Annotated in this window: 108 protein-coding genes, 1 pseudogene and 1 riboswitch (2 of these 110 only partly in view); of the genes and pseudogenes, 79 read left to right on the forward strand and 30 right to left on the reverse strand. The window is 35.4% G+C overall.

The window, feature by feature from the left end; translation table 11 throughout:
- From MHH96_RS08895 to MHH96_RS09005, 23 genes are all read left to right on the forward strand, one after another.
- Nucleotides 1–468 carry the end of an amidohydrolase gene (locus tag MHH96_RS08895; RefSeq protein ID WP_047941764.1) on the forward strand. 738 nt of this gene lie to the left of the window's left edge, so 468 of the gene's 1,206 nt are visible here — the last part of the coding sequence; the start codon falls outside the window, past its left edge; it ends in the stop codon at nt 466–468.
- Nucleotides 469–514: 46 nt separating this feature from the next.
- Nucleotides 515–1,729, forward strand: a complete 1,215-nt coding sequence (locus MHH96_RS08900) for a M20 family metallopeptidase (RefSeq protein ID WP_336045068.1) — start codon at nt 515–517, stop codon at nt 1,727–1,729.
- Between the two features lie 418 nt (nt 1,730–2,147).
- Complete coding sequence (locus MHH96_RS08905) at nt 2,148–3,170, forward strand: ABC transporter ATP-binding protein (RefSeq protein ID WP_047941762.1); 1,023 nt, start codon at nt 2,148–2,150, stop codon at nt 3,168–3,170.
- Entirely contained in the window at nt 3,167–4,180 is a 1,014-nt protein-coding gene (locus tag MHH96_RS08910) for an ABC transporter ATP-binding protein (protein WP_047941761.1), read from the forward strand. Before MHH96_RS08905 ends, MHH96_RS08910 begins: the two co-directional genes overlap by 4 nt.
- A gap of 15 nt (nt 4,181–4,195) precedes the next feature.
- The gene (locus MHH96_RS08915; RefSeq protein ID WP_082138299.1) at nt 4,196–5,146 is read left to right on the forward strand and encodes an ABC transporter permease; all 951 of its coding nucleotides are present in this window, start codon (nt 4,196–4,198) and stop codon (nt 5,144–5,146) included.
- A gap of 12 nt (nt 5,147–5,158) precedes the next feature.
- Nucleotides 5,159–6,082 (forward strand): oligopeptide ABC transporter permease, encoded by a 924-nt coding sequence (opp4C, locus tag MHH96_RS08920; RefSeq protein WP_047941760.1) that lies wholly within the window; start codon nt 5,159–5,161, stop codon nt 6,080–6,082.
- Nucleotides 6,083–6,133: 51 nt separating this feature from the next.
- Nucleotides 6,134–7,753 carry an ABC transporter substrate-binding protein gene (locus MHH96_RS08925; protein ID WP_053215647.1) on the forward strand — a complete coding sequence of 540 codons (1,620 nt, stop codon included), beginning with the start codon at nt 6,134–6,136 and terminating at the stop codon, nt 7,751–7,753.
- 292 nt (nt 7,754–8,045) lie between these two features.
- Nucleotides 8,046–9,803: an ABC transporter ATP-binding protein gene (locus MHH96_RS08930; RefSeq protein ID WP_047941758.1), complete on the forward strand. Its 1,758-nt coding sequence runs from the start codon at nt 8,046–8,048 to the stop codon at nt 9,801–9,803.
- Complete coding sequence (locus MHH96_RS08935; RefSeq protein WP_047941757.1) at nt 9,766–11,595, forward strand: ABC transporter ATP-binding protein; 1,830 nt, start codon at nt 9,766–9,768, stop codon at nt 11,593–11,595. Before MHH96_RS08930 ends, MHH96_RS08935 begins: the two co-directional genes overlap by 38 nt.
- A gap of 371 nt (nt 11,596–11,966) precedes the next feature.
- Nucleotides 11,967–12,635 carry a GTP pyrophosphokinase gene (locus MHH96_RS08940; RefSeq protein WP_445669007.1) on the forward strand — a complete coding sequence of 223 codons (669 nt, stop codon included), beginning with the start codon at nt 11,967–11,969 and terminating at the stop codon, nt 12,633–12,635.
- A 217-nt stretch (nt 12,636–12,852) separates the two neighbouring features.
- Complete coding sequence (locus MHH96_RS08945; RefSeq protein ID WP_047941756.1) at nt 12,853–14,010, forward strand: DEAD/DEAH box helicase; 1,158 nt, start codon at nt 12,853–12,855, stop codon at nt 14,008–14,010.
- 151 nt (nt 14,011–14,161) lie between these two features.
- A complete protein-coding gene (locus MHH96_RS08950; protein ID WP_047941755.1) occupies nt 14,162–14,401 on the forward strand; it encodes a hypothetical protein in 240 nt (79 codons plus the stop codon).
- Between the two features lie 123 nt (nt 14,402–14,524).
- A complete protein-coding gene (locus tag MHH96_RS08955) occupies nt 14,525–15,658 on the forward strand; it encodes a GerAB/ArcD/ProY family transporter (RefSeq protein WP_047941754.1) in 1,134 nt (377 codons plus the stop codon).
- Between the two features lie 62 nt (nt 15,659–15,720).
- Nucleotides 15,721–16,839 (forward strand): GerAB/ArcD/ProY family transporter, encoded by a 1,119-nt coding sequence (locus MHH96_RS08960; protein WP_047941753.1) that lies wholly within the window; start codon nt 15,721–15,723, stop codon nt 16,837–16,839.
- Nucleotides 16,836–18,428, forward strand: coding sequence for a spore germination protein (locus MHH96_RS08965; RefSeq protein ID WP_047941752.1), 1,593 nt, complete (start codon nt 16,836–16,838; stop codon nt 18,426–18,428). The genes MHH96_RS08960 and MHH96_RS08965 overlap by 4 nt, the downstream gene beginning before the upstream one ends.
- Nucleotides 18,425–19,621: a Ger(x)C family spore germination protein gene (locus tag MHH96_RS08970; RefSeq protein WP_047941751.1), complete on the forward strand. Its 1,197-nt coding sequence runs from the start codon at nt 18,425–18,427 to the stop codon at nt 19,619–19,621. Before MHH96_RS08965 ends, MHH96_RS08970 begins: the two co-directional genes overlap by 4 nt.
- A 163-nt stretch (nt 19,622–19,784) precedes the next feature.
- The gene (locus MHH96_RS08975; protein ID WP_095259147.1) at nt 19,785–20,132 is read left to right on the forward strand and encodes a lmo0954 family membrane protein; all 348 of its coding nucleotides are present in this window, start codon (nt 19,785–19,787) and stop codon (nt 20,130–20,132) included.
- Nucleotides 20,133–20,144: 12 nt separating this feature from the next.
- Complete coding sequence (locus tag MHH96_RS08980) at nt 20,145–20,795, forward strand: PspA/IM30 family protein (protein WP_047941749.1); 651 nt, start codon at nt 20,145–20,147, stop codon at nt 20,793–20,795.
- 96 nt (nt 20,796–20,891) lie between these two features.
- On the forward strand, nt 20,892–21,626 hold the full coding sequence (gene liaF, locus MHH96_RS08985) for a cell wall-active antibiotics response protein LiaF (protein ID WP_047941748.1): 735 nt from the start codon (nt 20,892–20,894) through the stop codon (nt 21,624–21,626).
- Entirely contained in the window at nt 21,623–22,669 is a 1,047-nt protein-coding gene (locus MHH96_RS08990; RefSeq protein WP_047941747.1) for a sensor histidine kinase, read from the forward strand. Before liaF ends, MHH96_RS08990 begins: the two co-directional genes overlap by 4 nt.
- Complete coding sequence (locus MHH96_RS08995) at nt 22,662–23,294, forward strand: response regulator (protein WP_047941746.1); 633 nt, start codon at nt 22,662–22,664, stop codon at nt 23,292–23,294. Before MHH96_RS08990 ends, MHH96_RS08995 begins: the two co-directional genes overlap by 8 nt.
- A 201-nt stretch (nt 23,295–23,495) precedes the next feature.
- Nucleotides 23,496–24,821, forward strand: a complete 1,326-nt coding sequence (locus tag MHH96_RS09000) for an oligosaccharide flippase family protein (protein WP_047941745.1) — start codon at nt 23,496–23,498, stop codon at nt 24,819–24,821.
- Between the two features lie 87 nt (nt 24,822–24,908).
- Nucleotides 24,909–25,466, forward strand: coding sequence for an RNA polymerase sigma factor (locus tag MHH96_RS09005; RefSeq protein ID WP_341117115.1), 558 nt, complete (start codon nt 24,909–24,911; stop codon nt 25,464–25,466).
- A gap of 159 nt (nt 25,467–25,625) precedes the next feature.
- Here the strand turns inward: MHH96_RS09005 and MHH96_RS09010 are convergent, their stop codons facing one another.
- Nucleotides 25,626–25,874, reverse strand: coding sequence for a hypothetical protein (locus MHH96_RS09010; RefSeq protein ID WP_047941743.1), 249 nt, complete (start codon nt 25,872–25,874; stop codon nt 25,626–25,628).
- 120 nt (nt 25,875–25,994) lie between these two features.
- On the opposite strand from MHH96_RS09010, the gene MHH96_RS09015 reads away from it, so the two are divergent.
- From MHH96_RS09015 to MHH96_RS09025, 3 genes are all read left to right on the forward strand, one after another.
- Complete coding sequence (locus tag MHH96_RS09015; RefSeq protein ID WP_053215646.1) at nt 25,995–26,927, forward strand: magnesium transporter CorA family protein; 933 nt, start codon at nt 25,995–25,997, stop codon at nt 26,925–26,927.
- 105 nt (nt 26,928–27,032) lie between these two features.
- Complete coding sequence (locus MHH96_RS09020; protein ID WP_144545828.1) at nt 27,033–27,536, forward strand: acyl-CoA thioesterase; 504 nt, start codon at nt 27,033–27,035, stop codon at nt 27,534–27,536.
- Between the two features lie 287 nt (nt 27,537–27,823).
- Nucleotides 27,824–28,108, forward strand: a complete 285-nt coding sequence (locus MHH96_RS09025) for a hypothetical protein (protein WP_047941741.1) — start codon at nt 27,824–27,826, stop codon at nt 28,106–28,108.
- Nucleotides 28,109–28,166: 58 nt separating this feature from the next.
- Here MHH96_RS09025 and MHH96_RS09030 read toward each other — a convergent pair whose 3' ends face one another.
- The 3 genes from MHH96_RS09030 to MHH96_RS09040 form a co-directional block, all read right to left on the reverse strand.
- On the reverse strand, nt 28,167–28,805 hold the full coding sequence (locus tag MHH96_RS09030; protein ID WP_047941740.1) for a Bax inhibitor-1/YccA family protein: 639 nt from the start codon (nt 28,803–28,805) through the stop codon (nt 28,167–28,169).
- A gap of 62 nt (nt 28,806–28,867) precedes the next feature.
- Nucleotides 28,868–29,254, reverse strand: a complete 387-nt coding sequence (gene mscL, locus MHH96_RS09035) for a large conductance mechanosensitive channel protein MscL (protein ID WP_047941739.1) — start codon at nt 29,252–29,254, stop codon at nt 28,868–28,870.
- Between the two features lie 144 nt (nt 29,255–29,398).
- Nucleotides 29,399–29,671, reverse strand: coding sequence for an acylphosphatase (locus tag MHH96_RS09040; protein WP_061799910.1), 273 nt, complete (start codon nt 29,669–29,671; stop codon nt 29,399–29,401).
- Nucleotides 29,672–30,176: 505 nt separating this feature from the next.
- Here MHH96_RS09040 and MHH96_RS09045 point away from each other — a divergent pair.
- On the forward strand, nt 30,177–31,295 hold the full coding sequence (locus MHH96_RS09045; RefSeq protein ID WP_047941737.1) for a DUF4309 domain-containing protein: 1,119 nt from the start codon (nt 30,177–30,179) through the stop codon (nt 31,293–31,295).
- A gap of 97 nt (nt 31,296–31,392) precedes the next feature.
- Here MHH96_RS09045 and MHH96_RS09050 read toward each other — a convergent pair whose 3' ends face one another.
- Nucleotides 31,393–32,625, reverse strand: coding sequence for an aminopeptidase (locus tag MHH96_RS09050; RefSeq protein WP_341117119.1), 1,233 nt, complete (start codon nt 32,623–32,625; stop codon nt 31,393–31,395).
- A 213-nt stretch (nt 32,626–32,838) separates the two neighbouring features.
- Between MHH96_RS09050 and pgmB the strand changes: the two genes are divergently transcribed.
- A complete protein-coding gene (pgmB, locus tag MHH96_RS09055; protein ID WP_341117120.1) occupies nt 32,839–33,504 on the forward strand; it encodes a beta-phosphoglucomutase in 666 nt (221 codons plus the stop codon).
- A gap of 150 nt (nt 33,505–33,654) precedes the next feature.
- Here pgmB and MHH96_RS09060 read toward each other — a convergent pair whose 3' ends face one another.
- Together MHH96_RS09060 and MHH96_RS09065 are read right to left on the reverse strand one after the other, a co-directional pair.
- Complete coding sequence (locus MHH96_RS09060; RefSeq protein ID WP_144580229.1) at nt 33,655–35,736, reverse strand: DNA topoisomerase III; 2,082 nt, start codon at nt 35,734–35,736, stop codon at nt 33,655–33,657.
- 306 nt (nt 35,737–36,042) lie between these two features.
- Nucleotides 36,043–36,201 (reverse strand): hypothetical protein, encoded by a 159-nt coding sequence (locus MHH96_RS09065; protein WP_162837578.1) that lies wholly within the window; start codon nt 36,199–36,201, stop codon nt 36,043–36,045.
- Between the two features lie 113 nt (nt 36,202–36,314).
- On the opposite strand from MHH96_RS09065, the gene MHH96_RS09070 reads away from it, so the two are divergent.
- The 5 genes from MHH96_RS09070 to MHH96_RS09090 all read left to right on the forward strand — a co-directional run bounded on the left by MHH96_RS09070 (nt 36,315) and on the right by MHH96_RS09090 (nt 40,751).
- Nucleotides 36,315–36,695 (forward strand): DnaJ family domain-containing protein, encoded by a 381-nt coding sequence (locus MHH96_RS09070; protein WP_047941733.1) that lies wholly within the window; start codon nt 36,315–36,317, stop codon nt 36,693–36,695.
- A gap of 222 nt (nt 36,696–36,917) precedes the next feature.
- Nucleotides 36,918–37,718 (forward strand): flagellar motor stator protein MotA, encoded by an 801-nt coding sequence (gene motA, locus MHH96_RS09075; protein ID WP_047941732.1) that lies wholly within the window; start codon nt 36,918–36,920, stop codon nt 37,716–37,718.
- Complete coding sequence (gene motB / locus MHH96_RS09080) at nt 37,711–38,517, forward strand: flagellar motor protein MotB (RefSeq protein WP_061799894.1); 807 nt, start codon at nt 37,711–37,713, stop codon at nt 38,515–38,517. The genes motA and motB overlap by 8 nt, the downstream gene beginning before the upstream one ends.
- A 205-nt stretch (nt 38,518–38,722) precedes the next feature.
- Entirely contained in the window at nt 38,723–39,838 is a 1,116-nt protein-coding gene (locus MHH96_RS09085; protein ID WP_047941730.1) for a carbohydrate kinase, read from the forward strand.
- Between the two features lies 1 nt (nt 39,839).
- Nucleotides 39,840–40,751 carry a pseudouridine-5'-phosphate glycosidase gene (locus MHH96_RS09090; protein ID WP_047941729.1) on the forward strand — a complete coding sequence of 304 codons (912 nt, stop codon included), beginning with the start codon at nt 39,840–39,842 and terminating at the stop codon, nt 40,749–40,751.
- A gap of 176 nt (nt 40,752–40,927) precedes the next feature.
- Here the strand turns inward: MHH96_RS09090 and MHH96_RS09095 are convergent, their stop codons facing one another.
- On the reverse strand, nt 40,928–41,257 hold the full coding sequence (locus tag MHH96_RS09095) for a helix-turn-helix domain-containing protein (protein ID WP_082138298.1): 330 nt from the start codon (nt 41,255–41,257) through the stop codon (nt 40,928–40,930).
- Nucleotides 41,258–41,573: 316 nt separating this feature from the next.
- Here MHH96_RS09095 and MHH96_RS09100 point away from each other — a divergent pair, with 316 nt between their 5' ends.
- Nucleotides 41,574–41,783, forward strand: a complete 210-nt coding sequence (locus tag MHH96_RS09100) for a hypothetical protein (protein ID WP_047941728.1) — start codon at nt 41,574–41,576, stop codon at nt 41,781–41,783.
- 195 nt (nt 41,784–41,978) lie between these two features.
- Nucleotides 41,979–42,064, forward strand: a riboswitch (cyclic di-GMP riboswitch).
- A gap of 32 nt (nt 42,065–42,096) precedes the next feature.
- Entirely contained in the window at nt 42,097–42,246 is a 150-nt protein-coding gene (locus MHH96_RS09105; RefSeq protein WP_082138297.1) for an anti-repressor SinI family protein, read from the forward strand.
- A 157-nt stretch (nt 42,247–42,403) separates the two neighbouring features.
- On the opposite strand, the gene MHH96_RS09110 is transcribed toward MHH96_RS09105, so the two are convergent.
- On the reverse strand, nt 42,404–42,727 hold the full coding sequence (locus MHH96_RS09110; protein WP_341118113.1) for a helix-turn-helix domain-containing protein: 324 nt from the start codon (nt 42,725–42,727) through the stop codon (nt 42,404–42,406).
- A 286-nt stretch (nt 42,728–43,013) separates the two neighbouring features.
- Between MHH96_RS09110 and treR the strand changes: the two genes are divergently transcribed.
- From treR to map, 3 genes are all read left to right on the forward strand, one after another.
- Nucleotides 43,014–43,730 (forward strand): trehalose operon repressor, encoded by a 717-nt coding sequence (gene treR, locus MHH96_RS09115; protein WP_341117125.1) that lies wholly within the window; start codon nt 43,014–43,016, stop codon nt 43,728–43,730.
- 78 nt (nt 43,731–43,808) lie between these two features.
- Nucleotides 43,809–44,327 (forward strand): type 1 glutamine amidotransferase domain-containing protein, encoded by a 519-nt coding sequence (locus MHH96_RS09120; protein WP_341117126.1) that lies wholly within the window; start codon nt 43,809–43,811, stop codon nt 44,325–44,327.
- Between the two features lie 261 nt (nt 44,328–44,588).
- Nucleotides 44,589–45,341, forward strand: coding sequence for a type I methionyl aminopeptidase (map, locus tag MHH96_RS09125; RefSeq protein ID WP_061799891.1), 753 nt, complete (start codon nt 44,589–44,591; stop codon nt 45,339–45,341).
- Between the two features lie 73 nt (nt 45,342–45,414).
- Here map and MHH96_RS09130 read toward each other — a convergent pair whose 3' ends face one another.
- Nucleotides 45,415–45,639, reverse strand: a complete 225-nt coding sequence (locus MHH96_RS09130) for a DUF1128 domain-containing protein (protein ID WP_061799888.1) — start codon at nt 45,637–45,639, stop codon at nt 45,415–45,417.
- Nucleotides 45,640–45,792: 153 nt separating this feature from the next.
- Between MHH96_RS09130 and MHH96_RS09135 the strand changes: the two genes are divergently transcribed.
- The 3 genes from MHH96_RS09135 to MHH96_RS09145 all read left to right on the forward strand — a co-directional run bounded on the left by MHH96_RS09135 (nt 45,793) and on the right by MHH96_RS09145 (nt 47,756).
- A complete protein-coding gene (locus MHH96_RS09135) occupies nt 45,793–46,266 on the forward strand; it encodes a low molecular weight protein-tyrosine-phosphatase (protein ID WP_061799886.1) in 474 nt (157 codons plus the stop codon).
- 77 nt (nt 46,267–46,343) lie between these two features.
- Entirely contained in the window at nt 46,344–46,709 is a 366-nt protein-coding gene (locus MHH96_RS09140) for a YtxH domain-containing protein (protein WP_141231691.1), read from the forward strand.
- 225 nt (nt 46,710–46,934) lie between these two features.
- A complete protein-coding gene (locus tag MHH96_RS09145; RefSeq protein ID WP_047941720.1) occupies nt 46,935–47,756 on the forward strand; it encodes a YihY/virulence factor BrkB family protein in 822 nt (273 codons plus the stop codon).
- Nucleotides 47,757–48,433: 677 nt separating this feature from the next.
- Here the strand turns inward: MHH96_RS09145 and MHH96_RS09150 are convergent.
- Both MHH96_RS09150 and MHH96_RS09155 read right to left on the reverse strand, forming a co-directional pair.
- Complete coding sequence (locus tag MHH96_RS09150; RefSeq protein WP_095322564.1) at nt 48,434–50,365, reverse strand: heavy metal translocating P-type ATPase; 1,932 nt, start codon at nt 50,363–50,365, stop codon at nt 48,434–48,436.
- Nucleotides 50,366–50,540: 175 nt separating this feature from the next.
- Nucleotides 50,541–51,716: an MFS transporter gene (locus MHH96_RS09155; RefSeq protein WP_047941718.1), complete on the reverse strand. Its 1,176-nt coding sequence runs from the start codon at nt 51,714–51,716 to the stop codon at nt 50,541–50,543.
- Nucleotides 51,717–51,958: 242 nt separating this feature from the next.
- On the opposite strand from MHH96_RS09155, the gene cax reads away from it, so the two are divergent.
- The 3 genes from cax to MHH96_RS09170 all read left to right on the forward strand — a co-directional run bounded on the left by cax (nt 51,959) and on the right by MHH96_RS09170 (nt 54,973).
- Nucleotides 51,959–53,023 (forward strand): calcium/proton exchanger, encoded by a 1,065-nt coding sequence (gene cax, locus MHH96_RS09160; protein ID WP_047941717.1) that lies wholly within the window; start codon nt 51,959–51,961, stop codon nt 53,021–53,023.
- A gap of 411 nt (nt 53,024–53,434) precedes the next feature.
- Nucleotides 53,435–54,049, forward strand: coding sequence for a YczE/YyaS/YitT family protein (locus tag MHH96_RS09165; RefSeq protein WP_047941716.1), 615 nt, complete (start codon nt 53,435–53,437; stop codon nt 54,047–54,049).
- A gap of 99 nt (nt 54,050–54,148) precedes the next feature.
- The gene (locus MHH96_RS09170; RefSeq protein ID WP_047941715.1) at nt 54,149–54,973 is read left to right on the forward strand and encodes a YfkD famly protein; all 825 of its coding nucleotides are present in this window, start codon (nt 54,149–54,151) and stop codon (nt 54,971–54,973) included.
- A 445-nt stretch (nt 54,974–55,418) separates the two neighbouring features.
- Here MHH96_RS09170 and yfkAB read toward each other — a convergent pair whose 3' ends face one another.
- Nucleotides 55,419–56,540, reverse strand: coding sequence for a radical SAM/CxCxxxxC motif protein YfkAB (gene yfkAB, locus MHH96_RS09175; protein ID WP_047941714.1), 1,122 nt, complete (start codon nt 56,538–56,540; stop codon nt 55,419–55,421).
- Between the two features lie 194 nt (nt 56,541–56,734).
- Here yfkAB and MHH96_RS09180 point away from each other — a divergent pair, with 194 nt between their 5' ends.
- Nucleotides 56,735–57,223, forward strand: a complete 489-nt coding sequence (locus MHH96_RS09180; protein WP_341117127.1) for a YtxH domain-containing protein — start codon at nt 56,735–56,737, stop codon at nt 57,221–57,223.
- Nucleotides 57,224–57,376: 153 nt separating this feature from the next.
- Here MHH96_RS09180 and MHH96_RS09185 read toward each other — a convergent pair whose 3' ends face one another.
- Nucleotides 57,377–58,162: a tyrosine-protein phosphatase gene (locus MHH96_RS09185; protein ID WP_047941823.1), complete on the reverse strand. Its 786-nt coding sequence runs from the start codon at nt 58,160–58,162 to the stop codon at nt 57,377–57,379.
- A 233-nt stretch (nt 58,163–58,395) separates the two neighbouring features.
- Between MHH96_RS09185 and MHH96_RS09190 the strand changes: the two genes are divergently transcribed.
- The 10 genes from MHH96_RS09190 to MHH96_RS09235 all read left to right on the forward strand — a co-directional run bounded on the left by MHH96_RS09190 (nt 58,396) and on the right by MHH96_RS09235 (nt 67,168).
- Nucleotides 58,396–59,001, forward strand: coding sequence for a TetR family transcriptional regulator (locus tag MHH96_RS09190; RefSeq protein WP_144545444.1), 606 nt, complete (start codon nt 58,396–58,398; stop codon nt 58,999–59,001).
- Between the two features lie 151 nt (nt 59,002–59,152).
- The gene (locus MHH96_RS09195; RefSeq protein WP_047941711.1) at nt 59,153–59,338 is read left to right on the forward strand and encodes an SE1561 family protein; all 186 of its coding nucleotides are present in this window, start codon (nt 59,153–59,155) and stop codon (nt 59,336–59,338) included.
- Nucleotides 59,339–59,536: 198 nt separating this feature from the next.
- Nucleotides 59,537–60,316: an ABC transporter permease subunit gene (locus tag MHH96_RS09200; protein ID WP_047941710.1), complete on the forward strand. Its 780-nt coding sequence runs from the start codon at nt 59,537–59,539 to the stop codon at nt 60,314–60,316.
- A 19-nt stretch (nt 60,317–60,335) separates the two neighbouring features.
- On the forward strand, nt 60,336–61,031 hold the full coding sequence (locus tag MHH96_RS09205) for an ABC transporter ATP-binding protein (RefSeq protein ID WP_047941709.1): 696 nt from the start codon (nt 60,336–60,338) through the stop codon (nt 61,029–61,031).
- A gap of 2 nt (nt 61,032–61,033) precedes the next feature.
- Nucleotides 61,034–62,029, forward strand: a complete 996-nt coding sequence (locus MHH96_RS09210; protein ID WP_144580241.1) for an aliphatic sulfonate ABC transporter substrate-binding protein — start codon at nt 61,034–61,036, stop codon at nt 62,027–62,029.
- Nucleotides 62,030–62,041: 12 nt separating this feature from the next.
- Complete coding sequence (locus tag MHH96_RS09215; RefSeq protein ID WP_047941707.1) at nt 62,042–62,554, forward strand: thioredoxin domain-containing protein; 513 nt, start codon at nt 62,042–62,044, stop codon at nt 62,552–62,554.
- A gap of 244 nt (nt 62,555–62,798) precedes the next feature.
- Nucleotides 62,799–64,337, forward strand: a complete 1,539-nt coding sequence (locus MHH96_RS09220; RefSeq protein ID WP_061799865.1) for a fumarate hydratase — start codon at nt 62,799–62,801, stop codon at nt 64,335–64,337.
- Between the two features lie 94 nt (nt 64,338–64,431).
- Nucleotides 64,432–65,253 (forward strand): delta-lactam-biosynthetic de-N-acetylase, encoded by an 822-nt coding sequence (gene pdaA / locus MHH96_RS09225; RefSeq protein ID WP_047941822.1) that lies wholly within the window; start codon nt 64,432–64,434, stop codon nt 65,251–65,253.
- An 85-nt stretch (nt 65,254–65,338) separates the two neighbouring features.
- A complete protein-coding gene (locus MHH96_RS09230; protein WP_061799863.1) occupies nt 65,339–66,205 on the forward strand; it encodes a DNA-3-methyladenine glycosylase family protein in 867 nt (288 codons plus the stop codon).
- 90 nt (nt 66,206–66,295) lie between these two features.
- Nucleotides 66,296–67,168 carry a YitT family protein gene (locus MHH96_RS09235; RefSeq protein ID WP_047941704.1) on the forward strand — a complete coding sequence of 291 codons (873 nt, stop codon included), beginning with the start codon at nt 66,296–66,298 and terminating at the stop codon, nt 67,166–67,168.
- 44 nt (nt 67,169–67,212) lie between these two features.
- Here MHH96_RS09235 and hmpA read toward each other — a convergent pair whose 3' ends face one another.
- Complete coding sequence (gene hmpA / locus MHH96_RS09240; RefSeq protein ID WP_341117131.1) at nt 67,213–68,421, reverse strand: NO-inducible flavohemoprotein; 1,209 nt, start codon at nt 68,419–68,421, stop codon at nt 67,213–67,215.
- Between the two features lie 170 nt (nt 68,422–68,591).
- On the opposite strand from hmpA, the gene MHH96_RS09245 reads away from it, so the two are divergent.
- On the forward strand, nt 68,592–69,050 hold the full coding sequence (locus MHH96_RS09245; protein ID WP_047941702.1) for an RrF2 family transcriptional regulator: 459 nt from the start codon (nt 68,592–68,594) through the stop codon (nt 69,048–69,050).
- Between the two features lie 349 nt (nt 69,051–69,399).
- Here MHH96_RS09245 and MHH96_RS09250 read toward each other — a convergent pair whose 3' ends face one another.
- Together MHH96_RS09250 and MHH96_RS09255 are read right to left on the reverse strand one after the other, a co-directional pair.
- Nucleotides 69,400–70,587, reverse strand: a complete 1,188-nt coding sequence (locus MHH96_RS09250) for a YhgE/Pip domain-containing protein (protein ID WP_341117133.1) — start codon at nt 70,585–70,587, stop codon at nt 69,400–69,402.
- A 56-nt stretch (nt 70,588–70,643) separates the two neighbouring features.
- Nucleotides 70,644–71,228 (reverse strand): TetR/AcrR family transcriptional regulator, encoded by a 585-nt coding sequence (locus MHH96_RS09255; protein ID WP_047941700.1) that lies wholly within the window; start codon nt 71,226–71,228, stop codon nt 70,644–70,646.
- A gap of 353 nt (nt 71,229–71,581) precedes the next feature.
- Between MHH96_RS09255 and rlmD the strand changes: the two genes are divergently transcribed.
- On the forward strand, nt 71,582–72,973 hold the full coding sequence (rlmD, locus tag MHH96_RS09260) for a 23S rRNA (uracil(1939)-C(5))-methyltransferase RlmD (RefSeq protein ID WP_341117134.1): 1,392 nt from the start codon (nt 71,582–71,584) through the stop codon (nt 72,971–72,973).
- 164 nt (nt 72,974–73,137) lie between these two features.
- Here the strand turns inward: rlmD and MHH96_RS09265 are convergent, their stop codons facing one another.
- Together MHH96_RS09265 and MHH96_RS09270 are read right to left on the reverse strand one after the other, a co-directional pair.
- Nucleotides 73,138–73,338 carry a tyrosine-type recombinase/integrase gene (locus MHH96_RS09265; RefSeq protein ID WP_341117135.1) on the reverse strand — a complete coding sequence of 67 codons (201 nt, stop codon included), beginning with the start codon at nt 73,336–73,338 and terminating at the stop codon, nt 73,138–73,140.
- Between the two features lie 45 nt (nt 73,339–73,383).
- Entirely contained in the window at nt 73,384–74,292 is a 909-nt protein-coding gene (locus tag MHH96_RS09270) for a LysR family transcriptional regulator (RefSeq protein WP_082810077.1), read from the reverse strand.
- A 125-nt stretch (nt 74,293–74,417) separates the two neighbouring features.
- Between MHH96_RS09270 and MHH96_RS09275 the strand changes: the two genes are divergently transcribed.
- A complete protein-coding gene (locus MHH96_RS09275; protein ID WP_341117137.1) occupies nt 74,418–75,461 on the forward strand; it encodes an aspartate-semialdehyde dehydrogenase in 1,044 nt (347 codons plus the stop codon).
- Nucleotides 75,462–76,146: 685 nt separating this feature from the next.
- Here the strand turns inward: MHH96_RS09275 and MHH96_RS09280 are convergent.
- The gene (locus MHH96_RS09280) at nt 76,147–77,241 is read right to left on the reverse strand and encodes a GerAB/ArcD/ProY family transporter (protein ID WP_235844520.1); all 1,095 of its coding nucleotides are present in this window, start codon (nt 77,239–77,241) and stop codon (nt 76,147–76,149) included.
- Between the two features lie 398 nt (nt 77,242–77,639).
- Nucleotides 77,640–78,380: a MerR family transcriptional regulator gene (locus MHH96_RS09285; RefSeq protein WP_047941696.1), complete on the reverse strand. Its 741-nt coding sequence runs from the start codon at nt 78,378–78,380 to the stop codon at nt 77,640–77,642.
- Between the two features lie 84 nt (nt 78,381–78,464).
- On the opposite strand from MHH96_RS09285, the gene MHH96_RS09290 reads away from it, so the two are divergent.
- Nucleotides 78,465–79,169, forward strand: coding sequence for a CPBP family intramembrane glutamic endopeptidase (locus MHH96_RS09290; protein WP_047941695.1), 705 nt, complete (start codon nt 78,465–78,467; stop codon nt 79,167–79,169).
- Between the two features lie 93 nt (nt 79,170–79,262).
- Here MHH96_RS09290 and MHH96_RS09295 read toward each other — a convergent pair.
- Nucleotides 79,263–79,658, reverse strand: a pseudogene (locus tag MHH96_RS09295) (ATP-binding cassette domain-containing protein); the annotation flags it as partial.
- A 371-nt stretch (nt 79,659–80,029) separates the two neighbouring features.
- On the opposite strand from MHH96_RS09295, the gene MHH96_RS09300 reads away from it, so the two are divergent.
- From MHH96_RS09300 to essA, 12 genes are all read left to right on the forward strand, one after another.
- The gene (locus tag MHH96_RS09300; RefSeq protein WP_047941693.1) at nt 80,030–80,398 is read left to right on the forward strand and encodes a YwqH-like family protein; all 369 of its coding nucleotides are present in this window, start codon (nt 80,030–80,032) and stop codon (nt 80,396–80,398) included.
- A gap of 89 nt (nt 80,399–80,487) precedes the next feature.
- A complete protein-coding gene (locus MHH96_RS09305; protein WP_047941692.1) occupies nt 80,488–80,772 on the forward strand; it encodes a DUF5344 family protein in 285 nt (94 codons plus the stop codon).
- The gene (locus MHH96_RS09310) at nt 80,769–82,196 is read left to right on the forward strand and encodes an LXG domain-containing protein (RefSeq protein WP_047941691.1); all 1,428 of its coding nucleotides are present in this window, start codon (nt 80,769–80,771) and stop codon (nt 82,194–82,196) included. Before MHH96_RS09305 ends, MHH96_RS09310 begins: the two co-directional genes overlap by 4 nt.
- A gap of 30 nt (nt 82,197–82,226) precedes the next feature.
- Nucleotides 82,227–82,535 carry a DUF4176 domain-containing protein gene (locus MHH96_RS09315; protein WP_047941690.1) on the forward strand — a complete coding sequence of 103 codons (309 nt, stop codon included), beginning with the start codon at nt 82,227–82,229 and terminating at the stop codon, nt 82,533–82,535.
- On the forward strand, nt 82,535–82,876 hold the full coding sequence (locus tag MHH96_RS09320) for a hypothetical protein (protein ID WP_047941689.1): 342 nt from the start codon (nt 82,535–82,537) through the stop codon (nt 82,874–82,876). The genes MHH96_RS09315 and MHH96_RS09320 overlap by 1 nt, the downstream gene beginning before the upstream one ends.
- 19 nt (nt 82,877–82,895) lie before the next feature.
- Nucleotides 82,896–83,441: a hypothetical protein gene (locus tag MHH96_RS09325; protein WP_053215644.1), complete on the forward strand. Its 546-nt coding sequence runs from the start codon at nt 82,896–82,898 to the stop codon at nt 83,439–83,441.
- A 131-nt stretch (nt 83,442–83,572) separates the two neighbouring features.
- Nucleotides 83,573–83,866: a WXG100 family type VII secretion target gene (locus tag MHH96_RS09330; RefSeq protein ID WP_047941688.1), complete on the forward strand. Its 294-nt coding sequence runs from the start codon at nt 83,573–83,575 to the stop codon at nt 83,864–83,866.
- A 79-nt stretch (nt 83,867–83,945) separates the two neighbouring features.
- Entirely contained in the window at nt 83,946–84,185 is a 240-nt protein-coding gene (locus tag MHH96_RS09335) for an EsaB/YukD family protein (protein ID WP_047941687.1), read from the forward strand.
- Nucleotides 84,186–84,199: 14 nt separating this feature from the next.
- On the forward strand, nt 84,200–85,426 hold the full coding sequence (gene essB / locus MHH96_RS09340; protein ID WP_047941686.1) for a type VII secretion protein EssB: 1,227 nt from the start codon (nt 84,200–84,202) through the stop codon (nt 85,424–85,426).
- 47 nt (nt 85,427–85,473) lie between these two features.
- Nucleotides 85,474–89,961 carry a type VII secretion protein EssC gene (gene essC, locus MHH96_RS09345; protein ID WP_047941685.1) on the forward strand — a complete coding sequence of 1,496 codons (4,488 nt, stop codon included), beginning with the start codon at nt 85,474–85,476 and terminating at the stop codon, nt 89,959–89,961.
- A complete protein-coding gene (gene esaA / locus MHH96_RS09350; RefSeq protein WP_047941684.1) occupies nt 89,961–92,960 on the forward strand; it encodes a type VII secretion protein EsaA in 3,000 nt (999 codons plus the stop codon). Before essC ends, esaA begins: the two co-directional genes overlap by 1 nt.
- Nucleotides 92,947–93,462: a type VII secretion protein EssA gene (essA, locus tag MHH96_RS09355; RefSeq protein ID WP_061799832.1), complete on the forward strand. Its 516-nt coding sequence runs from the start codon at nt 92,947–92,949 to the stop codon at nt 93,460–93,462. The genes esaA and essA overlap by 14 nt, the downstream gene beginning before the upstream one ends.
- A 61-nt stretch (nt 93,463–93,523) precedes the next feature.
- On the opposite strand, the gene MHH96_RS09360 is transcribed toward essA, so the two are convergent.
- The gene (locus tag MHH96_RS09360; protein WP_047941682.1) at nt 93,524–95,077 is read right to left on the reverse strand and encodes an ABC-F family ATP-binding cassette domain-containing protein; all 1,554 of its coding nucleotides are present in this window, start codon (nt 95,075–95,077) and stop codon (nt 93,524–93,526) included.
- Nucleotides 95,078–95,734: 657 nt separating this feature from the next.
- On the opposite strand from MHH96_RS09360, the gene MHH96_RS09365 reads away from it, so the two are divergent.
- Nucleotides 95,735–96,685, forward strand: coding sequence for a glycoside hydrolase family 43 protein (locus tag MHH96_RS09365; RefSeq protein ID WP_061799831.1), 951 nt, complete (start codon nt 95,735–95,737; stop codon nt 96,683–96,685).
- A gap of 212 nt (nt 96,686–96,897) precedes the next feature.
- Here the strand turns inward: MHH96_RS09365 and MHH96_RS09370 are convergent, their stop codons facing one another.
- The gene (locus MHH96_RS09370) at nt 96,898–97,488 is read right to left on the reverse strand and encodes a LysE family transporter (protein WP_047941680.1); all 591 of its coding nucleotides are present in this window, start codon (nt 97,486–97,488) and stop codon (nt 96,898–96,900) included.
- 1,044 nt (nt 97,489–98,532) lie between these two features.
- Between MHH96_RS09370 and MHH96_RS09375 the strand changes: the two genes are divergently transcribed.
- Nucleotides 98,533–104,154 carry a 5'-nucleotidase C-terminal domain-containing protein gene (locus MHH96_RS09375; RefSeq protein ID WP_341117140.1) on the forward strand — a complete coding sequence of 1,874 codons (5,622 nt, stop codon included), beginning with the start codon at nt 98,533–98,535 and terminating at the stop codon, nt 104,152–104,154.
- A 349-nt stretch (nt 104,155–104,503) separates the two neighbouring features.
- Here MHH96_RS09375 and MHH96_RS09380 read toward each other — a convergent pair whose 3' ends face one another.
- Both MHH96_RS09380 and MHH96_RS09385 read right to left on the reverse strand, forming a co-directional pair.
- The gene (locus tag MHH96_RS09380) at nt 104,504–107,923 is read right to left on the reverse strand and encodes a carbohydrate binding domain-containing protein (RefSeq protein ID WP_341117142.1); all 3,420 of its coding nucleotides are present in this window, start codon (nt 107,921–107,923) and stop codon (nt 104,504–104,506) included.
- 298 nt (nt 107,924–108,221) lie between these two features.
- The gene (locus tag MHH96_RS09385; protein ID WP_156485502.1) at nt 108,222–108,371 is read right to left on the reverse strand and encodes a hypothetical protein; all 150 of its coding nucleotides are present in this window, start codon (nt 108,369–108,371) and stop codon (nt 108,222–108,224) included.
- A gap of 322 nt (nt 108,372–108,693) precedes the next feature.
- On the opposite strand from MHH96_RS09385, the gene MHH96_RS09390 reads away from it, so the two are divergent.
- From MHH96_RS09390 to MHH96_RS09400, 3 genes are all read left to right on the forward strand, one after another.
- Entirely contained in the window at nt 108,694–108,951 is a 258-nt protein-coding gene (locus tag MHH96_RS09390; protein ID WP_053215642.1) for a hypothetical protein, read from the forward strand.
- A gap of 643 nt (nt 108,952–109,594) precedes the next feature.
- The gene (locus tag MHH96_RS09395) at nt 109,595–110,089 is read left to right on the forward strand and encodes a YehS family protein (RefSeq protein WP_047941817.1); all 495 of its coding nucleotides are present in this window, start codon (nt 109,595–109,597) and stop codon (nt 110,087–110,089) included.
- Nucleotides 110,090–110,107: 18 nt separating this feature from the next.
- The gene (locus MHH96_RS09400; protein WP_047941679.1) at nt 110,108–110,815 is read left to right on the forward strand and encodes a M48 family metallopeptidase; all 708 of its coding nucleotides are present in this window, start codon (nt 110,108–110,110) and stop codon (nt 110,813–110,815) included.
- A gap of 34 nt (nt 110,816–110,849) precedes the next feature.
- Here the strand turns inward: MHH96_RS09400 and MHH96_RS09405 are convergent, their stop codons facing one another.
- Both MHH96_RS09405 and MHH96_RS09410 read right to left on the reverse strand, forming a co-directional pair.
- Nucleotides 110,850–111,098: a hypothetical protein gene (locus tag MHH96_RS09405; RefSeq protein WP_341117147.1), complete on the reverse strand. Its 249-nt coding sequence runs from the start codon at nt 111,096–111,098 to the stop codon at nt 110,850–110,852.
- 46 nt (nt 111,099–111,144) lie between these two features.
- Nucleotides 111,145–112,035, reverse strand: a complete 891-nt coding sequence (locus tag MHH96_RS09410; protein WP_047941678.1) for a LysR family transcriptional regulator — start codon at nt 112,033–112,035, stop codon at nt 111,145–111,147.
- 137 nt (nt 112,036–112,172) lie between these two features.
- Between MHH96_RS09410 and MHH96_RS09415 the strand changes: the two genes are divergently transcribed.
- Entirely contained in the window at nt 112,173–113,261 is a 1,089-nt protein-coding gene (locus MHH96_RS09415; protein ID WP_047941677.1) for an NAD(P)-dependent alcohol dehydrogenase, read from the forward strand.
- Between the two features lie 219 nt (nt 113,262–113,480).
- Nucleotides 113,481–114,020, forward strand: a complete 540-nt coding sequence (locus MHH96_RS09420) for a hypothetical protein (protein WP_341117149.1) — start codon at nt 113,481–113,483, stop codon at nt 114,018–114,020.
- 27 nt (nt 114,021–114,047) lie between these two features.
- Here the strand turns inward: MHH96_RS09420 and MHH96_RS09425 are convergent, their stop codons facing one another.
- Together MHH96_RS09425 and MHH96_RS09430 are read right to left on the reverse strand one after the other, a co-directional pair.
- A complete protein-coding gene (locus MHH96_RS09425; RefSeq protein WP_047941675.1) occupies nt 114,048–114,629 on the reverse strand; it encodes a DUF6944 family repetitive protein in 582 nt (193 codons plus the stop codon).
- A 138-nt stretch (nt 114,630–114,767) separates the two neighbouring features.
- On the reverse strand, nt 114,768–115,007 hold the full coding sequence (locus tag MHH96_RS09430) for a hypothetical protein (protein ID WP_047941674.1): 240 nt from the start codon (nt 115,005–115,007) through the stop codon (nt 114,768–114,770).
- A gap of 262 nt (nt 115,008–115,269) precedes the next feature.
- On the opposite strand from MHH96_RS09430, the gene MHH96_RS09435 reads away from it, so the two are divergent.
- Nucleotides 115,270–115,343, forward strand: partial view of an ABC transporter ATP-binding protein gene (locus MHH96_RS09435; protein WP_047941673.1) — the start only. It continues 886 nt past the right edge of the window; the window shows 74 of its 960 coding nt (coding positions 1–74); the start codon lies at nt 115,270–115,272; its stop codon lies off the right edge, out of view.

Below are 115,343 nucleotides of genomic sequence, written 5' to 3' on the forward strand. Positions count from 1 at the left end.
AATGTCATTGCTGATACTGCTGTGATGACAGGAACCGTCCGAACACTAGATAAAGATCTGCGTTTATTTATGGAAGAAGAGATCAAATTAATGGTGAATGAGATTTGTGAGAGCATGCAGGCTACTGCTGAGATTAATTATATAAAGGGATACCCAGCTGTATATAATCATGAGGAAGAAGTAGAAGTTTTTGAAAAGGTTATAGAAAATTCATTAGATAAGAATATGTTAGTTCGTTCCGTACCAATCATGGGGGCAGAGGATTTTTCTTATTATTTGCTTGAAAAGCCGGGTATGTTTTTTCATACAGGAGCAAAAGTCTCAGAGGGAAAAGCTTATCCTCATCATCATCCAATGTTTGATTTTGACGAAAGAGCAATGATTTATGCTGGAAAAGCATTTTTGAGTATTGTCGATAATTATGTATCGATCCAAGTAAAAGAAAACCTTGCTGAACCAGTTCTATAAGAAAGATCTTTTCGAAAATTAATGTAATGGGATGGGAGCGATTGAGATGCTAGAGAAATGGTATGAAGAAATTGAAGCTATGTATGAGCAAATGGTAGAGTGGAGACGATATTTACACGAAAATCCAGAGCTATCTTTTCAAGAAATTAATACAAGTAAGATGATTGGTGATCTGTTGGAAAGCTTCGGAATTGAAGTAAGACGAAATGTTGGTGGAAATGGGATTGTAGGTAAGATTTACGGTGCTAAGCCTGGAAAAACGATTGCCTTACGAGCAGACTTTGATGCCTTACCGATTCAGGATGAAAAGAATGTAGCTTTTAAATCGAAAGTTCCAGGTGTGATGCATGCATGTGGACATGATGGGCATACAGCTACATTGCTGGCAGTAGCAAAGGTTCTTCAGGATAATGCGGAAGAATTGGCTGGGAATGTAGTGCTATTACACCAGCATGCGGAGGAATCACCGCCAGGGGGAGCCATTGCCATGATTGAAGATGGCTGTTTAGATGGTGTAGATGTTGTCTATGGTGCTCATTTAGCCTCTGGCAGTGAACTAGGGAGTGTCCTTTATAGAATTGGACCAGTATCCGCTGCAAGTGACGCATTTGAATTAAAAATTCAAGGGAAAGGTGGACATGGGGCATCTCCCCATCAAACAATTGATGCTGTTGCAGTTGGCGTCCAAATTGCCAATCAACTTAAACATATTGTTAGCAGAAGAGTAAACCCACAGAAGCCCGCAGTTATTTCCATTGGATCATTTCATGCAGGAAATGCGGGAAATGTCATTTCAGATACAGCTGATTTAACTGGAACCGTTCGTACATTTGATGAAGATGTACGATCATTGATTATAGAAGAAATGGAGCAGCTAATTAAAGGGGTATGTAAAGCATTCCATGCAACTTTTGAATTTAATTATACAAAAGGCTATCCCTCTACTGTAAATACAGTGGATGAAACAAATATACTCGAAAAATGTTTGATAAATGCCTTGCCAGAAAGCAAGCCTGTCATAATAGAAAAACCAGGAATGGGTGGAGAAGATTTCTCTTATTATCTACAAAATCGACCTGGATGTTTCTTTTCAGTAGGGGCTAGAAACGAAGATATAGAGGCAATTTATCCTCATCATCATCCAAAGTTTACTTTTGATGAAAGGGCCATGCTCCATACAGCTAAGATATTTTTAAGTCTAGTAGATTACTACACGAATACAGAAAGGAAAGAGGCTTTGGTGAACAGCTCTACAATCTAAAGTCTAGTATTCTAACAAGCGATAAGCGCCTATCAGCTAGCAAACTTCTGATCACCTCTTTTCGTAGTCAACATCAGTTTACTACGATTACTGTGTTTCCTTTATCTTAGTCGATGATCTTCGACGTACAGGGATGTACTAGTGTCGACGTTGCAACAGGACGTTGCGTAGTTAGTCGACCAGTTTTTACGCTGATAAACAGGCGCTTACGCTTTACGAAATAACAGGGAAAAACGTTCTAAGTCAGAGAACGATCTAGCTCCAGCGCCTATCAGCTAGCAAACTTCCAATCATCTCCCTACGATAAGTCAACATCAGTTCACTAGCGTTCACTGTGTTTCCTTTATCTTAGTCGATGATTCTCCAGTTTGTACGCTGATGAGCAAGGCGCTTACGCTTTACGTGAAGGAGGGGAAGTATGGTGCGGAATATTTTAGAGGTGGAGAAATTGCAAACAGCTTTTCGAACGGATAAGGGGGAGGTTATTTCGGTAGAGGAGGTTACTTTTCAGCTTAAGCCAGGAGAGACTATTGGTATTGTAGGAGAGTCAGGCTGTGGTAAGAGTGTTACTTCCCTATCGATTATGAGACTGTTAGGAAAACATGGTTATATCAAAAAGGGAACGATAAATCTGAAGGGGAAAGAATTAACGACACTAACGGAAGCGGAGATGCGAAAAGTTAGAGGAAATGAAATTTCGATGATCTTTCAAGAACCAATGACTTCTTTAAATCCGGTTTTTACAATTGGAAATCAAATGGTGGAACTAATTCGTCTACATATGGGCTTAAATGCCAAAAAAGCAAAGAGCTATGCGGTAGAAATGCTAAAGAAAGTAGGAATTCCAAGAGCAGAGGTAATTATTGATGAATATCCACACGCTCTTTCTGGAGGTATGCGGCAAAGGGTAATGATAGCGATGGCTCTATCTTGTAAACCGAAGCTTCTAATCGCAGATGAACCAACAACAGCATTAGATGTAACCATTCAAGCACAGATTCTTGAATTAATGAAAAGTTTAAAAAACGAATCAGAGACAGCGATTATGATGATTACCCATGATTTAGGAGTTATTGCGGAAATGGCTGATAAGGTTATTGTCATGTATGCCGGGCAGGTGGTAGAAGAGGCAGATGTCTTTACTCTTTTTGATGAGCCAAAGCATCCTTACACCAAAGGCTTAATCGAATCTATTCCACATTTAGAGTATGATTCCCAAGAAAAATTATATTCTATTCCAGGCTCTGTTCCGACATTACAGCAAATGCCAAAAGGCTGTAGATTTCATACTCGCTGCCCTTACGTCACTGAAAAGTGCATTGCCGAAAAGCCTCCCCATATTAGCATAGACAATCAAGCGGATCACAAGGTTCGTTGTTGGTTGTATGAGACTCAGCAACAAGGCAACATGCTGGAAGAGGAAAGGGAGGTTAAGATATGAGTGTAGAAATCTTGTCTGAAAAAGACGGAATATTCAAAGAACAAATGCAGCCATTAGTAGAAATCCAAAATTTAAAGAAATATTATCCAATTAAGAAAGGGATATTATCGAAAACAGTTGGCCATGTAAAAGCTGTAGATGGTCTTGATTTTTCCATTTATTCTGGGGAAACAATTTCCCTTGTTGGTGAATCTGGATGTGGGAAATCCACTACTGGCAGAGCTATTGTGAAGCTAGATCCTCCGACAGATGGGAAAGTCTTATTTGAAGGAAGAGATATGGCCGCCATTCAAAATAAGGAATTAAGAAAAATTCGCACAGATATGCAAATCATCTTTCAAGATCCCTATTCTTCTCTCAATCCGCGAAAGCGAATCGGTGATTTATTGGCAGAGCCTTTAATTGCCCACAGACTTGCGACAAAAGAAGAAGCAAGTAAAAAGGTAGATCGAATGCTTGAAATAGTAGGATTAACTAAATTTCATAAAAGCAGATATCCTCATGAATTTTCTGGCGGTCAAAGACAAAGGGTAGGGATTGCTAGAGCCCTTATGCTAAACCCAAAATTGATTGTTTGCGATGAACCGGTATCAGCATTGGATGTTTCTATTCAAGCGCAAGTACTAAATTTATTAAAGGATTTACAAAAGGAATTTAATTTAACCTATTTATTTATTGCACATGGTCTAGGAGCAGTTAAGTATATTAGTGATCGAATTGCCGTTATGTATTTAGGCAAAATTGTGGAAATTGGAAAGACTGAAGAGATTTTTAAGAATCCAAAGCATCCTTATACACAAGTGTTGCTAAGTGCCTATCCGATTCCTAATCCTCATCTTCGAAATAGAGAGCGGATTGTGGTAGAAGGAGATGTTCCAAGTCCGGCAAATCCACCAAATGGGTGCAGGTTCCATACTAGATGTCCTATGGCACAAGCTATGTGTAAGGAGAAGGAGCCGCTATTAGATGGAGCAAATCATTCAGTTGCCTGTCATTTTCCACTACGTTAAAGGAGGGAGATTCATTTGTTCCAATATATTATCAGGAGATTATTGATTGCTATTCCAGTGTTGCTGGGGGTAACGGTATTTAACTTTATTATTATTAACTTGGCTCCTGGTAACCCGGTAGATATGTATATTAATCCAGATACTACTCAGGCGGATATTGATGCAAAGAAAGAAGCATTAGGTCTTAATGATCCTATTTATATTCAATACTTTAGATGGCTTGGAAATCTTTTGCAAGGAGATTTTGGATTTTCCTATACAACATATGAACCTGTATTAGATTTAGTGCTAAATCGTGTTGGCCCCACGTTGCTCCTTATGAGCACTGCCTTAGTTATTGCTTATATTATTGCCATTCCAATAGGAATTTTGAGTGCAACAAAGCAGTATTCTTGGATTGATTATTTAACTACTACTTTTTCATTTTTAGGTGTATCCATTCCTAACTTTTTCTTAGGATTAGGAAGTATTTACGTATTTGCACTTGTTTTAAATATCTTACCGACAGGTGGCATGTTTACATTGGGAAGCAGTGGAGGATTTATGGATACATTGTTTCACCTCATTATGCCAGCCGCTATATTAGGAACCGGGATTGCAGGCAGTACGGTTCGCTATGTCAGAAGCAGCATGTTGGAAGTAATGGGGCAAGATTATTTGCGGACAGCAAGAGCGAAAGGATTAAAAGAGTTTATCGTTACCAATAAGCATGGATTAAAGAATGCGTTAATTCCTATTATTACAATTATCGGAATGGAAATACCAATTTTAATAGGCGGCGCAGTAGTAACGGAGCAAATTTTTCAATGGCCAGGCTTAGGACAACTAACAATCCAGTCGATTTCCTCTCGTGACTATCCTACGTTAATGGCGATAAATTTTATTGCAGCACTTGCTGTCCTATTTTCGAATTTACTTGCTGACATTTTATATGCCGTAGTAGATCCGCGAATTAAGTATAACTAAGGAGGAGTGCATATGAGTATTCCTAATGTGAAAGTGGATACGGAATTACAAGTTAATGTGGTGATTCCTGTTCAAAATCAATTGGGGAATGAAGAAAGCTATCTAAAACTAATAACAAAACGTTTTTTTAAACATAAGTTGGCCGTTGTTGGTCTCATTATTTTTTCATTAATGGTTCTGATTGCAATCTTTGCTCCAGTAATTGCACCGCATAATCCATATTCTGTTGATGGCGAATTTGCGTCTGCTCCTTCTGCTAATAATATTCTTGGTACAGATGAAGTGGGAAGGGACTTGTTTAGCCGACTATTATATGCTGCTAGAGTCTCTTTATCAGTAGGAGTCGGAGCAGTGGCGATTTATGTTGCTATTGGTACTATACTAGGAGCGATTGCGGGGTATTTTGGAAAATGGGTGGACATGGTTATCATGCGTATTACAGATGTGTTCATGTCATTTCCGTATTTAATGGTAATTTTGGTTCTAGTAAGTATAATGGGGCCAAGTCTATTTAACGTTATTTTAGTATTAGGTTTGCTCGGATGGCCATCGATTGCAAGATTAGTAAGAGGGTGTGTATTAACAATTAAAGAAATGGATTATGTTAAAGCAGGTGTCGCTTTAGGGTATTCCACGCCAAAAATTGTTTTTCAACATATTCTTCCGAATTGCATTGCGCCGATTCTTGTTAATGCTACATTTGGCATTGCGTCTGCCATTATTATGGAAGCATCCTTGAGCTTTTTAGGGATGGGGGTTCAGCCTCCTACAGCAAGCTGGGGGAATATGCTTAATGAAGCTCAATCCATTACTGTATTGGCAACACAGCCTTGGTTATGGATTCCGCCTGGAGTCATGATATTACTTGCTGTATTATCCATAAATTTTATGGGGGACGGTTTGCGAGATGCAATGGATCCCAAGAGCCATAAATGATGAGGAGATGCATTTATTACTATTCTAGAACAATAGATGGGGGAACATTCAATGAAGAAATTTAAAACGATATTTAGTCTATTTTCCATTGTCATTTTAGTATTACTTTCAGCGTGCTCGGGTGTAAATAATCCAGCTTCAACTGGTGGTGGTGCAAAAGAAAATACGATGTATTTGGGGCTTGTAAATGCTCCAGTTAGTTTTAATCCCATTAATTCTTCTGATATTGCAGCATCATGGTTAGAAAAATTTATGTTTGATACTTTTTTAGAGATGACTGGTCCTTTGGAGTTTACACCAAAGCTAGCTGAGTCCTTTGAAACAGAGGATAATCAGACATTTACAATCAAAATTAATAAGGATGCAAATTGGACAGATGGAACACCTGTTACGTCTGCGGATGTTGCTTTTACGTTAAATTTAGTTGCTAATCCAAAGACGGAAACAGCTGTTGGAGCCTATTTAACTGTATTAGATGGATTAACAGACGATGGCAAGCTTCCAGAAGGAGAAACAGAAATACCATCTATAACCATTGTTGATGAGAAAACAATTCAATTTAAGACAAAGGCCCCAGTCGATCCAAATATGGTGAAAGAACAATTAGGTTCTAAATTTATGATACTTCCAGAACATAAGTTAAAGAATATTGCTCCGGAAAATCTCCAAAAGGATCCTTTTATGATGAAGCCGACCGTAACGAATGGTCCTTTTAAGTTTGTTAAATATGCAAAAGATCAATATGTAGAATATGCTAGGAATGATGACTATTATTTAGGGGATGTAGAACTGGATAAACTATTTGTGAAAATCATGCCAGCAGCAAACCTTGTAGCTCAATTGCAGACAGGCGAAATTCAAATGAATGCTGCAGGAGGGATTGGAAAAATTGCAGTGCAAGACTTTGAGACAGTAAAAGGATTTGACAATGTAACAACCACAACAGATAAAACATATGGATATCAGAATATGAGTTTTAATATGGAAACCATCACAGATAAGAAAGTAAGACAAGCAATCGCTTATGCTATTGATCGTCAAAAAATTGTCGATCAATTACTAAAGGGAGAAGGAGAAATTGTAGACGGTCCGTATACATCCATCAGCCCTTATCTTGATAAAGAATTAGAAACATACACGTATGATCCAGAGAAATCGAAGCAGTTATTAGAAGAAGCAGGCTGGGATTTCAATAAGACAATAGAATTTGTTGTTCCGATTGGAAACAAAGTGCGGGAACAATCAGCCAATATTATTGCCGAAAATTTAAAAGCGGTTGGATTAAAACTAAATACAACTACGTATGATTTCCCAACGATTATGTCAAAAGCGAGAGCAGGCGACTACGATTTAATGCTAATTGGCTTCACTAATACTATTGATCCAGATTTAACAACAATCTATGGTTCTGCGGGATCAAGTAACTATACAAATTATAACAATCCAAAGGTAGATGAACTATTAGCAAAGGGGAAACAAGAACCAGATACAGAAAAGCGTAAAGAGATTTATAATGAGCTTCAAGCAATTTGGAGTGATGAACTGCCGATCTTTACATTGTATTCTGACTATGACTTTGGAGCAGTTTCTAAAGATGTAGCTGTGGGATCACCAAAGGTATTTGGTTTCCATAATGAATTATATAAATGGTCGTTAGCTGGTGTAAACTAAAAGCGATAAAAGCGGCTCGAACATAAGTATTTCCAACAAATTTAAACCTGAACAATTATACAGAGATTCTAATCTAGAATTTTTGTATAATTGTTCGGTTTTTTTATTTTAAGAAAGAAGGTGGCATTTGTACATGTAATAAAATATACTGAATTAATTTTATTCTGAATGATGTTTTCTAACTTACTAAAAAGAGGTATGATAAAAATAATGTTTAGCAAATCTAAATAAATTTCATCGATGATTGGATATTAAGTAGTAAATTCAATTAGAGTAAAGGCTGGAGGGAATAATGTCAAAAATATTTGGTCGACTTCGAGTATATAAACTAAGTATTACAATAGCACTTATACTAATGTTAACCGAACTTGCGGTAGAACTGGTTCAGCCATTGATTATGGCAAAGATAATTGATGATGGCTTGGCTCATCAAGATACAAAAGTAGTGTTAATTTGGGGAGGATTGTTGATATTATTTTCGCTTGTAGCCTTTGCTGCTGGAATAATTAATACATTCTATTCTTCCCATGTTTGTCAGAATTTTGGCTATAGTCTTCGGAATGAGTTATATCAAATCATTCAGTATTTTACGTTTTCAAGCAGTAATGTTTTTGCAAGTTCGTCTTTGATCACTAGATTAACGAATGATATTACACAATTACAAAACACGATATTTATGGGATTGCGATTTCTATTAAGGGCACCGCTTTTAATCGTTGGTGGAATCATTATGTCCTTCTTAGTTAATGTGAAACTAGCGTTTATATTGGCGATTACGATTCCGCTTATTGTGGTTATGTTTATTTGGGTTATTAAAATAGGAAGAAGTCTGTTTCAATCTGTTCAAAAGAAACTCGATCAGGTAAACAGTGTGATGCTGGAGAATTTAACAGCAGTGAGGCTTATCCGAGCATATATCCGTAAGCAGTTTGAAAGAAATCGTTTTATGCATACAAGCGAGGATTTAAAAAATCTTACCCAAAAGGCGCTCCGAATTATGGAAACTACTGTGCCGCTCTTATTATTCGCTATGAATCTATGTATTATTGCCATACTTTGGATTGGATCCGGACAAATAAACACAGGTGAGGCACAGATTGGTGAAGTAGTTGCCGTTATCAATTATACATTAAGAATCACTACATCGATTTCTGTAGTAAGTATGTTAGTAATGGTTATTTCTCGTTCAAAAGCTTCAGCTGATCGAATCCAAGAGATTATTGATAAGAAAGAACAGGATAAGGATAATCCAGATGAAAGTATGGACTCAAAACTGAAAGGAAAAATTAAGTTCCAGCATGTATCCTTTCGTTATCCATCTAATAGAAGGAATACGATAGAGAATCTGCACTTTACCATCCACCCTAAAGAAACAATTGCTATATTAGGAGCAACAGGTTCAGGAAAAACAACACTCTTCCAATTAATTCCACGTCTTTATGAACCAACAGAAGGAAGCGTTTTGATCGACGATAAACGAGTGGATTCATATTCATTAAATACGCTAAGAAAGCAAATTGGATATGTACCACAGGAATCGATGCTCTTTACGGGTACCATTCAAGAAAATATTAGATGGGGAAATCCTGATGCGACCTTTGATGAAGTAGTGCAAGCTGCAAAAGATGCCCAAATTCACGATACCATTATGTTAATGCCTCATACATATGATACGAGAATTGGACAAAAGGGAGTTAATTTATCCGGAGGACAAAAGCAACGCCTTTCCATTGCAAGAGCACTCGTCAGAAAGCCAAGTATTCTCCTGCTAGATGATAGTACAAGTGCATTAGATTTAAAAACAGAAAAAAAGCTGCTGGATGCAGTTGCAGATTATCAATGTACCCTTCTGCTCATTACGCAGAAAGTATCTACTGCGATGAAGGCAGATAGAATAATGTTGATTGAAGATGGAAAGATTGTAAGTTTTGCTTCCCATGATGAGTTATGGAAGACAAACAACCTTTATCAAAAAATAGTAGAATCACAACTAGGGGAAGGAGAGTGGGAGAATGCAAAGGGAACTAACCGATCCATTTCGCTATCCTAAACCTAAATTAAAGCCAGATCCCACAGTTGTTAAAAAAGGGAAAAAACCAAAAAATATGGGGAAGACCTTATACCGATTATGGAGCTATCTTGCACAAAAAAAGGGATTATTATTTCTTGTTTTAGTGATGGTGGCAATGAGCTGTGCATTAGGATTATTGGGACCATATGTTTTAGGAATTTCTATTGATCGTTTTATTGTCAATAGAAATTTAGATGGTTTTACAGGAATGCTAATAGCCCTTGGTGGTATTTACTTTTTTCATTCTGTTGCATTATTTTTGCAAAGTTATTGGATGGTTGGAATTTCACAAACAACTGTTTTTCGCTTAAGAGCGGATTTATTCCACCAATTTCATGAGCTGCCGATAAGTTATTTTGACAAAAAGCAGCATGGAGAATTGATGAGTCGTGTTACAAATGATATTGAAAATGTCAGTTCTACTTTAAATAGCTCTGTTATCCAAATCTTCTCTAGTATTATCACATTAGTTGGGACAGTAGTCGTTATGTTATTGCTCAGCCCGTTATTAACCGTCCTGACTTTAACTATTGTGCCAGTTATGTTTATCGGAATGAAGTGGATTACGAGTAGAACAAGTATATTGTTTAAGGAACAGCAAAAGAATTTAGGGGAGTTAAATGGATTTATTGAGGAATCTATTTCAGGACAAAAAATTGTAAAAACTTTTTCTTTAGAAGAAAAAGTGATTCATGATATGAAAGAAAAAAGTGATAAGCTTAAGAATTCTGCGTATTGGGCACAAGTCTATTCAGGCTTTATTCCAAAGTTGATGAATATGTTAAACAATGCTAGCTATGCAGTAATTGTAGGGGTTGGCGGGCTATTAGCCCTCAAATCAGGTACTGTATCTATTGGGGTTATTGTCATCTTTGTTGAATATTCCCGACAGTTCACTAGACCCTTAAATGATTTATCGAATCAATTTAATACACTGTTATCTGCCATTGCGGGTGCAGAGAGAGTATTTGACGTATTAGATGAAGAAAGAGAAGAAGTAGATGAGAAGAAAGCAGCCGTGATGGAAGAAATGAAAGGAGAAGTTCAGTTTAAGCATGTTTCTTTTTCTTATGAGGTAAATAAAGAAATTTTAAAAGATATTGATTTTAAGGCAAACCCAGGTGAAACAATTGCTTTGGTTGGACCCACTGGAGCTGGAAAAACGACTATTATCCAGCTTATCACGAGATTTTATGATGCAACCGCAGGAAATATATTAGTGGATGGACAGGAGATTACAAAAATAAAAAGAGAGAGTCTTCGTTCGCATATGGGATTTGTTCTTCAGGATAGCTATCTATTCGAAGGGACCATCCGGGAAAACATTCGGTATGGCAGGTTAAATGCTACGGATGAGGAAGTGGAGTATGCAGCAAAGCAGGCCAATGCTCATGGCTTTATTGAACATCTTCCGGAAGGATATGATACGATTCTTTCTGCTAATGGAAACGGAATTAGTCAAGGACAAAAGCAGCTATTATCCATTTCTCGAGCAATTTTAGCAGATCCATCTATTCTTATTCTGGATGAAGCAACAAGTAGCATTGATACAATCACAGAGGTGAAAATTCAAGATGCTTTAAAACGGTTGATGAAAGGGAAAACGAGCTTTGTTGTTGCTCACCGATTAAACACCATTAAACATGCGGATCTGATTCTAGTATTGGATAAAGGGATGATAGCCGAAAAGGGGTCTCACGAAGAATTATTGAAGAAAAAAGGCTTTTATTATGAACTACATCAAAACCAATTCTCAGAGACAGTTGATTAGATTATAAAAATAAAATGGGGCTGCACCGGTTGGTCAGTGTAGATAGTAGATATATAAAGAACAGCACTTCTCTCCTTAGAGCTGATATTGAAGGAATAAGGGAAGTGCTGTTTCTTATTTTATAAATAAAAAATATTTGTATGAAATGATATTTGACTGACCGGTCATTATTGTTTACAATAAAGATAGATTCGGTGCATGTCAACCATCCGAAAATAGCTCGTTATATACAAAGGTGGATGTTGAAAGTGAAAACAATTGACCAAATTATTGAATTTTTGAAGAGTATCGGAGTAGACGCAGAAAAGGTTTATAGGAATCCAAAGGAGACATACTAGTTTATGGAAAGCGTAAAACAACTCAAGACATACATGGAAGATAATAACTTCAATTTACATGAATTATCAAATGAGCTTAATGAATGGAAAAATAGCTTAATTATTTATAACTTTGCTTTAGATGAAATAAATACGAAACTAAAAATATTAAATGAGGAATTTCAATTTATCCATAATCATAATCCAATCGAGCACATTAAATCACGAATTAAAGATCCAAAGGGTATTATGCAAAAGCTGCATCGAAAAGGGCATGCTATAACAATGGAAAATGCCAAAAAATATATACATGATATTGCAGGAGTTCGAATTACTTGTTCCTTTATTTCGGATATTTACGAAATTTATAATATTATTGAAAAACAAGCTGATATTAAAGTACTGCAGGTAAAAGATTATATTAAAAATCCAAAACCAAATGGCTATAAAAGCTTACATTTAATTATCAGTATTCCTGTTTTCTTAAGTACAGGAATGCAAGAAGTATTTGTTGAAATTCAAATAAGAACGATTGCGATGGACTTTTGGGCAAGCTTAGAACATAAAATCTATTATAAATTCGACAAAGATGTTCCTGCACATTTACTTAATGAATTAAAGGAAGCAGCAGATGCAGCCCATGAACTAGATGTAAAAATGAAGCGAATCAAAGATGGCGTCGATATCGTTCATAAAGTAGGGAAGAATCAGCTATTCATATAGTTTGAAAAGGAGCTTCGCAAGAAACGAAGCTCCTTTCTTTGTAGAAACAAAGAAATCCTCGAAATCCAGCATTTATAATTTATATTCAGCGAAAAATATAATCTCCCCCCTATTGAATAAGGTTTCATATCTATTTTTTCGTAAATAATTTATAATAAGAAGATATATTTTAAGGTTAGATGCTATTTGTCTGATTTTGATGAAAAAGGAGAACGAAATGAAAGAACAGCTATTTTGGAGTACATTTAAACCGTTTATACAGGAAAATTGGGAAAAGGCACAGTTTAAACAAGCAACTTCTATTCAAGCACAATCTATCCCGCTAATATTAGAGGGAAAAGATGTAATTGCTGAATCCCCAACAGGAACAGGAAAAACATTGGCATATCTACTACCAGTCTTAAATAACTTGGATACAGAATCGAAGAATATTCAGGCAATCTGTCTTGCTTCCTCTCAAGAACTTGTTATGCAAATTTTAGGAGAAGTACAAAAATGGGGAGAGGGCAGCGGTGTTCGGGCGGCCTCTTTTATTGGAGGAGCAAATGTTAAAAGACAATTAGAAAAACTGAAAAAGCATCCTCATCTTGTCATTTGTACACCTGGAAGAGCATTAGAATTGATTAAACAAAAAAAATTAAAAATGCATGCAGTAAAAACAGTAATTTTAGATGAAGCAGATCAATTGTTAGTACCAGAGCATCTAGAATCTGTTCGTCAAATTATCAAAGCCACTTTAAAAGAAAGACAAGTCGTTTTATTTTCTGCAACATTACCAAAGCAAACAGAAAATATTGCAGCTGAACTTGTTCAAGATGCAGAAATTATTCGCATCAAAAAAGATAAGGTGATCGAAGCAGCTGAAGTAGAGCATATTTATTTCCAAGCGGAATATCGAGATAAAGTAAAGCTATTAGAACCGATCTCTCGTTTAAAGAATGCGAAGATTCTTGTGTTTGTAAAGGATATTGGAAATTTAAGTGTTATCTATGAGAAGTTAGCATTTAAAAAAATTCAGACAAGTATTTTGCATTCTGATCTAAATAAAATGGAGCGTCAAAAGTCATTAACTGATTTTCGAGATGGCAAGAGAAACATGCTTCTAGCAACAGATGTAGCCGCAAGAGGGCTTGATATTCAAAATATTACACATGTTGTTCATTATGACTTAGCTACAGATCAGACTCAGTATATCCATCGGTCTGGAAGGACGGGCAGATTTGGTGCAGCGGGAGTAGTTATTAGTTTAGTGACAGAAAGAGAAGAAAGAGAACTGAAGCAAACAGCTAAGAGGCTAAATCTTCAGTTATCGAGAAAAACCTTTTACCATGGAGAAATGGTGGATTACAAAGTGAGACAAAAAAACAATAAATAATCTTTTTAAAAGCTGGCATCAACCGTAATAGCAGGTTGATGCCGGCTTTTTTATTTGAATTAACATTCATAAATGAAAATATAAGCATAAAAATGGAGAAATTTCACAAGATAATACCATAAATAAACAAAGCACTAAAAGGAAGGGTTAAATGGTAACTTTTGCTTATCTACTAATATTTACATCTATGAGTGTTTTAACAATTGTTCTGGATATTTTTGTATTTCATGATGGATTTATGAAATGTATAAAAAGAATATACGACGCCGAAGTTGGTGCAGGAGCTATTACCATTGTATTTACTGCGATATTAGGCTTTGTCTGGTCGGTCGTAGTGGATATTCGACTATGGAAAAATAAAAAACAAAGAAGGCAGAAAACTCAAGGATAATTACTCCATTTAGATACCAGTTGCACAACAGAGTATAGAAGTTTCTGCCAGGGCTGGCCCGGAATACTAATAAAGCAAAAGATGAGGCGCTTGCGCTTTTCTAAAAGGAAGTGTGTTACAGGCATGTTAAAAGAAAGCATTTCATTAACTCAATTGGCGGCAGTTGTTTTTAATTTCCAAATTGGAAGTACGATTGTAATAGGCCTTGGATTAAAAGCAAAAGAGGATGCATGGATTGTGCTTCTAATTGCTTTAGGATTAGGAATTATTATCACCCTATTTTATATCTATATGTTTTCTTTAACTCCTGGGAAAAATTTATTTGAGATGTTCGAATATTGCTTTAATCGGCCGATTGCAAAGGGGCTTAGTCTCGTTTATGCAGCTTATTTTTTTTATTATAGCTGTCGAATTATCCGCGACTTTGGAGAGTTGATAGCAAGTACAGTACTTCCCTTAACACCGATTGAGATTTCCACCATTATGCTAGTGTTCGTAATGGGATATATATTGTATATGGGTGTGGAGGTTCTTGCGAGAACCGCAGAGATATTCACTCCTTATGCATTTATCTTCATCATGCTTTTATTTATTTTCTTATATGTTGGTAAAAACCTTGATTTCTCTAATATAAAACCAGTATTAGCTGACGGCTTTAAGCCCTTATGGACTGCTGTGTTTCCCTATGAAATTGTACGGCCGTATGGACAATTACTCGTTTTAACCTTTATATTGAGCAATGTTTCAAATGCTAAATATAGCAAAAAGATTATTATTTATAGTGTTCTGATTTCAAGTTTATTATTGCTGGTTACATCATTGATGATTATTTTGTCTTTAGGATACGAGCTCGGATTACGTTCCAATTTCCCCTTATTAAGTGCAGCTCGACTTGTTTCTATTGGGAATTTTCTACAACGGATCGATGCTATTGTAGTTTTCTGTATGATGCTCGGAACACTTGTAAAAAGCTGTATTTATATATATGGAGGATTAAAGGCAATCGAGTACATTTTTGGTCAATCATTTCGGTATTTTTCGATTCCGATGATTTGTATTGTAGGAGTATTCACAACATTAATTGCGCGAAATTATACCGATCATATGGAGGAGGGATTGCAGTCTAATCCTTTTCTGTTACATCTTCCATTACAATTTGGCCTGCCGGCATTAATGGTATTTATCATGTTAATAAAACATTGGAATAAATCTAACTCCAAGAAAAAAGCAAAAAGTGGAGGACAGAATGTGTTTTAGGAAATAGCGATGAGCGAAATTTTGATTACATTAAATTAAAACCGATAAGGTGCTGAGTGATTATGTTGACAGAAAAACTATCTTTAACCCAAATATTTACGATGATTATCAATTTCCTTCTTGGAAGTTCTATCGTAATTGGCATAGGAATGGAAGCCAAAAGAGATGCATGGATAGTTGTTTTAATTGGAATGATTGTCGGCGTAATTATAATAAGTTTTTATCTTTATTTAATGTCATTGCTTCCAGGGAAAAACTTATATGAGATGATGGAATATTGTTTTTCTAGAAAAGTTGCTATCACTTTAGCTCTCGTGTACTTAAGTTATTTTATCTATGTTTCTGCAAGAGTAATTAGAGACTTTGGGGAATTGATCACTTCTGCCATTCTGCCTGTGACACCTATAGAATTTACGATATTAGCGCTTATGTTAGTAATTGGCTATATCTTATATTTAGGGATTGAAGTATTAGGAAGAACAGCTGAAATATTTAGTCCCTATATGTTTTTATTTATCATCCTGCTGTTTATTTTTTTATACGCTGGAGACAAAATAAACCTCACCAATGTACAGCCAGTTTTAAGTAATGGGATAAAGCCAATAATGAAAGCGGCTATTCCATCTATCATTGCCTTCCCCTTTGGAGAGTTAATAGCATTTACGGTTATTTTCGCTCATATTGGAGAGTTTAAGGCAACGAAGAAGGTTGCCTTAATTAGTGTTATTGTTGCAAGTATCATCTTACTATCTTCCGTTTTTATCATTATAGCCACCTTAGGGGAAAATACAGCAATGCGAGCAAATTTCCCACTATTAATAGCGGCAAGACTTGTTAGTATAGGGGAGTTTTTGGAAAGGATTGACGTGCTCGTTGTGTTTATTATGATGCTGGGAATATTAATCAAAAGTTCTGTGTTTCTATATGGCGGCTTAAAAGGAATGGAGTATGTTTTTCGGATACCTTACCGATATTTTGCTATGCCTGTTGCCTGTATCACAACGATGTTTAGCATCTTCATTTCTACGGATTTTTCGGATCATATTGTGGAAGGGTTAAATGTAGACTTATTTCTTGTTCATGTTCCACTGGAACTTATGGTACCTATTTTGATTACATTTGTGTTGTTAATAAAAAAATGGAAAGAACAAAGGGATGAAAAAAGGGGGTTAAAAATATGAATTATTTTAAAAAATTGATGTCTATAAATAGCAAAAAAGAAATACCCTCTAAAGTCGTTCCGACCGAAGCGAAAGAAATAGGGATAGAAGAACTTACCTTTGAAGCATTGAGAGAAGTGATAGGTTTAACCTTTGGAAATACAGCTGATTTGCAGTCAGATGTGATTCGAGTAGGAAAAAGTGAGGGATGTATTTATTATTTAGAAACTGTAGTAAATACAGAAATGTTAAAAGAGATGTTAGGGAATACGTTAGAGAATTCAGCAGATAAAGATATTGTTGTTGATACAATTGAAGACCTACAGAGCTTAAGTAAAAAGAGCTTTGGTGTTTCAGGATATAAATTATTAAAAAAGGTTAATGAAATTGTTTCTTCTCTCCTGGAAGGACGTATTGTTATTGTTTTTAGAGGTGTTGGGCAGGCGCTTAGTTTAAATTATTTAAATAGTGAAGGCAGGTCAGTAGCCGAGCCTACTACACAGACAGTCGTACGGGGACCAAAGGACTCTTTTGTAGAAGATGCCTCTACAAATATCAATTTAATAAGAAAAAGAATAAGAAACCATCAATTGCGTTTTGAAAAATTTATGATAGGAAACGAAACACGTACAAATGTATACATGGGGTATATGTATTCCATTGCAAATGAAAAAATAGTAGCAGAAGTAAGGTCTCGATTAAATAAAATTAATATTTCTGCTGTCTTCGAGTCAGCGAATGTTGAAGAATTAATTGTAGATAAAAGTTTGACTGTTTTTCCGTTAGCGATGAATACAGAGCGTCCAGATGCAGTAGCTACCTATTTAATGGATGCAAAAATTGTCATCATCATTGATGGATCGCCATTTGTATTAATCGTTCCGGCTGTACTGACTGATTTTTTCACTTCTCCGGAAGATAACTATCAAAACTATTTTATGGGTAGTTTTGTTCGTTTAATTCGCTACCTATCTTTTATGATTGGTTTAATTATGCCTTCCGCTTATGTAGGAGTTTTGACCTTTCACCCAGAACTGCTGCCAACTACTTTATTACTGAGTGTTATTGCACAGCGGGAGGATGTACCTTTTCCAGCTGTAGTGGAAGTGTTTATCATGGAAATTACTTTTGAAATTTTAAGAGAGGCAGGGGTAAGAATGCCGCGGGCCGTTGGTCAGACGGTTTCGATTGTAGGAGCATTAGTTATTGGACAGGCAGCCGCTGAAGCGGGAATCATTTCCAATATTATGGTTATTATTGTCGCGATTACTGCGATTGCTAATTTCGTTTTTCCTAATTATAGCTTCGCGAACGCATCTAGACTTATTCGATTCGTTCTTATCATTGTTGCCTCTATTTTAGGGTTATATGGGGTTCTTTTAATACTTGTATTTATGGTTGCACACTTAAGTTCTCTTCGTTCCTTTGGGGTTCCTTATTTAGCACCTGTTGCTCCATTTATTGTCGAAGATCAAAAAGATGTATTTGTTCGTTTTCCACTATGGTCCATTAATAAGCGTTCTTCCTATTTAAGTCCAAATGTAAAGAATAAGCAAAAGCCACAAGGGTCCCCGTCTCCGCCTAAACCGGAAAGTGGGAAGAAAAAGTGAAGAAAATTTGTGTCTTTCTATGTATATTAAACTGTTTGTTTCTATTAACTGGTTGTTGGGATCGAAAAGAATTATCAGAAATTAAATTAGTGGCAGGAATGGCCATTGATAAAGGCGAAAATGCAAAATATAAATTGACAGTAGAGGCCTTAAATGCAGTAGAATTAAATACCCAAACTGCTTCTGGAAATGCTCCGACAATAGTAGAAGGCATTGAGGGAAACACTATTTCTGAAATTACGCATCTCTTAAATGAGTACTATGCACAGTTCCTGGTTTTCTCTCATATGAAGATACTGGTAATCAGCGAGGAAATAGCTAGGTCGGGAATGCTTGATTTTATTGACTTCTTGGAAAGGAATAGGGAAATACGGGATGACTTTAATATTATTATTGCAAAAGATGGAAAGGCAGAAGATATTTTAAAAATAGTTGCCCATTATAGAAAGGCTTCCTCTTTAAAGTTATCCCCGCAATTGGATCATTTATTAGAGGATTGGGGAGGAGACCCAGGAATGAGTATTATTGAGTTTATCTCCGAATTGAACCTAGAAGGGAAAGAACCAGTGTTAGCTACTGTCCGCGTAAAAGGAGATGTAGAAAAAGGAAAGAGTATGGAAAATATCATGAAGGTGACTCCTGATGCAATAGTAGTCGTTGATTCTCTGGCGATATTTAAAAAGGGCAAATTGGTCGGTTTTCTGAGCATGGAAGATTCGAGAAATTATTTGTGGATTAGAAATAAATTAAAAACTACTTCTTTGTCCATTAAATGCAAACAGGGAGACTATAGTTCTGTGCGTGTAACAGAATCACAAACAGAAATAACTTCTAAATGGAAGAATAATAAGCCTGCTATTCATGTTGGGATAAAAGCAGAAGGATATCTGGAGGGAACACAATGCTATAAAAGTGTAGATAAGCTAGGTACCATTGAAAAATATGAAAAACTAGTGAATAAAGTTTTATCCCAAGAAATATCCAATAGCATTTCACATGTTCAAAGCCAATATGAATCAGATATTTACGGATTTGGAGAAGCAATGAGACGACAAGACTATGATTCATTTATGAAAATAAAAGACAAGTGGGATCAAGAATTTTCAAAAGCAGATATTAAAGTAGATGTAGATTTTGTTCTGAGAAGATCAGGAATTCGCTCCAAGAGCTTTTTGACAGGTACAGAAAAATAATTACTAAAGGAGAAAAACTGTTCCATTATGAACAGTTTTTTCTTTGCTTATTAGGATTAGTATTTTCTAAGACTAAAGTTGTAGAGCAAAATCAAGCTAAGGCATGTTATGAAAAAAACAGGAAGAAGGTAACATAGTAGATAAGAAAGGAGCGAAACGCAAAATGAAAAAATTTGGTTTATTTCTTATTGGGGCAGCTGCCTCTATCATCCTTTTATCACAGATAGGTCCAATACTCGGTTTAGTTATTAGTGCAGTAATTCTTTATTTTGCCTTTAAGCAATACACGAAAGCAACAAGCACATCAGGTAAGCTGGGGTGGGGGATAGCAGGAGTGATTATGCTTATTATAACAGCAAGTAACCTGCCAGCGATCATCGGATTAGCAGCCGCGTATGTATTGTATCTTGTTTACAAAAAGTGGAACAACAAGCAGACCATTATTACAAATAAAACAGCGGATGACCCTTTTGCAAATTTTGAAAAACAGTGGTCAGAATTAAATAAATAAGGAGAGGTTAATATGACAAATCTATTAGAAAGAATAAAAAATACGGTAATGGCAGACATTAATCATTTATTAGATAAGAAGGAAGAAAAAAATCCAATCGCGCTTTTAAATCAATATGTAAGAGAATGTGAGAAAGAGACAGATAAAGTAAAAAAAATGGTCGAAAGACAATATAAATTAAAAGAAGAGTTCATGAAGGAATTACAACAGGCTGAACAAATGGCGGAGAAAAGACAAAGACAGGCTGAGGTGGCTGGCAAAGCAGGAGAAGAAGAGCTTTTTGCTTATGCTAAGCAGGAGCAGACTCATTATGAAGAAAGAGTATTACGCTTAACCGAATCGTTAAAAAATACAGAGCAGCAATTGCATGAAATAGAAACGAAATATATGGATATGAAACATAAATTGAAGGATATGAAAATACGCCAGATGGAACTGATGGCAAAAGAAAATATAACAAAAGCACACCATACAATGAATAAAGTATTAGAAGAAAAACAGGCGAGTCCAACAAATCCAACACGCTTTAGCGAAATGGAACAATATATAGAAACGTTAGAAGAAAAAATAAATACAGAATATTATAAACAAACAATGGACGAAAAGTTAGCAGCATTAGAGAAAGATATGCTAAAAAAAGAAGATGACTCCATTTCCTTATAAAAAAATGGTATTCTAAAAGAGGCTGGTGTGGTAAAGCCAGCCTTCAATTATTTAAGATCTTCATCCAAATAAAATAAAGAAGGGAGAGAATAGCCAATGTTTAAACAATTAAAAGATAACTATGCAAATTGGTTTTATGTAGTTGGAGGTTTTTTGTTATTAGAAATCTTCGTCTTTAATCCCGGACTAATCTTTTCCCTTCTTGTTTCAATTGGCATGATTTATATATCAAAGAAATCACGGCAAGGCGGAGCTGGAAAGATTCTTTTTTGGATAGGGAGCCTGCTTTTAATCATTAGCATACTAAATATGGTTACAGTGAAAATTATCTTGTTTACACTCCTTGCCTATTACCTTTTTCAATTATTTCAAAAAAAGAATAATGAGGATATTATAAAACCAATCATAAAGGATAAGGAAACGGCCATACAGACAGACGAAATAAAAATAAAGAAAAAGCCCTTATTTACGAATTCTCTCTTTAGCCGTAATACCACACCAGATCACGTATATGAATGGGATGATATCAATATTCAGGGTGGCATAACGAATACTACTGTGGATCTTAGTTACACGGTGTTACCAGAAGGAGAAACAGTTATTATGATTCGAAATATTGTAGGAGATGTGAAGGTATATATCCCTTATGATATGGATGTTAGTATTCACCATTCCAGTTTATTTGGTTCCTATCAAATATTTGGTGAAGCTGAAGAAAATATATGGAATCAAAATATAAGCATTCGGACAGCTGGATATGATCAGGCTGAGACTAGAGTGAAAATTTTCACCTCATTAATTACTGGTAGCTTAGAGGTGAAAAGAATATGAGTATTATAACGAGACAAATTTTGTGGGGAGTATGTGCATCCCTTCTTTTACTTGTATTCTTTTCCATAAGCTATCTAATCGTCTTTCCGCCGGCAACCTGGAGTGCTTTGTGGGAAAAAGAGGTAATGGATGTTCCATTTATTTTATTTTTAATCAGTGTAGATATTACATTAGGTGTTTTAATTGGTTATTTATCAGGATTTTCCTGGAAAAAACAAATCCGTTCCATAGAAGAAACCTTACATACAATGGATAAAATGGAGTATTATCCAGTTCAGCCAATTGGTTCCACAGAGGAGCTCCAATCTTTAAGCTATAGAATCATTCAGCTGCAGAATCAATTAGTGGAACAAATGAAGCTATCTCAAAAACTCGTAAATGAGAAAGCGGAAGATCAAGAGGTGAAGGTTCAAACTGTCATTATTGCAGAGCGAAATCGTTTGGCCAGAGAATTGCACGATTCTGTGAGCCAACAATTATTTGCAGCATCGATGCTGTTATCAGCAATTAATGAAACAAGACCGAAAACGAATGATCATGAATCACGGCAATTACAGCTAGTAGAGGAAACGATTCAGCAGTCTCAATTAGAGATGAGAGCTTTATTGCTTCATTTACGACCAATCGCTTTAAAAGGAAAAACGTTAAAAGCGGGAATTATAGAATTATTACATGAACTACAGCAAAAGGTATCTTTGGAAATGGAAATGAAACTAGAAGATATCGATTTGGATAAAGGAATTGAAGATCATCTTTTTCGAATTCTTCAAGAATCGGTATCCAATACATTAAGACATGCAAAGGCAAGTTCCTTAGAAGTACAGCTTATTCAGAGGGAGGCATTTGTTATATTGCGAATAATCGATGATGGTGTCGGCTTTAATGTGGATAAGAGGAAAGCAGGATCTTATGGACTTCAAAATATGCACGAAAGAGCAGCTGAAATTGGCGGAGTATTAAAATTAATAAGTTTGGAAAATAAAGGAACAAGATTAGAAGTGAAAGTGCCAATTTTGGGAAGAAAGGAGGATTTAAATGATTAGAGTATTGCTAGTGGATGATCATGAAATGGTGCGGATTGGAGTCTCTTCTTATTTATCTGCACAGACAGATATTGAAGTTGTTGCAGAGGCGGAAAATGGCAGTAAAGCTGTTGAGCTTGCTCTTCAATTAAAGCCAGATGTGATTTTGATGGATTTAGTAATGGATGAAATGGATGGAATTGAGGCAACGAGGCAAATAATAGAAGCATGGCAGGAGGCAAAGATAATTATTGTCACCAGTTTTCTTGATGATGAGAAGGTATATCCTGCTTTGCAGGCGGGTGCAACAAGCTATATGCTCAAAACATCCAAGGCGAGTGAAATTGCAAGAGCTGTGCGCGAAACATATCAAGGCCAAATTGTCCTAGAGCCTGAAGTTACTGATAAAATGATGACAAAAATGCGAGAAAAGAAAACTACGCCTCTGCACGAAGAGCTAACTACCCGAGAAATGGAGATTCTCTTGTTGATGGCGGAGGGGAAAAGTAATCAGGAAATTGCAGACGAATTATTTATTGCATTAAAAACAGTGAAAACACATGTAAGTAATATATTAAGTAAACTGCAAGTACAGGATCGCACTCAGGCTGTCATTTACGCTTTTAAGCACTCACTTGTAGAATAAACAAAAAATAAAAAACCTTATATGCAAGTGAATAGGTCCCTTAATCAAACGTTTAATTAAGACATTTCTCTCTCTTCAATTAAGAAAAAGACAATCTAGGAAAATATTTTTTGAACTTGTCTCATATGATGATAAAGAAGAGAAAATAAACACACATCTTTTACTTACATGCTTGTGGAAGATAGATTGAGGGAGAGATTCATGAGTTCATTTTATAAAGGGACCTTTTTATTAATTGTTACCGCGTTTTTTGGCGAATGTATCGAATTCATTATTAATATGGTAATGGCAAGGGAACTTGGAGAGCATGGACTAGGTTTATTTATGACCATATTACCTACTATCTTTCTTATTGTACTGCTTGCTACCTTTGAATTGCCAACATCCATTTCGAAATTTATTGCTGAAAAAGATTCCAAATATCATTTATCGATGCTGCAGCAAGTATTAAAGTGGACCATTATTTTTACTATTTTTCTAACCATCATCGCATCTATCATCATACCTTTTATCCCTATTTTTTATTCCTACCATCCACTCTTGAAGTGGCTAGTTATTCTTCTATTGCCGATTATTTCCTTTACTTCTATTGCGAGAGGTTATTTTATGGGAAAACAGCAAATGGGGAAAATTGCGGCTTCTAATTTTTTGAAAAAAATTATTCAATTAGGTTTATTAGTCTTTTTGTTTCAATGGTTTTCCTTTGATTTAAATACTTCTGTATTGATTGCCTTTTTTACCATTGTAGGGAGTGATACAGTTGTATTATTGTACTTATTGCATATGTTTTTCGTGCAATATCAGCGGATTAAAAAGGGGAAAAATGAAAGCATGAATGGGAAAGTCATTTGGAAGGATTTATTATCTGTGTCTATTCCGACAACAGGTCTTCGAATATTTCATGCTCTAACACATGCCATTCAGCCTTTTCTCATCAAAGGGGCACTTGTTGCATCAGGAATAACAGCAGCAAATGCGACAGAACAGTATGGAATGCTTGCAGGGATAGCAATGACGATAGGTTTTTTTCCAGCTTTTATATCCCATAGCTTTATGACAATGCTGATACCAACTGTTTCGAAAGCGTATGTACAAAAAGACTATCCAAAACTACAAAGATTATTGCAGCAAGTGATGATCATAACAGCAATTTATGGAACCATATCTGTTGGGATTTTTTATTTTTACGCGGAAACACTTACGATGACCTTTTTTCACTCTACTCAGGCAGCTATAATTGTGCAGCTTTTATGGCCCTATTTTTTACTTCATTACTTCACCATTCCCATGCAAGCATATTTAATTGGTTTGGGCTTGTTGAAAGATGCGGTTTTTCATAGTGTGTGGGCAACATCATTCTCTTATGCAGCGATTTATTATTTAGGATCTTTAAGCCAGCTTCAAATGAGCGGAATTGCAATTGGAATGAATTTAGGAGCTGTTATATTAGCTTCCATGCATTATTTAACAATATGCAAAAAAATAGGAGTTTCAATGTGGCTGACACCAGTGAATAAATTCCAATAAAAAATTTAAAAAAAAGTGTAGGGATTCGCAGAGGAGCTAGCGTTTATTAAGTAGAATCGTAAAACTGGGAAGGGGAAAAGAAAGAACATGGAATCCCTAATAAATAAAACATATACTGTGGGAAATCAAGAAGAATTATTTGAACATGTCGTGAAGGAATACGGAAAATCAATTTATATCTATATATTATCGCTTGTTAAGCATAAAGAACTAGCGGAAGATTTGTATCAAGAAGTATTAATTTCCGCTTATACCTCATTTGGCAGCTTTGAAGTTCACCATAAAGTGAAAAGCTGGCTCTATAAAATTGCTCTAAATAAGTGTAGAGACTACTGGAGAAAAGAGAAAACATCAAAGAAGTTTTGGGAAGAGTCTGTTTATACATATGCAAGAGATACTTCTGTGGCATTGGAACCTGAGGAAACATTAATGAGCAAATGTGAAAAAGAAGAGATGATTGATACATTGGAAGAATTACCAAATATGTATAAAGAACCTTTACTGCTTTTTTATTACCATAATCAAACATTGGTAGAGATAAGCAACCATACAAAAACGCCATTATCAACGGTCAAAACAAGAATGAAACGTGCGAAGGATCAATTGAAGCCAAAAGTTATGAATAAAAAGATTGTTTATTTATGAGAGAAAACTTGAATCAGTTGCTTCTTCCTACTGATTCAAGTTTTCCTATTCTGTACATAAATGTCTGATTGCTTTTAACTAATTATCACTAAATGATAGGAACAGTCCAAGTAATGGAAATTCCTTATTCATTCGCAAAATTACATCGAAACTACGAAACTAATTACTATTTCTTTGTTTATTATAGTAATTTACGGAATACATCGCGCCTTCATTTACCATATTGTTGTCACCAATATCATCTGGAGCGGGATTTCCTGCTTTAGAAAGTAAGTCCTCTTGTTGCGTAGAATTGAATTTGCTTTTAAAGCGATGAAACATGTCTTTCCCTTTTGATGTGAACAGGAAAAAGCTTCCTAATCCAGCCCCGACAATTGCAAAAGTACGCATTGAATTTTTTCCAAACATGAGAGAATCCCTCCTAATTTATTCCTTCTCGTTCCATTCTATTTTTTATTTACCCTATTATAAGTTTTACAAACGTCATTCAGGGAATAATAATTGAAAAGCGATTAAGGGGGGATTCAAGTGAAAAGATATCGTTTAGAGAACTGGGAGTGGTTTCAGCTATTGGAAGAAGCGGATATACAGGAAGTGTCCTTAGAAAAGGGTCCATTAATAAATTCATGGTTTCGCGATATAAAAGGAAATCGAAGTAACTATCTTCATATTGATACGTCAGAAGAAGACCAAGAAATATTAAGTGGTTCGCTTATATACCATAGAGAAATAGATAAAAAAGAAGACTATGAAATTTTCCATTTTTTCTTATCAAGGGATACATTAATTACTTATGATTATAAGGATAATAGTTTACATATTGATAGAAACAATCTAATAAAAGAGATAAAGCATGCACAAACACCGATTGAAGGATTTATGGTTATTCTAGGAAAAGTAATGACAGATATTTTGTATCATATAGATGCTTATGAACAACAGTTAGAACAATTGATTTGGGATGTTAAACAAAGAAATAGTATAAAAACATTAGATAAAGTGTATCAGTCTAGACATGAACTTCTTGTTTGGAAGAATGTTATGATCCCTTTTCTTGAAATCAGATACTCATTAGAGGAAGCTTTTGGCGAGGAAATTACCAAAGGAAAAGTATATGCTCGTGTTACTAAGAGAATCGAAAGAGGATTAATTTTGGTGGAAGAATACCAAAAAGAATTAAATAATCTCGTTAATTTTGAAGAGGTAGTATCCCAGCATAGAGGAAACGAAATTATGAAAACCCTGACGGTATTCACTACAATATGTACACCAATTATGGCTTGGGGAGCATTATGGGGAATGAACTTTGAGATTATGCCAGAACTAAAATGGAAATTCGGCTACGTTTTTTCTTTAGCAGTGATTATTGGCTCAACGGTTGTTGTATATTTCTATCTTAAATCACGAGGGTGGATGGGGGATCTGTTAAAAGCCCGGAAGAAAAATTCTTTTTTTCGATAACCCTAATCCAAGCAATATTAGACTCTTCCTCCTAAATTAGCATATAATAAGATGGTAGATATGATAAAAAGGAAGAAAACTCCCATGAATATGCAAGGAGGAGCTATGGAAGAGTCAAAATTTTGTAGTGAGTCACTAGTAGTGAAAACAAGTATTGTTTTTCCAACAGATACCAATACTTATGGAACTTTATTTGGTGGCAAATTAATGGCCTATATTGATGATACAGCTGCTATCTCAGCGATGCGTCATGCAAGACGAGGGATTGTTACTGCTTCGACTGATTCAGTTGATTTTTTGTATCCTATTCATGAGGGAAATGCTGTGTGTCTAGAAGCTTTTGTTACCTATACTGGAACTTCCTCCATGGAGGTATTTGTAAAAGTAACGGCAGAGGATCTAATTTCTGGAGAGCGCCATTTATGCGCACTTAGCTTTCTAACGATGGTTGCCATCGATGAAAATGGAAAGCCGACAAAAGTTCCCAAAGTTATCCCAGAAACAGAAGAGGAAAAGAGCCTTTACGAATCAGCGAAGGAACGAGCGGAAGCACGAAAAAAACGGAAGAAAGAAACAGAAGAACTTGCAAAGAAATATAGAAGTTTTTGATGATGGGCAAGGGAATGCCATGTCATTCTCTTGCTTATCCTAGTAATGCATAAAATCATACTAAAGCTAATAAGTTTGTCGAAAGAAAGTCTGGGAAAAAGAGAATATTTTCATTATTGATAAAAATCGATTTTACATGCTGTCGAAATACCAAATTATTTTCCAGGAAATGATGACATTCTCCAAAATATTGTCTAATAACACTGTCTGATTTTGCAGGGGGGATAGTGTTTAATTTCGTTATCCATAATTATTCTATACTATGGGACAGGTGCTAGGAGGTAAAAGTGAAAATATTTTCTCTTTCCTATTTTGTTGTTACAAGAAAGATTGACTTGAATATGGAAATAATCGAAGAAGAAAAAAGTCTAGTTTTATGGAGTGATAGAGTTACTAGCGACGAGCAGACATTTCATTTACACACCATCCATGACATTTCCTTTAAGCCCTCGAGTAATCAATATAAAATGCTATATTTACATACAAATCGTGGAGTGTACTCTTTTGTAATAAAAGATAATCCAGAAGAAATGATTCGATTAATTAGAAGACAAATAGCGGATTATTTATAGGCATACATCTAAAAAAGGTTTGAGCAAGGAGGTTTTTGACCTCTTTACTCAAACCTTTTTAATCTCTTTCGGACAGAATTCCGAAAATACGTAAGATACTTATAAATAAATTTAGGAAATCGAGATATAAATTTAAAGCCATTAAAGGAACTTGATCTGCTGTTATACCATAATGTTTCATTCGATTAAAATCATACAACACATAGCCGCTAAATATTAGGACACCAATGAAGGAATATGCGAGCATGCCACCTGTTGCTAATGGCCAAAAGATATTGAAAATACCGATAGCAATTAAAGCGATTAGGGAAGCGAGTAACATTCCTCTTAAGAAAGAGAAGTCGCGCTTCGTTTTTGTTGCATATATAGCAACCCCAGCAAACACAATTGTCGTAGTACCCAATGCATTAATGACAACATTTCCGCCAACTGTGGATACATAATAAGAGACGATTGGAAAGGTGGTAATCCCCGAAATAAACGTAAAGGTAAATAAGAAACCATAAGATAATGATTTTCCTCTTCTTGCGAAGATGGCGATTAATAAAAGAACAACTTCTAAAATTGACAACGGTAAAAATAAATAGGATGGAACAAAATTACCAATCATTGTTCCAATGAATGCTATTCCTAGAGAAAGAGCAAAAGTTCTTAAAACAGAGGGCATATATTCGTTACTTGGGCTATATGCATACATTTTTCTTCACTCCTGTATTGTGTTTAATTTATATAGTAATACGAACAACGCGCAAAAAAGTTTCAATTTAAGCCATTTTTATCGCGAACAACATCTGCTTTCAGTAAATCACGGATTTCTTTTAATAGCTCTTCTTTAGTATCAACGGTTACTGCTTCTTCTTGTACCTCTTCCTTTTTCTTAAAGCGGTTTAAGAAGCGGATTACTAAAAAGATAGAGAAAGAAATAATGAAAAAGTCAACAATTCTTTGTATAAAGTTTCCATAATTTATACTTGAATAAGACCATGTTGAGAAATCTACGCCGACAACAAAGTGGGCGAACAGCGGCATGATCAAATCATCTACTAGTGAACTGACAATTTTGCTGAATGCCGTACCAATAATCACCCCTACTGCTAAATCTATTACGTTACCTTTTATTGCGAATGCTTTAAAGTCTTTCCACATGCGATCCTCCTAATATATGTACATCTTATTTTGTTTTTTAAAATATTATTATTCTGACATGAAAAATTATTATTATCAAGTTAATGAAAACACAATTTAGTAAAAATAGGACATGGCAGAAATCGAATATGTCCTATGAATTATTTAATAAATCACCTTAAAGCTCGAAAATAGTTCTTCTGGCTCACTTTCCTTTATTTCTATATGGTCCACTCTGGCAAAGCGATTTCCCTTTTTTACTTTTTCCATAAAAGCTCGCAGCGTTTCAGAAGAAGCTACAGCCATACATTCCACTGTTCCATCTGCTTTATTGCGAACCCAGCCGGTTACCTGATTTTCCATAGCAATCATTTGGACAAAGTATCGAAAACCTACGCCCTGAACCCTTCCTTTGATTATAAGATGTAGTTGTTTCATTTCGTCCCTCCTAATTTTAAAAATCTTTTATCTCCTTTTTAACGGGCGGTGAACTCAACAAGGAAAAAAGCATCCGAAAAGACCGAGTAAGGTGCTTATATCAGCAAGGGTGAAGAAAATCCGCACAGATTGGAGCTTTCTTTATTTTAATATATAGCAAGCTTTCTTATTAATCATCTCATATTTATTTATATTGACGCAAGTTAGGTCCTTGGATATGGGTAATGGGAGAGCGGATAGTCTATATGATGTGTGTGAAAGGTCTCGGAGAAGGGGGGAGTAGGAGCTGGAAAAAGCTAGATTTGTAGATTGGGGAGCAATTTGGTACTATTAATAAGTATATATGAAGCTCTATAAAAAAATTAGTATCTTTAGTGAGCTTTCAATAATATAACTTATGGTAGTTATGCTTGATTTTAAACAACTAGAACATGACTATCCATAAAGTGAATATCTAACTCCTCCTAAAGGAGTATAGATATGTTTGGAAAATAGGAGAAAGATAATGAAAAGAAATAAATATATCTGGCTGTTATTGGTCGTAGTCATTATAATTGCAGGGATTTTAATCACTTCTATGGTTAATTCCTATCTAACAGAGAAACATAAAAATGAGCTGGATCAAAAACATATGGTGATTAAGAAAGATTTACAATGGACGAAAGATAATGCTTATTTTGAAATAGATATGAACGTGAAAGAGAAAGAGTATGAATTATATATTATAGGAGAAGGAGAAAGGAAATATCAGCAAGTAGAAGCTACGGATCTAGGGGAAAAAGATGATACGATTGTGACTGGAGATTTTGCCTTTTACTTATGGACGAAAGAATACGGAAAGGAAGCAGTGAAACAAGATCTAGAATTACCCAATCCTATGACCTTCAATTTGTCGCAAAAAAATATAGCGACATTTCTTGTTAACCAGCAAAATATTGCGGCTGTTTACCAAGGAGAAGAAGCAAATGAGGTAATGGCCTATTTCTATACCATTCATGATGGAAAATTAGTTACCCTGACTGATTATGGAATGCGTATCTTTAGTAAAAATATCAAAAACATTCAACAAAATTATATACAGACCTTAAGGAAAAAAGATACCGACCAAATGGAATTTGATACATGGATGCTTGAACAGAAAAGCGGGAAATTAGTTAAAGTAGATGGAACTTCTATTGAAAATAAGGATATTATAAATAAATGGCTGGATGATACGGAATTTTACTATCCATATAAAAACTTATCTGTTACTTCTAGTTTAAAAAATTTAGCGGAACAAGGAATGTTGATAGGCGCCCAATATCCAATCGGAACAAATATAAAAGAGATAAAGAAAATTAATTCGAATTATACAATCAAGGATTATAATCAGAAATATAGTCAATTGGATTTTCCTGAGGTTACTTATTACTATGATAAGAAAACCGATCTTGTTACTTCTATTTCTATTCCAGGTATTCGTTTAAAAGAATCAGTACAATCGATTCAAGATACAATCGGGAAGCCAGATGATTTTGTTACGAAAGAGGATGGGTCTATAGCTACTTATACAGCAGGAAACTATAAACTAATCATCCAATTGGACTTATCTCAACGAATTAAATCGATTAGATTGGTAAAATAGGAAGATTAACAAAACAGTAAAATAAAGGATGTTCCGTGAAATGTTTCATAACATAAACATTCCATGGAACATCCTTATTGAACTTGGTTACTAAAAATTAAAATGCCCAGTCTCCATTGCGGAATACTGCTTCTACTTTTCCGTCTGTGGTAATACCGTCAATATTCATTTTGTCTGAACCTATCATAAAGTCGACATGTGTAATACTATCGTTTAGACCTTTTTCAGCTAGTTCTTCACTTGACATCTTTTTTCCCCCTTCAATACAGAATGCATATGCACTTCCGATTGCTAAGTGATTTGAAGCATTTTCATCAAATAAAGTATTGTAGTAAAGAATATTTGATTGAGAAATAGGTGAACGATGTGGTACTAAAGCTACTTCTCCAAGATAATGAGAACCTTCATCTGTTTCAACTAATTGACGAAGAATTTCTTCCCCTTCTTCTGCCTTCACATCGATAATTCGACCATCTTTAAAGGTTACGGAGAAATTATTAATAATGTTTCCGCCATAGCTTAAAGGCTTTGTGCTTGATACAGTTCCATTTACTCCTTTTTTATGTGGAACAGTGAAGACTTCTTCAGTCGGCATATTTGCCATGAATTCAAAACCTTTTTCATTGATGGATCCTGCACCGCACCATAGATGTCCTTCTGGAAGTTCAATCGTTAAATCTGTACCTGGAGCTGTATAATGAAGCTGTTTGTATGCTTTTTCATTTAAGTAATCCACTTTTGTATGAAGTTTTTTATCATGTTCTTTCCATGCTTGGATTGGATCTGCTTGATCTACTCGAATAGCCTTAAATATAGCATCCCATAGTAACTCAACTCTGCTGTTTTCAGGGGCATCTGGGAAAACAAGATTTGCCCAAGCTTTGGATGGAACAGCAATTACGGTCCAGCTTACTTTGTCGGACTGTACATATTTTCGGAATTGGCTTAAAGCTGTACCAGAAGCTTTTTGGAAGTTACTAATTCGTTCAGAATCAATCCCTTTTAAAAGGTCTGGACTAGAAGATACTACTGACATGAAGGCTGCCCCTTCTTCTGCAAGTGCAATCGTCTCTTTTGCTCTAAATTCAGGATATTCTTTAAATGCTTCATCTGGTGCCAATTCGTATTTAGTACGAGTAACGAAATCATCACTCCAATTGACTACAACATTACTTGCGCCAATTTGGTAAGCTTCTTTTACGACAAGACGAACAAACTCTGCTGATTCAATGGATGTATTAATAACAAGCGTTTGTCCATTTTGGATATTTACACCGACTTTTACTGCGAGTTCTGCATATTTTTGTAGATTTTCTTGAAATGTACTCATTTTTATTCTCCTTTTCTATAAGCGGTTAGCTCTATGTATAACATGAATCCCAATATGGAATGGATGCTGCTTCTATTGTAGCTTTTTTAGAAAGAGAAATAAACTGATTGATCATAACATTAGGATAATAATTGATCTTAGCGCGAGGGAAACAAATAATATGCATTTTTGATAGAATAGATATAATTGTTTTTTTATTTATAGGAGGTTTTTATGACTAATCGGTTACAAGCAGTTATCTTTGATTTTGATGGTGTTATAGCAGATACTGTTCCTTTATATTACGAAGCAACAAAAAAAATGGCGTTGGAGATTGGGGTCTCCTTTACTAGAGAAGATAACTTAAGATATCAAGGTGTTCCTCGAAAGGTGCTAATTGACGACTTAGTTGCACAAACAGATAAAGTATTTACGGATAAGGAAAAGGAAATATTAGGAAATCGCAAGAGTGATTATTATAAAGCTTTAATTGCAGAATTCACAGTAGAAAATATGCTGCCAGGAATGTATGAATTTTTGAAAGAACTTAGGGAAATGGGGATTAAATTTGGGATTGCATCCTCTAGCTCCAATGCACCTTTTTTATTGGAGCGTTTTGGAATAAGAGACTGGTTCGACTGCATAGTAGACCCACATTCTCTGAAAAGGGGAAAACCAGATCCAGAAATATTTTTAACAGCAGCAGATTGCTTAGGGATCGATTATCATGAGTGTGCTGCTATAGAGGATGGACAAGCAGGCTTGAGTGGTATTTTACAAACGCCTATGTTTTCTGTCGGGATAGGACAAGGAGATGTTTTTGCAAAAGCGGATTGGCAGGTTGCTTCCACTAGAGAGCTAAGTGCGAAAACTTTATTAGAAAAGTTTAATAATCGATGAAGAAAAAGAGGGAAACTTATTCATGGAAGCAAAGAGTAGTGTGAACGGCTTGTAATAGTAGCAAATTACATAAAAAATATCATCCGAAATTATCCGGATGATATTGGAGTAATTAATAGCTGGAATGCGAATATAACAGCCTTATAGCTTTTAATCGTCTTTTTTCATCGCGGCTTTTAATAAATCTCCTAGACTATTTCCAAAGCTTTCGTCTTTACTGTATTTCTGAACAAGTTTCCGTTCTTCTCTTTTGTTAATGGTCTTTTTACGGTCTGTAGCTTTTTCCACAACATTGCAGTTTCTGCATTGGAAATAGGTACCGGCCACTCCATTATGGATTTCCATTTTTTTATGGCATTGTGGACAACGCTTGTTCGAAAGTTTAGGATCTTTTCTTTTACTAAAAGAACAATCCATACTGGAGCATACAAGAATTTTTCCGTTTTTTGTATTTTTTTCCTTTAGGAAAGATCCACATTCAGGACATTTGGAGCCAGTGAGATTGTGCATCTTATACGATTTCTCACTTTGTTTTATTTCCCGGACAAATCGTTTTGTCTGCTCTTTAATTTGTTCCATAAATTGATGAGGATTTGCCTTTCCTTTAGCGATATCCTCTAACTCTTGCTCCCATTTTGCCGTTAAATCGGGAGTAGTCAAATCATCATTAACGAGATTGATGAGCTGTTTTCCTTTGGAGGTAGAATGTAATTTCCCATTTTGCCTTTCTAATACCTCAGATGAAAGCAATCTTTCAATAATTTCAGCACGTGTAGCTGGAGTACCCAGTCCGAATTTTTCCATTTTCCCCAGAATATCAGCTTCTGTAAAACGAGATGGGGCTTCCGTAAATTTTTGCTCCAAATTTACAGATTGGACTTTTAATTGTTGCCCCTTTTGAAGCTGTAGACTTTTAGAAGAATCTGTTTTGCGAGAGTCTAATGCTTTAAAACCTAACTCTAATATATTTGTTTCTTGAGCGACAAATGAAGCTCCATTAATGTTTAATGTTGTAGAAATAATTTCGTACTTATATTTTGGGTAAAATAGTGTCAAAAATCTTTTTACGATTAAATCATAAATTTTTACTTCTTCATTATCTAATCGGTTTAAAAATACAGGCTGCTCAGTGGGGATAATGGCATGGTGGTCAGATACCTTATTATTATTAAACACATTATTGGCTTCGACCTTCCCCTTGTTACGTAAAACAGGTTGAACTTCTTCTTTAAATGCTCCAGAAATACTTTCGATGCGATCAATCATCGTATTCTTCATATCTGTCGTTAAATATCGTGAATCCGTTCTTGGATAGGTGACAAGTTTATGTTGCTCGTATAGCTTCTGCAGGACATTTAACGTCTTTTTGGCAGAGAAGCCGAATCGACGGTTTGCGTCTCGCTGGAGCTCTGTTAAATCATAAGGCAATGGCTGTTGTTCTGTTTTTTCTTTTACGGTTAGTGTTTCAACAACTGCTGGTTTTCCTTTAGTATTGGCGACAATTTTTTCTGCCGTTTCTTTTGAAAAGATTCTTCTCTCTTGATTCTTTTCATATTTTGCTTGTAGAGAATCTATTTGTGCAGTGATGGTCCAATATTCTTTTGGAACAAAGGATTGAATTTCTTTTTCTCTCTCTAGAACCATTGATAAAGTGGGAGTTTGAACACGCCCTGCTGACAATGGATCATTGAATTTTGTTGTTAAGGCTCTTGAAACATTTAATCCGATTAGCCAATCTGCTTGTGCTCTACACACAGCGGATTGATATAAGCGATCATAGTCTTTTCCAGGCTTTAGTTGTTTAAAGCCATCCTTTATTGCTCGGTCTGTTTGTGAAGATATCCATAAACGTTTAGTTGGTTTGTTAAATCGAATCTTTTCTAAAATCCAACGAGCAACTAATTCTCCTTCACGCCCTGCATCTGTGGCGATAATGCAATCTTTAATATCTTTTCTTTTTGCTAGTTGTTCAATGGCTTTATATTGATGACTGGTTTGCTTCATCACTTTTAATTCCATTTTTTGTGGAATAATTGGTAAATCATCTAAATTCCAATTTTTAAATTTAGGATCATAATGCTCAGGCATTTTTAATTCAATTAAATGGCCTAAAGCCCAAGTCACTATATATTTATCTGATTCTAAATAATTTTTAGTGGATTTATTGCAACCAAGCACTCTTGCAATTTCTCTAGCAACACTTGGCTTTTCACATAACACAAGAGATTTCATTTAAACACCTTCCAATAGAAATTTTAGCTGTCTTGAATAAAAGAAGTAGATTCTGTTATTCATTTTCAAGTAAGAAAGCCAACCGTATTCTTTTTGATAATCATCGTTTTATTAGTCATACGATACCTTCTAGTATAACATGAGAGAAGAAGGGGAGTGGGAAATAGTGAGCTTTTGCTGAATATAAAGGCGAAGCATATGATGACCTATTTCGAACGTATAAGAAAATAAAGGGGACCACTTTTTGGGGGAAAAGGAGGACGGCGCCCTTTTCGAATGGTCGAGAACGCCGTCTATTGCTTGGATTTATTCTTCTTCTTCGATTCGGTTTTTAAAAGCTTCCTGTGTTACGATAAATTCTTCATCGCCAGGAGCATCCTCTGTATGTGTATGTTTTCTTGTATCCTTTGGAAGCGGACCTGGATGGTGTTTCTTCTTATGATTGAAATGTTCTCCACGTGCCAATAATAACACCCCTTTCTTTTCTATTTTTTATAAAAATCGCTCATCCTATACCGACGAGAAGTGGAAATTGTATAATGGAAATAGATTTATTGAAAACAGGAGGGGATGGATGAATGGATTTTTCGTTTCTTGTTTCAGAAGATAAAATAAAAAAAGCATATAAAGACGGGGAGTTTAACCATCTTCCCGGGTTCGGAAAACCGCTCCCAAAGGATAGCTTAGCATCTGTACCAGAAGAATTGCGAATGGCTTATCGTGTTCTCAAGAATGCTGGATATTCATTAGAAGAAGATAAGATTAGACAAGAATTACTGTCCATGGAAGATTTAATTCGTTCCTGTGAGACAGAAGAAGAAAAATTAGTTTTACAAAGAAAATATAATGAAAAATTATTGCGCTTCCGTAAAATGATGAAAGAACGTACAGCAGGAAGTCATTCTCAACCTTTTTCTGGATATCAGAAAAAGGTTGAGAATAAATTTTTTCCAAAATGATGATAGTAGTTACGGTTTTAATTCAAATATAGGTTTCTTCACTTATATTTCAAAAAAAAGGTGATGAAAATATCACCTTTTTTTTATTAAAAAGCAGGACTATCGTCATGATTCATGAAGTTTACGAAATTTACATGAAATAAAACTAAAAATTTGAAGAGAAATGTCGAAAAAAAAGGTAAGACAGAGAATCGAAATTTTGGAATAAGATAGGTGAAAATGATGGATAAAACTTCCTTGATAGGAATTATACTTGCTATTATTGCTGTTGGAGTTGGAATGGTATTTAAAGGTGTCAGCCCTGCAGTATTATTGAATCCAGCGGCTATTCTAATTATTTTAGTAGGTACAGTGGCAGCAGTAGTTATTGCCTTTCCTGCTTCAGAAATTAAACGAGTTCCAAAGTTATTCGGCATCTTGTTTAAGGAGCAGAAAGTGCAGGATACGAAAGAGTTAATCCGCTTGTTTTCAGAGTGGGCACAATTAGCTAGAAAAGAAGGACTTCTTGCATTAGAAGCAAAAACAGATGAAATTGAAGATCCATTTTTAAGAAATGGCTTATCTTTGTCTGTAGATGGACAAAGTGCAGAGTATATTAGAGATGTATTAACAGAAGAAATAGAAGCAATGGAAGAGAGACATCGTTCAGGAGCACTAATTTTTACGCAAGCAGGTACTTATGCTCCTACATTGGGAGTACTAGGAGCAGTAATTGGGCTGATTGCTGCATTAGGAAATATGTCTGATGCTGAAGCACTTGGACATGCTATTAGTGCTGCGTTTGTTGCTACTTTAATGGGGATATTTACGGGATACGTTTTATGGCATCCATTTGCAAATAAACTGAAGAGAAAATCACACGTGGAAGCAAGTCAAAAATATTTGATGATAGAAGGGGTTCTTTCTATTCTAGAAGGAGAAGCGCCTAGGGTAATTGAACAAAAGCTTGCATCGTATTTACCTGTTTCAGAAAGAAGACAATTTCTGGAAGAAAGCGAAAGTAGTGTGAATACGAATGAGTAAAAAGAAAAAAAAGAAAGTACATCATGAGGAGCATGTAGACGAATCTTGGCTTGTTCCTTATGCCGATATCCTTACTTTATTGTTGGCTTTATTTATCGTTTTATATGGCATGAGTTCTGTTGACGCAAAAAAATTCTCTGAAATAGCAGAAGCTTTTAATAGAGAATTACAAGGAGGGACAGGTATTTTCGAATATCCTAGTCCTGCACCGTCAATGAATAGTGAAACTACAGATGTTGATTTGGCTGACCAAGAGAAAAAGGAAGACAAAAAGGATAAAAAAAATCTTAGTGAAAAAGAGCTAAAAGAATTACAAGAACAGCAAGATAAACAAGAATTATTAGAGATTCAACAGAAGGTAAATGCCTATATTGCTAAGAATAAATTAGGGAATAAGCTGGATACGGAACTGACGGATGAAGGTTTGCATGTTTCAATTAGAGATAATGTACTCTTTGCTTCTGGAAGTGCTGAAGTTCGAAATAAGGACAGAAAAGTTGTTTCTGAAATTGCCAATTTACTTGTGATGGATCCACCGCGAAGCATTATTATAAGTGGACATACAGACAATGTTCCAATCAGTAATTCAAGTTATGAGTCCAACTGGGAACTAAGTGTGACAAGAGCACTGAATTTCATGAAATTACTTCTTGATAACAAGAAATTAGATCCTAAATCATTTAGTGCGAAAGGTTACGGCGAGTTTCAGCCTATTGCTAGTAATGATAGTTCTGCAGGAAGAGCAAAAAATAGAAGAGTAGATATTTTAATTGAACCAAGAGTTGCAAAAGAAGACTAACAATGGATAGTCTTCTTTTTTTGATATAGAAATCTTATTAAAAAAGAAGACTAAATCAACAAATAAATAAAGTTTTCGTAAAAATGAATAAAGTCTTGTTGTTCATCAAACAAAAGTTTATAATAAAGACAAATGTTTTGTTAGAAATAGAGATAACTCATTTCTACTTCTAACCAATGGCAGTTTCACTTTATTTGAGGGGGAGATGGAAGTGAATGATAAAGAGATTTTTATTCTTCAGCTGATTAAAGAAAATCCCTTTGTTACTCAAAATGAAATAGCTGAGAAAATGGGCTTATCCCGTTCTGCGGTAGCAGGCTATATTTCTTCTTTAACAAAAGAAGGGAAACTACTAGGTAGAGCTTATGTATTACCAAAAAAGAAAGAAGTTATTTGTATTGGAGGAGCCAATGTTGATCGTAAAGTTCAAGCAGAGGAGACCATTCAGTACGGAACCTCTAATCCAGCATCTACAAGTCAGTCACCTGGCGGGGTCGCAAGAAATATTGCAGAGAATTTAGGACGATTGGGACTCGAAACTTCTTTATTTACTATTGTGGGAGATGATCATGAAGGGGAATGGCTATTAGAGAATACCAAAAACTATGCAGATATCACTCCATCTCTTTTGTCTAATCTTTATCGCACAGGGACTTATACAGCCTTATTGAAATCTGATGGTGAACTTGCCGTTGCTTTAGCAGATATGTCTATATATGACAGCATTGATAAAGATATAATCGATAAAAAGTGGGGGTATATTGCAACATCAGAATTAGTTATTCTTGACACTAATTTTTCAGCAGAAGTATTGGAGCATATTATCATCAGATGCAGGCAAGAACAAATGGCATTGTGTATTACGCCTGTATCGGCACCAAAAGTACGAAAGCTGCCAGAAGATCTGCATGGAGTTACTTGGTTGATTGCAAACAGAGATGAGGCAGAGGTACTAGCAGGAATAAAAATAAAAGAAGAAGGAGACTTCTTTAAAGCAGCTGAAATAATTCTCGAAAAAGGTGTTGAAAAAGTAGTTATTACACGGGGAGATAAAGGCCTTATCTATTTTACTAAATTGGGGGAAGCTGGTGTGATCCTACCTCCAGAAGCAGAAGTAGTCGATGTAACAGGTGCTGGTGATTCCCTTGTTTCAGGTATAATGTATTCTCATATTAAAGGCCTAAACACGGAAGATGCTTGTAAAATCGGTATTACTTGCTCAAACATAACCCTTCAATCGAATCAAACAGTAAATCCGTTATTAAATAATAAAAAATTACAAGAACTATTTGGAAAATACTTTGCAAAAAGGAGCATATAACATGAAAACAGAATGGCTAGAATTCTCAAAAGAAGTATTAGAAGCAAAGAAAAATAATCTACCGATTGTAGCCTTAGAATCGACTATTATTTCCCATGGAATGCCTTATCCTCAAAATGTGGAAACTGCTAAAGAGGTAGAAGATATTATTCGTAAAAATGGCGCAGTTCCTGCAACCATTGCAATAATAGAAGGGAAAATAAAAATTGGTTTATCAGAAGATGAAATTGAATTTTTAGCTAAAAGCGATAATATTGAGAAAGCAAGCAGACGTGATTTACCATATTTGATCGCTGGTAAAAAGAATGGGGCAACAACTGTAGCTGCTACCATGATTTGCGCAGAACTTGCAGGAATTAAAGTGTTTGTAACTGGCGGAATTGGCGGCGTTCATAGAGAAGCAGAGCATACAATGGATATTTCTGCGGATTTACAAGAACTTGCTAAAACAAGCGTAGCGGTTGTTTGCGCGGGAGCCAAATCAATATTAGATATTGGATTAACGCTAGAATATCTTGAAACATATGGTGTTCCAGTTGTAGGATATGGAACAAAGTCTCTTCCTGCTTTTTATACAAGAACGAGTCCATTTGAAGTGAATTTCTCAGTAGAAGATCCAAAAGAAGCAGCAGATATGATCCAAACAAAATGGGCATTAGGACTAGATGGCGGGGTAGTGATCGCTAATCCAATTCCAGAAAAAGATGCTCTCGATGAAAAATACATTACAGAAATTATTGAAAAGGCACTCCAAGAAGCAAAAGAAAATCATATTACAGGTAAAAAAGTAACTCCATTCTTATTAAGTCGTGTCAAAGAGTTAACAGAAGGAACAAGCCTAGTTGCTAATATTGCATTAGTCAAAAACAATGCAGAGGTGGGCTCAAAAATAGCAGTAGAGTTAAATAAATAAGAAATAAGACTATTCGAAGTAAGAATATCGCTTCCAAATCGGTAGTAGCATTCTCTTTGAATAGTCTTTTTGATGAAAGAATGTTTATTAGAAAAACGAAACAAGAAGAGTACACATAAACTCCAATGGGGGGAGGCCATTCGCTATTGCCATTAATAGAGAAGGCTTCCTTTTTTCTAGTTCTCTTGTCTTTTTTTAAATTTAACATATTCAAGAATGCCAGCAAAATCTTCTTTTGTAATTCCTTCTTCTATTGCCTCCTCTACTAAACTCATCCAGTCCTCATCGATTCCATCTATCACTGTATAATTATTGTCTAGTAGTTCCTCTACATTTGTCTCAAGAGTGTGGGCAAGTTTCGTTAATACTTGAAGAGAGGGGTTCTTTTGAATTCCTCTTTCAATATAGCTTAAATAAGATTTGGAAACACCGGATTTGTCGGAAAGTTCATTAATAGAAAAGCCCTTTTTTATTCTTAATGTCTTTATTTTTTCTCCAACCAACATAACAATATTCTCCTTATCACATAAGAAATGTAATTTCATTATAACGAACGATATAGTGAATATAAAATATGAAAAAGCTAGATAAAAGGAGTTATTGTGAGGAAAAGAATGATAATCGTTCGTTAAAAAGAAAAAACGGTTGATTTTGGAATTTTCAAAAATGATAGTTTTGCACTATACTTATGGAAAAGTTCTTTACTAAGAACATTATTGTGTTTTATAACATTATAATTTAACTAAAGAGATATAAATGAACTAAATCAGTAACAATTATTTCAGCATAAGAAACCAAAAAGAAAAAGGAAGAGGGTGGAAAATGTATAGAAAAAACTGTGATATATGCAATAGACCATCGTATAGTAGTAGTGAACGAGGCAGGTGGATTTGTCCTATATGCCAAAATGACTTAACGGAATATCCTTTTTTTGATGCGATTACATTTGAACAAATTCATATTAATTATTCTTTTAAAAAAGTGCTAAAAAGCTATCAAACACAATATTATGATAGAAGACAAGATAAGTAGTGCTCCTGACTTAAGAGAAATCTGTAAATAATGCATAAGTATGATTAATTCGATAAGATTCGCTGTAATCAACATTTTTTGTAGAAACAAGGAGAAATATTTTAGTAATTTATCCTAATTTTATGACAAATTACTGCATCATTTCATGAGGAAAAGCGATATAATGAGAAAACAGTAAAAAATACGAGAAAAGGTAAATGTAAAAGGCAAACCAATACGAAAGTTTGGGACGCAAAGTCACGGATCTAATGTCTTAAAACAATGATGGCCGGACTGCCAAAATACAAATGTATTTTTGGGAGGGAAGAATTAAGTGATTAATAGTCAACTTTTTACCGAAGAATTGGATTCAGAATGGATTCAATTAATTAATGAAGCCAAAAATATTGGAATGAATTTGCAAGAAGTAAGAGAATTTTTGCGAAGTGAGAAGGATTACTTAATTCAGGAAAATCCGAAATAAACATTTGTATATAGAAAATGATTGTCTAAAAAATGGACAAAATAGATATCTCTACATTGAATACTTGACAATAATGGAAAAGTATTCAATGTAGATAACCTCTTTTGAAATGGAAAAAATCTAATAACTTATTTTAGCCATATAAGTGGAAAACGTACTATTTTTTTTGTTCCAGTCTCCATCTGTTAAATTCCAAAAATTCACGGAATTCTTTTTTTGATACCCCGGAATCCATTGCCTCTTTTACAATTTTTAACCATTCAGAATCTATTTCATCCTTATTCTGTTGATCATTGATTAAATGATCGACTGGTATATTGAAAACAGCTGCTATTTTTTCTAAAAACTGAATCGATGGATTGGATTGTAAATTTCTTTCCAAGGAACTTAAATAAGATTTTGCAACTCCGGCTTGTTCAGCTAATTCTGATAAGGACATTCTCTTCTCTAAACGTAGCTGTTTTACACGATCCCCAATCATACGCTCACTCACTTTCACTCTTTACGGTATGTATATTTATGATAGCATTTATAGATAAAAAGTTCCATATAAAGAACGAATTGTTCTATCCATTATGCTTATAAACCATTGATGTGTAAAAGATTTTTCTAAAAGTATGTTCACAATATTGAAATATATCTTATAGTGTTTACCCTTTTCTACATACACTGAAACATTTTTTTATTCATTTTTCAATCCTTTTTAGACAATTTGTCTGAAAAAGAGTAGAATGGTAACGAATAATTTGAAAATGTTGGTGAATTTCATGTTGAATAAATATTATATGATATTCGAGGAATTAGAAGCTGCGATAAGAAATGGAAAGTATCCACCCGATACTATTTTGCCATCTGAAAATGAATTAGCTGAGCAGTATAACACATCTAGAGAAACAATTCGTAAGGCTTTAAATATTTTATCGCAAAAAGGATATATTCAAAAGCTCAGAGGTAAAGGTTCTTTAGTGCTTGATTTAGAAAAACTGCAATTTCCAATCTCCGGGCTAGTTAGCTTTAAGGAATTAGCGGATAAAATGGGACATTCCTCTGTCACAATTATTGAAAGCTTTACGAATAAACAACCATCTTCTTTTTTGCAAAAGGAAATGCAGTTAAACAAGGACGATTCTATCTGGGAAGTTTTTCGTGTAAGAGAAATTAATCAAGAACGTATCATTTTAGATAAGGATTATATTGTCGTAAAATATGTTCCGGGATTAACAGAGGAAATATGTAAAAACTCTATTTTTGATTATATTGAGAAACAGTTAAATTTAAAAATTAGCTTTGCGAAAAAAGAATTTACAGTAGAAGAGCCTACAGAAGAAGACTATAACCTATTAGATTTAGAAGGATTTCATTCGATCGTAGTAGTTAAAAACTACATATATTTTGAAAATGCTACTTTATTTCAATTTACAGAGTCGCGACATCGACCAGATAAATTCCGATTTGTTGATTTTGCAAGAAGAAACGAGGCGTGAAAAAATGGTCCTAGCATGTTTTATTTTCATTCTATGGGGAACGTTACTTATAGAAAATAGAAAAAGGAGATGCTATATATGAGTAAAAAAATTGCTACTTTAATTACTGATATGTTTGAGGACTCTGAGTACACAGAACCGGCTAAGGCTTATAAAGAAGCTGGGCATGAAGTTGTAACAATTGAACTAGAAGATGGTAAAACAGTGGAAGGAAAACAAAAAGAAGCCTCTGTGACAATTGATAAAGGAATAGATGAGGTTTCCCCTGATGAATTCGATGCATTATTCATTCCAGGTGGATTTTCTCCTGACCAGCTCCGTGTCGATGATCGAGTTGTGGCCTTTACAAAAGCGTTTATGGATGCAAAAAAACCTGTTTTTGCAATTTGTCATGGACCGCAGCTGCTCATTACTGCTAAAGCGCTAGAAGGTAGAAATGCCACTGGCTATAAATCAATCAAAGTGGACATGGAATACGCAGGTGTTACTTTTAAGGATGAAGAGGTTGTGGTATGTGGGGACCAATTGGTAACAAGCAGAACGCCAGAAGATATCCCTGCCTTTAATCGTGAATCATTAAAGCTTTTAAATAAATAAAGAAATATAAATAATGGAAAGAGTCTGTACCTACACAGATTTATGGTAAGGGGAATATAATCTTTTTATCATGAGTTGGAGTAGGTATAGGCTCTTTTTTTGTGTTAATCTTAAGAAGAGATAAATTGTTTTTTTGGCTGCAATCAACTCATAATGTTAAGATAACATACTTAATGAACCGCTAATATAAAAAGAGGAGTAGAAAAAATTCTATTTGTGTTCATTCTTAGCGGTAATTTTAGATAGGAAGAAGGCTTGGACATGATTGTATTAAAATCAAAACGAGAAATAGAACAAATGAAGAAGGCTGGTGAGATTCTAGTTGGTTGCCATAAAATGATTGCCAAGATGATAAAACCAGGGATTACAACATTGGAAATTGATCAAAAGGTGGAAGCTTATTTAGCAGAAATGGGAGCCACTCCTGAACAAAAAGGATATCGTGATTATCCATATGCAACTTGTGCCAGTATAAATGATGAAATTTGTCACGGTTTTCCAAGAAATGAGCCTCTAAAAAAAGGAGATATCGTAACCATTGACATGGTTGTTAATTATAATGGTGCTTTGGCTGACTCTGCCTGGACATATGCAGTTGGAGAAGTATCAGCTGAATTGCAAAAACTGATGGATGTTACAAAAAAAGCCCTCTATATAGGTATTGAACAGGCGAAGGTTGGCAATCGAATCGGGGATATTGGATTCGCTATTCAACAATATGTAGAAGAACAAGGTTTTTCTGTTGTGAGAGATTTTATCGGTCATGGTATTGGCAAAGTAATACATGAAAAACCAGAAGTACCTCATTTTGGTTTAGCAGGCAAAGGGCCTCGTATCAAAGAAGGAATGGTATTTACAATTGAGCCGATGGTTAATGTTGGTGATTATAAAATGAAAATGGATAATAATGGATGGACGGCAAGAACGATAGATGGAAGGCACTCAGCACAATATGAGCATACCATTGCTATCACAAAAGAGGGTCCTGTTATACTTACCGATCAAGATGTTTAATGGTATTCGTTGTCCTATGGCATTAAAAGAAATCAGTGGGCACTCACCCACTGATTATTTTTTCTAAATCAAGTTATTGTTTTCGCAAGTTTCCAAGCTCTTCAGCGAGTGCCTGCATTTCATTTGGACTAAAGGAGTCTCGTTTCATCACATGCTCATAAATTTCTTTAATGTCATCATATAGATCTTCATCAAAATGGGTGGATTTAATGGCACCTATGTTCAATACTTTTAATTTTTCTTTTATTTTTTCAATCATGAAATTCACATTTTCTGTTGTTTTATTATCTAAATTCATACCTTTCCCCTTTCCTGGACAATAAAGTTGTTCTATTCATCTTTTCATGCAAACATAGAAATGTCAATATAGAGATGTATCATTAAATAAAGTGCTTTTTGCGAACTGGTAAGTAAAAAAAGTATGTAAATAGAAAAATGGAGGAAAATAAAAATGAAAATACGTGTTTTATTTATTTGCTTAGGAAATATTTGCCGTTCTCCTATGGCGGAGGCAGTATTCCGTGACTTAGTCGAAAAGGAAGGATTGCAAGAAAGTATTATTTGTGATTCGGCTGGAACCGGCGGATGGCATACTGGTAATCCGCCTCACCAGGGAACAAGAGATATTCTTAAAGTGAATAAAATCAAGGATGCAGGTATTTTTGCCCGTCAATTGGCGGATAAGGATTTAGAAGAATTTGATTATCTAATTGCAATGGATAACAGTAATATAGCAAATATTAAAAAGCTTAATGAAATGTTAGACGGCACAAAAGTCCGTTTGTTAATGGATTATACAGACCACGCTGCGGGAAAAGAAGTACCAGACCCATATTATACCGGCAATTTTGAAGAGGTGTTTGCCTTAGTGAAGGATGGCTGTGAAGGTCTGTTACGAGAGATTAAGCAAAAATATTCCTTATAAGCAATAATAGCCATCCTTCAAGCTTGTTTTACAAAATTGGGGCTGTAATAGCCAAATAATTTGGAGAGGTGGCAGGGATGATGAAAATAAGTATGACAAAAGGTCTTTTTATCGGCAGTCTTATTGGAACAGCTATTAGCTTATTGGACAGACATACAAGACAACATGCGGTAACAACTTTACAGCATGCGAAAGATACTGTAACAGATTTGGATCAAATGACATCTAGCTTGAATCTAACTTCCGAAAAAATAAAGAATTCAGCCCTGAAAATTTCGGACGATGCTGCATTTGTTAAAAAACAGTTAGAAGAACTGAAAGGAATAACACCAGTCGTTGCTGGTATTATCCGAGATACAAAGGAAGCTTTCTCAAGCGGGAATACGAGAAATCAGGAAAAAACGCTTGTTTCCAGCATACAATATTTACCTAAGCCAGAATAGCCAGTAAGAATGGTTTTGACAGGGATAGCAGCCTATGTACCCATCTCTTTATTTGGAATTTTTTACATTAGAAGAGGGGAGATGCTTTAGGCTGCCTCCCATTACATACTATGAGAACATATGCTAGAAAGGGCTAATGTCTTTTCTAATTAGTGAACAGGTTTTTATTTACACGATAAAGGGCAATAGACATACATAAAAGAACTGTTAGGACGGTGATTTTGTATGGGAGGCGTAATTCCATTTATAAAGGTTCTTATCAAGAAAATTCAACAAGATAATGTATTTGATCTGGCAGCCCAATTATCCTATTATTTCCTTTTGTCAATTTTCCCATTACTTATTTTTGTGATGACTCTTCTTCCGTATCTTCCTATTACGAAGGAAGACTTATTAGGATTAGTGGAAGGATTTGCTCCTGGCGACATTATGAATACGATTGAATCTAATATTGATCAGGTACTCAGCAGAAATGTTAGTTTATTATCATTTGGTATCATTGCGACAATATGGTCTGCTTCAAACGGTTTAAATGCTATCGTAAAGGCGCTAAATAAAGCGTATGATGTGGAAGAAACAAGATCTTTTATAGTAGCAAGAGGTATGTCTATTTTACTGACACTTGGAATGATTGCTGTAGTAGTAGTTGCTTTGCTATTGCCGGTTTTTGGAGAACAAATAGGGATGTTTTTATTTTCACAATTTAATTTAACGGATGAATTTTTATCCTTATGGAATACTTTAAGATTTCTTGCATCCCCCATCATTCTATTTATTGTGTTTCTTGCTCTTTATTGGATTGCACCGAATAAAAAACTAAAATGTATTTCCGCTATTCCAGGAGCCATTTTCGCTGCAATTGGCTGGGTAGTCGCTTCTTTAGCCTTCTCTTATTATGTAGGGAACTTTAGTAATTATTCGGCAACATATGGAAGTATCGGAACGATTATAGTTCTAATGATATGGTTCTATATAACAGGTATTATTATTATTATTGGCGGCGAGATTAATGCTTATTTCACGGAAAGAAAGAAAGAACCTTGTTAAGTGTATCCGTTATTTACCTCTATAAAAGAATGTAAAAAGAACAAACTATTAGAGGGGAAACATTTTAATAAGGGAGAATTTAAAATGACAAAACATACAAAAAAAGATGGCGGGACAAAACAAAAAGGGAAAAGCAAGCCTAAGCATAAAACATCTGGTTCTGCCAACGGATCAAACGGCTACCATTAACCAAAAGGCCTTCAAGGATTACACCTTGAAGGCCTTTTGCTTGGCGTAATAAAGGATAGTAATATTAATTGGGAAAATTAGCTAATTTGTGTTTGGTCCATTAATTCCTTTTGGTAACAATGTTAGCAGTGACGAAAACAGTGTGGGGGAATTAATGATGACTCATATACAGCTTAGCCAATTAAATGGTTCTCTTATAAAAAAAATCACTAATTGGGCTAGGAAATAGTGGATAATTGAATATATCTGGCCAATCGAGCAAGAGAATTAGCTGAAAAGTAAAAATATCAGCCAACCGGAAAGAGAAATCAGCCAAAATTAGAAAATATCAGCCAACCGGAAGGAGAAATCAGCCAAAACCAGAAAATATCAGCCAACCGGAGGAAGGAATCAGCCAAAACCAGAAAATATCAGCCAACCGGAGGAAGGAATCAGCCAAAACTAGAAAATATCAGCCAACATGTATCCACATTCCTCCGCCGAGTTGCTTATCCTTTTAATAACCGCAAGCTATTTAAAATAACCAAGATGGTGCTGCCTTCATGTCCAATAACACCAAAAGGAAGGGCAACGATTTGCAGGAAGTTGGAAATAATTAAGAGCATAATGACCGAAATAGAAAAGATAATATTTTGTTTAATAATGCGATTCATCCGTTTAGATAGTTGAATGGCATCAGCAATTTTAGGTAAATCATTTTTCATTAAAACAACATCCGCTGTTTCTAAAGCAACATCTGTACCTTCGCCCATGGCAATGCCGACATTTGCTGTGGCGAGAGCTGGTGCATCATTAATTCCATCTCCAACCATAGCCACGATTTCATATCGCTCTTTTAACTCTTTAATAGAGGTTACTTTCTTTTCTGGTAAGCATTCAGCAATATAGTCCTCTACATAGCTTTCTTGGGCGATGGCTTTTGCTGTTTTTTCATTATCTCCTGTTACCATAACCGTATAAATACCATTTTCCTTTAAACGGTTAATAGCTTCTTTCGATTCTTCTCTTACAATATCCTTTAATGCAATTAACGCAATCACATCGGCATCTTTTTTTATAAATACAGTTGTTTTTCCTTCTTTTGATAACTGATCATATTTTCCTTGTTGGAAAGCCTTTGCTTCCTTTTCGCCTACAAAAGCAGCTTTTCCAATCCGCCATTCGGCATTATTCAAAAGGGCTGTAACACCCCAGCCTGAATTATCTTGAATGCTTTCTGGCTGTGGGAATGTTTCTTGATATTTCAGCTTAGCGTATTGGACAATTGCTTTTGCAAGTGGGTGATTTGAATGGCTTTCAATGCTAGCTGTTATTTGAATAATTTCTTTCTCTGAAAAATGTTGATCAACCAGGACATCTGTTACAACCGGTTTTCCTTTTGTTAATGTTCCTGTTTTGTCAAAAGCAATTGCTTTTACATGCGCAAGATTTTCTAGGTGAACGCCACCTTTAAAAAGGATGCCAGCTCTTGCTCCATTAGAAATCGCTGATAATGTGGCTGGCATAATGCTTGCAACTAAGGCGCAAGGAGAGGCCACGACTAAAAAAATCATTGCTCGATAAAAAGTTTCATTCCATGACCACCCTAAAAGGAAATGGGGAAGGAACATTAATAGGACAACAATAGTTAATACAATTTTGACATAGGCACCTTCGAACTTTTCGATAAAGGCTTGCGAAGGGGATTTCTCACTTTGTGCTGATTGAATCAATGTAATAATTTTTTGGAAAAGAGTTTCGTCTGCATGTTTGGTCAGGGTGACGGTAATCGACCCGCTTATATTTACGGTTCCAGCAAATACTTCATCATTAATTCCCTTAGATAATGGAATAGACTCACCGGTGATAGCTGCTTCATCAATTGCTGTAGTTCCCTTAATAATCTTTCCATCCACAGGTACTCTTTCACCTGGTTTAATTAAAATGATATCGGAGACAGAAAGAGATGATACTGGAACCACTTGCTCTTGGCCATCAGGCAGGATTCGGACAGCTTCTTCTGGCTGCAATTTCATAAGAGCAGATATTTCTTTATTGCTCTTATTCATAGTATAAGTCTCTAATGCTCCACTTACAGCAAAGATAAATATTAATATCGCTCCTTCTGCCCAATATCCAATAATAGCAGAACCAATTGCTGCAAAAATCATGAGCATTTCGACATTTAATTCTTTATTTTCAATCGTTTCGCTAATTCCCTCTTTCGCCTTTGCATAGCCGCCAATCACAAAAGCAAGTAAGTAGGCTAGGATAGACATAGAAGAATAATGAAAGTGGTGTAAAATCCAGCCGCTTACAATGAAAATTCCGCTTATCCCTGCAGCAATTAGTTCGAGATGAGGAGATAGCTTGGCAAATAGAGTAGGCTCTGCTTCTAGCTTTGTTTCGATATAGGTTTTTAATTCTGTTTCTGTAGACATTCGTTTTTCCTCCTTTGTTAACCATTCTTATTGAGAGCGAGAATCAAGTTCAATACCCTTAAAAAACACGAAAGCTGCCACCTAGAAAGGTGACAGCATAAATACCCGAATAAAAATAATTTTTTGATATTTAGTTTTATAAGGTAATCTTACCACATATTGTATGAACCAGGTATCATTTTGCTTCTGCTAAATATTGATTTTTCATTTCTTTTTTCCCGAAAAGGAAAATAATCAAACCAACAATAAATAAGATAGCAGCAATCACTACAAAGTAGCTTATATGCTGGAAATATTGAATAAACAATCCTCCCAAATATGGACCAATGAGACTTCCAACGCTAAAGGCCATTCCACAAAGAAGATTTCCAGTCGGCAGAAGATTAGATGGAACTAAATCGGTCATATAGCTAATGCCTAAAGAGAAGGTAGAGCCAACTGCCATTCCTGCGAGGAAGAGACAGATGATAAGGCCGATTAAATAAGCTTCTAATAGGCTTGCGAAAGAAAAGCAGGCAGTACCGATAATTAAAATCGTTATAAGTGTCTGTCTTCTGCCAAATTTATCACTAATCATTCCTAAAGGAAGCTGAAAGACAATGGCTCCGATCGAAAAGGCGGTAAGCAAGAGAGAAATCTGGACGACACTTAATTCAATTCTTAATCCATACACAGGAAAACTAGAGTTTAAGCTTGATTCTAAGAATCCATAGGCAAGCGGTGGAAGAAAAGCAATCCATGCATACTTCATAGCACTAGAAAAGCGTTTCATTGTATCGAGAAATGAATTGGTTTCTACTGTTTGCTCTGGAAAATCATTTTTAATCCAGAGAATAAAGATCCATGCGATAAAGCACATAATAGATGAAAGAATAAATGGCAGTGACTCATTTATTTTTACTAATGGTGTTAACAATGGTCCCACTGCAAATCCAATCCCAAAGAATACACCGTATAGTGAAATATTGCGTCCGCGTTTCTCCTTTGGTGAAGCTGTAGTAATCCATGTTTGGGTTGCAAAATGGAGAGAGTGATCTCCAATACCAATAAATAAACGAAGAAGGAACCAGAACCAAAAGGATTTCCACACTGGAAAAAGCGCTAGTGCAACAATAACAACCAACCCGCCAAAAACGATAACGGGTTTATACCCATATTTACGCAATGGATGTTCCATAAAAGGAGAGATTAGCAGAATCCCTATATACAGTCCCACTGCATTTAAGCCATTTAAACTGGAAGAAAGACCATCACTTTCAAAAATAACTGCTATTAATGGAAGCAGCATTCCCTGACTAAATCCAGAAATACTGACAATGCTAATTAATACGGCAAATTTTTTACTGTTCATAATATACTCCTTATTTTTTCCTTACATTGGGTTTATATTTAGTCTCCCTAAATGATGTTATAGGGGATTGAACAGTATTGCAATAGATTTTTTTAGAGAAGTAAGAATATTATTTTTCTTTTCCTAAAGCAGTAAAATTTCTTGAAAATTGGTTATATTTAGGGAAAGTAGCTGTATAATAAGTTTAGCCTCCAGCCGGATGGGAAAAATAAATGAAGGTGATAGTGAAAGGAAGCGAAAAAATGGTTAATAAAATATTTATGATTGCAGCATTTATTGGGGTTCCATTATCGATAATAGGTTCCTTGTTACATTGGTCAAGCATTCTTATGTTTGTTATTTACTGTCTTACCATCATTGCGTTATCGAGTTTTATGGGGAGAGCAACAGAAAGCTTAGCTATTGTCGCTGGCCCTCGAATTGGTGGATTATTAAATGCTACTTTTGGGAATGCTGTAGAATTAATAATTGCTATATTTGCTTTACGTGAGGGGTTAACAGAAGTAGTATTAGCATCCTTAACTGGATCTGTGCTGGGGAATCTATTGCTTGTAGCTGGGTTGTCCTTTTTTATCGGCGGGTTAAAGTATAAGAGACAGCAATTTAATGTTTTTGATGCTCGTCATAACTCAGGACTGCTGATTTTCGCCGTTATCGTTGCGTTTGTTATTCCTGAAGTTTTCACGATGAATATGGGTGAAGGAAAAACATTTTCATTAAGTATTGGGATCGCTATTATTTTAATTGTATTGTATTTAGCAGCACTTTTATTTAAATTAGTAACTCATCGCGGGGTTTATCAAGTGGAAAAGAGTGGAGACCACGGTCATGCTCATGAGGAAAATCCAGAATGGTCTGTGAAAAAAAGTATTGCTATTTTGGCGATTGCAACACTAGCAGTTGCTTATGTGTCAGAAAACCTAGTACATACTTTCGAGGTAGTTGCAGAATCCTTTGGCTGGTCTGAGTTATTTATCGGGATCATTATTGTGGCGATTGTAGGAAATGCTGCAGAACATGCTTCTGCTGTCGTAATGGCATACAAGAACAAAATGGACATAGCGGTTGAAATTGCGATTGGTTCAACGTTGCAAATTGCGATGTTTGTTGCACCGTTATTAGTATTAATTTCCTTGTTTTTCCCAAGTGGATTATCATTAGTCTTTACGCTGCCAGAACTTATTAGTATGGTAACAGCTGTATTGCTAATGGTAAGTATTTCAAATGATGGAGAGACAAACTGGTTTGAGGGAGCAACCTTACTGGCAGCTTATGCGATTATGGGAATTGGGTTTTATTTGCTTTAAGACTATATAATTTAGAAAAACAAGGCCTAGCCGTTTTCTTTACAACGGCTAGGCCTCTTTTTCTTATTCACCTCTTTATTTTTCGATAATAAATTTTAAGTATTTGTTGATTTAAATATGTTGTTTAGGGAATCTATCATGTCGCTTCCATCGGATCACCAACCTCTTTTCCTTTTGTAATGTGGATTACATTCTGATTGATGAATATTCAAAGGTTTATATTTTCCTCCTTTACTAAAATCCAAGCGATCTAAATAGCTGCCCTCCTTTTATTTGATGATCTTATTATACAATAATATTTAATAAATGTAAATATTCTGATTATTTATTTTTAAGGATAAAGGACAAGTTTTAAGTTTCGTATGCATATGAATGAAAGTAAGAGGATGGGTGGAGAAAGGGGTTTAATCTATGTCGTCATTGTTTTATCGATGGCTTTTGTACGTTGGCGGGCTTTTTATATTAGCGTTTGGGGCAACGTTGACTATTAAGGCTAATTTAGGAGCTGGTCCTTGGGATGCTCTTAATGTAGGCCTGTCTCATTTGGTAGGATTAACAATCGGAAGCTGGATTGTTATTGTAGGTATCCTCCTTATATTTGTTAATGCTTTTCTTTTACGAAAAAGACCAAATTTATTATCTCTTGCAACCGTGTTTATTCTTGGCTTTTTTGTTGATTTTTGGATGGCGCATCTTGTTAATCGTCTTCATTATTTTATGTTTATGAGTCAATTACTTTTACTTATTGCTGGGTTAATTATTGTTGGTCTAGGGATTGCTCTCTACTTACAGTCAGAATTTCCTTTAAATCCCATTGATGATTTTATGGTTACCATTCAGGAGAGATATGGAGTCAATCTTATGATGGCTAAGCTAATTGGAGAAATACTTGCTTTATTGTTCGCTTTTTTAGTAAAAGGACCTATTGGGCTTGGTACCTTAATCATTGCTTTTGGACTTGGTCCAGCTATTCAATTTTTCCATCCATACTGTTCTAAGCTGACGGGAAAATTTGTAATTAAATAGAAGGAAAGAAAAAAATTATTTTATAATGGATAATCTTGATGAACTCCGAAAAAAATAATCATAGTGATGGATGATTATTTGAAGGGAGTTCAAATTGCTATGTACAAGAAAATAATAATTGTGCTTTTATCTTTTTTCTTAATGCTTCCAATGTTCACATATGCGGAAAAAGCAAAAGAGAAAGAAAAAGAAGAAAGTCCACCGAAATCCAAAATTATTACCATACCTAATGCAGTTATGAATATAACGAAGGAAAATACGTATCCAAACCCAACACAGGATGTGCCTAAGCTACAACCTAGTGAGTTAACACAGCAGCTTATTAATTCTTCTAAAGTGAAAATCGATAATCCAGATTTGATTCGTATGTTGAATGAGTCTACGGTTAATAGTACGCCATTTGCTCTTGGCTATAAAGCAATTGTCTATTTAGGACAATGGCCGCTTAACTATGAGTCAACAGAAACGGCGCCAAATTGGGAGTATCAGAAAATAAATACCAATTTCTATGATAATCGTGGTGGGAAATCATCCTACCAGATCCATTATGTGCAAGAATCACAGAAAAAAATTAGGGGCGGCTTAACTGCAAAAATTCCCAATGCAGAACAAGTGAAGAAAATGATGCTTGTAAAAGCAGCTCAAAATTCAGGATTATCTCTTGCTTTTGAAACAGTGGTTGGAACAGGAACGAAAAAGGACCAAGTATACAATATCCCAGCTAAAAGACTTGGATATTTATACGGTTATGCACCTGCAGTTAATGAAAAAGGAAAAGTGACATATGGTGAAGTATACATGATGCTTAAAGGTAGCAAAAAATCCATTATAGTTAAAAATGTAACTTCTCAAGGAATTGGTGCATGGATTCCCGTCCAAGATCATATTTCCTTTGAATTTAGCGCAAGCGAAAAACCGAAATAAATGGATGGATAAAAGGCTGACTATGGATGTCAGTCTTTTTTTTTGTTAGGAGAAGGTGTTGGGGAGCGAACAGGAATAGAGAGTGGATCGGAGAAAGTGGCTTTTTTATGGAGGATGAAAAGTTAAATAAGGAGGGAATAATTGGAAAAAAATGGTGTTCATAAGAGAAATGAAATCCAAAAGAAGGGAAGCTAAGTGGAAAAATGGTGTTCATAAGAGAAACGAAAACCAAAAGAAGGGGAGCTAAGCGGAAAAGTGGTGTTCATAACAGATATGAAAGCCAAAAAGCGGAGGGAAGAGAGAAAAATGGTGTTCATAAGCCAAAAAGAAAAACAGCATTTCTCCTTACCGTAAACATATACCAATAGTACAAAATCATCTTGCAAAAACGCCCACAACGCACAATAAAAAGTGTCCATCAACTATCAATGGACACTACTTTTTATTATCGACTAATTACTGCTTTTCTTGTTGTAAAATCCACATCTTGATAGTAACTGTTTTTTACAAGGACATTTGGTCCAAGGCATTTAACAGCAGGACAATGACAATTTAGCGAACGAGCTAAATCAGTGGATAGCCATTTTTGGAAGATATCTTCTAAATGATCTGTTTGAATATTGCCAAGTGCTGGAGTGTCACCGAAATCAGTAACAATTACATCTCCAGTAAAAATATTAACGTTTAAACGAGAACGACCATCAGGATCGTTTCGAACTGTAACATTTTTGCTAGAATAAAGGCGATTTAATAACTGTAGATCTTCTTCTTTCGTATTACACGGATAAAATGGAAGGGTACCAAATAGCATCCACACATTTTCATCGCGAATATCGAGAAGGTGATTGATGCTGTCACGAATTTCATCTAGTGATAATGTTTCTAAAGCAGAAGCGAAATCTGAAGGGTACATAGGGTGAATCTCGTGTCTTTGACATTTCATCTCTTCAACAATTTGCCGGTGGATATGCTCTAAATATGGGAGTGTACGCTTATTTAGCATGGTTTCGGCAGAGACAACTACCCCAGCTTCTACTAAAGCTCTACTATTTGTAATAATGTTGTTAAATAGCTTCCCTCTTTGTTCGTAAGTTGGTTTTCTTGTCATCATTGCAAAACCTCGTTCTGCAAATTCCTCTTCTGTTCCCCAGTTATGAGAAATATGCAGCACATCTAAATAAGGAATTACGGGTTCGTAACGGTCCAGACCTAGTGTTAAATTTGAATTTAACTGTGTTTTTACTCCGCGGCTATGTGCATATTTAAAAAGAGGGACCACATAATTTTCTACAGATTTTCGGCTCATCATTGGCTCTCCGCCAGTAATACTTAGTGAGCGTAGATGCGGAATTTCATCCAGTTTTTTTAGTAATAAATCAATCGGTAAAGCATTCGGGTCTTTTGGTTGAAGAGTATAACCAACAGCACAATGCTCGCAGCGCATATTACATAAGGTTGTTGTAGTAAATTCAATGTTAGATAAGGTTAATTTTCCATGCTGCTCCATATCCATATAAGCTTCCCAAGGATCAATGCTTGGAGAAATTATGTTTTTTTCAGTAATCATTATAAGCTCCTTTATAAAATAAATAGTTAAACTATATCTATGTGTAAAAAAGGTATAGAATGCTTTTTTCCATTGTTAGGGATAAAAGGCCCCTTGTCATTATTAAAGGAAAAATCCTATATGTCAAACGTTTTTGTTTAAATATTACGTAGGCGGGAAAAGAATCTTTAACGAGAAGAAGGGAGATGAATGATATGTCTAATGCAGCAAATCAAGGAAATAAAATTGTAACAGGCTTAGTAATTGGAAGTGTCATTGGTGTCACAGTTTCTCTAATTGATCCAGCTACAAGAAAAAGAACGATGCAGAAATTCGAGAATTTAAAAGATGGAAGCACTCGCATTGTTCAGAGTTATAAAGATAACCCAGATGAATTTAAAAAGGATTGGAAGGAAAGATTCCATCGTTCTTCTGATGCCATGAAAGCTATTACGAATGATACTCAGAGATTGTACAAGCAAATTCAATCCACTGTGCGTGAGCGTTCCAAGGACTTAAAAGAAATTACGGAGGATTTCAGACAACTCTACTTTCAAACAAAGAGACAATATAACCAAATTACGAATAAGATAGCTACTACGAAAGACCAAATTATTGAATCGTCAGAAATGAAAGAAGGAACCCAGCTTCCTGCTGTTAGAGAAGAGATGGAAGTAAAGGAAAAGGGGGCAGCCCTACAATAATGTAGAGAAAAGGAGCATCTTAAGTCTTAGAAGATGCTCTTTTTATGTAGCGGTTGTCTTTTTTTTAATAAACTTGCTGGGTAGAAAGTAATTTTCTCTAAATCCATCTTCACATGTAAAACTTCTATATTTAAGATCATAACTCATAACTTTCTATTCAATTAATAATTGTTTGAGCTTGTCTAAATTGCTTTGAGGAATATTACAAGCCACCAGAAGATAAGTTTCTATGTTTCCGTACTCTTCGATGATTTTTCTATATACGTCTTCTAAATAATCACGCTGAACTTCTAACATGGGTTTTAATCGTTCTGGCGATACTTGAAACAAACTCATCCATCTAATAAAAGTTTCGACTTTCTTCATACGAGCAGCTATTAACTGATTTGATACTAGATATTCGTTTATAACCGCTTCATATGGGACACCCACAAGTAATTGAATAATTGCTGAGACAAAGCCAGTTCGGTCTTTTCCTCCTGTGCAATGAATCAGGGCAGGAATATTTTGCTGGTTTGAAAGAAAGATAAGAATTTCGCGAATTTCCTTATGACAGCCAAATGCCATATGTTCATACATTTCTTTCATGATCTTTTCAAAATCAATGGTATTTGACTTGCTAACTAGAAATTTAAAGAATTCAAGACGGGTGAATTCTCGGCTTTTATCATGGATGGATACATTTAATAATTGAATTCTTTTTCCAGTCGGGATACGACTTACCTTTGATTTTTGCTCATTAGGTGTTCTTAAATCACAAATGGCTTTTATATTCAATTTATCGAAGGTTTCCAAATCTTTGTTGGATAACTTAGATAACTCTTCTGAACGAAATAATACACCAGCTTTCATTTTGCGCCCGTCACTGGTTGTCATGCCGCCAATATCACGAAAATTATATAATTTTTCAAATTCAAATGCTTTTTCTAAGGTCTTCATTTTCATCTCTCCATCTTTATATTCAATAGTGAAAGGAGAGGAAATAGATCTAACAATGAATTTCCCCTCCATCGTCATCTCTTTATGCGAACAAAAAAGGTCTTATAGTCATATAAATTCAAAAATATACTATTACTTATTTACTTTTATTTACAAAGAGATTAAGATAAGTATAAACATTATGTGACTAAATGTCTATAAAAAGTCATAAAAATATTAAAAGGAGATTTATCATGCCTAAATTTACAAAACAGGAAAAAGAGCATATCCATCATGCCCTTATGGAAAAAGGAAGAGAAATTTTTATACAGTATGGACTGGCTAAAACAACTATTGATGATATTGTACAGGCATGCGGGATTGCTAAGGGCTCATTCTATAAATTCTTTCAATCTAAAGAGGAGCTTTATTTCGAAATTCTAAAAAATGAAGAAGAAGTACGTGAGACAGTTCTTGCTGAGTTATTTCGTGAAGATCTTTCTCCGAAGGACTTGCTTACTTCATTTTTTCATACATCCTTCACATTTGTGGAGGAAAATCCCTTTCTTCAACGTGTGTTTCAGAGTGATGAACATGAAAGACTTACAAGAAAACTTCCGGAACAGATGGAAGAATTCTCGCGGATACATACTCAAAGAGGAATCAATGCTATCAAAATTCTCATGGATCGTGGAGTTTTACCTAAAGAGAATCCAGAATTAACGGTAGGAGTTATCCAAGCGATTATGATGATAAGATTGCATAAAGATGAAATAGGAACAGAGCTTTTTCCTCAAGTGATGGATAGAATTATCGATTATATAGCTACAGGGTTAGGAAAGGAAAGTGTCAATAAATAAAAAGAAAGGAGCATCTTGACTAGATGTTTCTTTCTTTTTCCTCTATGAATGTGTAAAAAAATAATACCTGTGCCAAGCTAAAAAGAGGAAGGTTGCCGAAAGAAGAAAAATTCGTTACGATTAAGAAGTAGTTTTGAAAGGAGAGAATACATTGGGTAGTTCAATTACAGATAAAAATGAGCAAGTTACTTTTCTAAAGACAAGATTAAATATGTTTATGGATGTGCTAGATGCCATTGATCCAGAAGAAGCTGAACTAGAGGATATTGATCGCTTAATTGAAATGATAGATGAAATTGAATCAAAATGTAATGAGTTTAAACATAGAGATTTATAAACCACTTCTTAAACTTTTTCGAGGGGATAAAGCTTCCCATCAATAAAAAATAGATTGTTTAAAAACACTCAGCAGATGGGTGTTTTTTTATAGGCTGATTTTACTGATAATTAAAAATTTTAATGTTTACAAATCCGATTGGAATTACTATAATAAAGAACGTTACGATTAATTTTACATTGTATGGAAGGTGAAAAAATGAAAAAAAGCAAAAGGTGGTATGACAATCCATATGTACCATGGATCCTTCCTATTTTCCTTATTGTACTGTGGCAAATTTTAGGACAGTTTCAGATCATTACTTCTTCTATTTTGCCAACACCAGTAGAGGTCATAAAAGCAGGAATTAGCTTATGGGGGACAGGTGATTTACAAGAACATGTGTGGATAAGCACACAGCGGGCATTTATCGGTTTCGTCATTGGGGGAATATTAGGATTTATTTTAGGTTTATTTAATGGAACCATTTTATTTTTTGAAAGAGTCATTGATACATCTATTCAAATGATACGAACAATTCCACACTTAGCCTTAATTCCTCTTGTTATACTTTGGTTTGGGATTGGAGAGAGTGCCAAGATTTTCTTAGTGGGAATAGGGGTTATGTTCCCAATCTATATCAACACATTTAATGGAATTAAGAATGTTGATCGGAAATTAGTAGAAATGGGATCTGTTTATGGTTTAAATAAATGGATGCTTTTTAGAAATATTATCTTACCAGGTGCCTTGCCATCTATTTTAGTCGGAGTGCGATATGCTCTTGGAGTCATGTGGACTTCCTTAATTGTTGCGGAAACGATTGGTGCAGATGCTGGAATCGGTTTTTTGGCAACAAATGGTCGAGAATTTATGCAAATGGATATTGTTGTATTAACAATTGTTTTGTATGCCATCTTAGGTAAATTATCCGATTTTCTCGCAAAACTGCTCGAACAAAGATTTTTAAAATGGAATCCCGCTTATCGACGAGATTAAGATGGAATGAGGTGATGATATGTTCAAAATAGAATTAAAAGAGGTAGCAAAAAGTTTCGGTACAAATGAAGTACTAAGCAACATTAATCTATCACTTGAACAGGAAAGCTTTACGGCAATTGTTGGGCGTAGTGGATGTGGCAAAAGTACATTGCTTCGCGTTATTGCAAAGTTAGAACAGCCTTCAAAAGGGAGTTTGCTTTTTTCTGGTGAAGGGGAGCGAGAACCTAAGATTCGCATTATGTTTCAAGATGATCGCCTGCTTCCTTGGAAAAATATTATACAAAATATTGAACTAGGTGCAGATAAAGAAAATGACGCGATAAACTCACTGGAACGGGTGGGATTAATGGAAAAGAAAAAGGATTGGCCAGATCAATTATCAGGTGGTCAAAAGCAGAGAATTGCCCTTGCCCGTGCTTTAGCGAGTAATCCTGATATTCTTCTATTTGATGAACCACTTGGAGCACTTGATGCTCTCACACGATTGGAAATGCAAAATTTAATAGAGGAAATATGGCAGCAGCGAAGATTTACTTCTCTTCTAGTAACCCATGATGTAACAGAAGCAGTCAGGTTAGCAGATCGGGTTATTGTTATCGATAAAGGGATCATTCAATTAGATGAAATTATTGAGTTGCCAAGACCTCGTGAACGCAATGATAAATTTACTTATTATGAAACAAAAATACTTAATCAGATTTTAGGGGGATAAAGATGAAGAAATTTTCACTATTTATTGTTGCAGCATTCACAGCTATTGTTTTAGCTGCATGTGGAGATAAGGCTTCAACGGATTCTAATTCATCGGTGGATAAGGATAAAGAAGTCATTACTATTGGCTATCAAAAAGGGAATACCTTAAATATTCTAAAGGAGCATGGGAATTTAGATAAAGCCTTAAGTGATGCTGGCTACCAAGTAGAGTGGAAGGTGTTTCCAACAGGAACTGTGTTATTAGAGGCTTTAAATACAGATAATATTGATTTCGGACATGCCTCTGATGGGAATGCCGTATTTATGCAAGCTGGTGGGCATCCGTTACATTATGTAGCCTCAGAATCTCCTTATCCAGAAGGTGTAGCTCTTATAGTCAAAGAGGACTCATCTATCCAAACAGTCGAAGATTTAAAAGGAAAAACCATTGGGGTTACCCAAGGTGGGAATCAGCACTATTTATTGCTAGTTGCATTGGAAAAAGCAGGCATTGCATTAGATGATGTAACAATAAAATTCTATAAAGACGCTGCGGAAGGATTAGCTGCATTTACTAAAGGTGAGTTTGATGTATATGGCACTTGGGATCCTTATTTAGCAATTGTCGAAAATAAGGTTAATACTCGAACAGTAATCAATGGGAAAGACCTGACAGAAAATCGGACATTCTATTTTGCAACAGAAAAATTATTAAAGGAAAAACCTGAAGTTACAAAAATAATTTTAGAAGAGTTACAAAAGGCAGATCAATGGGCAAATGAAAATAAAGACGAAGTCGCTAAAATCTTAGCTTCTGAGCTTGGATTAGAGGAGGCACCATTACAAAAGGCAAATGAAAGAAGAACCTTTGGTGTTGAAAAAATAAATGAAGATATTATTAACAGTCAACAAAAGCTTGCAGATACTTTTTATGCAGCTGAGCTACTAAAAAAGGACATTAGTATTAAAGACGCGGTAACAATGGATGATTCTATTATTCCCACTAACATAAAATAAGGAGGAAAGATCATGTCCACAATTAAAAATGCATTTTTAAGTTACGGAAGCAAAGATGCTCCAGTAAAAGTAGAGGTGTTTTTAAATTTAGCATGCCCCTACTGTGCTACTTTCTTTGCTGCAGCTGATCAAAGTTTAAAACCATATATAGAGAATGGGAAAGTACAATATGTGATTAAGCATTATGATAAACCACGTGAAATGCTATTATATGGCACATTGGCAAACTTATTTTTTGATTATAATGAGCCAGAGCGCATCTATGAAATCATGAAGGATTTATTTGCGAAGCAAAGCCAATGGAGTGAGAAGGATAGTGATTTTATTAAGCAGATGTTAACAGAAACATATGGCTTACAAGAAGAGCCGGCAACAATTGATATTAGTTTGAAAATTACAGCAGAGGCCATCGAGCGCCAAGTGAAGATGGTACCAACTGTCTTTATTAATGATAAAGAATTTCAATTCCCAGTCGAAATCGATGCACAGCAATTAATAGATGAAGTAGAAAATGCATTATCTTAATACAAGGCGTCTTTAAAGTGGCTGAGGTTTAGAAATGATGATTGTTAAGAAGAGATCTCCTCCAGATGAAGGATATCTCTTCTTTTCTATAAAGAAAACCAAAATTTATAGTAATTTTCTGTAAACGATTGCAAATCACTTCTCTATCGCCGAAGAGAAGAGTATAATTTTTTATAGGGAGTATTTGTATGTAACAAAAAATGTGCAAGGTATGCCTTGCGCTTTTCAAATGAGGGGGAGAAGCATGTATTTTGAAAATCTGAAGAAGAGTATTTACGATTTAATTGTAGAAACATCGACCAATCTTCCAAAAGATGTGCGCCGTGCAATTGCAAAAGCTACTGCATCAGAAAATGCTGGGACTCGTTCGGCGATGAGTTTAGCGACCATTACGCAAAATATTGGGATGGCAGATAAGGAAGTCTCACCTATTTGCCAAGATACAGGGCTGCCAACATTTAAAATTAAAACACCTATTGCTGTCAATCAGCTGGATATAAAAGCAGCTATTTATGAAGCGATGGAGCTTGCAACGAAAAATGGGAAGCTCAGACCAAACTCCGTTGATTCACTTACAGGGGAAAATAGCGGGAATAATTTAGGGGCAGGGACACCTGTCATAAAGTTTGAACAGTGGGAAAAGGATTATATCGATATTCGTTTAATTTTAAAAGGCGGAGGCTGCGAAAATAAAAATATCCAATACAGCCTTCCATGTGAATTAGAAGGTCTTGGCCGTGCTGGTCGTGATTTAGACGGAATTCGTAAATGTATTCTTCATTCTGTATATCAAGCACAAGGGCAAGGCTGTAGTGCTGGTTTCATTGGAGTCGGTATCGGTGGAGACCGTTCTGCAGGATATGATTTAGCGAAAGAGCAGCTATTCCGCTCTGTCGATGATACAAATGATATTCCAGAATTAGCGGCGCTAGAAGCGTACATCATGGAGAATGCGAATAAACTAGGAATTGGTACAATGGGATTCGGCGGGGAAACAACACTGTTAGGCTGTAAAATTGGCGTAATGAACCGTATTCCCGCAAGCTTCTTTGTATCCGTTGCTTACAATTGCTGGGCATTCCGCCGTTTGGCTATCTCCGTAAATCCTGATACAGGGGAAATTAAGGAGTGGCAATATCAAGAAGGAGATAAAATCGATTTCAAAGCAGATACGGAAGAAAATGAAGTAGCGGCAGCAGAGGAAGTCATTATCCTTCAAGCACCAATTAGTGAAGAGGAAATCCGTCAATTAAAAGTCGGAGATGTTGTCCAAATTAATGGAATGATGTACACAGGGCGAGATGCGATCCATAAATATTTAAGTACAAATGATGCTCCTATTGATTTAAATGGACAAATTATTTATCATTGTGGACCAGTTATGCTCAAAGATGAAGATGGAAATTGGCATGTGAAGGCTGCTGGACCAACAACAAGTATTCGGGAAGAGCCTTACCAAGGGGATATCATGAAAAAATTTGGTATCCGTGCAGTGATTGGAAAAGGTGGTATGGGTGCTAAAACATTAAAAGCATTGGAAGAGCATGGCGGTGTCTACTTAAATGCCATTGGCGGAGCGGCCCAATATTACGCTGATTGCATTAAATCGGTAGAAGGTGTAGACCTTATGCAGTTTGGAATTCCTGAAGCGATGTGGCATTTAAAGGTAGAGGGATTTAAAGCCGTGGTGACAATGGATGCTCATGGTAATTCTCTTCATCAAGATATTGAAATGTCTTCTTTAGAAAAATTAGCGCAATTTAAAGATCGTGTATACAAATAAATGTGGTGAGAACGGCTAAAAGCTTAGCCGTTTTTTTCTTTGCTTGTTATTACCAAGAATGAATTCCTCCAGTGTACAGAAAATAACAAAAGGAATGAACGGCAAAGGAGGAATTACATTGAAATTAGCAATCAAAACGTTTATTTGCTTTTCTGCTTTTTGTTTATTTGCCCTTCCTGTAGGAGCGAGTGTATCCAATAAACCGCTAAGCTGGGGATTTAAAAAGGGAGCAAATGAACAACCGGCAGAAGCAGGGCAAGAGTTAGATACTTTACTGGAAAAGTATGGTGCTTATTATAAAGATACCAGTGAAGATAAGGTACTTTATCTAACCTTTGATAATGGCTATGAAAATGGATATACAGGAAAAATTCTTGATGTTCTCAAAAAAGAAAAGGTACCTGCAACGTTTTTCATTACTGGTCATTATTTAAAAAGTGCTCCAGATCTTGTTAAAAGAATGGCTGCGGAAGGTCATATTATTGGAAACCATTCCTACCATCATCCAGATTTTACACAAGTTAGTGATGAAAAATTAAAGCAGGAGCTTGATTCCGTTCTGAAAGAAACAGAAGCACTAACAGGGAAAAAGGGAATGAGTTACTTACGTCCCCCGCGTGGTGTTTTTAGTGAGAGAACATTAAAGCTTGCTCAAGAGTTAGGATATACACAAGTGTTCTGGTCATTAGCCTTTGTAGATTGGAAGACAGACCAGCAAAAGGGTTGGAAGTATAGCTATGACAATATAATGAAACAAGTTCATCCGGGCTGTATTTTATTACTTCATACTGTTTCAAAAGATAACGCAGAAGCATTAGAACAAGCAATTAAAGATTTGAAACAAAGAGGCTATACCTTTAAAAGCTTAGACGATTTAACATTGAAGAAAGAAATGGATGAAGGAATCATGCAATAAGAATTGTAGTATGCCCAATGAGAGAATTCCTTCTCTTTATTGGGCTTTTTCATGCTATAATACAAGAAAAAAACAGGTGATCACTTTGCATACCGTTAAAATTGAAGGACCTTATAATTTTGATCTCGTCTTAAGCAGATTAGCCTTAGATCCACTACATGTACTAGATAAAGAAGCAAGATGGGTAAAAGTACCACTTCGTATCGATAACAAACCAATCGTGGTGAAGATACAAGCAACTGGAATAACGGAAAAACCAACATTTCGCTTAGAGTGGGAGGAAATAGATTCCTCATTGCATGACCTCATTTATAAAGAAATCCGCAGAATTTTCCGGTGGGATGAATCATTGCTCGCCATTCATGAACATTTTCAATCAACCAAATTAAAGCCGCTCTTTGAGGAGCATTATGGAACACCGATTGTATTAGATTTTCATCCTTACAACAGTTTAGTAAAGTGTATAATCCATCAACAGCTAAACCTAAAGTTTGCCTTCACCTTAACCCAGCGTTTTGTGACTACATATGGTTTTCAAAAAGATGGTGTCTGGTTTTACCCAGCACCAGAAACAGTAGCAAAGCTTACTGTCCAAGAATTGCGTGAACTGCAATTTAGTACAAGAAAAGCTGAGTATATTATCGATCTTTCCAATGAAATAATAAAAGGTAATTTAGATATCGCAAGTTTAGAAAAAAAGTCTGATGACGAAATTATGAAAGAATTAATCCGCTATCGAGGAATAGGCCAATGGACTATTCAGAATCTATTATTATTTGGATTAGGAAGGAATAATCTTTTTCCTATTGCAGATATAGGGATTCAAAATGCGCTGAAAAAGCTTTTACAATTGGATCAAAAGCCGACAAAAGAAGAAATGGAGGCGTTGCTCCCGGAATGGCATCCGTATTTAAGCTATGCATCCCTATACCTATGGAGAAGTATTGAGTAGCTCTTTAGCCTTATCTTTAGTTGTTAACAATTAACTATGGTAAAATATAAATAAGTTGATTATTTAAATAGTTTGAAACGAGGAAAGTAAATGGAGAAAAAGACACAGAAAAAACCAAAGAAGCTTATTATGGCTTCAAGAGCATTATTAGTTATTATTGGAGGAATTATCACTGGATATGGGCTGGAAGCAGTGCTTATTCCTAATGCAGTATCTGATGGAGGGGTTACTGGTTTAAGTATCGTTGGTTCTCAGTTAATGGGATTCCCCCTTGGAATTTTGATTGGAATACTAAATATTCCCTTTATATTTTTAGGATATAAACAGATAGGAAAAAGTTTTGCTATATATTCGGTTATCGGTATACTTTCTTTAGCTATTAGTACAAGCTTAATGCACCATGTCCCGACCATCATTGAAGGAGATACGCTTCTAATAACAGTTGTTGGCGGGATTATTATCGGTTTTGGAATGGGTTTAGCCTTGCGTAATGGTGGAGCATTAGATGGAATTGATATGTTAGCTGTATTGCTTTCAAGAAAATTACCATTTGGAACAAGTGATTTAATCTTATTTTTAAACTTGTTTGTATTTATTTTCGTATCTACGGTATTTGGTCTTCAAGGAGCTATTTTATCTGCGATTGCATACTTCATTGCCTCTAAAGTAATCCACATTGTAGAAGAAGGTTTAAGTGGATCCAAAACGTTTAAAATTATTACAGATGAACCAGAAGTAATGGTTGAAACCATTCGTGACCGCCTAGGTCGGAGTGCAACATATACACTTGCAGAAGGCGGATACTCAAATGAGCCATTTAAAGAAATTACATGTGTAGTCAGCCGGATGGAAGAAAGAAAAATGAAAGAGATTATCCATGAATTAGATCCGACAGCATTTGTCGCTATTTATGATGTATCAGAAGTAAAAGGCGGTAACTTTAAGAAACGGGATATCCATTAATAGAAAAAAGCCAGTTGTCAGCGGACAAATGGCTTTTTTCTTTCTTATAACTTCATAGAAGGACCAAAGAATTCATAATGAATATGACTATCATCAATCCCATTTTTCTTCAATCCTGTTACCATTGCTTGTAAAAATGGAACTGGGCCGCAGACATAGTAATGTCCATCTGTCGTAATGGCATTCTCTTTTAGCCAGTCTGCATCAATATAGCCAGCCTTTTGGAAGAATGGGTTTAGCTTATCTTCTTCGGTAGGATTTTCGTATATATAAGAAAGAGTGAGATTCGTAATTTTTTCTTTCAGTTGGATTAATTCCTCTTTGAATGCTTGGATGGAACCACTTCTTGCAGAATGAATAAAGTGTACCTCGCGATTGGGCTGCTCTTTTGCAATAGTTCCTACCATGCTCATAAATGGGGTGATACCAACACCTCCACTGATAAAAACAATTGGTTTTTCTTCTTTTAAAAGGGTAAAGTTACCTGCTGGAACGGTAACTTCTACTAGATCATCAATATTAATATCGCTATGAAGATAATTAGAAACTTTGCCGTCCGGATTTTCTACTGACGCTTCCTTTTTAACGGAAATACGGAAATATTCTTTATTGCTGGCACATGATAGGCTGTACTGACGGTTAAATAAGAATTTTTCCCCAGGAATGGATAAGCGGACGGTAATATATTGACCTGCTTCATAGGCTGGTAACGAACTTCCGTCAGCTGGAGCTAAATAAAAGGACGTAATAACATCACTTTCATTTACTTTCTTTATCACTTTAAATTCTTTATAGTCAGACCAACCGCCATTTTGAGAAGCACTTTCTTCATACATTTCTTTTTCGATATCAATAAATACTTGTGCAATTACACCATAAGCATCAGCCCATGCTTGGATAATTTCATCTGTTGCAGCATCTCCTAGGACTTCTTTAATCGCTTTTAAAAGAAATTCCCCGACGATTGGATAGTGCTCGGCTTTCACCATTAAACTGCGGTGTTTGTGGGCGATTTGTTTTACAACTGGTATAATAGTCTCAAGCTGATCAATATTTTGTGCTGCTGCTAATACGGTATTAGCAAGAGCGGTTTGCTGGCGTCCTCGTGCTTGATTAGCATGATTGAAAATATTCAGCAGTTCAGGGTGGGCAGCAAACATATTTTTGTAGAAAACAGTAGTTATTTGTGTACCATGGACTTGTAATACTGGTACAGTAGATTTAATGATGTCAATTGTTTTTTGTGATAGCATTTTTATAACCTTCTTTTAAAGTAATATTTTAAATACATCTTTAATGATAGGATTCTGTCTCGATAAAAGCAATATTTTAAATACATCTTTTTCACTGTTTTTAACATGTTTAACAAAATGTTCACAATTTCACTATCAGAACCGTAAAAATAACAAAAGGAGATAGAGTTATGCGGTTAACCAATTATTCTGACTACTCTCTAAGAGTATTAATCTATTTGGCAACACAAGAACAGCCAAAACTAACAAATATCAAAGAAATATCGGAAGTTTATAATATATCGAAAAACCATTTAATGAAGATTATTTTCAATCTCGGGAAATTAGGCTATATAGAAACAATCAGAGGAAGAAGCGGTGGTTTTCGCTTAGCAATGGATCCAGCAGATATTAATATTGGAGCAGTTATCCGCCAAACAGAGGAAAACTTCTATTTGGTAGAATGTTTTGATGATAATAATGCCTGTGTCATCACGCCAGTATGTTCATTAAAGCATGTTCTAAATAATGCATTGGAACAGTTTTTTAAAGTATTAGACCAGTATACACTAGCAGATATAGCAGAAAATCAGGTGATGTTAAAAGATTATTTTGCTCTGAAAAACAAAGCAAGTTCAGAAGAGGAATAATCTGCTTTTTTAGAAAATGTATATAAGAAAAAAGGCTGAACATGTTAATCAGCCTTTTTGTTGTTTCTATATTCACTTTTTTATTCTTCTTTTTCGTTCTCTGCTGGTGTTTCTGTTTCGGTATCTTCCGTTTGGTCAGAGCAGCCAACTAACATTCCTGCAAAAAGCAAAGCAGTCTCATTCCCAATGTTAACTTCTTGAAATTCAAAAGAATCACACGTAGCCAAAGTATTTTTTGTATTAACTTAGTGTAGATAGTAAAAAACAAGTTTTGGTGTGAAAATGGGTATATTTTATGGTCCTTTTTTAATGAGAAGGTTATTTTAAATACTTCGTTTGTGGAACAGTCTTATTGACTCATTGCACTATTTGTAGAAATGCTTTTTTTAAGTAAAGCAATTCTAACCAATGCTACAAAAAGGGTTACAGTTGATACGATTAGCAGAGCCATCATTTCAGTTGTTAAACTCTTTCCTCCAAAAATCAATGAATAATAACCATTTGAAGCATATGTTGCCGGTAAATAGGAACCAATCGTTTGATAGAAGCTAGATAACATCGTTTTTGGAATAATTACTCCTGAAGTAACAAGCTGCAATGAAAGGGCAAGGATGTTAAATAACATGCCACCTGGTCCAAATAAAATAACAAACATCTGTGTCAAGCTTAAGAAAGAGAAATAGACAAAAATTTGAAATATTCCTGACTCTATTATGGATGTGTGTAATTCAATATTAAATATAGCAAACAATAATAATGTGATGCTAGATAAAAGAATAGATGCACCTATATTAATGATTTGTCTTACTAAGAATATCGACCATTTATTATAATTGCTTTTTATTTTTGATGAAACAATATTCATATTAAGGCTCATAATCATAGAGCCTACATATGAAGCAAGTACCATCATCAGCGGCACCATAGTAGGAGCAAATCCATCAACATTATTCGTCTTTTCAACAGTTGTTTGAACAGATTGGATGTTTAAAGATTCCAAGGCTTGAGAAATACCCTTTGAAAATTCTTGAGCGAGCTCATTCGAGGGTACGTTTTTTCCTAATTGTTCCTGTAAGTTTGACAGAATAAGTTGTTGTTTATAATTATAAATATTTTCATTAATGGATTGAGTAATATTCTTTGCTGCTCCATCCATTATTTGTTTTGCCAAAGTAGCGTTTGCTTGGTTAATGAAATAGTTAATTTCCGGTATCTCATTTTCTTGCAGTCGACTAGAAAAGATTGCAGGGATTTGCATCACCATATCTAGTTTTGATTGATTCATATCTTTTTTTGCGGAATCAATCGATTGGTACATTTTTACTTCAAATGGTACATTTTTCACCACTTCTTTTTCAATCATGGAACCTATTTGTTGGTCCTCATTAACTAAGCCAATTTTCAGCTTGTCGATTCGATTATTAACGCCATCATATGCTGTCATCCATACACAGAAGAAAATTAATAGGAATGCAACTGCAGTGGAAATACCAATAATAGTTTCAGGATGTTTAAAAAATTGTTTTAATGTTTTCATTTAAATTCCCCTTTTTTTAAAGCAAGTACATGCTTGCATTTATAGTAAAAAAATTGCTAGGGTGTTAATCCCCTAGCAAAAAGATAAACACTGTGTTTTATAAAATCCTTTTTGGAACTTGAAATGACACTGTCACCAAAGCGAGATTTTGAAAGAAAGTAGCCGAAATTCAGCCAGATAAAATTCATCGCTTGAAAATCAATATCTGTATCTACTAGCTTCCCTCTTTTATTCATCTCATTAAAGTATAATACCATCATATCTTTTAATTGCTTTGGAATGTTAACAATCGTTTCATTAAGTTCTGGAAACAATTGTGCCTCGCTCAAACCAATCATAACTAAATCTTTGATTTTTTCCATATACGTATGGTAGCCCTCTGCGATCACCCACAAATCTTGTTCAAGATCCCAAACCATTTGTTCATTAATAACTTTTTCTAACATAGGGTGATAGGATACTGATTGAATAGCTGCTTCCATAATCCCCTTTTTATTTCCAAAATGGCGGAAAATTGTTACTTCATTCACACCTGCTTTTTCAGCAATGGCGCGGGTCGTTGTTCCTTTATACCCGTAATCACGAAATAGCTCAATAAACGCTTGAATGATTCGTTCTGATGTACTATTTATTTTTTTCATATCCCATCCAACTTTCAAGAATGAATGCAAGTGATTACTTGCATTGTTTAGAATATCTTAGAATTTACTACATGTCAATACCTTAAGGGATGTTTGACAGTAATAATTTTATAGCTGCCCCAGGAGATTTCATTAAAAAAGTAACTAGTACAATAATTTTAGCAATTGCTGCTTCACTTGTCATTAAGCCATTTACCTGAGGAAATATAGTTTTTATCAGCTGGAAATCTTTTTCAGCTTCTGGGAATAAGAGAAACTGGATATTTTTCCAAAGAAGCTTTAGTATAGGAAGAAGACAGAATGAGGAAAGATAGTAGTACCTTTTTAATAGAAGATAATAGGAGTAATTATAGATGAAAGATAAACAGCAAAATACGATAGCGAAGCTGAAGGTAGGACAAACCTTCCCATTGACAATAAAACGTTTAGGGATAAATGGAGAAGGAGTCGGTTATTTTAAAAGGCAGGTTGTCTTTGTGCCAGGTGCTCTTCCCGGAGAAGAAGTGGTAGTGGAAGCAACAAAGGTTCAGCCCAAGTTTTCAGAAGGAAAGGTAAAAAAGATAAGAAAGTCTTCGCCTTTTCGCGTACAGGCACCATGTCCTTTTTATGAACAATGTGGAGGATGTCAGCTTCAGCATTTAGCCTATGATCAGCAATTGCAGGAAAAAAGAGATATTGTTATTCAATCATTAGAAAGACATACAAAGCTAAAAATCGATAAATTGGATATTCGCCCAACAATCGGCATGGAAGATCCATGGAACTATCGTAATAAAAGTCAATTTCAAGTGGGACAGCAAAAAAATGGTGCGGTGATTGCAGGGCTATATGGACTTGATTCCCATCGCTTAATCCCCATTCAGAATTGTATGGTACAGCATCCATTAACGAATAAAGTATCAGAAGAAGTTCGCAAAATCTTAGAAGAATTCCAAGTGCCAATCTATGATGAACGGAAACAAAAAGGGATCGTCCGCACAATTGTAACACGTGCTGGCTTTGAATCTGGAGAAGTGCAAGTGGTACTGATCACGACACAAAAAGAAATGCCAAGAAAAAAATTAGTAATGGCTGAAATTCAAAAAAGATTACCAGAAGTAAAATCTTTAGTGCAAAACATCAATGGTAACAAAACGTCTCTTATTTTTGGCGAAAAAACCATCCATATAAGTGGGGAAGAAGTCATTCAAGAAACACTAGGTGATTTAAACTTCGAATTGTCAGCCCGTGCCTTTTTCCAATTGAACCCTGTTCAAACAGTAAAGCTGTACGATGAAGTAAAAAAAGCAGCAGCGTTAACAGGACAAGAAAAAATAGCGGATGCTTATTGTGGTGTCGGAACTATTGGCTTATGGCTAGCAGATGGCGCAAGTGAAGTCCGCGGCATGGATACAATCGAAGCTGCGATTACAGATGCACAAAAAAATGCAGATAGACACGGTATCGAAAACGCAACCTATGTAACAGGCACAGCAGAACACTGGCTGCCAAAATGGGTAGAAGAAGGCTGGCGCCCAGATGTAGTTGTCGTTGACCCGCCGAGAACAGGCTGTGATCGTAAGCTATTAGACGCAATCAAAAAAGTAAAGCCGAAAAAGTTTGTCTACGTGTCATGTAATCCCTCTACCTTAGCAAAAGATATTGATTATATGTCTAAAGATTATAAGGTGGAGTATTTACAGCCGGTGGATATGTTTCCGCATACGGCACACGTCGAATGTGTAGCTCAATTATCGTTGATATAACAAGCTTTTCATGCAAGGTATGTATACATTGACCACATACCTTGCAAATAAAATTATTTAGAGATAAATTTTTCAAAGAGATCGACTGATTTTTCTTTCACTGATTCGGTGACATGAGCATTAACATCGCCAGTTGTTTTTATACTGCTATGGCCAAGACGAACTTATACTTCTTTTAAAGGCATACCTGCTTCTAGGCACATGGTAGCATGAATATGCTTCAAATCATGAAAATGGATTTTTTGGACATTGGCAGTTTTAATTGCTTTATTAAACTCTGCTGTTAATGCTCGAGGGAAAATTGGTTTTCCGGTTTGTGTTGAGAAAATTAAATTATGGTCCTCGTAACTTTTGCGAAAGGCCATTTTCATTACTTTTTATGATTTTTCTATGTCATCCAGTTCTAGGATTTAATCATACAGTATATTGCTCTTCTTTTTTAATATACTAAGAAAAGATTGTAGCACTGGAGATATCCACCTGGATTTATGATAAATCACATTACTTTTAATAAGTTGTGATGATTCAATTGGCTTAAAGATTAATTCGTTATTGTTACAATTTTCTTTCACAACAATATAAGGAAGAATAGCAAGGCCCAACCCGCACAAAACTGATTGTTTAATAACTTCAATACTTGAACTTTCAAATGTTTTGTCAGGCATCTGTCCACTCATACGTATGTAGTTATCCACCATGGTTCTGTACCCACAATTTCTCTCTGTATAGATAAATTGATAATCTTTTAATATCTTTAATGGATTATCACATAAAGCTAAGTCAGCCGGTAAAACCCAACCTAAGGTCTCATCAAACAAAGTAGTCGTAATGAACTCATCGTATTCCATTGATTGTCCAATCAAAAAAATTATATCTGTTTCTCCATCTCTCAGCTTCTTAATTGCTTGTTCATTTGTTCCCGTGTCAAGTATAATATTCACTTTAGGATTTATTTGTTTATATTTTTTTAGGATATTTGGTAAACGGTAGACAGCTAGAGATTCATTCGCAGTAATAGTAAGCGTACCTTCAGGATGATTGCTGTCTTGTGGGATTTCTTGTGCTTTTTCATAAATCGCAAGTAACTCTAACGCATAAGGATGAAAATAATGCCCAGCTTTTGTTAAAAGTATTTTTTTTCCTAACCGATCGAAAAGGGGAGATTGTAAGTCGTTCTCCAAAGCCTTAATATGCGTTGTTACAGTGGATTGTGCATAGTCTAATTCGCGCGCTGCTTTTGAGAATCCACCATATTTAACGACAGCACAGAAAGTCTTAACATGTCTCATTTCCATAGTTAAACCTCTTTTTAGTATCATAATTTATGAATGATTATATCATATATTTCAATTTATCAAATAATAACTCTTCCATTATAGTAAGAGTAGGAATAAAGAAAAAAATCTATTCCACTTCTAAAATTGATTATCGGAGGAGAAATAATATGAGGAAAAAGAGCTACCATATCGCTGTTGTAGGTGCTACTGGTGCAGTTGGCCAGAAAATTATTAACTTGCTGGAGAATATAACTCAATTTGATATAAATGAAGTCACACTTCTTTCATCGAAGCGATCTGCTGGTAAGAAAATTTCTTTTAAAGGTCGAGAAATCATAATTAAGGAAGCGAAGGAAACAAGCTTTAAGGATGTTGATATTGCATTTTTTAGTGCAGGCGGAGAAGTTTCAAGACAATTGGTAAGATCCGCGGTCGATAGTGGCGCAGTTGTGATTGATAATACTAGCGAATATCGTATGTCAACTGAAGTTCCACTTGTTGTTCCAGAAGTGAATGCACATACTCTTATTAAACACAAGGGTATTATTGCAGTACCAAATTGTTCTGCTTTACAAATGGTAACAGCACTTCAGCCGATTAGAAGATTATTTGGTTTAGAGAGAATTATTGTCTCAACATATCAAGCTGTATCAGGAACTGGAATACATGCAATCAATGAGTTAAAAGATCAATCAATGAAATTACTTGCGGGCGAAGAGGCTACCGCTTCTATAATGCCTGCAAAAAAAGATAAAAAACATTATCCAATTGCTTTTAATGTAATACCGCAAGTAGATGTATTTACTGAAAATGATTACACCTTTGAAGAGATAAAGATAATTCAAGAAACCAAGAAGATATTTGAAGATTCTAACCTAAAAATGGCTGCCACTTGTGTCAGAGTGCCAGTTGAAAGTGGGCACTCTGAATCTGTTTATATTGAATTGGAACGAGTAGCAACTGTTGATGAAATAAGAAATGTATTATCTTCGGCACCAGGCGTTATTTTGCAGGATTCTCCAAGTAATCAACTATATCCAATGCCTATTTATGCAGCCGGAAAAACAGAAACGTTTGTTGGAAGGGTTCGAAAAGATCCTGACAATCCATATGGTTTCCACCTATGGATTGTATCAGATAATTTATTAAAAGGGGCTGCTTGGAATTCAGTCCAGATTGTATTGACAATGGTCGAAAAAGATATCATTTGATCTCAGCCTACTTTAAATGGAACAATATAAACAATAGCAGCATCAGAATCTCTTTAATTGTATAGTTTAAATAAAAGATTGAATTGGGAAAAATCCTCATAAAGACTCGATTAGATCAAAATTAACTAGGAATTAAGTAAAAAATCTACTAAGAGAAGTATTTCACTTGGTATAGAAATATCCCCTGAATCTAATTGTGATTTAGGGGGTGTTTTTGCTTTTCTCTATTCAACTAACCTTTTAATGAAAGAAAAATTTAAAAACAACTATATTACTCTTTATTGTAAATTAAACAACTATATTATTTCTGATATTTGTAATCTGAAACTTTCAGTTAAGAAACAATATGATAATTCATTCCTAACTAAAAGGCATGTAAGAATGTATGGTTGAAGTTGCGAAGAGTTGAAACATCCATTATAACCATGAAAGAATTCTGCCCACTTGACCACATTTTAACTTTTTAAATTTGAAATAGAACGAAACATATTTTCTAAAGTTTGAGTCAAATACTGAGAATGAACATTAGAACGTACGTTTGCTTTGGGCTATGAAACTCAAACCCAAAACGGCGCACGTCGAATGTGTGGCACAATTATCGTTGATATAACAGCCTTTTTATGCAAGGTATGTACACATTGACCACATCCCCTGCCAATATAACTTTTCAAAAAAGGATACTTGTCTAAGCATCCTTTTTCTTTTTTATTAAGGCTAATACCATAAATAAGCTCGGAAGAAGAAAAAATAAAGGTAAGCTTAAAAAATAAGGAACTACGGTTTTTGATTCAGTAATATGGTCAGAAAAGTTTATGCTAATAAAAGATGAACAGATGGTTAAAATACACATCATTGGAATGACTAATACGCGATAAGGGAGCTTAAAGATATATTCCAGCCCCTTTAAGGCAGCAAAGGAAAAAATACAAATTTTAATTACTACACCTAATGCAATAATAAATATGGCGAATGCATCTACCCTTTGTAAGAAATCACCTATGCTAATTAATCTGGTTGCACTTACAAGAGGAAAAGTACTGCGAGATGCAATAGATGGTCCTAAGGAAGTTGTGACAATGAATGTACCTACTGTTAACCAGAATCCTGATGAAAGGACAGAATAAATTAGTGTGTGTCTTGCATATTGTTGTTTAGGTAAATGAGAAAATAAAAATGTTAAGGCAAATAATTGAGCATATGGTCTGATGAGCTCATATGGGAAAATGGTATTTAACAAGGGCTTAACCCCTGTAGCTAAAATAGGTGTAACTCGCTCTAATTTTATGTCATGATTACCAAATAATAGAATGGTCACAAGGATAATAAAAAGAATAGCGTATGGTGTAAATACTTCTGTTACTCTTCCAAGGACTTCCACCCCTAAATATATGATGTATGTAAGGATAATCACAAAGCTTAAGCTGCAGACTTCTATCGGAGTGTTAGGGAGAATAAAGGTTGTAACCAATTCTCCAAAATCACGAATAACCCTAGCTGCTAAATAAAAAAAATAGAGTGTATAGATATATGTAATAAAAATAGAAATGGGACGATTTAATATGTATTCAAGCATTTCGGAAAAATGTTTATTGGGCAATATTTCTTGGAAATGGTAATAAAATAATGCGATGAAAATGCCAATAATGGAAGAGCATAAAACAGCAATCCAGGCATCCTGTTTTGCATTTATCCCAATCCCGATAATAAGAGAACTCCCCAAATTAAATCCAATAACAATGTGGAATAATTGGTTTAAAGAAATTTTTTCTTTTAACACCATTTTCGAAACTCCCTTTAGGACTAGATGTTTTCTGATAAGTTCTATCATTTGTTAAATCCTTAAAAATATTCGATTATATTGAAATGTTCGGTGCGTTTTTTTTTTACGTCTTTTTCCATGGAAACATAGCTAATGGAGATGCCGGTATTAGGAAGTGAAAGATATTCCAAATAAATTAGAATATAGGTATTTTATTTTATAGTTGCTAATGTTACGGCAAATACAGACGGATTCATGTCCTATTCGTGTTTTAAGTTTAATCATATGTTTATTGAAGAACTTTAAATAACAACATCGTGTAGTTTTACAACTTAAAATAAAAAACGCTGCTCATAAAAGCAGAGTCGATTACTAATCGTATTATTATTTTATTAGTTTGGTTACTTTGTTTGCTCAATTTAATTTCCCAGTTGTTTAGATGTTGTATAATCAATACATCGTTCCACGAACTCCAATACATCTTTGGAAATCGGAAATAGTCCAGTTTCCTCACTAGGTAGTTTTCTTATTTCCCAAAATTTATCGATTAAATCATCGTTCCCATGAAACGTCACTTCTGATAGCTCTATTAACTTACTAGCAATTTGAATTCCCTGTACTGATTCTGCTTGTATACCTTGGTTTATATAATATTCAATTTGTTTTAATAACAGAATATATTGATGAGTTATTTCATCATTATGACTAAGGCTCGGAATCGTTTGTTCTAAAAATACTTTTTCGTCATCTTGAAAATATTCAATCCACTTTTTAGGTTTGCTTTGTGAAAGTTGAACAAGTTCGGTGATGTGTTCCCAAGATAGCTCTTTTTTTAAATCTATCATATTGATTAATGAAGTAGTGTTAGCTATGCTTGTTTGAAGTTTTGAAAGCTGTTCTTGTAAGTAATTGAAGTGTGAGGTGAGTATTTGTTTATAAGAGAGCTTATCTAATAAATGGTGAATATCCTCTAATGACAGTGAAAGGGACTTTAGAATAATAATTTTCTCTAATTTAAATAAATCCTCTTCTGAGTAGAATCGTCTTCCGTGCTCATCTTTAAAACTAGGTGTAAGAAGATTGATTTGATCGTAATAGCGAAGTGTTCGTTTGGATAAATTTCGCTGTCTACTTACTTCTCCAATAGACCATCGTTTCATGGTATCCCTCCTTAAAAAACTTGCAGGTTACGTAACGTAATCTAATATAGTTGCATTATATCATATATAGGAAGAGGGATGAGGATGAAGAACAATCAGACTAATTGGAAAGAACAGGATCTATGGGGGAGTAAAGAATTTATTTTATTAATGATACTTGAGTTTATTTTTGTCCTTGGCTGTTTAAAGTTTATTGTTTCATCGATGTATGCACAATTTTTTAATAATGATTTATATGCAGGTACACTTATGGGGTTAACAATAGCAATCGTTTTACTAATAGGTGTTTATTTTATTGCTCTCCGTCCAAAAGCACTTTCTTGGAATGAAGTAGGAATAAAGAGGTTTTCAAAGAAAGATTGGAAGATAATTGCTGTATTTTCTGTTATTTTACTTATTGGAGCTGTAATCATTGTTGTACTTACTAGTTTTATAGGAATTTTGTGGGAGAATGGAAAGACCGAATCACTAAAGCAAAACGTAGATTTCTTTACAGTTTTTATTGCCTTTGTGTCAGCGGCAGTGATTTCACCAATATATGAGGAAATTTTTTACCGAGGATTTATATATCGCTGGTTACGCACTCGCATGGGAATATTCGGAGCGATTCTAATTAGTTCAGCTATTTTTACTATTGTCCATATCCCTACATATAACGCAATGCCAGTTAACTTTTTCAGCGGTATCATTTTTGCACTAGCATATGAGCGAACGAATTCGATATGGCCATCTGTACTGATTCATGGTATTACGAATGGAATGATGGTTTTATTGACAAGTTTGGGATAAATATAGTTTTTTAGTAACCGAAACACGCCACAAAAGATATACCTTATTAAATAAGGGGGACAAAAGATCAGTTTTGTACCCCTCAATCATTATTTAAAATACTTGCGTTGTCCATCCTCACAATTCCAAATATCAGTCGCGATTTTATGATAGAAATCAGGTTTGTGGGATACCATTAAGATGCTTCCGTGATATTCCTTTAAAGCACGCATCAATTCTTCTTTTTGTGCATCTACATATAATTGACTGGCAGCTTCGTTTAGTATTAATAAATTCGTTTCTAGGTTTAAAATTTTGCACAAGCTGACCTTGGCTTTTTTCTCCACTAGAAAGGACTTCGATTTGTTCAATATGCTTTGTTGTTAATCCACGTTTTGCTAGAGCAGCACGGATTTCCGCTTGATTCATACTTGGAAATTCGCTCTAGATCTCTTCGGAAAAAGTGTTATAGTTGGACTCTTTCACTTCTTGCTCAAAGTAACCGACATGGATTGGTTCCTGCTTTTTTGATTAATAGGAAGGATAACTATACCAATTGACCTATTTTTTACTTTTTGGTTTAAAATGTGTTTAAAACTAAAAAGACAGGGTATTGGAGAAAAAAACGGAATTTATTTACAGATTGAGCTATCAGCAAGCAATTAGGCTATTAGATACTTACCTATACAGAGATTCCAAGTCAATTTGATGCTATTTACCTAAGGTGAATATGGAATAATTAGATAATTTTTATCATTATTCCATATTTTAGGTATGCTACAATGAAAAAGATTGAAAAAAGAAGGGGGTTTAAGAGGCGTCATCACGTAAAAAAAATACATAGTTATTAAGACGAATAGCACCAGAAAGGGTGATCTTACTTGTCTATATTCTATTATTATGGGTTGTTGCAAGAGAAGGAAGACCAGCTTCGCAGACTAAAGAATGGGAAATCTGATCTGCAGGCTATTAAACATGAAATGACAAGTTATAGTGATAATGTTGTCAAGCCAGATTTATCAGCTTCAACTTGGCATGGGACATTAGCTGTAGAATTTGAAAATATAAGAACAAAGGGAGCTTTTCAACAATATCAAGATATTGAAATAAAACAGTTACCTAATAGGCTTTCGGAAATCAGCGAAAAGATTAACAGTCTGCAAAGTGAAATGAGCAGCATAAGACATACTATCCATGAACTCGAAGAAGAAAGAGAAAAGGAAATGAGAAGAAGACAGGAAAAGAATTAGATGAAATTATTCTTCTTAAATAAGAGCATTTCCTGCAGATAATTTTATTTATTTTTTCTAAATTCTAGTAGTAAAGTTGTGGTGAAAATATGGGAGAAATAAAGTTTGATTATAGTGGGATAGAAAGTGTTTTAAAAAAAATGGATACTAACATAACTGCATTTCAAGCAAATCTGCCAGAAAATAATGCTAAGAATAATAAGTTAGATTTATTAACGGAACTAGAAGAAGTGAATGCATCATTTGTAAAAATAATAAATGAATATAAAACCCTTTTGCTGAAAAATGCCAGCACAGTAAGAAGTTCTGTAACATTGATGAGGGAAACAGATGAAGCACTGAGAGACGCTATTTCTTCAGAGGTACTAAGATGAAAGTATTAGAGGTTGCAAGTCTAGAAGAGTATTTAAGCCAAACAATAAAATCCTTTAATGAAAAGGTAGAGCAGATTCATTCTTTAGAGCAATCTGTGATGGAACTAGTAGGTTTGGATGGTTCCTTTCAAGGAAAAGGTGCTGAATCGATTAAATTCTTTTATGAATCTAGTCATAAGCCTTTTCTAGTGAAACTAAAACAAGTTATTCAAGATTATCAAGAAAAAATATCTCAATGCAGAGAGGCAATACATTCTTTTGAGCCAAATGAAGATGGAGTTATTCGGCAGGAGTTTTTACAGGGAGAGCTTTCAGAGCGCTTAACGTCCGTGCAAAACTATACAAATGATGTCATCGCAGATGGAAATAGCGTAATGGAAAAGATCGCCGATATTATTTCTTTAGCTAGTCTAGATGAGTCCATGTTTAATAGCGAGATTAGAACTGCTAAAGACAAAATAGAGGAAACCATTGATCAGCTTGAAACCATAGATCGGCAAAATGCTGATTCCTTTAATGAAATAAAAAGTGAATTAGCAATCATGCAAAGTTATTTATCAGAGCTAAACACAAAAGTTAACTTTAATCCTGAACTGATTCGTCATTTCAGTCCATATAACCTTTTAACAAGCACTAGCCATTTTTTATTGGTTTCTAGTATAAAGCCATCTAACAGCGGATTTGAAAGTAAACCTCCTTATTGTACCGATTCCTCCCAATCCATCTTTCTATTAGATGCATATGGACAATATCCATATAGCTGGCTGGGATTAAATTATACTCCATCAGAGAAGCAGGAAGTAGAGAAGGTAATTAATGAGGACGGATTTCTAGTCGGAGACAAAGTAACAAAAGGGGATCTTTCTGCAGAAGGCGGACTTGGAAAGATAGAAAATGACTGGTCTGGTTTCGATGACTTGAAAAATGGAAGTGGCCAGCTTGGCGGCGCTAGTTCTTTCAGTGGCATTCATGTTGGCATAGAACACGATACAACTATTCTGGATAGTAGCTTCAGCCAAGATATTCTATTTGCAGAAGGCCAGGCAAGTATTGGGGGGAGCAGTATTCTGCCGATTGCTAAAGCAGGCGGAGCAGTTTATACAGCACAAGTAAAATCTCAGATAGATAAAGAGGTTGACTTTGTAGGAAGCACTGGATTAGAAGCAAAAGGGGAAATTTTAAAAGCCAATGCCTTTGCCGGGGTTGATGGCAGTTCCGTTGGTCTTGGAGCAAAAGCTGCCGTTGCGGAAGGAGAAGTCTCTGGCATAGTGCCAATCCCTTTTACAGACTATACGATTAAAGGAACTGTAGGAGCTTCTGCTTTTGGAGTAGGTGGAGAGGCAAAAGTAGGTAAAGAAATTGTTCTCGACCTTCGCTTGCTATTAGGAGTAAAGCTGGGCATAAGTTTTGAAAAAGAGGAATAAAGAAATTTATTAGTAAAAGGAGAAAGTACTATGTCACAAGAGGTCAACTCATTAATCATTGATAAAGGAACTGAATTATTACCAATTGGAACAATTGTATTGCTTGACATATTTTCACAGCCTTTGATGATTTATGGGAGAATGCAGCAGCAAGCAGAAAAAAACAAAATTTGGCAATATGTGGCATGTCCTTATCCACAAGGACATATTTCTGATGAAACCAATGTTTTTTTCAATCATGAGCAAATCAAACAAGTCATCTTTAAAGGGTTTGAATCAGAGGGAGAAAAATTAATGAGAGAAAAGTTAAATTCCTTGCATCTAAGGGATGAAAAGTGATGAAAAAGATAGTTAGCTTTTTTTGGGAACCATATCACATTATATGGTCTGAATTTCATTATTTAGCTAATTTGAAGAAAGATTCAGGAACAAATGCAAAGGAAAAAGGCAGAATAGCTCAGCTACAGGCCTTTAATGCTCTGCTCCTAGTAATCTACTCGCTATTTTTAGTCAGTTTCTTTGTCTATATCATTTTGCTTTTTGTCGTAAAGCTTTATGCATTATCAGGAATTATTGTCGGTCTGTTGATGATGACCATTATTAAATTGGTGCAAAAGAAGAAGTATCTAAAACGCCGTAATGCTTTCATAAAAGATGATCCTAGATTGATAGAATCATAGAATAGAGAGGTATCGCATCTTGACTAAATTATTTTACAGCATAATTACTGTAGTATTGATGCTTGTTGGCTGTAGCAATGATTCATCTACTTCAGAAAGGCAAGAGACAAAGGGAAATGTTAATAAAGAAGAACTTTCTTATAAAGACACACAAGGGGAAATTGTGGACTTTATTAATAATGACATCCAAAAAATAGTAACATATGAAACAGAAGCGAATCAGCAATTAGCGACCGTTTCTGGTGATAATTACAATTCCGATGAGGAATTATATGAGGTGCTGACAAGTAAGGTAATTCCTACTTATGAAAAAGCTGTTAACGAAGCGAAGGAACTTCAAGTGTCTGCTGAAGAGCTAGAGCCGATGAAATCAAAAATCAAAGAAGCGACTAGCACGTACTATGAAGCTTTAATACTAGAGAAAGAGGCACTAGAAAAGAAGGATAAAGGACTTATTGAAGAATCAAATAAAAAAGGACAAGAATACATTGAACTAATCAATAGCTATCATGAAGATATGAAGAATTTGGCAAGTAAATATGAAATTGACTACCAGCCAAATTAATTTTCATGCCATTAATAGATTATAAATAGTTAGTTTATAAATTTAATTAAGTTTAAAAGATTATTTAATTGTGGTAACTGCATAATGTCATTCATTGTGTGTTATATATATAAAATAAAAGGAGAGATAATATGTCAGGAATCATTCGCGTTACACCAGAAGAATTAGTAGGTATGGCCAATCGCTATTCTAGTGAAGGAAGTCAAGTGGGAGATCAAATTTCTCGCTTAGACAACATGATTCAAGAATTAGAAAGCATGTGGGAAGGTCAGTCAAGCAGAGCGTTTAGCGAACAATATCAATCGTTAAGACCATCATTTGTAGACATGCAGCAGTTGCTTGAAGAAATTTCTTCTCAATTAAACAGTACAGCAAAAGCATTGGAAGATGCAGACGCTCAAATTGCAAATCAGATTCGAGGATAAGATTGGAAGATAGAATATGGTTTATTTAAGAGCGCTTTTCTACAAATGGAGGCGCTCTTTTCTTTTAAGAGGTGATGACATGTACATTGAGGTAACGGTAGATCTTTCCAAATATAATGGAGAATATTTAGAACTTCGACTCTCTAATTATCATACAGTGAAGAAGTTAGTGGATATTGCCTGGAAGACAACTAACAGGCTAGATACACCAAGAAACGGATATTGGATAAAGGTAATGAATAAAAAGAGAGTTTTTTCTGGAGAAAAGCGGTTAGCAGATATCGGAGTAATGACAGGCGACAAGATTCAAATATTATAAAGGAGACAGCAAGTATGTCAAATGAACATGTATCATATATGGAAAAAAAGCTGGATGCTGTTATCCAGAAGGAAGACCAGCGAATTATATTTAATTTTCAAATTGAGAAAATTAAGCTGAATCATTTGCTAGAAGCAGCGTTTTTAGAAGAAATAGATAGCCAAGTTAAAAGAAAGCTTAATAAACAGGAGGATTTATTACAGATAGAGGTTCAATTGCCTAAGTCTTTTATTTATAATCAAGGAATCTTCTCTTTGAAAAAAAAGGAACAATACATAATTGCTCATCAATTGCTTGAAAATGTCCGCAATCACTCCTTATCCCGTCTTCATTTATTTATATGTCCAGAAAATATTGCTGTCGATCAAGGTTTGGCGCCTTATTTCCTCCATTATGGAGTGAAAGAAAGTATTCCTCCATATGAAGACAATAGGGAGGAAGAATGGCTGCAGCTGAAAGCAATGACAGCAGCATTGATTGATAATCAATATTCTTTTGAACAATATATTGCCTATTATGAAACATTGAAATTAAGTGAAGCAGCAGCTGAGATTATGAAAGCAAATAATTATGATGATCTGCAAGCTGTTCTTGATCAAGCTTTTTTACAGGAAAAAGAGGAATATGAACAGTTGGTCGAACTTCCGAAAAATAAGTGGAAACGGATGAGATATGCCATTTGGGCAACTAGCATTTTATTAGTACCAGCAATTATTTACTCTATCTATACCCTGTTTTTTCTCCAGCCAAAACATAACCATATATTAGACGCCCATCAACACTTTTTAGCGGATGCTTACAGTGATGTAATCAATAGCCTTGAATCATATGATATTGATAGTTTGCCGACTGTTGCGCAATATGAATTAGCAACAGCCTATATATCTGGTGCGGACTTATCCGATAAACAAAGGGATATTGTAAAAAATACAGTTACTCTTCAATCTGATTCTAATTATTATGAATACTGGATTAATATTGGAAGAGGGGACGCCGAAGCTGCCTTGGAGAATGCTCGCTTTCTAGAAGATCGCAGTCTTATCATGTATGCTTTGCTAGAGTATCAGGCTCAAGTTCAGAGAGATGATTCGCTCACCAGTAAAGAGCGTCAGCAACAAATCGATGAAATTGAAAATGAGCTAAATAAATATGAGCAAGATATGAAAGAAGAATCTTCACAAGAGGATACTCTTCTGAAAAATAATCAGACAACAAAAGATCAAGGCCAGAATCCTAAATAAAGAAGAAAGCATCAAAATAATAATTGGAACAATTGCGAGGTGATGTTATGTATACGCTGTTTCTTTTCCATGAACAAACCTATTATTCTATTAAATTAACAAAAAATAGCAGCATTACCATTGGTCCAGAATTTGGAGACAACATTACTCTTCCATCTTTCCCTTCTTCCATACTTGTAAGAGTGGGAGAAGATGACATGGCGACATATACGATAGATTCGACTGAAACTGTGATGGAAACAGAGAAGTTTTATCAACTAAGCCAGGAAAGGCAGTGCCTTACGCTGTTTATGACAAGCAGGAAGAAGCTCGAAAAAACTTACTATATTGGAAATCAGTCTGAAGTAGTATGTATGGTAGCACCAGTTTCACAGGATGAAGTATGGCATTTCGACAAAAAATCTATTTACATAAAAAAAGCGCATATGCAACATGGCGAAAAAGGGCTTTCTTTAATAAAAAATCATAATCATATGGAAATTATTTCTAGGGATTCTACTGTTTATCTAAATGGCCATTTAGTTTTAGACAAACAAAAGCTAGAGGTTGGCGATATACTCTTCTGGAATGGCATATATGTTACATTGATGGATCAGGATGTGATTCAAATAGAAAGCTTCTATGAATTTGAGTCCTCTCTAAAAGAGATTTACCTTCCTCAATCGGAGATGATGAAACGCTATCCGAATTATCGGAGGACACCTAGAATGCTGTATGAATTGCCTAAGGAGAAAGTGCAGTTATCCTTTCCTGGTCAAGAATCGATCCACTCTAAAAGAAGTCTATGGCTAATCATTCTTCCACCTTTAGTGATGCTGATCGTGATGGGACTTGTTGCTTTATTAATACCAAGAGGAATTTTTATTCTTATTTCTATCGTGATGTTCTCGATGACTATTATTACTTCCACGGTTCAGTATTTTAAAGAAAAGACAACAAGAAAAGAGCAAGAAGAAAGAAGAAAAAGAGTCTATTCTAATTATCTGGAAGAAAAAAGAAGTGAGCTTGAATCCTTAGCTTCAAAGCAGCGACAAGTACTGGAGTTTCATTTTCCATCTTTTGAAAGAATGAAATATTTGACAGAACAGATCTCTGACCGAATCTGGGAGCGAAGCATAGATAGTAAAGATTTTTTACAATTTCGACTGGGGACAGGGGATGTTCCTGCAAGTTACCAAATAAGTGTAAACTCTGCTGATTTATCCAATCGGGAGATGGATGAATTGCTTGAAAGGTCAAAGCATCTGCAGAAGTCCTATCAGCATGTGAAAAATCTTCCAATTACTGCGGATTTATCGAAAGGATCCATTGGTCTTATTGGTAAGATGTCCGTATTAAAGGGAGAATTGCACCAAATCATTGGGCAGCTTGCATTTTTTCATAGTTATCATGATGTACGATTCCTTTTTATTTTTCATGAGGATGAATATAAGTACTGGGAATGGATGAAATGGCTGCCTCATTTTCAAATTCCTCAATCTTTTGCTAAAGGGTTTATTTATAATGAACAAACAAGGGATCAGCTATTGTCATCTATTTATGAATTGATCAGGGAAAGAGATGTGGAAGAAACAGATGAAAAAACTCGTTTTGCTCCCCATTTTGTCTTTATTGTTACGAATCAGGAACTCCTAGCTGAACATGTAATTCTGGAATATTTAGAAGGCTCTCACAGTCATCTGGGCATATCTGCTATCTTTGCAGGTGAAGCAAAAGAAAGCTTCTCAAATAATATTCATACATTGATTCGATATGTGAACGGAAGACAGGGCGATATATTAATCCAAAATAAAGCCGCAGTGCAGATTCCTTTTAATTTAGATAATCATGCTTTAAATGGTAATGAAGAGTATGCCCGTATGCTAAAAACACTTAATCATCAGGTGGGGATTACTAATTCCATACCAGAAACTGTTTCGTTTATGGAGATGCTTAAGGTAAGAGATGTTGATGAAATACCAATTAAAGAAAATTGGCTGACAAATGAGTCTGCTAAAACATTGGCCGCTCCAATCGGACTGAAAGGTAAATTTGATATTGTCTATTTAAATCTCCATGAAAAAGCTCATGGACCACACGGATTGCTGGCAGGTACGACTGGGTCGGGGAAAAGTGAACTATTGCAAACGTATATTTTATCACTTGCAGTTCATTATCATCCACATGAAGTAGCTTTTTTGCTCATTGACTATAAAGGTGGAGGGATGGCACAGCCATTTCGAAATATGCCGCATTTGTTAGGTACTATTACTAATATTGAAGGCAGCAGAAACTTTAGTAATCGTGCTCTTGCTTCTATTAAAAGTGAACTTAAACGAAGACAGCGTTTGTTCGATAAATATGAAGTGAATCACATTAATGACTATACAAGCATGTATAAAAGGGGAGAAATTGAAGAGCCGCTGCCGCATTTATTTCTTATTTCTGATGAATTTGCTGAATTAAAGAGCGAGGAGCCTGATTTCATTAAAGAATTGGTAAGTGCTGCTCGAATAGGGAGAAGTTTAGGGGTTCATCTAATATTGGCAACACAGAAGCCAGGTGGAGTAATTGATTCTCAAATCTGGAGTAATGCTCGTTTCCGAATTGCTCTTAAGGTCCAGAATGCAGAAGACAGCAGGGAGATTTTGAAGAACAGTGATGCAGCCTCTCTTACTGTTACTGGCAGGGGCTATCTGCAAGTCGGCAATAATGAAGTGTATGAATTATTCCAATCTGCATGGAGCGGTGCTAATTATCAAGAAGATTCTTCACAAATGGAAGATGAAATTGCGATTGTATCGGATCTGGGGTTAATTCCTTTATCTGAGCTATCCATACAGGAAAAAACGAAAGTGCAAGTGAACAGTGAGATTGATGTTATCGTGGGAAAAATAGAAGAGCTGCAAAAGGAGCTTCAGCTAACAAAACTATCAAGCCCATGGCTTCCACCATTATCTCCAAGAATATATCGTCCAGATTATCAGCCTGATGAGAACTGCCGAAAAATTAATCTGGCTATGATAGATGATCCTGAAGCGCAAAGTCAATCGATCTATCCCTATACTTTGCTAGAAGATGGAAATGTTGGGGTCTTTGGCACATCTGGCTATGGAAAAACGCAGAGCTTGATTACTCTTCTTATGGGAATTGCCGAAAATTATTCTCCGGAAGAGGTCCATTTTTATTTAATGGATTTTGGCAATGGCGGATTGATGCCACTTAAGCAACTTCCTCATGTCGGTGAATTATTCTTAATGGATGAACAGCAAAAAATCAATAAGTTTATGGCTATTTTGCAGAATGAGATAAATATAAGAAAACAGCTTTTTCAGCAAACAGAAGTAAGTTCTATCTCTATGTATAATCAGCTCAGTGATGAGACGCTTCCAGTGTGGTTTATCGTGATTGATAATTACGATATTGTCAAAGAGGAAATGGCTGATTTAGAGGCACAGATAAATCAATTTGCTCGGGATGGTCAATCATTAGGAATATATATGTTCTTTGGCGCTACTCGTGTAAGTTCCATTAGACCGTCCTTGATGAATAATTTAAAGACGAAAATAGTGCATTACTTAATGGACCATACAGAAGCTTATTCTATTTTGGGAAGAATTCCTTATGAACCAGAGCCTATTCCAGGCAGGGCTATTATAAAAAAAGAAGGAATATATTTTACGCAGATTTTACTGTCTTGCATTGGTGATAATGATTTCGACCAGCTAACGGAACTCAAGGCATCCATTCAAAATCTACGGGAGAAATATGAATCCTGCCGAACTCCTCAAAGGGTTCCAATGCTTCCAAAAGAGTTAACTAACATTAGCTTTAAAGAATATATAAAGGACGAAAATTCAGTAGGCCTCATACCTATTGGTTTAGACGAAGAATCTGTCCAGCCTGTATTTGTTGATTTTCATGCTATGAATCATTTCATGATTTTAGGTCAAGCACAAAAAGGAAAGACAAATGTCATTAAGCTACTTATGAACCATGCCATCCAACAAGGAATGGAAGGAATTGGGATATGGGATTCTATCAATCGCGGGTTAGCTTATTTAGCAGAAGGTGACCAGGTTCAATATCTAACAGATCGAGGTACCGTTGCTAAATGGCTAGAATCTACTGAAGCCCTGCTCTTAGAAAGAAATCGTCAATATGATAAGGCGATTTTAGAAGGAAAGGCACTTCCATTCTTTACTCCTTTGTTGTTTGTTATAGATGGATATGGAAGATTACTTCAGGAAATAGACAATAGAATGCAGGAGATGATTGTGAGACTAATGAAAAATTATAGTCACTTAGGGTTTCAGATTGTAGTTTCAGGCAGTACTAATGAATTAACAAAAGGCTATGATCCGTTAACTTTAGAAATAAAGCAAATTAGGCAGGCATTGTTACTAATGAAGAAATCGGAACAATCCTTGTACACTTTGTCATATGAGCGTAAGGAACCAGAAATCCAGCCTGGCTATGGATATTATGTAAAAAATGGGCTTGAGAGAAAAATTCAAATTCCTTTAGTGCTTATGGAGAGGAAGGTATATTCTTGATGGGAAAAGTGAAATTGTGGAAGATGGTTATTGCACTGGTTGTCATAATTGGTGTTCCAGTGTTATTTTTTCAGCTGATTGGAGATCATCCATTTCTGGAGAAGCCAAATACAACCAAAACAATTGCAGTTGTAAATGAAGATGCTGGTGTTGATATTGCTGGAGAACATAAACTTTTAGGGGGAGATGTATCTTCTATTCTCTCCAACGAGTCATCTTTTCAGTGGACTGTTGTTTCTAGAAGCGCTGGAGAGAATGGATTAAGGAATAAGAAATATGATGCTGTCATCTATATTCCATCTAATTTCTCTGAACAAGTGATGGCATATGAAGAAGAAAATCCTAGTAAAGTGACATTTAAATATAATGTTCAAAGTCAGTTAAATGCGGTAAATACTGAAAAAGTAAATTTGGAGATAGAAAGGGCTACCAAACGGGCAAATGAACGTATCAGTTCCTTATATTGGAATTATGTAGCGAACGATATGGAAATGGTACGCTCTGAATTTGAAGAAATTTTGCAAAAGGAAATAGACTTTCAGCAGACTATGCTAGCTTTCTATAAACCAAGTTCCAAGAATCTTGCTGATGAGATTTTAGAACAAGAGGGCGTATTAAAGTCCATGAAGTCATCTATTGAGCAAATCGGCACGCAAAGTGATAGTCAGAATCAATCTATGAAGTCATTTTCTGAGGATTTAAGCAGTTTAGTTGACTATATCAAGGCATATGAAGAGTATCAGCAACAACAAAAACAAAAATTGACAAACTTGCAGACTACTGCTCTTTCTACAATAAAGTCAGCGACAGAAGCTTCATCTCCTTATTTTGCTGAACAGTCACTTTTTTTGTCGGAGAATAATCAACAATTAATGAGTAACGCTAATTCCGTTTATGAAAAACTAGATAACAGTAAACGGTTATTAACATTACTGAAAGAAAATAGAATATTTGCTTTGGATAAACAAAGGGAAGCAATTTATGACTACCAGAGCAGAATGCTAGATTATTACAAGCAATTAATTGATACAAAATCTTTGAATTCTTTTCAAGAAAAGATAGTGAAAACCAAAGAAAAATTGGCGGAAGGGGAAGGCAGCTTGTTACCAGAAGCACCGCCAGAAAATCCAGAATACCCTAATTTGCCGACATCTGATGATGATAAGGATAGCGACGACCAAACAGGAGAACAATTTATATTAGAAAGTACGCATGCAAAGGAAGATTCAAATACTGCTAATGGAGCAAACAGGGAAACGAAAAATTCATCTGCAGAAGAGCAGTTAGCACAAATGGAAGAATTATTGAAAAAGCTTCATGAGTATTTACAGGCAGATGAACAAATTCCGGATGAAAGTAAGAGTCAGTTCGAAATACAATTAAAGGACATTCAAAAAAAATTAGAGGATGTGAAGCAATCACTTAAAACGAGTAACGAGGGTAATAACCAAATTATTCAGCAATTGAAAGAAAAAATTGCTGCACTTCTTACAGACAATGAAACGTTGGCAAATACGATCAAAGAGCTTACAGAAAATAAAAATTCTCTTACCGAAGAGAATAGATTGTTGAAAGAATATATAGAATCTCTCATAGAAGTAAATGATGAGCTGCGGGAACAGCTGACACTTCTTACGAATAATATGAATTCTATTATAACTAGAATAGAAGAGAAAGAAGAGGCAATTTTAGCATCACCAGCACTGTCTGGGGATAGAAAACATAGCCTTGAAACTTGGTTCCATAAGGAATTTCTTACTGGAGATATTATGGATTTGCTTTATTACTATGCTTATCTAGATCAATATGAAACGACGTTGAACAACATGCTTTCTGAGAACAACGCAAAGAGCGAAGTAATGAAAAATGAACAATTTCTTACAGAGCTTACAAGGATTTTTCAATTAACAGATGCGGAAACAACTGCTTGGACAAATGTGGAAACAGAAATGCCGACAATTGGAGATGGCTTAACAGCACTTCAAGACCAATTTGTTGTATTCTTGGCTAAATCAAAAGAAAGCCTAGACACACATCATACAGAATTAGCCCAGAATTTATCCGAGATTAAAACAGAAGGGGAAGCATTACTTCAGCAAATACAGCAAGGGGAACAAACTGCGGCGCATGAACCAGGATCGGCAAAGGGAACTCAACTGGTAGCGGTACATTCACAAATCATCGAGCAAGTAAATGCTATTCATTCTTCCATAAAAGAAGCAGGAAAGCACCAGCAGACTGTTATTGACCATACGAATGAACTGCATGATGAAGTTTCGTTTGTACAGACAGATGCAGATGCCTTAAATAATAAATGGGCTGTAAATGTAGATTCAACAAGAAAAATAAAGGATGATGTCTTTAGTGTTCTGCAAAATGCATTTATTGAAGGACGCTCTAAAGGCGACGTTTATAATTTCTTATCTAGTCCACTTCAATTAACAGCTGGTGCAAGTGAAGTGAAACAGGAAAAAAATATTCCGCCTGTGGTTATTATGTTTATTGTCTTAATTAGCAGCTTGCTAATTGGGTATACAACCTATTACTTTAAACGTATTCCATTGTGGTTCCGTGGAACAGTCTTTCTTTTACTTAATTTGATTGTCGGCTTTGTGATTAGTTTATACGGATTAAATATCTATGAACTCTCTCAAGCCAGTACGATGCAATGGACTGTATTTACTATCCTTTTATTATTAGTGAGTTCTAGTATAATTGCAGTCAGTTTTGCAGCACAAAAACTTCTTGGTTTATTCCTTACAGTCGGATTAATTATTTTATATGTAACACCACTATTAGCTTTAACAACACCGAATTTCAGTTATGATGATCCGATGTCCAAAGTTTATATGTCTATTCAATATGGAACGCAATCGTTATTTGCTCCGGCAGCGATCATTCTATTGATTGGGCTACTGCTGCTGATAGGAGTACAAATTCTTATAGAAAGATGGAAAAGCAAGGAAATAGAGGATGATTCGAGAAATGAATCGGTTTAGTAAAAAAATCTTTCTTAGTCTAATCTTATTTGTATTCATGGCTATCTTCAGTTGGCTGACCGAGCAAACGGCAAGGGCGGATTCCCTGATTGATAGATTACAGCCCAATGAATACGAAAGCAGTCGTAATCTAAAGAATACAGATTTTCTAAAAGAATCGAGTCAATCATCTAAGACAGATGCTTTAACGGCAGAAAAACGTGCTATTTCTTTTGATGGAAGCAAAGTAAATGACCATGACGAATGGAAAGGGCAGCTTTTTACACAAAAGATGGAAACAGGCAGTAGCATTACTAGGAAAGCAGAAAAACTTCAGTTATTTACAGATGATGAAGAGAATGTTCACTACAGAGTGGACAGGATAGGAGAGGAAAATTCTACAGAGCTTTCGATGGCTTTATTGATAAGCATTTTAATTGGCATTTGTCTTTTGCTTCTCATTCTTATATTATTTGTCTTTTATCGGAGTAATCTGAAAGTGACAAGGAAAGGAAACCTGTAAGACAAAAAGAATATGGGGTACCCAATTGGATTTAATTCATTGGGTACCCCTCAATCATTATTTAAAACACTTTCGTTGTCCAATCTTCACAATTCCAAATATCAGTCGCAATTTCACGATAGAAATCTGGTTCGTGGGATACCATTAAGATGCTTCCGCGATATTCCTTTAAAGCACGCTTCAATTCTTCTTTTGCATCTACATCTAAGTGATTGGTAGGTTCATCTAGTATTAATAAATTCGTTTCTGTGTTTAAAATTTTGCACAAGCGAACCTTGGCTTTTTCCCCACCAGAAAGGACTTCAATTTTACTTTCAATATGCTTCGTTGTTAATCCACACTTTGCAAGAGCAGCACGAACTTCCGCCTGATTCATACTTGGGAATTCGCTCCAAATTTCTTCAATACAAGTGTTGTAGTTGGATTCTTTCACTTCTTGCTCGAAGTAACCGATGTGTTGATAATCACCGCGCTCTACTTTACCCGAAAGAGGATTAATCAAGCCGAGAATACTTTTTAAAAGTGTAGACTTACCAATACCGTTTGCCCCAACGAAGGCAATCTTTTGTCCCCGTTCCATTTTCAGATTAAGCGGGCGAGAAAGTGGTTCGTTATAACCGATAACAAGATCCTCCGTCTCGAAAATCCAGCGACTGGCTGCGCGAGCTTCTTTGAATTTAAACTCTGGTTTTGGTTTTTCTTTCCCTAATTCAATAATGTCCATTTTGTCGAGCTTCTTTTGACGAGACATGGCCATATTACGAGTCGCAACACTTGCTTTGTTACGAGCAACGAAATCTTTCAAATTAGCGATTTCTTGTTGTTGACGCTTGTAAGCAGACTCTAGCTGCTGCTTTTTCATTTCATATATTTTTAAGAAGTTATCATAATCGCCTGCGTAGCGATTCAATTCTTGGTTTTCCATGTGGTAAATCAAGTTAACAACACTGTTTAAGAAGGGAATATCATGGGAAATCAAGATAAACGCATTCTCATATTCTTGTAAATAGCGCTTCAGCCATTCGATATGCTGTTCATCCAAGTAGTTTGTAGGCTCATCTAGTAATAGAATTTCAGGCTTTTCTAGTAATAGCTTAGCCAGCAGCACTTTCGTACGCTGCCCACCGCTAAGATCAGCTACATCACGATCTAGTCCGACATCGTCTAAACCAAGACCACGAGCAACTTCCTCGACTTTTGCATTAATTTGATAGAAATCGTTACTATCTAGCGTTTCTTGCAGTTCCCCCACTTCTGCAAGTAATGCATCAATATCAGCGCCTTCATCGCCCATTTTTGCATAAAGTTCATTAATCTCTGTTTCTGCATCAAAAAGATATTGAAAAGCAGTGCTTAGTGCTTCACGCATCGTCGTTCCTTTTTGAAGGACAGCATGCTGATCTAAATAACCAACACGGACTTTTCGTGACCACTCAATTTTTCCTTCATCAGGCTGCAGCTTCCCAGTAACAATATTCATGAAAGTGGATTTACCTTCACCATTTGCGCCAACTAGTCCAACGTGTTCTCCTTTTAAAAGCCGAAAAGACACATCATTAAATATTGCACGATCACCGAAACCGTGACTTAAATTCTTTACGTTTAATACGCTCATTCTTTTAACCCCTTTTCTACTATCACATGTGGATATCATACTTGATTTAGACTGGATTTTCTAACTTGAAATTTATATTGTCTAAAATGCCATTCAATTTGGAAGGTAAGGAAAGTTTACGATTTCTTCATTAATTGGATATTGAATTATTTTTTTGCTTTTTATAATAGGATAAAAATCTATTATACAATATGATAGAAGGTTTTCCCATATGGGAATAGTTGAATAAAAAATGAAATAATTGGTTGATTACTAAAAAGAAATTTAGAGGGTACATTCCATTGAAAGGCGAAAAGATAGAGCGTAAACAGATAATCTGTAATCTGCTTAACTTAAAAAAGTGCAGCCTATTCATACTCTTTGGTAATTTTAAAGGAAAAGAAAGAAATGGTAGAGAATAAATAGATTAGATAAGTAAAGAGAGAGCAGGGAGATGGTATGGAATTCGAGGATTAATGAAATTAGAAATATTCATTTAGGAGATTAATAGGATAAAGATTATATATTTTCGGTGAAACGGGATTCTATATAAAGGGGGGATATAACGGAGAAGCAGAGTTTGCTCCTTCTCTGATTATAGCTGTTAATAGGAAGAAAAAATGAAAACCCTTACTTTTCGGCCGGTTTCATCATAAAAAAAGGTTAGAGGAGGAAACGATGAGCAAATTAACTTTTTATAACCCAATTCTAGAACCAGGGGCAGATCCTTGGGTGTATAAAGATAATAATACTTACTATTTTATGGTAACGAAAAGGACAAGACTTGATTTATGGAAGTCACCTACATTAAGTGGAATAGCAAAAGGGAGTTGTAAAACGATTTGGACTGCTCCGAGTGAAGGAATCAATTGTGCTAATATTTGGGCTCCAGAAATTCATCGGATAAATGGGATATGGTATATATATTTCACAGCGAATGACGGAATAGGTGATGATCAATCAAGGAAGATTTTTGTGTTAGAGAATTCCGCGGAAGATCCGTTTAACGGGGATTGGGTAGAGAGGGGGTATGTAAATACAGAGTACCCTGGTTTAGATGGAACGATTTTTGAACATAAAGGTCGACTTTATTTTGTTTATGCTGGATATGGGAACTTTCCTGAGTATGGATCAGCTCTCTATATAGCCGAGATGGAAAATCCGTGGACAATTACTGGTCCGAATATATTATTGTCAAAACCTGAGTATGATTGGGAGAAGCAAGGGGGAATGGCGATTAATGAGGGACCGGTAATGTTAAAGAGAAATAATAAGTTGTTTCTAATCTATTCTGCAAGTACCACTTGGTCAGATGATTATAGTTTAGGGATGTTAACAATCTCAGAGAATGAGGATGTCATGAATCCCCAGATTTGGTTTAAATCTACAGAGCCTGTGTTTAAGAAAAGTATCGAAAATAAGGTTTTCGCTCCTGGCCATAACAGTTTTACACAATCCCCTGATGGTACAGAAGATTGGATTGTTTATCATGCTATCTCCGAATCAGAAGGAGGAAGCCAGCGACGAAGTACCCGGATTCAAAAATTCAATTGGAATGCCGATGGTTCTCCTAATTTTGGAATCCCATTATGTACATCAACACCGATTACCGTTCCTTCTGGTGAGTGATAAGGAGGGAACAGAGAAATTCGGGAAGAGGAAGGTCGCTGCAGTGGAAATTTCCAAAAAGATAATGATATTAAAGTGAAGGGTAATAGATGAATTTTTTCGATTGTTTTTAGAGAAGGAAGCGTTCAGCAATAAAAAGTGGTCATTCCACTTTATTATTTGGAAAATTGGAGGGGGATTCACCACCCTCCTCCTTGTCGTATGTATGCATTTTAATGTAAAACAATGGAAATGGCACTATATATTAATAACAAGGCCATTATGATATTAAATGGCTTCTGATACTTTGATAATGACTTCTGAAAGATGGAGCCAAATATACTCCAACATAATGAGCTGAGAAATCCGATAATCCCTAAAAATAATGAAAAGATAAAATAACTAAAGTAAGAAGTGTAGTAAGGTAATATAAAGGTTGATACAACTGTAATCCCATACAAGATCCCTTTTGGATTAATAAATTGTATTAAAACACCTATTAAAAAAAGATTTTTGTTCGTCTCGTCATTTTTTTCGTTATTATTGATACCTTTACTGGTAAGTGTTTTATAAGCTAAGTACAGAATATAGCCGACCCCTAAAATAGTTAAAGGTATCTTTATAATAGGCAGGATACTTATAAGCAAAAGATTAAAAATACTACACATCAAGGCTAAAACAAAAAAGCCGGCTGAAACCCCCAGACTGAACTTAATAGTTTTTTTAAATCCATATTTATTAGCAAACGACATTGCCATAAAATTATTTGGACCTGGAGTAAAGCTGCTAACTAATACAAACAAAAGGAATGATAAAAAGGGCATATTTAACCTCCATTTCTACTTGATAGATTGTAATCTATGAAGATTACAATCAGACTGTAAACAAACTTCTGTATTTGGAAATAGAAGATGGAATAGAGTATATTTATTAATCTCTTTGAATCAGGTTCTTACTTTTTGCTCCGGGGTTCGCTTTCCATGGGGCTCGCGTGATCCACGTAACGCCTTTATCCTGCAGGGCATCAAGATGTCTCGCTAATCCACAGAATCCTCACCCCACTATATTCCAAGCAACGCATGAAAATACAATTCTACTTCTCCAATATCTTTTTGTCGACAAACTGAATGTAATCTCTAAAGATTACAATATATCACACTTTTTATATTATACAAAGTAGTGTTTAGTGAATTTTTCTAAATATCAAAATTCGATACAATTTAGGGCTGAATTTTTAGAATTCAGCTTTTTTTAGTAGGAAGTAAATATAAATTTTTTTAAGAAATGGAGCAATGCTGGTTGATAGGAGTTTGTTACTAGTTTTTTATCTAGTTTCAAGAAACATAGAAAGAAGAAGTTTGTCTTTTTAAAGGGTTTATTTTGAATTTATGTTACAAGAAACGCTTTCTTAATTTAAAAAACCTATCCATATGACGACAAATAGCATTAAAATTCTATTTTTTTTGTAAATTCTTTATATTTTTGTAAATGAGTCTTGTTAAGCGATTTATATCATTATACAATGATTCACGGATAGGTTTGTTATATTTTAATAGTAAAAATATAACTTATTATCCGTCGATTAATTGTATAGGTGTTTAGGCCTATGACATTTTATGAGCTACAACTATATTGTCTGAAAAAGGATGTGACAAAGAAACTAGCTAATTTTGCACTGGTACAGTGGATTATGGAAAAGTTATGGGTGGGAAACTGCATATGGAAAACAACTATTCTATTAGGATAATTTTCTAACAGGACAAGGACCTTAGTAGTTCATCTTAAGAAGCTTGTATTTCAAACAAGATAGTCTCCTTTCGAGACGTCCGAATCATGAAGCTAATCTAAAAAATATGAGGAGAAAAAACATGAAAAGAAGAAATAAGAGGAATCTTAGTGTTATTACGATAATTGCTATACTTTTTAGTTTATTCTCACCAGTAGCTAATCTAAATGTAAAGGCTGAAACGGTTGTAGCTACAGATTTGATTATCTCGGAATATATTGAAGGAAGCAGCTTTAATAAGGCGATTGAGTTATATAACGGAACTGGCTCTGATCTTGATTTAAGTCAGTACAGCCTTGGAATTCATACAAATGGTGCCGAGGAAATTTCGCATAAGCTCTCCCTGAACGGCACATTAAAAAATGGCGAGACATATGTTATTTATCATGGTCAAGCCGATGAAAAAATAAAGGCAAAAGGAAATCTAGAAAATTCGACGGTGATTAATTTTAATGGTAACGATCCTCTTGTTCTATTAAAAGGAGAATCTATTATTGATTCCATTGGCCAGGTTGGCTCGAATGCTGATTTTGCTAAAGACGTTACGTTAATTAGAAATAGTGATGTTTTATCAGGTGACAAAAATGTTAAAGACAGTTTTGATCGAAATGTAGAATGGACGAACAAAGGAATTAATTACTTTGATAATCTTGGCATACATACTTTTGGTACAGCTGCTCCTGAAGAGCCTGCAGAACCGGAACCTGCTATTTCGATCGCAGATGCGCGTGAACTTGGCGCTGACAAAACAGTTACGATAGAAGGAATTGTGACAACAAATTCAGGACTTTGGGGAAGCGAAACTTTTTATATGCAAGATTCCACTGCTGGAATGTATGTATATGCTAGTCCTAAATCTGTTAAGCCAGGAGAGAAAGTAAAAATAACGGGCGTATTGAAGACATATAAAAATGAACTGGAAATCGAACCAGAAAGCCTTGATATCGTGTCTTCAAACAATGATCTGCCAGCAGCACAGTCTGTTACGGAAGTAACTGATTCCACACAAGGTGAATTGCTTACGTTACAAAACGTTACAATTTCTGAAATGACAAAGGATAGCTATGGCACTGCTACATTCCAAGCTGTATTTGAAAGTGGAGAAAAGGTACGTGTTATTCACGATAATCGTACAGGTTCCACTTATGATGACTTAATCAAGCAATACAAAGAAGGAGATAAAGTTCATCTTACCGGAATCGGATCAATTGATGAAACGGGGTATCATCTAAAAACTACTGGTCTTAATAGCTATGATTTAGTGAACAAGCCAGCCGTTTATTCCACACAAACACCAGGGGTAGTTCCAGCTGGTACAAAGGTTGAGTTGAATTCTGGTCTAGAAGATGCTGCTATTTACTACACAACAGATGGTTCTACACCAACTGAAACAAGTGTAAAATACACACAGCCAATCGCTTTAAAAACAGGTGAAACTACGATTAAAGCAATTGCTGTAACAAATGGTACAGTAAGTGATGTATTTAGCTTTACTTTTAAAATTCTAAATACGGAAAATCTCCGTATCCATGATATACAAGGAAAAGGGCATATTTCTGAATATAATGGTTCTTCTGTTACGAACATAACTGGTGTTGTAACCCATGTATTTGGTTCAAGCAGTTTTGTTATGCAGGATGTGGATGGAGCAGATACAGATATCGAAACATCTGAAGCAATTGAAGTATACAAGTCCTCTCATGGGGTTTCTGTTGGAGACAAAGTTTCCGTTAATGGAACTGTTACAGAATATGGTGGAGGAGCTAATCTGTCTAAAACACAAATTACCGCAACATCCATTACTAAAGATGGAACGGCTGAACTACCGGCTCCACTTATTATTGGGAAAGATATTTTTCCTCCAAACAAAGTAATTGATAATGATGAAATGACATCTTTTGATCCAGATGAAGATGGGATCGACTTTTGGGAATCTCTTGAATATATGCGTGTATCATTCCCAGATGCACTAGTAGTAGGACCTCCATATTCGAATGATGTACCTATTATTGTGGAAAGCACGACGAATAATACATTAAATAATCAAGGTGGATTAAATATTGCTGAAGACGATTATAATCCAGAAAAAATCTTTTTAGATAATGTGGGAAGTGATTTCCAGCCAGGTGATAAGTTTAATGGTGACGTTGTCGGTGTCGTAACCTATTCAAGTAATGGTTATCAATTATCTGTTAATAAAAACGAATTACCTACTTTAACAAAATCCAATTTAACACAAGAAGTTACTCATATTGTCCCGGCAGAAGATAAATTAACTGTGGCTTCATACAATATTGAGAATTTCTCTAACAATAAAGCAAACACTCCAGATGCCAAAGTAGCTAAAATTGCCAAGTCATTTGTAGAAAACATGAAATCTCCTGATATTATTACGTTAGTAGAGGTTCAGGATAATGATGGAGAAACTGATTCAGGAAATTCTGATGCATCAGAAAGTTATCAACGTTTAATCAATGCAATTGTTGCTGCAGGTGGTCCAGTATATAAATGGATAGACGTGGCTCCTGTAAATAACACAAACGGTGGAGCTCCTGGTGGCAATATTCGTGTTGGTCATCTTTACAACCCTGAACGTGTAACATTGGTTGAAGGAACGAAAGGAAAAGCAACGGAAGCAAATGGTTGGACGGAAACAGGGAACCTTACATTAAACCCAGGTGTTATTAATCCACAAGCATTTAGTAACACACGTAAACCACTTGCTGCAGAATTCGAATTTAAAGGTCAGCGTGTTGTAGTAATCGGAAACCATTTAAATTCTAAAGGTGGAGATCAATCTTTATGGGGAGCTAACCAGCCGCCTGTACTGTCTTCTGAAGCAGAGCGTATCAAGCTTGCACAAGAAGTAAACAACTTTATTAAAGAAGGGCTTGCTAAAAACCCTAACTTAAATGTGGTTGTAACTGGAGACATGAATGATTTTGAATTTACACCGGCTCTTAAGGCTTTAAAGGGTGAGATTTTAACAAATATGGTGGAAAAGGTTCCAGCTGAAGATCGTTTCTCCTACTTCTTCCAAGGTAACAACCAAGTACTAGACCATATTTTAGTAACAAATAGATTAGCAAATGTAACAACGGCTGATATGATTCATATTAACGCAAACTTTACGGAAGCAACTGGACAAGCATCTGACCATGATCCAGTAATGATTCAACTTGATTTATCTAATTTACCAGAAGTACCTGATTTAACTATTATGCATACTAATGATATCCACTCTGCTTTGGATAACATACCGAAGACAGTTACTGCTGTAAAAGAAATAAGAGCAGCAAATCCAGATGCCCTTCTCCTTCATGCAGGAGACCAATTTACAGGGACCTTATACTTTAATGAATTCCAAGGAAAAGCTGATTTAGCGATGCTGAACTTGCTTGGCATTGATGCAATGACCTTTGGAAACCATGAATTTGATTTAGGTTCTTCTGTAGAAGGCCATCAGGCGCTAGCTGACTTTATTAAGGGAGCAAACTTCCCATTTGTCAGTGCGAACGTTGACTTTTCAAAAGATGGGAAATTTACTGGACTTCAGAACAAATCGATTGAGTCAAACAGTGAAAACGGAAAGATATATAATGGCATTGTCAAAGAAGTAAATGGAGAGAAGGTTGGGATTTTCGGATTAACGACAGCGGAAACGGCTGACATTTCTAGCCCAGGATCGATTGCTTTTGAAAACTATTTGAAAGAAGCAGAAAAGGCAGTAGAAGCTTTTGAAGAAGCTGGGGTAAATCGAATTGTTGCCTTGACCCATATTGGATATGACGATAATGCAGCAATTGATAATGATTTAATTCTTGCGGAAAAAGTAGAAGGTATTGACGTGATTGTCGGAGGTCATAGCCATACAACATTGGAGAAACCAGTAATAGTAGACGAGGATGAAACACCTACGTTAATTGTTCAAACTGGTAACTCCAACAGTAATCTTGGCGTTTTAAATGTAACTTTTGATGAAAATGATGTAGTGAAGACTTATGACGGTCACTTAGTAGCTATCGGTGCTCAAGAAGAGGATAAAGAAGCTGTTAAAGTATTGGAGCCATTTAAAGAGAAAATTAATCAAGTGGCTAAAACGGAAATCGGCGTGTCATCACCAATTGCATTAGAAAGTCCACGTACGAATGGCGATGATACAAAACCAAGTGTCCGCAAGAATGAAACGATTTTAGGAAACTTGATTACAGATGGAATGCTTGAGAAGTCAAGAACGTTCACTGGTAAAAATATTATTATGGCCCTGCAAAATGGCGGGGGAATCCGTGCAGCAATTGATAAAGGACCAATCACAGTTGGTGAAATAATCACTGTTCTTCCATTTAACAACACATTAGCAACCATGGATGTAACAGGTGCTGAGCTAAAAGAAGCGTTTGAAATTTCTCTAGGTCAGTATCCAGCAGAAAATGGTGGTTTCTTACATGTAGCGGGTGGAAAAGTAGTATATGATGAAACAAAACAACCTGGAGAGCGAATTGTATCTGTTTCCTATTTAAATGAAGCTGGTAAATATGTAGAAGTTCAAGATGATACGATGTACACAATTGCTACAAACGCGTTTACTGCTAAAGGCGGAGACGGCTATGACATTTTTGCTAAAGCTTATGCAGAAGGCCGCGTTACAGACCTAGGGCTATCTGATTGGGAAAACTTCCGTGACCATTTAATAAGTATTGGAAGTGAAGGAATACCTACTGAAGTAGAAGGAAGAATTATTGATGTGAGTCAAGAGCCGGGTGAAGAACCAGGACAAGGGCCGGGTGAAGAGCCAGGACAAGAGCCGGGTGAAGAGCCAGGACAAGGGCCGGGTGAAGAACCAGGACAAGAGCCGGGTGAAGAGCCAGGACAAGAGCCGGGTGAAGAGCCAGGACAAGAGCCGGGTGAAGAGCCAGGACAAGAGCCAGGACAAGGGCCAGGAGAAGAACCAGGACAAGGGCCAGGAGAAGAACCAGGACAAGGGCCAGGAGAAAAACCAGGCAATAAGCCAGGAGAAAAACCTGGTAACTCAAATAAAATAAAAGAAATTAAACCGAAAGTAATAAAGCATGGTAACAAGTATAAGATTAATGACTCAGCTCTTGCAAATATTGCGGATAATGCTGTAGTTGTTATCAAAGTCGATAACAAAATCAATGCAACATTTACATTAACAAAAGAGCAAATCCAAGCTTTACAGAGTGCGGGAGCATCGATTGTAATAAGTAATGGAAATGTAGATGTACAAATCCCTGCCTCCATTCTTCCGTTAGCTGAAAACGTAAATATTAACGTGAAGAAAATGAAAGTAAAAGGTTCTCTTATTGCTTATGACTTTACAATAGAAGCGAATGGAAAAACGCACCATGAATTTGATGATAAAGTGAAACTCACATTCAAAGTTGATCCAAAACAAGTTAAAAACCCTAAAACTGTAAAAGTTTATTATTGGAATGAAAAAGCAAATAAATGGGAATTGATTGGTGGAGAATATAAGAACGGCAAGGTGTCTGTTTATACGGATCACTTCAGTACGTATGGCGTATTTGAAGGACAGCCGCAGTCTTCTAATATTCCAACTCAAGCTAATGAGCTTCCAGATACAGCGACAAACAACTTTAATATTTTAGTTGTAGGGTTTATATTACTTATAGTTGGTATTGGTTTGTATTTTGGGAAGAGAAGAAATTCGAGAACAAATTAATTGGTATTAATCGAGTGATTTTTATCTTCCTTAGCAAAACTAGGTAGAAGGGGAAGAACTCAGAATCCCCTAATATTAGAAAATAAAGAAATAGCGTTTTTTTAAACATTTTCGTTAAGGTATTTAAAAATAAGATAACTTTGATAAAGAAGATGATCTCCGTGAATAGGGGATCATCTTTTTACTTCTTACTTTTTAATAGAAAATCAGAAACTAAAATTTAACAATAAGTGCGGTTCTTGGAAGTTTTTCCTGATTTCTATAATTTGAATAAAGACTCTATAGATGCTAGCCTTTTTTTTTAGTCATTGGATCTATAGAGTTCATTATTGTGTTATATAGTACTTCTTTATGGGTGTCCCCTTGTTACTTGACCATTTTTAAGAATGTACTCCCCTGATTTAAAGTGATAGTTATTACCTTGATTGTTGTCCCATGAATTATTTCCATTATTAAAAGCAGCTTCAAGACCGTCTGCTGTACCAATATCCAATGTAATCACAAAGTAGCCTGGATAATCGCTTTTGGACATTTGTGTTCCAGGTAATGTACTCCAATGCCCGTCATATGGTGAATAGTGAATCCGAGGTTCATTCCATCCAGTATAATAATAAATGGTTACTTTATTAGTGGACGGAGGTTCCCCTTCTAAAAGCTGTCCATTGTCCACAGTAAAGGTGCCATTTGTAAAAGCGTAATTTTTCCCGTTGTTATTATCCCACTTTCCTTTACCATTGTTAAAGGCTGCATTTATTTTATCGGCCTCTCCTAAGGGAATGGTTGTTACATAGTAAGCTGGAATACTAGATTGCTCCATTTTCTTACCAGGTAGATGTGTCCAATCTCCATCGCCAACTTGATAATGGATGTAAGGATTCTCAACACCTTTATAATAAATCGTTACTTCATTTGTGCGAACCTCTGTTGTTGTAACAGAAATAATATTGCTGCTTTTTGATTTCCCTATATCATTGATGGCTATTACATAATATTCGTATTCTGTCTGTGGACTGACACCAGTATCCTTATAGGAGGTAGTAGATGTTTCTCCAATTTTTTCTGCATCTCGGTATACAGCATAATGAGACACGTTAGCTGATGAAGCTTCCCAATTTAGTGTTACGGAACTAGCATTCACTTCCGTTGCTTTTAAATTTTTTGGAGCTGAAGGGACAACTGGAGTAGTTGGATCACTATCATGCCATTCTCCATCAAACCATCCGCTTGTGCTTCTTATGAATCCAGGCTGATTAGGACCAGGCCACTGATTATTAGCATCCTTAAAAATTACATTCATACTCTCGGTTCCTTTAACGGTATATACATACCAATCATCTTTATAATGCTCCATCTTTGGTGCGTTATTCCAAGAAGGTTCATCAACTTTTGGTTCCGTATCATAATAATAAAGATGAGGTGTACTCCAGTTATCTGGTTTCTTAAAGTAAATAGTTAAGCCATCAATTTTTGTGAAAGTATAGGTTTTCTCTGCTTCTCCATATTGATTTTTGGCCGTTAAGGTAAGAATAATTTCATCCCCAACCGCGGTATCTGCACCCAATGAGATGGTTTTCCCTTTTGTATATGCAACTGGCTCTCCCTCGTTAATTTTATAAAATGCTCCTTCAACATTTTGATAATCCAAGGTTACATCAACTGTGTCGTCATAGAATGTACCACCAGGCGGATTAGCAGAGACTTTCGGCAATGGAGCGATTTTTTTATAAGTATACTCTTTTGCAACAGGACCTGAGTCATTTTCGGCATAGAGTTTTAGGACAAGTGTTTCGCCTATTTCTAGAGATTTTCCGATCGATAATTTATCTTCATCAACAAATGCAGTACCATTTTCACTAGGATCAGATCCATCTACTGTGTAGTAGCCTTCGGCTGTATTTTTTAAACTAAAGGATATTTCCAACTCTTCTGTATCAAATTCACTACTATTAGGAGTTACGGAAATGGATGGAAGAGCCTCTCCTTCGCGTTCTATTAATAAAACACCGTTCTTATGTGGTGTAAACGTAACCTTTCCATTGTGAACAGTAGCTGTATTGCCTGTATAGAAATCTTTCAGCTTATCTCCATCATTAAATACAGATGAAACGTCAATCGTTGTTTTGCCACTAGCTCCTACTGCAACAACAACTCGATCGTCTAATTCATTGCTGCTGAGGGTACGGCTAAATGTATAAGGGCTATTTCCAATTTGCTTATGCTCACCTGCACCAATTGCCTGGTGCCTATTTCTAAACTGCCCCATTTTTTGCCAATGAGTGAGAACTTGTTCGTTAATTGAATCCCAATTCATGGAGGATCTTGTTCCCTGATTAGGATCCGACCCTGTTGGACCGAATGGTCGGGCTGTTTCATCTCCATAAAATATTTGAATACCACCAGGTAATAACATTAAATAAGTTCCACCATCAATTAATCGATCTCTAGGATAAAGCGATGTATCATGTTGAGATAGATAGCTCAGTACATTGAAATCTGGATCGGTATTGATTTTGCTTGCATAATGTGAAAACGTATCTTCCATTGATGCTAGATTGTATGCTGGACCATTTGCACCTTCTCCTTGGAAGGTAAAATTAATAATAGAGTCAAAACCATTGTAAAAATACTCACTTTTTCCTACTCCGTGTCCCCAAACTTCACCTGTCATCCAAAAATCATCATCCCATTGCGCACCAGGGGCATCTGGATTATTGGCCCGCCATTTCCAAAGTGCATCATTGGCTTCTTCTTTTAGTTGTTTCCACCGGTGGATTTCTACATGTTTGGCTGTATCAACTCTAAATCCGTCAATTCCGAACTCTTCTACCCATGAGGATAACCATTTAGTGATGTAATCAGCAGGGGCAACTCCCAAATTTTTACGTAAATCTTTTGCAGCTGGAACAATCCAAGAATCGTATGATCCATTTTGCTCCTTATTCCATTTATTTTTTAATAAGTCAGGTAGACCTAAGTCTTGCGTAACATCTGTACGGAAATCAGGAAGTCCAGAAAGACACATATTTTTATCATCATTCCCACATTGAGTATAGCCGCCAATCCCTGCTTTTACCCAATCTCCCCACCAATTTTTCCATGCATTCGCATCGTCATAATTGATATAATTATGAACATCATGCCAGGATTGTCCAGAACCTGGTGTCCAAGTTTCAGGTACCCCTGGATTACCAAAATTGTATTCATGCATATCTTTAATAGTATTATATCCAGCATGGTTCATTACAACATCCATAATTACTCGAATGCCTCTTTCATGAGCCTTATTAACAAACTCTCTCATTTCATTTACAGTTCCCATGTTTTGGTCTACCATGGTGTAATCTAATGCATAATATCCGTGGTAAGAATAATGAGCGAAATCACCGCTATTACCCCCGCCAACCCAGCCGTGGATCTGTTCATAGGGAGCAGTAATCCATATTGCGTTGATTCCTAAATCTGTAAAGTAACCTTCGTCCAACTTATTTGTAAGCCCTTTCAAATCACCGCCGTGAAAAGTACCGATGTTACTTCCGTTTGCATCTGTTTGCGGTCTTCCATAGGAATTATTATTAGCGGTGTTCCCATCAGCAAAACGGTCTGTCATAGCAAAATAGACTGTTGCATTATCCCAGGAAAAGTCGTTTTCTTCTAAATTAATAGTCTCTGCTTTAACTTGATGTTGTTCATTTGAACCTTGAAACGTTAATCCAGAAAAGATAGTAAGGAAAATTAAGAATAAGTAACTTAGTTTTTTGAAAAAAATCATTTGATCCCTCCTATATTTGTAAAAACGTTTGCACCAAGTATTAAAGTTCACCTCCTCATTTTTTAATAAGTATTAAGTTTTAACTATGCAAACGATTTCAATGTTGGTACGAGGATATAATAGCATAAATTTATTTAATAATCTTTAATAATAGTAGAAATGAGTAAAAAGTCGGAATAGTAAGAAAAAAAGATGGGAAAAAAGCAGTTTACAAGAGATAGTTTTAAGGAGAAGTGGTTAATCTATAATTCCCGATTGCCAAAATGATAATTAGTAAGGTTCATGTTGATAATCTCTTCTATCTCTGTTCTTTTACGCCTGGATAGTTTGCTGAAGATTCCTCATAGATCGTATTATAGCTTTCTTTATCAAAGGCAATCGCTACATGAGGATCTCTTAATCGCTCTGCTTTTCGATCAAAAAATGCACTAAGTTGAATAATAACCATTAAGCCAGGATTGAGTAATATTTGCTTAGTATGGTAATCACTTGTGCTTGTATCATGGTTTTAGCTTATATTGTTTCTATGATTATTTCGCTTAGGATTAAGAAAATATCTGCATATGAACTAATTACAGAATAAAGAAAAACCGTGCAATAAATATAAAGCAATAGGAATTTTATAGGAGTCCTAACTAACCAGCGGGCAATTTAATAACCAGCTCATTATCTTTATTAGAGTGATTTTCTATTCTATCTTAAAGTTTAATTAAGATAAAATCCGACTTTTTGGGAATAGTAATCTTAATTAATGATAAAGGGTGGGCACGATGAAAATAATGAAATATTCCAAGACGCTGTTGATTTTGTCGATGATCGTACCTTGGGTGACGGTACCTTTATTAGGTAAAAATACACTTAAACGATATATAGCTGCAAGCACGTTTATTGCGTTGATGGTGAGATTGACAAATATCGTTGCTAAAAGACGTAAATGGTGGTGGTGGTATGAAAAAATCCATCCAAGAATACCTGGAGACATTCCGTTTATGTTAGGATCCTTTTTGTGGGTACCATTTGGATATTAAAATGGACATACGGAAAGTTCTTTACTTATATGGGGATCAACATGGTTATTGATTCTATATTTACCTATGTTATTGTACCTTACTTAACTAAATTTGGGATAGCATCGTTGGTGCGATTATCCAAAATGCAGATAATGTATGTGTTTACGGTTTTAGCTTTAATCTTATATGCCTTTCAATTTTTATATGAAAAGATTCAGTTTAATAGATGGAAACTAAAACATAAAGAGTAAACGAGTTTAGCAAGACCAAAACATATAATGGTATAGTAAAACGAATAGAAATGGGATTCATTATGAAGGTTGGAATTTATGGATTTCTGTAATCGTTGATCGGTTCTTTTGGATATTTTATTACTGTATTATACGTGGATATCTAAGTCAGATAATCTCCCTAATTAAATTAAAATTCATTTAGCCCAAGAAGTTGGGTTATTTTTGTTAGAAAGGTTGATTGTTTTAAGGAAAAAGGAAGCAGTATTCATTCCTTTTTTATATGGATATATATTGAATTTATTAGTGGAAGATCCTTTGCGATCTAGAGGTACTATACTTTTTGAGGATAATTATTTATGATTAACACTAGAACTCTACTGAAGGTAGATGAAAAGTATATAGTTGTTTTGAAAATTGGAGGGAAAATCATGGAGAATAATGATATTTTAATTCGTTTAAGATACGCGTTAGAAATAAAAAATAGTGAAATGGCTGAAATTTTTAAGCTTGGGGGAAAAGAGGTATCTGTGCCTGAAGTAGTAAGAATACTGAAGAAGGCAGATGAAGAGGCAGAAAATGATGATCAAATCAAATTGACGAATAGTATGTTAGATTCCTTTCTAAATGGCTTTATTATTTATAAGAGAGGAAAGCAGGAGCCAAAACCAGGACAATCCAGCGCACCTGAATCATCGATAAAAAACAATACGAGTGTTAATAACATTTTATTAAAGAAAGTTAAAATTGCGCTGTCATTAACGACAGAGGATATGATTGATATATTTAAAAAAGCAGGATTAAATGTGTCTAAAGGGGAATTAGGAGCTTTTTTAAGGAAAGAAGGCCATAAAAACTATAAGGTGTGTTTAGATAATTTCGCTAGAAACTTCTTAAAGGGATTAGCTATTAAATATAGAGGATAAGTAAAGGTAGGTGACGATATGCTGCATACCTACTTAGGTGAAACAATTCGTTATGAAATAAAGTATAAAAATCGTACTTCCATTGGAATAACATTAGATGGATATGGAAACATTGAAATCTTGGCTCCCAAAAAGACATCAGACGATTATGTCCATCAAGTACTGGAGCAAAATTGGAACCAAATTCAAACCAGAATAAAAGAAATGCAGACAAGAATGGCAGGCCCGCAGGAAAAGGTATATGAGAATAAGGAGAGATTTCTTTATTTAGGTAATAGCTATCCTATTGACATTATCCAAGATATAACGGTTGTTCAAGAACAGGTGAAATTCGAAGTGGACAAGCTGTGTATCTATATAAAAGAGTATGATAAGAAACAAATAAAAAAATTATTAAAAAGGTATTATTATCAGCGAAGTAAGTCTTTAGTGGAGGAGAGGGTCTCCTTCTATCAAAGTAACTTTAAAACAAAGCCTCGATCCATAAGGATTACGGATAGCAAAACCAATTGGGGCACCTGTGATTCTAATTTTCAATTAACCTTCAATTGGAGGTTAGCGATGGCTCCACTTGAGGTAATTGATTATGTTGTTGTTCATGAAATGTGTCACATGGTTCATCTTAATCATGATCGCTCTTTTTGGAGACTTGTTGGGAAGTTAATGCCTGACTACAAGGAGAAAGAGAAGTGGCTAGCTTTATCTAATTGGAAAATGACAGTCTAGTTATATGGAGAGAAAACAGAATTTGACTGGAGCATTAATCCAGTCTTTTTTGAATGACGGAGATTGATAACATAAAAGCAATAATTAATTTCTTATACTTTGGCTGATAAGTTATGTGGTTTGGCTGATAAATTCCCAAGTTTGGCTGAAAAGAGCAGGAGTTTGGCTGATAAATCCCAAGTTTGGCTGAAAAGAGCAGAAGTTTGGCTGATAAATCTCGAATTTGGCTGAAAAGAGCTGAAGTTTGGCTGATAAATCTCGAATTTGGCTGATAAGCCCTCAACTTTGGCTGATATCCTAAAAAATCGTACCTCACTTTTGCCTATGTCTCAGTTCTTTTTATTAATTTCCTTAAACGATTCAATCATATGCTGCCGAAACTGTCTTGCTACATAAGAATAATGTCTATTTTTTAACCAAGCGAAACCAACCATTTGATAACAATGGGGATTCTTTAGACGAATGATTTTACTATTAGTTAGTTGTTTGCCTAAAAAAGAATATTGAGGGTAAAAGGAAATACCTTGTCCTTCGTCAACAAGCTGCAAAACTATCGATAGTTCCGTTCCTTCAAATACAATATTAGGTGTGAAGCCAGCTTGTATACAACATTGTTCAAACATACTTATAGATTCTAATCCTGATTTATAGCCAATAAATCGTTCATTTTTTACATCTTGTAAATCAATTTCATCTAAGTGTGCTAGTCGATGATTTTTTGGAACGATTAAATCCAACCGTTCTTTTAAGACAGGCAGCCATTCTATATCCGGCCCTGTTATGGGTGTATTGGAAACACATAATTCAATTTCTCCCCGCATTAACCGTTCCTTTGCAATAAAATCAGGTAATATCGATTGTTGAATCCGTACATTTGGTCTTCTTTCATAGAAACGTTTGAATATAGAAGGAAGAATGGTGGAACTCATGACACTAACCGATACTTGATCTTCCTCTATTTCAGCCATTTCTTGAATTGTTTCATGGGCATCTTCTAAGATTCTTAGAGCGTGTTCTACTTCTTTCGCATAAAACTTCCCATAATTATTCAACCGAATATTCTTCCCATTTCTATTGAATAAAGGAACACCTAAATCCTCTTCTAATCTAGCGATTGTTTTGCTTAGTGATGATTGTGAAATATCTAATTGAAGTGCTGCTTGAGACATATGCTCAGTCTTGGCAACAGTGAGAAAGTAGTGTAACTGTAATAATTGCATACGAACCCCTCTTATGAATCATAATAAATATACATATTCCTTTGCTTCTATTGTATCCATTTTCGGAAAGGATTACGATAAAAACGAATTCACAAATCTGTCACATTTAAATTAAACATATATAAGGAGTAGGTCATATGAAGATTAAAGCAGCCGTTACCCCAGGGCAAGGTGAAGATTTTCTTTTAGAAGAAGTAGAATTAGCTGCCCCAAAAGCAAATGAAGTATTAGTGAAAATTGTTGCAACTGGTGTATGTCATACAGATGCAGTTGCTCGTGATGCAGCAATTGCTCCACTACCTGCAGTACTTGGACATGAAGGAGCAGGGATTATTGAAGAAGTTGGTTCAGGCGTTACACGTCTAGCAAAAGGGGATCATGTTGTATTATCCTTTGCACATTGTGGACATTGTGAAAATTGTTTAACAGGTCATCCAACTGTTTGTGAAACATTTAATGACTTGAACTTTGGCGGTGCTCATGATGATCATACTCATCGCTTATCTAAAGATGGGAAACCACTTTCCACTTTCTTTGGTCAATCTTCCTTTGGTACATTTGCAATTGCTCATGAGCGTAACATTGTTAAAGTGGATAAAGAGGTAGATTTAGCACTTTTAGGACCTTTAGGTTGTGGAATCCAAACAGGAGCAGGTACTGTTTTAAATAAAATCAAGCCTGAATTTGGAGCTACTATTGCTATATATGGTGCAGGTGCCGTTGGCTTAAGTGCTATTATGGCTGCTAAAATAGTTGGCTGTAAAACAATCATTGCTGTTGATATTCATGATTCACGGTTAGAGCTTGCCAAAGAACTTGGTGCAACACATACATTCAACGGAACAAAAGTAGATGTTGTTAAAGAAATTAAGGAATTAACAAAGGGCGGAACAAAATATGCAGTCGATACAACTGGCTTTCCTCCAGTAGTTCGTCAATGCTTACAAGCACTGCGTCCATTAGGTGTGGCAGCAGTAGTAGGAGTTACACCTGAAATGAATATTGATGTCCATAATGATATAATGGCAGAAGGAAAAACAATGATGGGTGTCATTGAAGGGGACTCTGTACCAAATGTTTTTATCCCACAGCTAGTAGAATACTACAAAAACGGTCAATTCCCATTTGATAAGTTAGTTAAATTCTATGACTTTAATCAAATTAATGAGGCTTTCGAAGCTTCTAAAAACGGAGAAGCGATTAAACCAATACTACGAATAAGTTAATAATTTAAAAATAGGAAAAGTGGCGTTAAATAGATCTATATCGACTATTGGACGCCACTTCTCTGTTCATTTATTTAAATCATTACCTCCAGCAATAAGGCCCTCAGAAACTTTCTTTTTTATCCGACTATCTTCCTGAAAAAATTGGTGAAGGGAACTTTTTACTTTAATTATTCGTAATCCTTTTTGACTTAATAAAATATATTAGGAGGAGAATTTTTGAATTTTGTTGCCTGGATGATTGTTGCTAGTGAAATAGGCTTTTGGATTGTGATTATTTTAGGATTACTAATTAGATATGTTTTTAAAAGAGAGAAATTAGGCTTTTTCTTTTTAGCGCTAACACCAGTAATTGATTTGCTTTTATTGATTACAACAAGTTTGGATATGTATCGAGGAGCTACCGCAACCACTGCACATGCCATAGCTGCTGTTTATATTGGCGTTTCGATTGCATTTGGAAAAGACATGATTAAATGGGCGGATGAGAGATTCCGGTATTACGTTGCAAAACAAGGAGCTAAACCTATTTCATTGTTTGGGATGGCATATGCTAAGCATTACTTGAAAAGTTGGGGGAAACATTTGTTAGCTTATGCTATTGGGGCAGGGATATTACTAGGCTTAATTTTTTTCATCAAGGATACTGCTCGCACAGAAGCACTAGACGGTGTACTAAAATTATGGACAGTAGTATTAGGCATTGACCTGATTATTGCGATTTCAAATTTTATTTGGCCAAAAAAGAAAAAGGATTAGAGGAAGAATTTTTCTTCCTCTATTATTTTATTCATTAATATTCAGGGCAATCTCTTCTAATTCTTCTTTAACTTGGCCAATAAGGGAAATAGCTGATCCGATGGCTTGAATCCAGCTGCCTAATACACCGATATTTTGTTGGTTAAGGTTACTTATTCCATGTAATTGTTCTGTTCCCCTTAGTGCCTGCAAAGAATTTCCAATCCCCTGAAGCAAACCACCAATTATATTTTCGATTCTTCCATTTGCTGTATGATCAAAAAATTCATCTGTAAGCCCGACAAAGCTGCCTAATGCTTGAAGCAAATTGCCTGTAATAATTAGTTTCTGCTCTGTTGGGGTGTTGCTCCATTTATAAAGAAGCAAGCCGGTTATAACCGTTGAATTTCCAATTGCCTGAATTTCATCTCCTAGTTTTTCTAATGAAATAGTCCCTTGTCCGTCAGCTTGTAATGCGCTGCCTGTTCCTTGTAATATATTGCCAAATAAACGAAGCTGATAATTTGTTTCTCTAGACAAGTGGAAAGAGGGGGTAATTCCGATAGCTGCTTGGATAGTACCAATCGTATTGATAGCTGATCCGAATATTTCTTTAAAATGACCATTCATTCCATATCAACCGCCCATTCCTTTACAATAACTAACATATTCAAAAATGTTTTAAATGGGATAAAAACGAGCTGGATATAATAAAAACAACTTGGAATAAAGTTTCCAAGTTGTTTTTTCAAACAGAAAATAATCCTTTTATTTGCTGCCGAAGCTTCCAGAAAATTGCTTTACTACTGCTTGGATTTCCTCTAATCTTTCTGGTTTTATTAGACTGATCATTTTAGGCAGAAACTGTTCTATATCATTTTGGGAAAAAGTACCCTCGTCTTGTTTTCGGAAGTTATCCATTAGTATAGCCTTTGCTTCTTCTTCTTTACCCTCTTGTACTCGCTGTAAGATAAAAGCTAAAAACTTTTCTTGCCCTTGCTTGTCCATTTCGTTGTCCTCCTAATAGTATTTATCTTTGTTTATTATAAACGTAAAAGCTGTTCTCTAAAATATGAATTTTAATATAAATGAGGATAAGTAGATCAACCAATGAGATTCTAGCCAAGCTATTCTTTTTTTGGATGGACTACTTCGTGTTATTATTAGTCCTAAATATGGGTAGATATGGTTATAGAATAAGCTTCTATCTGTTAGTGAAAGAGGCGGGGTATGAGTAGTCCTACAATTTAAATAAGGAGAACTAAATGCAATGATAAAATTTGAAAATGTATCAAAAAGATACACTGATGGAACAGCAGCAGTTGATTCGGTTGAATTAGAAAT

The sequence above is a fragment of the Niallia sp. FSL K6-0212 genome (genome assembly GCF_038007605.1).
GTDB classification, from domain to species: Bacteria; Bacillota; Bacilli; order Bacillales; family Cytobacillaceae; genus Niallia; species Niallia circulans.

What these genes read in the sequence shown, in the direction of transcription:
- MHH96_RS08900 (WP_336045068.1), top strand. Translation starts at nt 515, where the DNA reads ATGCTAGAGAAATGGTATGAAGAAATTGAAGCTATGTATGAGCAAATG.
- MHH96_RS08905 (WP_047941762.1), top strand. Translation starts at nt 2,148, where the DNA reads ATGGTGCGGAATATTTTAGAGGTGGAGAAATTGCAAACAGCTTTTCGA.
- MHH96_RS08910 (WP_047941761.1), top strand. Translation starts at nt 3,167, where the DNA reads ATGAGTGTAGAAATCTTGTCTGAAAAAGACGGAATATTCAAAGAACAA.
- opp4C (WP_047941760.1), top strand. Translation starts at nt 5,159, where the DNA reads ATGAGTATTCCTAATGTGAAAGTGGATACGGAATTACAAGTTAATGTG.
- MHH96_RS08925 (WP_053215647.1), top strand. Translation starts at nt 6,134, where the DNA reads ATGAAGAAATTTAAAACGATATTTAGTCTATTTTCCATTGTCATTTTA.
- MHH96_RS08930 (WP_047941758.1), top strand. Translation starts at nt 8,046, where the DNA reads ATGTCAAAAATATTTGGTCGACTTCGAGTATATAAACTAAGTATTACA.
- MHH96_RS08935 (WP_047941757.1), top strand. Translation starts at nt 9,766, where the DNA reads ATGCAAAGGGAACTAACCGATCCATTTCGCTATCCTAAACCTAAATTA.
- MHH96_RS08940 (WP_445669007.1), top strand. Translation starts at nt 11,967, where the DNA reads ATGGAAGATAATAACTTCAATTTACATGAATTATCAAATGAGCTTAAT.
- MHH96_RS08945 (WP_047941756.1), top strand. Translation starts at nt 12,853, where the DNA reads ATGAAAGAACAGCTATTTTGGAGTACATTTAAACCGTTTATACAGGAA.
- MHH96_RS08950 (WP_047941755.1), top strand. Translation starts at nt 14,162, where the DNA reads ATGGTAACTTTTGCTTATCTACTAATATTTACATCTATGAGTGTTTTA.
- MHH96_RS08955 (WP_047941754.1), top strand. Translation starts at nt 14,525, where the DNA reads ATGTTAAAAGAAAGCATTTCATTAACTCAATTGGCGGCAGTTGTTTTT.
- MHH96_RS08960 (WP_047941753.1), top strand. Translation starts at nt 15,721, where the DNA reads ATGTTGACAGAAAAACTATCTTTAACCCAAATATTTACGATGATTATC.
- MHH96_RS08965 (WP_047941752.1), top strand. Translation starts at nt 16,836, where the DNA reads ATGAATTATTTTAAAAAATTGATGTCTATAAATAGCAAAAAAGAAATA.
- MHH96_RS08975 (WP_095259147.1), top strand. Translation starts at nt 19,785, where the DNA reads ATGAAAAAATTTGGTTTATTTCTTATTGGGGCAGCTGCCTCTATCATC.
- MHH96_RS08980 (WP_047941749.1), top strand. Translation starts at nt 20,145, where the DNA reads ATGACAAATCTATTAGAAAGAATAAAAAATACGGTAATGGCAGACATT.
- liaF (WP_047941748.1), top strand. Translation starts at nt 20,892, where the DNA reads ATGTTTAAACAATTAAAAGATAACTATGCAAATTGGTTTTATGTAGTT.
- MHH96_RS08990 (WP_047941747.1), top strand. Translation starts at nt 21,623, where the DNA reads ATGAGTATTATAACGAGACAAATTTTGTGGGGAGTATGTGCATCCCTT.
- MHH96_RS08995 (WP_047941746.1), top strand. Translation starts at nt 22,662, where the DNA reads ATGATTAGAGTATTGCTAGTGGATGATCATGAAATGGTGCGGATTGGA.
- MHH96_RS09000 (WP_047941745.1), top strand. Translation starts at nt 23,496, where the DNA reads ATGAGTTCATTTTATAAAGGGACCTTTTTATTAATTGTTACCGCGTTT.
- MHH96_RS09005 (WP_341117115.1), top strand. Translation starts at nt 24,909, where the DNA reads ATGGAATCCCTAATAAATAAAACATATACTGTGGGAAATCAAGAAGAA.
- MHH96_RS09010 (WP_047941743.1), bottom strand. Translation starts at nt 25,874, where the DNA reads ATGTTTGGAAAAAATTCAATGCGTACTTTTGCAATTGTCGGGGCTGGA.
- MHH96_RS09020 (WP_144545828.1), top strand. Translation starts at nt 27,033, where the DNA reads ATGGAAGAGTCAAAATTTTGTAGTGAGTCACTAGTAGTGAAAACAAGT.
- MHH96_RS09030 (WP_047941740.1), bottom strand. Translation starts at nt 28,805, where the DNA reads ATGTATGCATATAGCCCAAGTAACGAATATATGCCCTCTGTTTTAAGA.
- mscL (WP_047941739.1), bottom strand. Translation starts at nt 29,254, where the DNA reads ATGTGGAAAGACTTTAAAGCATTCGCAATAAAAGGTAACGTAATAGAT.
- MHH96_RS09040 (WP_061799910.1), bottom strand. Translation starts at nt 29,671, where the DNA reads ATGAAACAACTACATCTTATAATCAAAGGAAGGGTTCAGGGCGTAGGT.
- MHH96_RS09045 (WP_047941737.1), top strand. Translation starts at nt 30,177, where the DNA reads ATGAAAAGAAATAAATATATCTGGCTGTTATTGGTCGTAGTCATTATA.
- MHH96_RS09050 (WP_341117119.1), bottom strand. Translation starts at nt 32,625, where the DNA reads ATGAGTACATTTCAAGAAAATCTACAAAAATATGCAGAACTCGCAGTA.
- pgmB (WP_341117120.1), top strand. Translation starts at nt 32,839, where the DNA reads ATGACTAATCGGTTACAAGCAGTTATCTTTGATTTTGATGGTGTTATA.
- MHH96_RS09060 (WP_144580229.1), bottom strand. Translation starts at nt 35,736, where the DNA reads ATGAAATCTCTTGTGTTATGTGAAAAGCCAAGTGTTGCTAGAGAAATT.
- MHH96_RS09070 (WP_047941733.1), top strand. Translation starts at nt 36,315, where the DNA reads ATGGATTTTTCGTTTCTTGTTTCAGAAGATAAAATAAAAAAAGCATAT.
- motA (WP_047941732.1), top strand. Translation starts at nt 36,918, where the DNA reads ATGGATAAAACTTCCTTGATAGGAATTATACTTGCTATTATTGCTGTT.
- motB (WP_061799894.1), top strand. Translation starts at nt 37,711, where the DNA reads ATGAGTAAAAAGAAAAAAAAGAAAGTACATCATGAGGAGCATGTAGAC.
- MHH96_RS09085 (WP_047941730.1), top strand. Translation starts at nt 38,723, where the DNA reads ATGGAAGTGAATGATAAAGAGATTTTTATTCTTCAGCTGATTAAAGAA.
- MHH96_RS09090 (WP_047941729.1), top strand. Translation starts at nt 39,840, where the DNA reads ATGAAAACAGAATGGCTAGAATTCTCAAAAGAAGTATTAGAAGCAAAG.
- MHH96_RS09095 (WP_082138298.1), bottom strand. Translation starts at nt 41,257, where the DNA reads ATGTTGGTTGGAGAAAAAATAAAGACATTAAGAATAAAAAAGGGCTTT.
- MHH96_RS09100 (WP_047941728.1), top strand. Translation starts at nt 41,574, where the DNA reads ATGTATAGAAAAAACTGTGATATATGCAATAGACCATCGTATAGTAGT.
- MHH96_RS09110 (WP_341118113.1), bottom strand. Translation starts at nt 42,727, where the DNA reads ATGATTGGGGATCGTGTAAAACAGCTACGTTTAGAGAAGAGAATGTCC.
- treR (WP_341117125.1), top strand. Translation starts at nt 43,014, where the DNA reads ATGTTGAATAAATATTATATGATATTCGAGGAATTAGAAGCTGCGATA.
- MHH96_RS09120 (WP_341117126.1), top strand. Translation starts at nt 43,809, where the DNA reads ATGAGTAAAAAAATTGCTACTTTAATTACTGATATGTTTGAGGACTCT.
- map (WP_061799891.1), top strand. Translation starts at nt 44,589, where the DNA reads ATGATTGTATTAAAATCAAAACGAGAAATAGAACAAATGAAGAAGGCT.
- MHH96_RS09130 (WP_061799888.1), bottom strand. Translation starts at nt 45,639, where the DNA reads ATGAATTTAGATAATAAAACAACAGAAAATGTGAATTTCATGATTGAA.
- MHH96_RS09135 (WP_061799886.1), top strand. Translation starts at nt 45,793, where the DNA reads ATGAAAATACGTGTTTTATTTATTTGCTTAGGAAATATTTGCCGTTCT.
- MHH96_RS09140 (WP_141231691.1), top strand. Translation starts at nt 46,344, where the DNA reads ATGATGAAAATAAGTATGACAAAAGGTCTTTTTATCGGCAGTCTTATT.
- MHH96_RS09145 (WP_047941720.1), top strand. Translation starts at nt 46,935, where the DNA reads ATGGGAGGCGTAATTCCATTTATAAAGGTTCTTATCAAGAAAATTCAA.
- MHH96_RS09150 (WP_095322564.1), bottom strand. Translation starts at nt 50,365, where the DNA reads ATGTCTACAGAAACAGAATTAAAAACCTATATCGAAACAAAGCTAGAA.
- MHH96_RS09155 (WP_047941718.1), bottom strand. Translation starts at nt 51,716, where the DNA reads ATGAACAGTAAAAAATTTGCCGTATTAATTAGCATTGTCAGTATTTCT.
- cax (WP_047941717.1), top strand. Translation starts at nt 51,959, where the DNA reads ATGGTTAATAAAATATTTATGATTGCAGCATTTATTGGGGTTCCATTA.
- MHH96_RS09165 (WP_047941716.1), top strand. Translation starts at nt 53,435, where the DNA reads ATGTCGTCATTGTTTTATCGATGGCTTTTGTACGTTGGCGGGCTTTTT.
- MHH96_RS09170 (WP_047941715.1), top strand. Translation starts at nt 54,149, where the DNA reads ATGTACAAGAAAATAATAATTGTGCTTTTATCTTTTTTCTTAATGCTT.
- yfkAB (WP_047941714.1), bottom strand. Translation starts at nt 56,540, where the DNA reads ATGATTACTGAAAAAAACATAATTTCTCCAAGCATTGATCCTTGGGAA.
- MHH96_RS09180 (WP_341117127.1), top strand. Translation starts at nt 56,735, where the DNA reads ATGTCTAATGCAGCAAATCAAGGAAATAAAATTGTAACAGGCTTAGTA.
- MHH96_RS09185 (WP_047941823.1), bottom strand. Translation starts at nt 58,162, where the DNA reads ATGAAGACCTTAGAAAAAGCATTTGAATTTGAAAAATTATATAATTTT.
- MHH96_RS09190 (WP_144545444.1), top strand. Translation starts at nt 58,396, where the DNA reads ATGCCTAAATTTACAAAACAGGAAAAAGAGCATATCCATCATGCCCTT.
- MHH96_RS09200 (WP_047941710.1), top strand. Translation starts at nt 59,537, where the DNA reads ATGAAAAAAAGCAAAAGGTGGTATGACAATCCATATGTACCATGGATC.
- MHH96_RS09205 (WP_047941709.1), top strand. Translation starts at nt 60,336, where the DNA reads ATGTTCAAAATAGAATTAAAAGAGGTAGCAAAAAGTTTCGGTACAAAT.
- MHH96_RS09210 (WP_144580241.1), top strand. Translation starts at nt 61,034, where the DNA reads ATGAAGAAATTTTCACTATTTATTGTTGCAGCATTCACAGCTATTGTT.
- MHH96_RS09215 (WP_047941707.1), top strand. Translation starts at nt 62,042, where the DNA reads ATGTCCACAATTAAAAATGCATTTTTAAGTTACGGAAGCAAAGATGCT.
- MHH96_RS09220 (WP_061799865.1), top strand. Translation starts at nt 62,799, where the DNA reads ATGTATTTTGAAAATCTGAAGAAGAGTATTTACGATTTAATTGTAGAA.
- pdaA (WP_047941822.1), top strand. Translation starts at nt 64,432, where the DNA reads ATGAACGGCAAAGGAGGAATTACATTGAAATTAGCAATCAAAACGTTT.
- MHH96_RS09235 (WP_047941704.1), top strand. Translation starts at nt 66,296, where the DNA reads ATGGAGAAAAAGACACAGAAAAAACCAAAGAAGCTTATTATGGCTTCA.
- hmpA (WP_341117131.1), bottom strand. Translation starts at nt 68,421, where the DNA reads ATGCTATCACAAAAAACAATTGACATCATTAAATCTACTGTACCAGTA.
- MHH96_RS09245 (WP_047941702.1), top strand. Translation starts at nt 68,592, where the DNA reads ATGCGGTTAACCAATTATTCTGACTACTCTCTAAGAGTATTAATCTAT.
- MHH96_RS09250 (WP_341117133.1), bottom strand. Translation starts at nt 70,587, where the DNA reads ATGAAAACATTAAAACAATTTTTTAAACATCCTGAAACTATTATTGGT.
- MHH96_RS09255 (WP_047941700.1), bottom strand. Translation starts at nt 71,228, where the DNA reads ATGAAAAAAATAAATAGTACATCAGAACGAATCATTCAAGCGTTTATT.
- rlmD (WP_341117134.1), top strand. Translation starts at nt 71,582, where the DNA reads ATGAAAGATAAACAGCAAAATACGATAGCGAAGCTGAAGGTAGGACAA.
- MHH96_RS09265 (WP_341117135.1), bottom strand. Translation starts at nt 73,338, where the DNA reads ATGGCCTTTCGCAAAAGTTACGAGGACCATAATTTAATTTTCTCAACA.
- MHH96_RS09270 (WP_082810077.1), bottom strand. Translation starts at nt 74,292, where the DNA reads ATGATACTAAAAAGAGGTTTAACTATGGAAATGAGACATGTTAAGACT.
- MHH96_RS09275 (WP_341117137.1), top strand. Translation starts at nt 74,418, where the DNA reads ATGAGGAAAAAGAGCTACCATATCGCTGTTGTAGGTGCTACTGGTGCA.
- MHH96_RS09280 (WP_235844520.1), bottom strand. Translation starts at nt 77,241, where the DNA reads ATGGTGTTAAAAGAAAAAATTTCTTTAAACCAATTATTCCACATTGTT.
- MHH96_RS09285 (WP_047941696.1), bottom strand. Translation starts at nt 78,380, where the DNA reads ATGAAACGATGGTCTATTGGAGAAGTAAGTAGACAGCGAAATTTATCC.
- MHH96_RS09290 (WP_047941695.1), top strand. Translation starts at nt 78,465, where the DNA reads ATGAAGAACAATCAGACTAATTGGAAAGAACAGGATCTATGGGGGAGT.
- MHH96_RS09305 (WP_047941692.1), top strand. Translation starts at nt 80,488, where the DNA reads ATGGGAGAAATAAAGTTTGATTATAGTGGGATAGAAAGTGTTTTAAAA.
- MHH96_RS09310 (WP_047941691.1), top strand. Translation starts at nt 80,769, where the DNA reads ATGAAAGTATTAGAGGTTGCAAGTCTAGAAGAGTATTTAAGCCAAACA.
- MHH96_RS09315 (WP_047941690.1), top strand. Translation starts at nt 82,227, where the DNA reads ATGTCACAAGAGGTCAACTCATTAATCATTGATAAAGGAACTGAATTA.
- MHH96_RS09320 (WP_047941689.1), top strand. Translation starts at nt 82,535, where the DNA reads ATGAAAAAGATAGTTAGCTTTTTTTGGGAACCATATCACATTATATGG.
- MHH96_RS09330 (WP_047941688.1), top strand. Translation starts at nt 83,573, where the DNA reads ATGTCAGGAATCATTCGCGTTACACCAGAAGAATTAGTAGGTATGGCC.
- MHH96_RS09335 (WP_047941687.1), top strand. Translation starts at nt 83,946, where the DNA reads ATGTACATTGAGGTAACGGTAGATCTTTCCAAATATAATGGAGAATAT.
- essB (WP_047941686.1), top strand. Translation starts at nt 84,200, where the DNA reads ATGTCAAATGAACATGTATCATATATGGAAAAAAAGCTGGATGCTGTT.
- essC (WP_047941685.1), top strand. Translation starts at nt 85,474, where the DNA reads ATGTATACGCTGTTTCTTTTCCATGAACAAACCTATTATTCTATTAAA.
- esaA (WP_047941684.1), top strand. Translation starts at nt 89,961, where the DNA reads ATGGGAAAAGTGAAATTGTGGAAGATGGTTATTGCACTGGTTGTCATA.
- essA (WP_061799832.1), top strand. Translation starts at nt 92,947, where the DNA reads ATGAATCGGTTTAGTAAAAAAATCTTTCTTAGTCTAATCTTATTTGTA.
- MHH96_RS09360 (WP_047941682.1), bottom strand. Translation starts at nt 95,077, where the DNA reads ATGAGCGTATTAAACGTAAAGAATTTAAGTCACGGTTTCGGTGATCGT.
- MHH96_RS09365 (WP_061799831.1), top strand. Translation starts at nt 95,735, where the DNA reads ATGAGCAAATTAACTTTTTATAACCCAATTCTAGAACCAGGGGCAGAT.
- MHH96_RS09370 (WP_047941680.1), bottom strand. Translation starts at nt 97,488, where the DNA reads ATGCCCTTTTTATCATTCCTTTTGTTTGTATTAGTTAGCAGCTTTACT.
- MHH96_RS09375 (WP_341117140.1), top strand. Translation starts at nt 98,533, where the DNA reads ATGAAAAGAAGAAATAAGAGGAATCTTAGTGTTATTACGATAATTGCT.
- MHH96_RS09380 (WP_341117142.1), bottom strand. Translation starts at nt 107,923, where the DNA reads ATGATTTTTTTCAAAAAACTAAGTTACTTATTCTTAATTTTCCTTACT.
- MHH96_RS09385 (WP_156485502.1), bottom strand. Translation starts at nt 108,371, where the DNA reads ATGGTTATTATTCAACTTAGTGCATTTTTTGATCGAAAAGCAGAGCGA.
- MHH96_RS09390 (WP_053215642.1), top strand. Translation starts at nt 108,694, where the DNA reads ATGAAAATAATGAAATATTCCAAGACGCTGTTGATTTTGTCGATGATC.
- MHH96_RS09395 (WP_047941817.1), top strand. Translation starts at nt 109,595, where the DNA reads ATGGAGAATAATGATATTTTAATTCGTTTAAGATACGCGTTAGAAATA.
- MHH96_RS09400 (WP_047941679.1), top strand. Translation starts at nt 110,108, where the DNA reads ATGCTGCATACCTACTTAGGTGAAACAATTCGTTATGAAATAAAGTAT.
- MHH96_RS09410 (WP_047941678.1), bottom strand. Translation starts at nt 112,035, where the DNA reads ATGCAATTATTACAGTTACACTACTTTCTCACTGTTGCCAAGACTGAG.
- MHH96_RS09415 (WP_047941677.1), top strand. Translation starts at nt 112,173, where the DNA reads ATGAAGATTAAAGCAGCCGTTACCCCAGGGCAAGGTGAAGATTTTCTT.
- MHH96_RS09425 (WP_047941675.1), bottom strand. Translation starts at nt 114,629, where the DNA reads ATGAATGGTCATTTTAAAGAAATATTCGGATCAGCTATCAATACGATT.
- MHH96_RS09430 (WP_047941674.1), bottom strand. Translation starts at nt 115,007, where the DNA reads ATGGACAAGCAAGGGCAAGAAAAGTTTTTAGCTTTTATCTTACAGCGA.